Genomic DNA, 115,343 nt, shown 5'->3' on the forward strand with positions numbered 1-115,343 from the left:
AATAGCCCAAGGTTATTCGGGTGCTACCCCGTATGTACGTTTTGGCAATAGTGTGGTATTAGGGCTGGCAATCTTATTGCTGATCGCCGGGTGGCTATCAGTCTTTTTTTATAGGAAACGTAAAACCCTGTAAAATACTTGCCGTCATTAACCAAACCGTTCTGAGCTAATGCTTACGTACCTATCATGATATTTCAGGATATGATTCTGACGCTCCAGCATTATTGGAGCAAACAAGGTTGTGCGCTGTTACAGCCTTATGACATGGAAGTTGGCGCAGGCACAAGCCATACCGCTACATTTCTGCGTGCACTGGGACCGGAGCCGTGGCGTGCAGCGTATGTACAGCCATCACGCCGTCCGAAGGATGGTCGTTATGGTAACAATCCGAATCGTTTACAGCATTATTACCAATATCAAGTCGTGCTAAAACCTGCTCCGCAAAATATTCTGGACTTATATTTGGGCTCGCTGCAGACATTGGGTTTGGATTTGAAACTGAATGATGTCAGATTAGTGGAAGATGATTGGGAGAATCCAACGCTTGGGGCTTGGGGGCTTGGCTGGGAAGTGTGGTTGAATGGTATGGAAGTCACACAGTTTACATATTTTCAGCAAATTGGGGGTATCAATTGCAGACCGATTACCGGTGAGATTACTTATGGGCTGGAGCGGCTGGCTATGTATCTACAAGGGGTAGAGAATGTTTTTGATTTAACCTGGACTGAAGGACTTAGCTATGGGGATGTTTATCATCAAAATGAAGTTGAACAATCGACTTATAATTTTGAATGCAGCGATACTGAATTTCTCTTCGTCGCTTTCGGTAAACATGAAGAACAAGCTAATGATCTAATGGAAAAACAATTGCCACTCCCTGCCTATGAGCAAGTCCTGAAAGCGGCGCATAGCTTCAATTTACTGGATGCCCGAGGAGCCATCTCGGTCACCGAACGTGCAGCCTATATCGCACGTATTCGTAATCTGGCGCGTCGAGTCGCACAGGCTTATTATGATAGTCGTGAACGATTGCAGCCTTCCTTTCCGCTGGCGCCGCGTGAGTGGGTAGCGCAACTCCCCAAGAAAGCAGGGTGAGCATGATACCAAGAAATCTACTTGTAGAGCTGCTGGTTGAAGAACTGCCACCCAAATCACTGCCTAAGCTGGGTACTTATTTTGCGGAAGCATTGCTAAATAGCCTGAAAAGCCAGAATTTGGCGATGTCAGATACGGTAATGACCGCATACGCAACGCCACGTAGGCTGGCTGTTCATATTACTCATGTTTTGGGGCAGGCTCCTGATCAGGCTGTGACGACTAAGTTAATGCCCATTTCGGTTGGTCTGGATAAGGAAGGGCGAGCGACGCCGGCTTTGGTCAAGAAATTGAGTAGTCTAGGCGTGGAGGCATTTGTTGTTTCGCAACTGACGCGGGCAATGGAGGGTAAATCCGAAACACTTTTTCTGGAGCGTGTTATGTCTGGTATCGTTCTTGTTGATGGGTTGCAACAAGCGATGGATGAGACGATTGCGCAATTACCCATCCCCAAAGTGATGACTTATCAGCTCGCAGATGGTTGGGAGAACGTCAATTTTGTACGTCCCGCTCATGGATTGGTTGCGCTGCATGGTGCAGAGGTCGTTCCTGTGAGCGTGCTGGGTTTGATTGCCAGCAATATGACACAAGGTCATCGCTTCGAAGCCAGCAGTCATCCTATCGTCATCAGAGAAGCGGATAGTTATAGCCAGCAACTGGAAACAGAAGGTGCAGTTATTGCGAGTTTTGCTGAGCGCCGTAGCCGGATCTCGAACCAGCTTTCCGCTGCTGCCGCCAAAGAAAATTTGCAGCTTATTCTGGATGAAGCATTACTGGATGAGGTAACAGCACTGGTGGAACATCCCAACGTGCTGATAGGGAAATTCCCATCAGAATTTCTTGAAGTACCTCAGGAATGCCTGATCCTGACGATGAAAGCCAATCAGAAATATTTCCCATTGCTGGATAGCGATGGAAAACTGGCAAATACCTTTCTGATTGTTGCGAATATTTGTCCAGCAGATACTCATTTTGTCATCGAGGGCAATGAGCGGGTCGTCCGCTCGCGTTTGGCTGATGCCAAATTCTTCTTTGACCAAGACCGGAAGAACACATTGGCTTCGCGCATTCCTGGGCTGAACAAGGTGGTTTATCATCATCAATTGGGCACACAAGGTTTGCGCATTGAATATGTACGTACCCTTGCACGCGATATCGGACAAATATTGGGTGGAAATATTCTGGCAGAACAAGCAGAGCAGGCAGCGCGATTAGCTAAAACGGATTTATTGACAGACATGGTTGGAGAATTTCCCGAGCTGCAGGGTATCATGGGGCGTTATTATGCTCAGCACGAGGGCTCGAGCGATGCGATTGCCTATGCGATAGAAGATCACTACAAACCACGCTTTGCGGGCGACTTACTGCCACGTAATCTGGTTGGCGTCTGCGTGGCTTTAGCAGATAAGCTGGAAACTTTGATCAATCTATTTGCTATCGGCCAACTACCCACCGGAGATAAGGATCCCTTTGCGCTACGCCGCCATGCCTTGGGCGTGATTCGTATCCTTATCGAAAAGGATTTGCCGCTTGAAATGAATAGGCTGGTTGAGCGAGCCATAGAAATTCTCCAGGATGAACGTATTGCAGAACAATGGGTACAGCAGGCAGTAGCCGAGATGCCACTTGCTTACGCTGAGGAGAAGACCCACCAGAAAAATATCCGTCATGCGATATCTGCAGAGGTAAGTGGGCAATTATCAGATTTTATCTATGATCGATTGGCCGTAAGTTTGCGTGAGCAGGGTTATAGTGCACAAGAAGTGGATGCTGTATTGGCACTCTATCCTCAACATTTAAATGATATTCCAAAACGACTGGCCGCTATTCGTACTTTTATTGCTTTGCCAGAGGCAGCCAGTCTTGCTGCTGCCAATAAGCGCGTGAGTAATATCCTCAAAAAGATTAGCGCTACCATCAACCCACAGGTAGAGGTTGAACTTTTACAGGCGCCTGCCGAACAAGCATTGTATCAAGCGTTAATCGATCTGAAAGATAAAGTGGATGAGGCCTTTCAGGAGAAGGATTACACGGTTGCCTTGCAAATCCTGGCAGCATTAAAAGCACCGGTTGATACTTTTTTTGATCATGTGATGGTTAATACCGATGATGACAGTCTGCGCAACAATCGTTTGGCTTTGCTTAAAAAACTTCAGCAGGTAATGAATCGAGTGGCCGATATTTCCAGACTGGCAAGCTGAAATGAAATTGATCATCCTTGATAGTAGTGGCGTGATCAATGAGGTCAGTCAAACCTTTATCAAATCACTAGATGAATGGAAACCCATACCGGGTAGCTTGGAAGCGATCTCACGACTGACCCATGCAGGTTATCGCGTGATCATTGCGACCAATCAGTCTGGGATTGGGCGCGGATTGCTTGATATGGCCACTTTCAATGCTATTAACGATAAGATGTTCAAAGCTGTTCATCACGCCGGGGGACGCATTGATGCGCTTTTCTTCTGCCCACATACTGAGCAGGATAAATGTCAATGTCGTAAACCCCAGATAGGTATGTTTCAGGAAATCATGCAACGTTATAGCGCGGATCTCAAAGGCGTTCCTGTTGTCGGTGATTCAATGCGGGATTTGCAGGCAGCGGTCGAGGTAGAGGCCATTCCGATTTTAGTACTGACTGGAAAAGGTGAAATGACTCATGCGAATGGGAATCTCCCGGAAGGTACGCAAATTTTTGCTGATCTAGCATCCGTCGTGGATACATTAGTGAAGAGAATATGATATCAGCTGTAGTGCGATCAGTGTTTTATACTATATTACAACTCCTCATCACCCCTCCCTATGCATTATTTACGCTCGCCTGTTACCCCCTTCCTCCACATTATCGTTATAAAGTGACCTACGGCTGGACATGCATCATGCTGTTTCTGCTCAGGGTAATCTGTGGTTTGCATTATCGTGTGCTGGGTGCTAAGAATATTCCCGACCGGCCAAGTATTGTGTTATCAAAGCATCAATCAGCATGGGAAACTCTGGCATTGCAACAAATTTTCCCACCCCAGGTATGGGTGCTTAAAAAAGAGTTATTACGTATTCCATTTTTTGGCTGGGGACTGGCAATGACTAACCCTATCGCAATTGATCGTAGTTCAGGTAAAGCGGCTTTACAGCAAATCGTTGAGCAGGGTAAAGAGAGATTAAAACAGGATTTCTGGATCGTCATTTTTCCGGAAGGGACGCGCATTCCTCCAGGTAAGACGGGTAAATACAAGATAGGTGGCGCATGGCTCGCCACCCACACGGGTACATTGGTTGTGCCAGTTGCACACAATGCTGGAGAATTTTGGGGGAGAAATTCATTTATCAAATATCCTGGAACGATTACAGTAAGTATTGGCAAACCCATCGATCCCACCGGTATGGAGCCTGATGAGCTTAATGCACGTGTACAAGCGTGGATAGAAACTGAGGTGTCGCGTATCAGCGATTTTGGAAAAGAAGGGCGTGATGATGAACAATTTATTTCGATCTCGAACGAGTCATTCAAAGACGCTGATAAATGAGGCGCGTACTATTACCCTGGCCGACAAGACAATCGGTTACACGCTTATTCGTCGTAACCGGAAAACGATTGGCCTGAAAATTAATCGAGAGGGTTTAACGGTTAGGGTCCCTTTGCAAGCGACTCTCAGCAGAATAGAGCAAGTACTGCACAGTAAAGCTGCATGGGTCATTAGAAGTCTGGAGATATGGAAAGAGAAAAAAATTATCCAGCCTCAGTGGTGTCTGGATAGCACTTTTTGGCTATTAGGTGATCCCTATCGATTGGTCTTGACTGAATCAGAAAAACTGCAACTGATTTCGCAAAATAATAAAACAGATCAAATTCAGGAAATAACCCGGCAAATTGCTTCGCTAACTCCGTGTCGAATCGAGAAATTCGTAATGACTTGGTATCGTAAACAAGCGCGGGCGTATATGAGTGAGCGGGTGGCGCTCTATGCAGCTAAATTAGGTGTGCCATTGCCAAAAGTGAGATTATCCAGTGCGCGCACTCGCTGGGGAAGCTGTAGTTCAAATGGGACAGTATCCCTTAACTGGCGGTTAATACAGTTGCCGCTTTCCCTGATGGATTACGTGGTAGCGCATGAATTATCTCACCTGATCGAAATGAATCATTCTGCAGCATTTTGGAAAGTAGTCGAGAGCATATATCCAGATTACCGGCAAGCGCGGGCGGAGTTAAAAAAAATCGACTGACGAGAAGATGTGCTCCAGAATTTTATTTAATTCCATTTCTAAATCAAAACTGATTTTGTCGGCTTTACCTTGCCGTATTATTGATACTGTCTGCGGCTCGCCTTCGTGTCATTTTTGATTTAGAAATGGAATAAGGTGGCCGTTCCGTAGGGAAAAACGACTATTTAGGCTGCTCTCAGCAGGAATAGTCGTTTTTAGGTTGCTGCAATTGTTACGGGGCAAAGCGTTGTAGTATATGGTTCGTCATCCCTTTGGCGAGTTCCTCTTCTCCAAAGAACACAGTGCCAATCTTCTCTTTTTGCAGGAACTGTGACTCATCTTCACTGTGAGTGCGCAGCACGATTTCGATATGCGGGTTAAGTGTACGTGTAATTTCAGCAATTTGCCGCACGTTGAGGGTGTCAGGCGTTGCGACAACCAACATTGCTGCCCCTGCAATATGTGCCTGGATGAGCACAGCTGGATCAGCCGCATTACCCGATACAGCAGCCACACCTTTCTTACGCAGATCCTCTACTAGCTCTCGGTTTTGTTCAGCAACCACATAGGGAATTTTGCGTTTATCCAGCTCCTTGGCGATGCGCCGTCCCACACGGCCATAGCCTACCAGCACCACTTGTCCTTCAAGATATTTGCGTTCGGTTGTTACCGGTAGCTCAGCGAAGGGATCCTCGCGGTGTTCCAGACGACGAGCCAATTCCGAACGCTGGAGAACCCAATTACTGATCGGTATAACTGCAGCAAATACAAATGGATTCAACGCTATGGAGATGAGCGCCCCAGCGAGAACCAAATCCATTCCTTCTGAAGAAAGCAAACCTAGTGATATTCCTAGTCCAGCAAGAATAAAAGAAAATTCCCCGATCTGTGCCAGGCTGGCAGCTACCAGCAATGCTGTATTAAGTGGATAGCGGAAGGCAAGTACAAGTCCCATTGCTGCGATTGATTTCCCGACGATGATAATCGCAACAACGCCGAGGACATACATCGGTTTCTCCATCAATATCTGTGGATCGAAGAGCATACCTACAGAGACAAAGAACAGTACAGAAAAGGCATCGCGCAGTGGTAGCGATTCTTCAGCTGCGCGATGACTGAATTCCGATTCACGCATGACCATTCCTGCAAAGAAAGCTCCTAGTGCAAATGACACATTGAACAATGCTGCTGCACTGTAGGCGACACCGATCGCTGCTGCGATAACTGACAAAGTGAAGAGCTCTCGCGAACCGATACTTGCGACTTGCCATAATAACCACGGTAACATACGGCGCCCGCCGATCAGCATCAGGGCAAGAAAAGCCGAGACCTCAAGAAGTGTCTGTCCAACCGTGCGCCATAACGGAACAGCGTCTTCGGTGGAGGTGACCGTTCCACCTAATATACCCGCAAATGAGGGTAATAGTACCAAAATGAGTACAGTAGCGAGATCTTCAACTACCAGCCAACCCACGGCGATTCGCCCGTTCATGGTTTCGAGTATGCCTCGTGCTTCAAGGGCTTTGAGCAATACGACGGTACTAGCACAAGATAGAGAGAGCCCAAAAACCAAGCCGGTACCAAAGTCCCAACCCCACCACGAGGCTATAAGCATGCCTAGCGCAGTCGCCAGCCCCATCTGTACTACGGCACCGGGTAGGGCGATACGCTTAACTGCAAGCAGATCGTCAAGAGAAAAATGCAAGCCCACACCGAACATCAGCAGCATAACCCCAATTTCTGACAACTGTGAGGCGATGTTGACATCAGCGACGTAACCTGGTGTTGATGGCCCAATGGCTATCCCTGCCAGTAGATAGCCAACCAAAGCGGGAATCTTGAGTCGCTCAGCAATGAAGCCGAATATCAGGGCAAGACCAAATCCAGCAGCAATAGTGGTTATCAATGAGATGTTATGTTCCATTCAGTTTACCTTTGGTTATAGCGGCAGTAATAGGTGAGTTTTATCAATCATTCTACAGTCAACTCGATGCGTGCAACCAATCGTCTTATTCTACAGCCTGACAGGCTTATTAAGAGTCTTCTAAAATAAAAAGGCTGTTGACTAGAAATTAATTAGTATCTCATGAGGATGATAGTATTTGCTGATCACGGCTGGGTAATGCCAGTTTCTATTGTTGGATATTCTGCATATAATGTTTCAAGCTATGCAGAGGGCAAGCAATTCATCCAAGGCTTTTCAGTATAGTTATTAAATAAATGATTCTACAGACAAACTTCTTAACTATTAAGTACTACAAGCAAGGAGAGAAAATGAAGTACCGATTTAAATTCATTACCCTGGTCTGCACATTTTTACCTTTTTATGCCCATAGCGGAGGTGATCCTGATTTTGTCAAATTTCCTGAGGGTTATCAGCAAGCCTTTACCCAATACGATACTGCCAATCGAGCCAATCAGACGCAGGTGGCAAAATTCTATGCTAATGATATTGCTATTGCGAGTTACAAAAAAGGCGAAGAAGCAACACCCGGGTCAGTGGTTGTCATGGAAATATATGAGCCTAAAAAAGATGCGGCTGGCAAGATCATTTCAGGTAAAGAGGGTATTTTTGAAATTGAAAAACTGGCAGCCGTTGCAGTGATGGAAAAAAGAAGTGATTGGGACAAAGCTTTCTCTCAGGAGAATCGCACAGGCGACTGGGGATTTGCTGTGTATAACCCGAATGGTACGCCCAAAAGCAACGACTTGAATTGTGTTCAGTGCCATACTCCTTTGAAAAATCAGGACTATCTATTTAGCTTCCAGAAGCTGGTTGATTTTGCAAAGAAAAACTGATAGTTAATGTAAGATAAATACTATTGGTAAGCTATGAACAGGCTACAAGTTTCTAGAAACTTGTAGCCTGTTTTATTATCTGACTTTGGAAAATAGTAATAGGAGTAACTACGTGCTGAAGTATGGATCATTTATTCCACTTCTAAATTAAACCTGATTTTGCCAGCTTCACCTTGGCGTATTATATAAACTGTTTACAGCTTGCCTTCGTGTCATGTTTGATTTAGGTATGGAATGAGCAATTTTATTTTTAGTGAATACTGAATTAGCGGCGCGTTGCTATTCGCTATCGGATAGGAAACAAATGCTTAAGGAAATTAGAATGAAAGTCTCGATAAGATATTTTGTTATCAAATTATTACTATTGTCCTCTCTGGCGTTTTTTCCCATGGTTAACTCCTCATTAGCTTATGCTCATACTGGTATTGACACTCAGAATGGCTGGGTACACGGTTTTATTCATCCTGTAGGTGGACTGGATCATGTGCTTGCTATGATCGCTGTGGGTCTATGGGCAACTCAAATCGGGGGGCATGTCGTATGGCTAGTACCTTTTACTTTTGTTGCTGTCATGACATTGGGTGGATTAGCAGGGATAATTGCGGTTCCTTTTGGATATACTGAAGTCGGTATTATTATTTCACTGCTGGTTTTCGGTATGTTGATTGCCGCTTCAATCCGATTGCCACTGACTATAAGCGCTATCATAGCCGGTATTTTCGCGTTTTGTCATGGTTATGCCCATGGAGCAGAAATGTCCCAAAATGTCTCAGGACTTACTTATGCGATGGGATTTGTATCTGCTACTGCATTACTTCATGCTTTGGGTATAGGTATAGGCATATTCATTAAACACAAAGGAAGCGTACAATGGTTAAAACTGGTCGGAATAGGGGTAATTTTGTACGGAAGTAGCATGGTTTTGATCGGGTAAGAGATAATTGAAAACGTAGTTTCCCTAACCAACCTGATGAGTGCTCCAATCACTGTGTTGGATGGTATGCGCTCCTCACCTATCCGCTTGGTAGGTAGCTACGCGGAAAATTCATTTTCACAATCTTTGAAATGCTGGGTAGAATCGTGTATGCATGAAATGTCATTGGCTGAAAATGTCTTGCAGATCATCGAAGAAGCAGTGCATCATCAGTCTTTTACACGCGTCAAAACGGTGTGGCTGGAAATTGGCCAGTTGACTTGTGTAGAGCCGGAAGCATTGCGTTTCTGTTTTGACGTTGTGATGCGTGGCAGTGTCGCTCAGCATGCGAGGCTGGAAATTATTGATATAGCAGGATTAGGTTGGTGCAAAATATGTATGCAAGAAGTGCCTATGGCTACACTTTATGCTGTTTGCTCACAATGTGGCAATTTTGGGCTTGAAGTATTATGTGGCGATACCTTGCGTGTCAAAGAACTTGAAGTTGAATAGAGGGAGGGACTATCATGTGTACAACATGCGGCTGCGGACATGGTTTGATACAGATAGGTGGAAAACGATTGCAGCATTCCCGTAAACCAGTGGGAGTAATCCGTTACCGAATGCCTACCAGTATGTCAAGGCAAACTTCTCTGCAGCCATCGGCTCATTATCCTGTTCATAAGCCTGACCTGATTGATTTTGGTTCAGGATCTGCGGAAGCGCATGCACCAGGCATGAGTCAAGCACGCATGGTAACAATTGAACGTGATATTCTAGCCAAGAATAACCTTTATGCTGAGGCCAATCGCTGTTACTTGACTGAGCGCGGAATTTTTGCACTCAATCTTGTCTCCAGCCCTGGTTCTGGCAAAACGACCTTATTGGTTCAGACGATTGCTGCCTTGCGAGAAGAGCAGCGTATGTACGTGATCGAGGGTGATCAGCAGACAGAAAATGATGCCGCGCGTATTCGTGCCTGCGGTGTCCCTGCCTTGCAAATTAACACAGGTAAGGGGTGTCATCTGGATGCTTACATGGTGAATCAAGCAATGCAGCAGCTTGCTGTGCGAGAGGATAGTGTATTATTTATTGAAAATGTCGGCAATCTGGTTTGTCCGGCCAGTTTTGATCTGGGCGAGGCACATAAGGTAGTCATCCTTTCTGTGACAGAAGGTGAAGACAAGCCGCTCAAATATCCAGATATGTTTCGTGCCGCAGATCTGCTATTACTCAACAAATGCGATTTACTGCCTTATCTGACCTTTGATACCGAACTCGCAATTAACTATGCCCATCGCATTAACCCTTCACTGAGAGTGATTCAGCTTTCAGCTTTAAGAGGGGAAGGAATGTCGGAATGGATAGACTGGATTAATGTTGGCTATCATCAGGTGGTAGCGAGCAAGAAGAAAATAGAAAATTCTCAACATCATGTTGATTAGCTCTACTTGGACTGATTTGCCTTTCCATTTTATTGAACTTCCTTTTACCATACCCTCGGTGCTGGCCTGTGGTGCTTGGTTAAAAAATACAGTTTGCGTTACACGAAGCCATACTGCTTTAGTCTCGCCGGTAATTGGAGATCTTGATACTGTAAACGCACGCAGTAGGCTGGATGAAACCGTGCTCCACATGTGCCAGATGCTTAATGTGCAGCCTAAAGTGGTAGCACATGACCTGCATCCTGATTTTTACAGTACGCAATTTGCACATACTTATGCAGCACAGCATGATTTACCGATTCTCGCGGTGCAACATCACCATGCTCACATTGCTGCCATTTGTGCGGAGCATGGGATCAGTGACGCTGTGTTAGGTCTAGCCTTGGATGGGGTAGGGTTGGGTATAGACAAGATGCCTTGGGGTGGAGAATTGTTACGTGTGGAAGGGGGATATTTTGAACGTCTGGGTCATTTGGCTACACTTGCTATGCCAGGTGGTGATCGGGCAGCGCGTGAACCCTGGCGTATGGCCGCATCAGCGTTATTCACTCTAGGGTATGCTCATGAGATAGCGTTGCGTTTCCCCGCTCAGCCAGCAGCTAATACTGTGGTTGCCATGCTACAACGTAATTTGAATTGCCCGGCTACTTCGAGCATGGGGCGGCTATTCGATACGGTTGCTGGCTTATTGGGAGTAAATGAAACTCAATCTCATGAGGCTCAGGCTGCCATTCATTTACAGACATTGGCCGCCTCTTATGGTAAGGCAGCTTCTCTTGAGGAGGGTTACCAAATTACCGCCAATAATGTTCTCGATTTTTCTCCGTTGCTTGCCTGGCTTATGCAATGTGCTGATGTAGCCAAGGGTGCTGCTGTATTTCATGCTACTATCGCTGATGGACTTGCCAAGTGGGTAGCGCTCGCTGCCAGTAAATACCATTGTGCTCGGATTGCACTAGGAGGAGGGTGTTTTCATAATGAATTATTACTGCAACTATTGAGTCAGCATCTTGCTGAAAATAACCTAAAAGTATTATATGCAAAACAGTTGCCACCTAATGACAGTGCTATTTCTTTAGGTCAAGCCTGGATAGCTGCACAACGGTATGAATCAATCGGCGCTTGAAGATTATCGTTTACTTGTATACCTCCTCTAATCAGAATTCTCAGTATCTGTTATAGTTAAGCATTTTGTCATTTGCAAATGTTTTACTGGACGATTAGGAGAAATGGATATATTTTTCGTGAGCATAAGTTATGCGTAGCATTGCTATTTTACTTTTTACCTTTTTGACAACGGCACTGGCACAAGCTACGACTTGGACATTGCCACCATCGGATATTGATATTATTGGTCAAGTAAAGGTTATAGAGGCGAGCCAAGAGGATACTCTGCTTGATATTGCGCGCCAGTATGGTATTGGGCAGGATGCAATATTGTTGGCTAATCCTTTCGTTGATCGTTGGCTCCCTTCTGAAGGCACCAAGGTGGTCATACCGGGTCGATACATTCTTCCACAGGCTGAGCGTACCGGCTTGGTGATTAATCTACCTGAAATGCGCCTTTATTATTTTCCCAAACCTGAGAAAGGAAAGAAACCAGTCGTCATTACTCATCCTATCAGCATAGGCAGAATGGATTGGAGTACGCCAATGGGTAAAACTACTGTCGTCAGGAAACAAAAAGATCCTACGTGGATACCGCCTCAATCACTCAAGAAAGAGGCTATAGAAGCAGGCAATCCACCACTGCCGGATTTCGTACCGCCTGGACCGACCAATCCATTAGGGCGGCATGCGCTCTATCTCGGTACTGCAGGTTATCTCATCCATGGCACTGACAAGCCCTTTGGAATAGGTATGCGCGTCACTCATGGGTGCTTGCGCATGTATCCTGAAGATATCGAAAAATTGTTTGATCAGGTGCCTGCCGGAACGCCGGTGCAATTAGTCAATCAACCTATAAAACTTGGCTGGCTGGCTGGTTCGTTGTTTATAGAATTACATCCACCATTAGAAGAAAACGAGAAGGAGTATGCCGAGGATTATATGCAGAAAGTACGTGAAGCGATTGCCATTTTTCTTGAGAAAAGCGCCAATGGTAAGAAAGCAAACCAAGCTAGAGAAGATATAATCATTGATGAAATGGCACTTGAGCTAGCAATGTTTGAAAAAAATGGTATTCCGGTCCTGATTTCAAAATAAAGTGTAATAGGCAATAAAAAAGCCCCAAATGGGGCTTTTTTATTTTGACTATATAAAAAATTATTTATACATTGATTTTTTAAACATACGATCAATTTTTTCTTCAGTTTGCATTGACCGTGAATTGGCTTCATTGGCAGTATTGAGTGCTCTGTTTGCAATATCTTTTGCTTCGTTTGCAGATGCTCTAGCTGCAGCAGCTTCTGATTTAGCAGAACTTGCATCTTGCTGAACAGCATTGAGCTGTGATTTTACTTCTTCGAGTTGCCCTGTAGTTGCACAACCAGATAATGCAACTAGAGCGCTTAGGGTTGTTACAGTGAATACATACTTAATTTTCTTATTCATCTTCATCTCCATACTGTTATTTGATTAAGACAAGACTCTAAATTCTCAACACAAGTTGTCCATTCAAGTGCAGATTCAAAAACCTATGACAACACCGCGATGCTACCTGATTTCTTAAACAATATAAAGCGTGAATGTATCATATTTACCACACTTTAATAATATTGAATTAGAATTATGAGTTAGCCAAATAAAGATTTAATTAATAAATTGAATCTATACCAGCGTCTTTGACGTGCAAGTACCACTAATAAGCAATTTATATCGATTAATCAATAATTTAAAAAAATAAAATAAATCTTAACAGTAGTGGGATAGAAGTAATGAATCCCAATCAAACTCTATTACAAATTGATATTAAAGAATTACAAATGGATCGGCAATAATGCGTTTGTATACATTTTATATACCTTAGCAATGGAACATTAAAAAAATAGCATTATGATGTAATTGTCTTGTTATAGCATATCCTCTATAAATTGATTATAATTTAGGGATGACCTATCCGATATCATTCCGCCGTAAAGTATTATCCGTTCGAGAGAAGGAGAACCTCTCAATCGCGCAAGTGGCCAAGCGTTTTGATGTGGGGGTTGCTAGCGTGATGCGCTGGATTAAATCTCCTGATCCCAAGACAACCTGCAACAAGCCTGCCACCAAGATCAACATGGAAATGTTGGCGCAGGACGTCAAGAATTATCCGGACGCGTATCAGTATGAGCGAGCCAAACGGCTGGGAGTCAGCAAGCAAGGCATTAATCACGCTTTAAAGCGTCTGGGCGTGACTTATAAAAAAAAGCCTGCGTCACCCCAAAGCCAGCGAAGAAGAGCGACGCATCTTTCAGCAAAAAATTGAAGGCTATGAGCGCGAAGGCCGCGTCATCGTTTACCTTGATGAAAGCGGCTTTGCGCACGACATGCCACGCACGCATGGCTATGCGTCAGTAGGTGAGCGTTGTTATGGCGTAAAAGATTGGCATGCACGAGGTCGAACTAATGTCATTGGCGCCCTCATCGGCAAGACACTGCTGACCATAAGCCTATTCATAGCCAATATCACCGCCGACATTTTCTATGCATGGGTGACGCAGGACCTGTTGCCTAAACTTCTACCCGCTTGCGTGATTGTCATGGACAACGCAACCTTTCATAAACGGCTGGATATCCATACCGCTATTGCCAATGCCGGGCATACGCTTGAATATCTACCGCCTTATTCTCCGGACTTAAATGACATTGAACCTAAATGGGCTCAGGCCAAAGCCATCAGAAAAAGAGAAGGGTGTTCCATCGAGCAGCTCTTTACCGCTTATGAAATTTAAATCATTTTATATGGGATATGCTATATTGTTCCGGCCAGCTCTGGGTTTTAACAAATAGATTGTATTTATGACAAAATTATTGTCATGTAAATAATGTTTAAGCAGTTATTTTGTATACAAATCAAACATTATGATACGAAGGAAGGTTGCAAACAGTATAAATAATTTATTTCTCAATCAAATCTGACGCGAAGGCGAGCCACAGACAGTATAAATAATACGGCAAGGTGAAGCCGACAAAGCCAGTTTTGATTGAGAAATGGAATTACCTCCAAACGATACTATAAATTAGGCCCATCACGGCACATGCGCCAATCACATAAATGACATTGCGCTTGAAATAGAACAGCGCGACGCTGGCAATTAGCGTAATCAGCGCAGCTGGCCCTTCGAATGATGATAATAAACCTTGCGGCCATAGAACATGATAGGCGAAGAACAGTGCTAGATTGAAAATGACGCCGACCACGGCGGCAGTAATGGCGGTCAATGGGGCAGAGAATTTAAGGTTGCCGTGTGTAGTTTCTACTAACGGCCCACCGGCCAGTATGAATAAAAATGAGGGTAAGAAGGTAAACCAAGTTACTGCCACGGCCGCTGTAGCGCCCGCTAGGAAAGGAAGGTCGGTACCAAACAATGTATTGGTATAGCTACCAATAAAGCCGACAAACGCAACTACCATAATAAGTGGGCCAGGGGTGGTTTCACCGAGCGCCAGGCCATCGATCATTTGAGCAGGATTCAACCATCCGTAGTATTCGACTGCGCCTTGATAGACATAAGGCAGGACTGCATAAGCGCCACCGAATGTGAGGAAGGCTGCTTTGGTAAAAAACCAGCCCATCTGAGTCAGCGTGCCAAACCAGCCAAATTGACTGACGAGTAACGCCATCGGCACAATCCATAGCAAGGCGCACACAGTGATTACAGTCAGCAGACGTGACCAGCGAAAATGGGTGTGCTCGGGCAGGAGAGTGGTATCATCGATGATAGCAGGGCCGTATGATCGATCAAGCTTACTATGGTTTGTGCCTGCCATAAACTGAGCGGGTATGATATATCCTACGATATAGCCGATCAGCGCCGCAGCCACCAAAATTGTCGGGAATGGTGTCTGAAAAATTGCCATGGCAACAAAGGAAGCAACCGCGATAACCCATAATCCTGGATTCTTGAGTGTACGCAATCCGATCCGGTAGGCGGCTTGTAGAACGATAGCAGTTACTGCGGGTTTGATACCATAAAACAGCCCGGCCACGAGAGAGGTATGGCCAAAAGCGATGTAGAGCCAGGATAAGACAATCAGGATGATGAGTGAAGGTAGTATAAACAATACGCCCGCTACGATGCCTCCCCAAGTTCGATGCATGAGCCAACCGATATAGGTCGCGAGCTGCTGGGCTTCCGGGCCGGGTAATACCATGCAATAATTGAGTGCATGTAGAAAACGCCTTTCACTGATCCAGTGTCGTCGCTCGACCAATTCTGCATGCATGATGGCAATTTGTCCTGCTGGACCGCCGAAACTGATCCAGCCTAGTTTAAACCAGAACAGCCATGCTTCACGCAAGCTGACCTGGTCAGGCAGCGTATCTTTGTCAGAAGTAACATCCATATGGCCTGATTTTCTATCAATGATGCTTATGATGAGCGGGATGGTTTTCAGCTTTGGCGGGTAGCTCAGTCGTTCGAATCTGATAGGCGGCATGACAAGTGATACAGTGCTGCATGGTATTACTTAATTGGATCAGAGTATGCTTGGGATTTTTCAAAGTTTCTGCATCGGCAGCAATCTGATCAAAACTTTGATGTACCGACATGCCAAGCTGCATGAAATTCTCCGGTAGCACGGAATGTAAATGATCCTCTCCCTTATGCGTCATCTCCATGCCCAGCATACGCGCATGGCGAGCAACTGCCATCATATCCTCTTCCGAAAGTGCTTGGAGTATTTGCTGCGTGCCCCACAGCAAGGCACGCATCTCGGTCAGAATGTGATTGCGCTGCATTTCGTTGAGTGAGAGTATTTTGCGTTCATCGATATCCATAGCCATGACTGTAGTCACGCTCAGGCACAATACAAGCGTATAAATCTTTTTCATTGAGAGCTCCTTTAAGCTAATAATCAATACGAACAATAAAGTTATTGACTGGTTTTGAATGGCAGCAGAGAAAGCGTGCGTTCAGACGGCCCAGGTAAAAACGCCGTTGCTTGGCCAGCTACCCAGTCAGCATGGCCACTGCCGTAGTAGGGAGAGAGCGGATGACCGCTTTGCCCTCCGGGCATGGAAAAATAACCGTGCTCTTCCTCGCCCGGTGCAACCACGAAACGCTGGGAAGCACCAAAGCTGGGTGACTGGATGCGCGGCATATAACTATCGCCCGGCAGGGGGTCACGCGGCATATCTAGCCACTGAGCGATAAACCCCGGCAGCACACGGCTCAATGGGTGCCGGATAACCGCAGTATTCTGTTCGCCCCATGTGCGCGCAGCGATCCCACCTGGTTGAGCCTGCATCTCGACTGTGATACGTTGCGCACAAGATTCAAGCAGTTGATCCCAACTGGCATATTCCGGCGGTAATAGATGCAGAGGGCGTTGCACAATCAACATCCAAATGGCGTGCTCGATCTGAGCTAATCGTGGGAATAAAAAATTCGGATAATGACTTTGTACTTCAGCAGTGAAATTATCCAGGATGCTGCCGATGGTTTCTTGGCGAAACGTGCGCACTATTCGGTAGGCGACGGAGTTGACAGAGGCATGACCATCCCAGTCACGCAGTGCTTTTTGCATTTCTGTACGCCAGATAGAGGAAGGTGCCTGATCTAATATTTGTTTAAGCAGTTGCCGCCAGCGAGAAAGAAACAAGGCGCGGTCATCTAATTGAATCAAGAAAAAATCAGTGGGTGTGAAATGCTCAATTTTCTGCAAATTATCACGGATCTGCCGGGCGCGTGCACCAAGTTCATAGCCACCATCGCCAAGATGTGCCAACATGTCACTATCGATCATTCGTGCATTACCACTCCACAGACGCTGCTCCTGTGGATTGCTGATCACTGGGTATTTTGCCGCTTCGAGCCAGCCCTGCCAACCGATATTTCCTTCACTCCAGTTTGCCGGTTCGATTGAATTGTAATGACCTCGACGTAATGGAATGCGTCCAGCAATTGTCCAGGCGATATTACCATCGCGATCACCAACAATGAAATTTTGTGCGGGAATACCTGCCTGCTGGGCAACTACAATAGCCTTGTCCACTGTTTCCACCTGTTCAAGCTCGATCAAATCCATGTTGATCGAACCTGTCTGATGAGCAGCCCAAACCAGCGCCAGCGGGGTGTCATCATGATCGCTTGCCAGTATCGGTCCCCATTCTGTTTCGCGAACCTCAATTGTTTCGTCCGGTGCACCACGCACACGCAGCGTTTCATGGTGGATCGTGACTGATTTCCAACCCTTGGCACTACGATAACGCGATGGATCTGCCGGATCAATCATTATCCGCACCCAGTCAGCCATGTCGCCGTAGCTGTTGGTAAAACTCCAGGCAATATGGCGATTGGAGCCGACAACAATCGCAGGTGTACCGGGTAAACTCACCCCAATGGTATCAATGAAGCTCTCGGGCCGTTGGGAATGCGGATAAATGATGCGTGTACGAAACCATAAATTTGGCGTCCGTAGCGAGAGATGCATATCATTGGCTATCAGCGCAGCACCACCCGCCAGTGAGCCGCCTACTGCGAAACTGTTGCTCCCCGGCGCTTCATCATGATGATCATTTCTATGATGTGGTAAATTGCGCTTCAGGCTGGGATCACTTTTGCGCAAATTGAGTACTTCGCTGGAAGGAGGCTGTGGCCACTCAAAAGGAATCCCGGTCAGCGGTGCATCCCATTCTCCCCCACCTGCGGTTAAAAATTGGTAAACAGTTTCAGGTAAACCAGCGCGCAATGTGGAAAGTTGGAGTTCACGCTGAAAGATTGATTCTTGCAAAGTAAAATACATCGATATCACCACCAATAAGGTATCTTCGCTATGCCAGAGGTGCGGTTGGGTGCGTGTCATTAGATAAGGAAAAGGGCGTACTGCCAGTTTAGCCAAACCTTCATTTACGCCATCACGATAAGCATCAATCAATCGGCGTTGGCTTTCAGGTAGCTCGAACAACATTGACGTAGCACGGGCACGCATACGATGTCCCCGAGCTTTACGATCGGCTGGCAGTGCTGCCGCGCCAAATAATTCAGCCAGCTCTCCAGCAGCACTACGGCGCATGAGATCCATTTCAAAAAAACGCTCTTGTGCATGAACATAACCGAGGGCTCGCGCGAGATCAAGACGATCCTGCGCGTGTAAAGTTACACTTCCCAACGCATCCCGCTCGATGACTACTGATGCGGAAAGGCCAGAAATATGTGCCTCTCCATCATATTTTGGCAAGCTGCCTTGTAATAGTAACCAAAATATGCCTATCAGCCCTAGCACCAGAAGCAGCAGCGCGAGCAGGAGCCAGCGAATCAGATTAATTTGGTGAGCCATTTACTAACTATTTACCAGCATTAGGAAGATTGAAGCTGTGCGCGTATTGGGTTAGCCAGTGCCATCGCAATGACCATCAATAAAATAATGAACCATATCCATTTGATGACTATCATAAAAGTATCCTATTTGATACTGATGGTAAAACTGATAATTTATCAAGAATGTCAATATATTAAATAAATTAGACCAGATCGCATTTAATGATGTTGGCCGTATAGTGCTTGTGTATTATATATTCTCTAATTTTTAGACCGGCGTATTCTTCGCCAGATTACGCCTACTAACAAACCTGCTGCTAGGAACCAGATCCCATATCGTTTCATCCATTCAGCCGGATTTTTTTGTACAAAAGTTTGTATCTCAGCGAGATCAACAATTTGTTGGCTTTCCTGGCCGCGGTCGATCGCTATAATATAAAGTCGGAGTGCAAGTGTTTGGCGATTCGGTGATAAGGGAGTGATTTTCCAAGACCAAAGCGTTCCACCCTGAGTGGAAATAAGCTGCGCTTGCGGCCCTGGATTATCAATGTGAAACCCATTTCCGGCAATTTCAGCTTGCATGTTGGAAAGTACCTTGCCGCTAATACCCTGCATGGCGACACCATGAGGGAACTTAGCTACAATGTCATTGATGCGCTTGGCTAACGCATCACTATCCAATTGAAGCGTAATATCAAAAGGTGTGGATTGCACTACTGCTGCAGGTAATGTGACAGCCGTACTTTCAACAGGTAATTTCATCATGATGATGGGAGGAAATTGTTTTTCTCCAACCATAGCGTGCGCAAGAAAATTTAAGGTATAGGGTATGAAAAGTAGCGCTGCCAATATGATAGGGAGGAGCATATTAAAACTAATAGCAAATTTACGCATTATTTTTCCCGACGAGTTCATAACTTCCAATATTATTTTAGGGATTTTATCATCTATTTTTGCAGTCAAATCTTGATTGATCGCTATGGTTTAGAATCCAGAGTAGACTCTGATTCACATTATATTTGCAGGAGAACCTAGTCTATGGTTGAACAAAATATTCCTTATCTCATCGCCCATCGTGGTTATCCTGCGCGCTATCCTGAGAATAGCCTGGCTGGGTTAAAGGCTGCGATGCTAGCTGGAGCATGTTTTGTCGAGATCGATATCCAGTTAAGCGCTCGCCGAACCCCTTACTTATGTCATGATGACCACCTCAGGCGCTTGACAGGTAGTGATCACTGGCTAACCCAGCTTGACGATGAAGTGATTAATACACTTTCAGTACCTTACCCAGGTTTTAATCTTACGAGCCCGCCAGAAACGGAGCCACTGTCTGATTTAAACACTTTTTGCCAGCTCTTACAGGAGAGGCCGAATGTGTCTGCATTTATCGAAATAAAATCGGAAAGCCTTGCTAAATTTGGTTTGACGGCAACAATAGATATCATTCTTGAGGTGATTTATCCTTACACCAAGCAATGTGTCTTGATTTCATTTGATTCACAAGCCGTAGCGTTTGCAAGGAAGCAGGGCGCTGAGCGGATTGGTTGGGTCATCCCTAAATGGGACCATGGCCATGCGACTATCGCTAAACAACTGACACCAGAATTCCTGTTTTGTAACGCTAAACGCCTACCACATAGGATTGAGAAAAGATGGCAAGGTCCTTGGCAATGGGTTGTCTATACGGTCAATCATAGCCGCTCGGTACTTAAGTATGCTGATGAGGGAATTCCTCTCATTGAAACCGATACCATTGGCACATTGTTACAACATCCGATACTAAAAAGAAATGCCTGTCACCAATCACTATGACATCGTTATCGTTGGGGGCGGGATTCAAGGCGCCGCAGTGGCACAAGCTGCAGCAGCACGTGGCTACACTGTTATGCTGTTGGAAAAAACCGCATTGGCTGCCGCTACTTCCAGCCGTTCTAGTAAATTGATTCACGGTGGTCTACGCTATCTGGAAAATGGCCATTTTGCACTCGTCTATGAAAGTTTGCGAGAGAGAGCTGACTGGCTGAGATTAGCGCCTTCCCTGGTCAGATTGAGCCCATTTTATATCCCGGTTTACCGGGAAACATCTCGCAATACGCTGGTAATACGCGCAGGTCTCAGTCTATATACTTTGCTGGCTGGGGGAAGTGGCTCAGCGCGTTTCCGTTCCGTTCCCCAATCGGAATGGGAACAACTAGATGGCCTGACAACGGAGGGATTAAAGCAAGTTTTTCAATACTGGGATGCACAGACTGATGATCGGCTTTTAACACAAGCACTGATGCATTCTGCGCAATCATTGGGCGCAGAATTGCTATGTCCTGCTGAATTTATTCATGCCACCCTTTCTTCATCAATGTGTGAAATTGATTACCTGCAAGGAGGCAGAATAAATCACTGCAGTGCAACTGTGCTAGTGAATGCTGCCGGTCCCTGGGTTAACAAGGTGCGCCATCGGATTGATCCTCAACCGCCGGCATATCCAATTGATTTGGTGCAAGGAACCCATCTGGTACTGGAGGGTGGTCTGAACAAGGGATGCTATTATCTAGAGTCTCCTGCTGATCAAAGGGCCATCTTCGTACTACCATGGTATCAACATATCCTGCTAGGGACGACCGAAACTCTATTTAATAGCGATCCGGAAGAATCGTATCCATTAGCTACGGAAGAGACTTATTTATTGGATTGTTTTCATCATTATTTTCCAGAAAGAAATAGGGTTGTCAGAGAAAAATTTTCTGGCCTGCGCGTTCTGCCGGCGAGCCATGGAGATCCTTTTCATCGCTCGCGAGAAATTCATTTGCAGTGTGATTCTCCTCAGAAGCCACGTGTTGTCAGCATCTATGGAGGTAAGCTGACAGTGTGTCGGGCAACTGCACAAAAAGTGTTGCATACTATTATGCCAACTTTGCCCGATCGCATGCCTAAAGCGGATGTTTCCAAATTGATGCTTGAGCCGCTATGAGAGAGCCTCCAGTAATTCCATTTCTAAATCAAAACTCACTTTGTCGGCTTCACTGTGCCGTATTATTGATACTGTCTGCGGCTTGCCTTCGTGTTATTTTGATTTGGAAATGGAATTAAGCTTTGTCAGGGAGGTTGTCGTTGAAGATTGTGCAGAAAGCGCATCAAGCTGTTTTTTAAGTGCCCGGTTTCGTCTTGCCTGTTTTAGCAAAACTTCTCTTCATAAAGAAAGGCAAGAATTAAAAAAGATTTAGCTCTCTACCCTTCGAGCTACCAGCTTGGCCAGAGATATTTGATTTGTTCTGCGTTGAGTAGTATGCGCCCACGCTCACAAATATTAGGAAATAAGGGAGATGGATAGCACTATGGTTGAATGACATGACAGTTAATAGCGAGACGAACAAGTTGAGAGCTATTTTTTAATTTCAATTTCTTCATGATGCTTGCCTGATGGACGCCAACAGTTTTGGGACTGATAGAAATCATTTCTGCAATTTGCGCTACTGAATTTCCTTCCGCTATCAGTTTAAATAACTGGAATTCACGCTTGGAAAGTACATCCAATGGATTTTCAGTAGGTTTGCCGCCCCATTTGTCATTAAGCAAATTAGAAGCCAATTCCTGATCAATATAGACGCGCCCTTGGCTTACCTTACGAACTGCTGCTAACAATTGTTCGAGGCTGCTTTGCTTGGTGATGTAGCCGGTTGCTCCCATATTTAGCGCGCGTTGGACCATAATTTCATTGCTATACATGCTGAATACCAGAATATTTGCAGCTGGATTTTTTGTTTTGATACGGTGGATGGTCTCTAATCCATCTATTCCCTGAGTGTCTAGATTTAGATCAATAATGGTCACATCGGGTTTATGCTCTTGATGAAGAGTACAGCCGGTCTCTCCATTATCAGCATCGGCTACTACATGAATATCTGCCGTGCTTTCGAGTAGACGGCGATATCCATTGCGTACTACTGGATGGTCATCAATTAATAAAACTGTAATTGGTTTCTCTATCACAATTCGAACCCCTCTACTGTTTTCAGTGGAAGCTAGCGTGAAGTTTATACTCTATCCACTGTAGAGCTTGGTGAGGTAAGTTCACTCTATTTCATAATATTTCCTAGTCGCATATTTTTATTTTAATCTTTACGTTTCTAAAAATCTTAATCTATTTACAAAAATATACTAAGTAATTCCATTTCCAAATCAAAACTGACTTTGTCGGCTTCACCTTGCCGTATTATTGATACTGTCTGCGGCTCGCCTTCGCATCATTTTTGATTTGGAAATGGAATTACTAGCTCACTGCGCAAGGAATTGCCGATTTAGAGGTGATGCATCATCAAACGTCAGACAAGCGTTATTTATTACAAAGCAGAATTGCGCACATCATTAACTAATAATTTTCAAATTATTGATAATACCTGAGTGCCGAAATTTCAGGTGCGGTGGGTATAGCCTAATGAAATCGCTCATCAGGGCAGAATCTGCAATGGAAAAATTCCTAGGGCGACTTTGCTTGGTGGAAAATAATTTGGAATAGTAAAAACCTGAGCCAAATTTAACTGACAGATACCCAGTCAATTCGGTTAATGTACGATCTGATCTGAGCTAGTAGGACACATAAAGTTAGCTATATTTCCTCTAATTCCATTTCTAAAAATCAAAAATGACTTTGTCGGCTTCACCTTGTCGTATTATTTATACTGTCTACGACGCGCCTTCGCGTCATTTTTGATTCGGAAATGGAATAAATAACATTGCGACTAATTTGCAACCGATAGCAAGAAACGAGCTGGAGAGAGCATACCACGGGGTGATCCACAGGTAATCATTTACTAGGATCACTTTGATCGACTCATTTGAATCGCTAAAGTGCATCCGTTTTTCTCCTTCTGTTTGAGGAATCAAGTGGAAATTTTGCGTGGATCTGTGTTCCATGGTTTGGAATACTTCGAACAAAAAACTTGCCACCTGCTGCGATTGCTCGTTCACGCATTCCCAACAGTCCCAATCCATGAGGTATTTGATCAGCATTATAGCCCTTGCCATTGTCTTCCACGCTTAGTGACAAAGTATCATCTGTGGCGGTTGCACCGGTTTTGCGATGCAAGCATACTCGTACCTGGCTAGCTTGGGCATGATTGCGGACATTGGTGAGCGCTTCCTGGACAATGCGAAATATGGTGATATTAATGAGCTCGCTGAGTTTGTCAAATTTGCCTTCGAACACCAGTTCAAGCGTAATGTGAGGATTGTGGGAAGTCCATTGTTTTTTTAGTTCAAGTAAGGCATCTTCCAGCCCTAGCGTGTCCAGTAGAATAGGGCGCAACTGACTCAGCATATCGTGCATTGCGTCATGCATTTTTTTTATGCATTCTTTAATGGCTTGAGCGCTGATGTGGATAGTTGAATCTTTTTCTGAGAAATAGGCAATCGTTTCTGTTTCCGCGTGTATGGCTGTAAGCCACTGCCCCAGTTCATCATGCAATTCACGCGCAAGAAGTCGCCGTTCCTCTTCCTGTATCTTGAATAGATTCTGCATCAGTCGACGGTGTCCGTGCAACAACTCTTGATTGTAGTCAACTGTTTCTTTGATAGGGTTAATATTGGTCATTACCGTGCGACAAATACCGGCATCTTTTATGACCAAACTTTCCAATCGTATGTAGATGACTTTATTGAGCGGTCCTTTGATCCTCAGTTCGGTGACGGTATTAGTGGAGGAATTGAAAGTTTGCTGTAAATGGTTAAGGAACCTGTCGTTATCATCTTGAACAATGTACGCTGAGAAAGACTCATTCAGAAGGGATGCCCGCTCCTTACCGAGCAGGGTCGATCCGGTTAGATTGATTGCCAGGATGTTGCCAGCTTGATCCAATATAAGATAGCCTACTGGGACATTATCATAAAAAGCGGCATAACGGTCATGCGTTTCTTTTAGCTGTTGTGCATCATTAAGCTTGCTGTTTTGCTTTTCTAATTCCAACCGATGTATTTGCGGTTCGGTGGAAAATTCTATATTGCTGTGGATTGTGCTGTCATTTGTTTCTATGGAATTCTGATTTTTATTCATATTATTCCCCTTTCGATAATAGCAATAGGGATTAAATGGGTGGCTTCGTTCTATAGTCCAGTAGCGATCTAATTTCTTTCTTACTTTATTAGACAAGGTAATTTCAATGTAATTTCAATCTCATCCGGTATGACTACTATTTTGGTTATCGATATCCTATTCAGTTGGAAATTTTGTTTGTAATTATTTGTTCTAATAGCTGGTACTAACTTATTTAAGTTTCTTGCATGATAATAGCACTTCAAATCCGAATTGAAATTGAAGAAGCTTGAATATAGGATTGTGATAGACGAGTGTGATAGCTCTTCATGATGATTTAGAATTGATGGAATATATTAAGTAAATATTTTATTTATATGCAATATTTGACTTATCTTATGACAAAAATTTTGATTTTGATTAAAATGCGAGGCAAGGCGTTAATCAAATCAGGCGTTTGAGCCTATTCAACTGAGGAATACAAGTTGATTGATAATCGACTGTTTAGTTATCATCGCGATTAAAAGAGATTAGGAAGCGATTGATTTGACCATTCATTTGATTTGTACGATAAACTCATAGATTTATTGACTTCAGTGGGCGCATTAATTTTTTATACGGTCATCTATTTTCTTGGATATTTTGCTACTCATGGACTTAATCTGATAGCAGGTCGACGATTATTTAATCGGCGAATTGCTGGACTGGTGGGTGTATTTTTTGTGGCGGTATTCCATAGCTATAAAATTATCAGCAGTCCCTTGCCAGCGGGGGAGGAGACAGAGGTGGCAATTTATGCGCTTGGCTATTATGTAATTTTTCCTGTCGCGGTTATTACAGGTGTTTTTTTATATCTAACGTGGCAAGAGAAAAAAGATAATGAGTCATTATAAAAAGAACTGATAGATTTATATCATTGAATAATTCAAATTTATACAAGCTTTTTTAATACTTTGGTTTCTGATCGTGTGTGTTAAACTTTGTACATTAAAGCTCGAGATCCTTCTTGACTAGATATAGAATGAAATAAGTATCTAAAAAAATTGATTGCTAAATGATGATCTATTCATTGAGATTGGTATTTGGTTTATATAACATGTTAGTTGATATTGATACTCCAATTTAATTTACTGCGATTAAATGCTTTACATGACTTCGCTTCTTGTCTTATAAGCTTGAACTTCTTGTTATTCTTGATCAAATAGCATGTCCAATTTACTCGAAGGTATCATCCGCCCGGAAATTCTTGCGCTTTCTGCTTATCATGTGCCTTCTGCAGAAGGCATGATAAAGTTGGACGCAATGGAGAATCCGTATACTTTGCCCTTGATTTTGCGTGAAGAAATTTCTCAATTGGCAGAAGATGCCCATATTAATCGTTATCCTGATCCTGGTGCGGCATCACTTAAGGCGATATTAAGAGATACGCTCTCCATTCCTTCTGAAATGGCGATTATGCTGGGAAATGGATCGGACGAGATCATTCAGGTGATTGCGCTTGCTACGGCTAGACCAGGAGCGGTACTGATGGGTGTTGATCCGGGATTTGCCATGTTTCGTATCATTGCTACTTTTTGTGGCATGAATTATGTGGGAGTGCCATTAGCCGCTGATTTTTCTATTGATCTGGAGGCCATGCTTGCTGCGATTTCCCAACACCAGCCTGCAGTTATTTTTCTGGCTTATCCGAATAATCCCAGTGGTAATTTATTTGATCCTCAGGCAATCTGCCGTATTATTGAGGCTACTCCCGGCATTGTCATAGTCGATGAAGCCTATCAGGCATTTGCCGATGCAACTTTTATGGATATGCTCACTCAATACCCCAATTTATTGCTGATGCGTACCCTCTCAAAATTAGGATTGGCTGGGTTAAGATTGGGGCTGCTGGTTGGGCGGCCTGAATGGCTGGCCCAATTGGAAAAGCTGCGTTTGCCTTATAATGTAGGAGTCATGACACAATTGGTAGTGGAGAGAATACTTCAGCATTATGATATATTATTGGAGCAGGCTGCAGCCATTAAAGCTGAACGGACTATCTTAAGAGCTCGTCTGGCAACGATGGAGGGTGTTGAAGTTTTTCCATCGGATGCAAATTTTGTTTTATTTCGTCTCAATGAGGCTAGTCGGATATTTCAAGAGCTTCAACAACACAGGATATTAATCAAGAATCTTGATGGTACACATCCATTATTAAAAAACTGCCTGCGTGTCACAGTAGGTGCTTCTGATGAAAATACACTATTCTGCAAAACACTCCGTCGCATACTCGAGAAACCATTGCAATTAGCCTGATCGTAAATAACCACGAACCAGAATTTTTCTATGCGTCAAGCCCAAGTTACACGTAATACGCTGGAAACTCAAATTACTGTCGAAATTAATCTGGATGGCAGCGGTCAAGCGACACTGGATACCGGCGTCCCTTTTCTTGATCATATGCTTGATCAGATCGCACGTCATGGCATGATTGATTTAAAAATAAAAGCGAAAGGTGATTTACATATCGATGCTCATCATACTGTGGAAGACATTGGTATCACCTTGGGACAGGCGTTAGCCCAAGCGTTCGGGAACAAAAAAGGCATACGTCGCTACGGACATGCTTATGTCCCGCTCGATGAGGCATTGTCAAGAGTGGTCATTGATCTATCTGGTCGTCCTGGTATGGCATTTCAGGTTGAATTTGTGCGTGCGTGTATTGGTGAATTTGATGTCGATCTCGTACATGAGTTTTTTCAGGGTTTAGTCAATCATGCCATGATCACCTTGCATATAGATAATCTCTCAGGTAATAATGCTCACCATCAGGCAGAAACTATTTTTAAGGCATTTGGGCGCGCTTTGCGCATGGCGTTAGAAGTAGATCCGCGTGCTATCGATTTGATTCCTTCCACAAAAGGTTCTTTGTAAACTTCTTCATTTTTTCACATCAAGTATGACTGATATCGCTGTTGTTGATTACGGAATGGGTAATTTACGTTCGGTATCTAAAGCGCTCGAGCATGTTGCGCCTACCGCTTCCATTGTCGTAACCAGTGACCCATCCGTTGTGCAAAAAGCGTCACGCGTTGTTGTTCCTGGTCAAGGGGCGATGCCTAATTGCATGCGTGAACTAACGGGTCATGGATTAAAAGATGCAGTGCTTGAAGCGGCCAAGAATAAACCTTTTCTTGGAATCTGCCTGGGTCTGCAAATGTTGTTTGATGAAAGTGAAGAAGGAAATGTAAAAGGCTTAGGGGTCTTGCCTGGCAAAGTGCGTCATTTCTCGCATGATGCGATGATAAATTCTGAGAGAAATAAGCTCAAAGTTCCTCACATGGGCTGGAATCAGGTGCATCAAACCATGCAACACTCATTATGGAATGGTATTGCCAATGATGCGCGCTTTTATTTTGTTCATAGCTATTATGTAGAAACGGTTAACTCAGAAATAACAGCTGCTTATACGCTTTATCCAACTCCATTTACATGTGCAATCGCTAAGGACAATATTTTTGCTGTTCAATTTCATCCGGAAAAAAGCCAAATAGCAGGTTTGACGTTATTACATAATTTTACCAAGTGGGAGCCGCATTCGAGTCGTTAGTACAATCTAATCTAATTCACATTACTTATGGTTTTTTTCAGTCCGATACTTTTATTCTTAATTATTTATCCAGACAACATATGCTGATTATTCCTGCAATAGATATTAAAGATGGACAATGCGTACGTCTTAAACAAGGAGTCATGGATGACGCAACCGTATTTTCTGAAAACCCTGAAGATATGGCTCGGCACTGGTTGGAACAAGGCGCACGTCGATTACATTTAGTCGATTTAAATGGTGCCTTTGCTGGCAAGCCAAAGAATGAATCAGTTATTCGTGCTATTGTCAAGGCAATTGATGGAAGTATTCCGATCCAGCTCGGTGGGGGAATTCGCGATCTGGAAACCATCGAGCGTTATCTGGATAATGGCATTAGTTATATCATTATTGGAACAGCTGCGGTAAAAATACCCGGGTTTTTGCATGATGCGTGTTATGCCTTCCCTGGTCAGATTATGGTAGGTCTTGACGCTAAAGAGGGTAAGGTGGCAGTGGACGGCTGGTCCAAAGTTACTGGCCACGATGTTGTGGACCTGGCGAAAAAGTTTGAAGATTATGGGGTTGAGGCGATTATTTATACTGACATCGGTCGTGATGGCATGCTTGCTGGTATCAATATTGAGGCAACGATAGCATTGGCACGGGAATTGACTGTTCCGGTAGTCGCCAGTGGTGGCATTACCAATCTGGATGATATTAAAACACTCTGTGAAATTGAGTCAGAAGGTATAATGGGCGCGATTACTGGCCGTGCTATCTATGAGGGTACGCTGGATTTTAAAAAAGCACAACTACTGGCTGATGAACTAAGTGCAATGGTCTGACAAAAATAACATGATGTCGTGAATGGAATTCAAGCCTGTTCACATATTTCCTTCCTCTTTTTTTATTCGATATTGTAAAGGTTTCGGGATTCATGGGTCTTGCCAAACGAATTATTCCGTGTCTTGATGTCAATAATGGACGTGTTGTCAAGGGCGTTAATTTTATTTCACTCCGGGACGCAGGTGATCCTGTGGAAATAGCGCGCCGCTATGATGAGCAGGGCGCTGATGAGCTTGTTTTTCTGGATATCACTGCCAGTTCTGATAATCGCGATTTGATTCTGCATATTGTTGAAGAGGTGGCAGCTCAGGTCTTCATTCCACTCACTGTCGGTGGAGGAGTACGTAAGGTCGATGATGTCCGTCGACTGTTAAATGCAGGCGCTGACAAAGTGAGTGTCAATACTTCTGCAGTGCTCAATCCGCAATTGGTAGCAGATGCAGCAAGTCATTACGGCTCTCAGTGCATCGTGGTTGCAATAGATGCCAAACAAGTCATGGACGATAAACACAATAGCCCCCGTTGGGAGGTATTCACTCATGGCGGACGTAACGCAACAGGGCTTGATGCGATTGAATGGGCTAAAAAAATGCAGACGCTAGGTGCAGGTGAAATTTTACTAACCAGTATGGACAGAGATGGCACACGCCATGGATTTGATCTAGCCCTGACTCACGCCATTTCAGATGCAATCGATTTGCCGGTAATTGCTAGTGGTGGGGTAGGTTGCCTGGATCACCTCGTTGAGGGGATTCTGCAAGGACATGCTGATGCGGTACTAGCAGCCAGCATTTTTCATTATGGTCAGCATACGATCCAGGAAGCCAAGCAATATTTGGCTAAGCATGGAATTGAAGTACGCCTGTAATACACAAATAATAGCATTTCTAAAATATCTTATTAAGATGAACTTTTATGTCGGATGCTTGGCTAAATAAAATAAACTGGTCTGCAGACGGGTTAGTACCTGTCATTGCACAGGATGAAAAGAGCGGTAAAGTATTAATGGTAGCCTGGATGAATCGAGATGCTGTCAAAATGACTGTCGAAACAGGTGAGGCTGTTTATTGGTCGCGTTCCCGCAAAAAAATTTGGCACAAAGGAGAAGAGTCTGGCCATGTGCAGAAGGTAAAGGGTATTTACCTGGATTGTGACGAGGATGTGATATTACTTACCATCGAGCAAATGGGGGGGATTTCCTGTCACACGGGCAGACAGAGTTGTTTTTTTAATAAATTGGAAGGAGATCAATGGGTAGTGGTAACGCCCATTATTAAGGATCCGACGGAGATCTATAAGCAATGACTGATTCATCTATACTTCATCGTTTGGCAGAAACTATCGAGGCGCGTAAAAATACTGGTTCCTCCAATTCTTACGTAGTAAAACTGCTTACGAATGGCCAGGATAAGATACTCAAAAAAATTGCCGAAGAAGCTGCGGAAACGATCATGGCTTCAAAAGACGGGAATACGGCGCATGTTGTCTATGAAATCGCAGATTTGTGGTTTCATTGTCTGGTATTGCTTGCCCATCACGGATTAAAACCAGAGGATGTGCTGCACGAATTAGAACGACGAGAAGGTATTTCGGGTATTGAAGAAAAACTATCGCGTAAAACAGGTCAATAAATGGAAGAATGTATTTTTTGCAAGATTGCGGAGGGAGAAATTCCTGCCAATAGAGTCTTTGAAGATCAGGATTTTGTTGCGTTCCATGATATACATCCGGCTGCACCCGTTCATTTTCTGCTGATACCCAAGCAACATATCAGCTCACTATATGATGTAAACGAAGCAGATCAGCAGCTATTGGGGAAGATGCTATGGCTGATTCCCCAGTTAGCAAAAGAGCAAGGGTGTGCAAATGGATTTCGTACGATCATCAATACAGGACGGGTAGGCGGTCAGGAAGTGCTCCATCTTCATATTCATATCATTGCAGGGAAAGACCGTTTGCCCACAATGATTCATCACGGGTAAGCAACATTTGTTAAGAGGGTAAACAATGGGAACATTTAGTATTTGGCATTGGCTGGTAGTGTTAGCGATTGTCGTGCTGGTTTTCGGTACGAAAAAGCTCCGTAATTTGGGCAGTGATCTAGGAAATGCAGTCAGAGGATTTAAAGAAGGCATGAAAAATGCTGAAGAGGATAATACACCTTCTTCTTCTCAGTCTCAGCAGATCACCCATCACTCTGCCGAAGCAGGTGTCAAAGAGAAAAATGAAATTAAATTATGATATCATTGCCTCGCATAGGGCTGGTGATATCGGTGAGTATTATCAGTAAAGAATACAAATTAGCAGTTTTTTTTCGCAATAGCTCCTTCGGCAAAGTAATCGGTTAGGAGGAAATGAGGCATGCTGGATGTCAGCTTTACAGAAATGCTCGTCATTTTAATTGTAGCACTAATTGTAATCGGACCAGAACGACTTCCTCGGGTAGCGCGTACAATAGGGCATTTACTAGGACGTGCGCGACGGTATGTGGATAACGTCAAGAATGATATTCGCTACGAGATAGAACTCGAAGAATTAAGGCGTTTAAAAAATTCAGTCCAGGAGACGACCCATTCTATCGAACAAACTGTGAGGAAGGAATTTGATCAAATAGAGAGCGCTGTCGATATCAATGCAGCAGAAAAGATAAAAAAGCCAGCGCTGATTGAGATCGAGCAAACTGGCGCTTCCACAGAAAAGACAATGACTTTTCAGAATCAAGCCTTGCCTTCACAACAGACTTCAGAATCAAATAAAAGCAATACAGTATTCTGAAAAATATTATACTATTCAATGACTATTTCAGCTTGACAAGCTTCTGGATCATGTAACTGTCAAGTTTAGCAATGACTATTCACCTAGTCTGATTCATCATAAGCATATGAATGACGAGAGCACCTTTATTTCACATCTAGTGGAATTACGTAGCAGGTTAATTCGTGTATTTTTTGTGTTAGTACTTGGTTTTTTACCCTGCGCTTATTTTGCGCGCGATCTTTATACTATCCTGGCGCAACCTTTGCTGGAGAAGCTTCCATTAGGCGGACAAATGATTGCCACAGCAGTCACTACACCTTTTTTTATACCCATGCAAGTGGCTCTGATGACAGCGTTTTTGATGACCTTACCCCATACGCTTTATCAGATTTGGGCTTTTGTCGCGCCCGGACTGTATTCCCATGAGAAACGCCTGTTTTTGCCCCTTGTGATTGCGAGCAGCTTATTGTTTTTCGTAGGTATGGCATTTGCTTATTTGGTTGCATTACCCCTGGTATTTGAGTTTATTGTTTATTTTGCACCTGAAGGGGTAGCGGTTATGACCGATATCGGCGAATATCTCGGTTTTGTCCTTACCATGTTCCTAACCTTTGGCATTACTTTTGAAGTCCCTGTGTTCGTTATAGTACTCGTTCGGACAGAGGTCATCTCGTTGTCAAAAATGAAAAAGGTACGCCCTTATGTTTTAGTAGGCGCATTTGTGGTAGGTGCGATTTTTACGCCGCCTGATGTGATTTCGCAGTTTATGCTGGCAGTACCGCTCTATTTACTTTATGAATTAGGTATATTCCTTGCTGGCTTAACAAATAAATCTACGAATTCGATTTCAGATCAACAGATTGTAAATAGTGTAAATAATCCGGCTATGAGCAAAAAAGACGAGTAGGCTCAATGCAATCAATCAGATCACGCCTAATATACCCTTTTACTTTTTTCCACTACTTAACCAGCATCGCCAGGTAGATACAAGTGTGCAGTAATTGCTTTGAGTTGTCCTAAATTCTTTCTTTTGGAAATGTTGGAACAATCAGATCAGGATGATGTTTAACTCCATTCCTAAATCAAAACTGACTGTGTCGGCTTTGCCTTGCCGTATTATTGATACTGTCTGCGGCTCGCCTTCGCGTCACTTTTGATTGGGAAATGGAATAAATCCCTCGAAACGTGACTATTCATGATTAAATTATTTTCCGTCATCTTTTTTTTATTTTGGTCCGTTACAGGTGCTGAGCAGAGTCAGGCAGATGAGCTCGCTAATCAATCTCGGGTAATCCAGGCTAAGATTGAGACATTGAATGATGGGGAAGAAACGCCGCAAAAAAAGCAACTTAAAGAGATTTATCTCGATACTCAACAAGTATTGCTTGACCACCAGGAATATCTCAAAAGAACCCAACTTTGTTCGCAGCAGCTAAAGGAATATCCACAGCAGCTTGAGATACTTAGAAAGCAGAAAGACAAAGCGATTTCGCTCATATTTGATGCCACAGCGTTGGCAGGATTGTCTTTAAGCGAAATGGAACAGCAGCACGTTATTACTCAAGCAAAATTATCAGAACTACAAAATCAGCAGCAGAAACTGACCTCTGAAATTGGTACGCTTCGTCAGCGTGCCATTAAAATCCGTGAAGAAATAGATGTAACAAGCAAGACCCGTGCATCGTTGGCAGAAAAAACGCCTCTGGCGACAGACATGCCTGATGAAAAAATTGCCGATGCATTTAAAATGCTCCAGGAATATCGGAGTCGAGCGCTGACAGACAAGATTCGCATGCTGGAGCTGGAAGCTTTAACCTTACCCAATGCGATTGAAATTGCTACCTTACAGGAAAAGCTGACACTTAATCCAGAGATCCAAATGCTGGTGCAGAAAGTAGAATGGCTAACCAAGCAGATCAACCTGCAAAGAAAAACCGAGACTAAAAAAGTTGTTGAGAAGTCTGAGCAATTGCTAGGTGAAAGCAAATGGAATCCAGCGCTGCTTAAGATAGTTAAAGATAATGAAGAGCTTGTCGCTAAACTCAGTGACTATGCTGCGCATGCGACTAAATTGATGATGCAAAAGAACCGTAATGAGAATCGGCTTAATTTTATTACGAAAAACTATGCAGCACTCCAGCAGAGACTCGAATTCCAGGATGAGGATGAAGAATTAGGAGCAGAGATCAGAAAACAATTAAAACAAATATTATCAAAACCTAATATCAAACAAACACAAAAATTATTGAGTAATGCAAAACTGGAATTGTTCCAGCTTGAACAAGAAAAGCTGGAAATGATGAATGATAAAGCTTATTTCAAAAGAATGACGGAAGGTTATGTTATTGATGAGCAAACGCCTTTTTATCAGGAGATAAGAGAAGCATTTCAAGAGCTTAAGGATTCTCGTTTACATATTATCGATCAATTTCTAGAAATATTGCATTCCTATGTTAAAGATTTAGAGCTTTATGCTTCAATTAAGAGTCAATTAATTGAAAAAATCAATCAATATGAGCTTTTACTCAAAGAAAACTTGCTGATCACCCGCAGTGCAAAACCAATCGATTTAAATATCAATAATGATCTCAGCGCTGCAGCTGCCTGGTTTGTTTCTGACAAGACGCAAACAGCTTTCGCAAAAGCTAGCGACAAAATATGGCTGCCAGTTATAGGTATTCTAGCCTTTTCTTTACTGATCGGCGTGGTTTTAAAGCGGTTTTATTGGTCTCGCTATCAGCAGTGGGAAGAGATTGGAAAAGAGGCTTGGGGAAAAGTCAATCAAGACAAGGCGCGCTATCCCATCGGAATGTTGTTATTCGTAGTTGTTCAATCTTTAGTGATTTCTTTACCATTGCTACTGATTCATCTCGTTCTACAGTACAGTATGAACACTGAAATGAGTCATGCGTTTTCTCTTGCTTTTTATGTTGCTGCTATTACTGTTTTTTTCTGGCATTTCCTTCTTGAGCTTTGCCGACCAACAGGATTACTCATTACGCAATTCCGATGGCATGCGGATATGGTTAATAAAATGTACCGGGATATCAAGTATTATGCGCCCGCCATATTGATATTAAGTGTCATCATTGCTTTTACAGATGCACTTGCGGATGACGTCGTGCGTAATAGTATCGGAAGAATTGCTTTTATGCTGCTCTGCATAGTGTTGGCTATATTTGCTTTAGGCTGGATGGCAATTACGCCTTCCGGAAAAATGCTCTATCAAGGAAAAAGTTTTACTTTAATTCAGAATCCGCGTCTGTGGATGTTACTTCTTTTCGTACAGCAAATGTACATGATTGTCATGGCGGCAAGAGGCTATTACTTCGCAGCATTGTATCAAAGTATTCTGATTTTCCAATCGGTCATCTTAATTATACTGTGTAGTCTGGTTTTTTTCCTGAGCTACCGCAGCTTATTAATTGCCCAGCGTAGAATTGCTTTTAAAAGAGCCATTGCCAAACGGGAAGAAATGCTTACCCAGCGCGCAACGACTGGAAAAAGTGAAACTGAATTCGTGGATGATAACTACATTGATATCAAATCAATTAGCACACAATCAGCTACTTTATTAAAAATCAGTGTATGGGGATTGCTGATTGGCGGCCTAAGTGTCATCTGGTACGAAATGCTACCGGCATTGGGATTTCTTGAAGATATTGTTGTTTGGCGAACCTCAATTATGAGGGACGGTGAAGCGGTCGTGCGCTTGATCACGTTGGAAACATTGCTGGTAGCATTGATCATTCTGAGCCTGGTTATGGTAGCTGCGCATAATTTACCCGGTACGCTGGAACTCTTGGTTCTTCGACATTTATCCTTGAATACGGGTACCGGATACGCAATTACCACGCTACTCAGATATGCTATTATCATTATCGGGGTGATGGTCACATTTCAAATGCTCGGTATGGAATGGTCCAATATCCAATGGCTGGTTGCAGCATTGGGTGTCGGCCTGGGTTTCGGTTTGCAGGAAATCGTGGCTAATTTTGTATCCGGACTTATTCTTCTATTTGAGCGTCCTATCAGAATAGGCGATCTTGTCACATTGAATGATGTGACCGGTACAGTCAGTAAAATTAATATTCGTGCGACAACTTTGATCGATGCTGATCGAAAGGAAGTCGTGGTACCGAATAAAACATTTATCACCCAGCAATTGTTAAACTGGACTCTCAGTGACCAGGTCACGCGTATCAAAATACCCGTGGGCATTGCTTATGGATCAGATTGTGACAAGGCTAGAACATTGTTACTGGAAATTGCCAAAAATCATCCTTTGGTTCTACGCGAACCGGAGCCAGTCGCCTTATTTCAGGGATTTGGTGCAAGCTCGTTGGATTTTGAATTGAGGGTCTATTCGGGTCAGCTTTCGGATCGACAGGATCTGACTCATGATTTGAACATGGAGATTAATCGTCGTTTTGCTGAAGAAAAAATCAACATTGCGTTTCCGCAATTGGATATTCACCTATACCGGAGGAATAATAATAAGGAGATATCTGGATAAGCGTGCAAGAAGAGTGCAATAGAATATTGCAAAAAAGATGATTAGCATTGAAATCCTGAGTATATCAGTATATTGTACAGGCCAGCATAATGGTTGGGAAAAGAGGAGCTTATGAAATCAGATAGAAGTCGCTACAAGTTTATAAAGTATTTCCTGATTATATGTATCCCCCTTGTTCTAACACTTACCATCGTATTGTCGCTTCTGTTCGATGCGCACGAAGATGCAAATAAAGCAATCATTGAGGCGAACGAGCGGTTGTCTGTACAGCTGGGTGAGAAGACCATCGATTATGTCTTCGGTGTAATACGAGGGGATGCTCTCTATCTTGCAGAGCTTTCTTCGTTGCGACAATGGCTGGATTCGGGTGACTCCACAGCATATTCACGTCTGACTGAAGATTTGCTGGCTTTTTTGCAATTTCGCCAACTCTATGGAAAGGTTCGTTTTATAGATAAGCATGGTCAGGAAATAGTGCGCATCCATAACTATGAAGGTAAGCCAATAATCACACCGCAAGAACAGCTACAAAACCAATTTGAACTCGACTTTGTGCAGAAAACGCTTGCCCTGAGTGAAAGAAGCGTTTACATATCGCCGTTTGAGCCTACTATCGAGCATGGCGTTATTGTGCAACCCATCAAACCAACGGTACGATTCACTGTACCCGTATTTGATAGTAACAACGAACTACGCGGTCTCATCGTCCTTAACTATAAAGGGGAGAGATTAATGAGACGCCTGCGCACCATTTCTGATCTTTCCGTTGGTAACCTGGGATTAGTTAACGAGCAGGGAAGATGGCTACTGCAACCCCATCCGGCAGGGGAAAGCGGCTTTATGTTCCAAAGCCAGGGAACAGAAACCTTTGAGCAAAAATTTGGTGAAGAGATATGGTCGTTTGTTACACGTGAATCTCCCATCGGTCAATGGATGCATGAAAACGGACTTTTTACTTACGTTAAGGTTAATTTGGCAAAAATACAAAACCCCATGGGAGGTTTAAATACCCAAGATAGCGAAACATGGGTATTAATTTCTTATGTATCCCCCAAAATCATCGCTGCAAACATTGCTGAATATGGTCGTAATCTAGCTTTGGCAGGCGCCTTGCTCATGATATTACTGGTGCTGTTAAGTGGAATAGTCGCCAATTATGCACTACAACGTCGGCGGGCGGAGAATCGGCTGCAAAGAAGCGAACTCCAGTTTCGTAGATTACTTGAATCCGCACCTGAGGCTATCCTTCTGGTGGATCAGGCTGGACATATTGCTTTAATGAATTCGCAGACCGAGAAGTGGTTTGGCTATAGTCGTAATGAGTTAGTGGGCCACTCAGCGCTACAACTTATACCAGAACGGTTTCATCAAGCGCATCCGATTTTCCAGCAGCAATTTGTCGCTGAAACAGGAGCTCAGCCAATCAGCGTCGGGATGGAACTTTATGGCAAGCGCAAGGATGGCAGTGAATTTCCGATTGAAATCAGTTTAAGCCCCCTTGAGACAGAGCACGGTACATTGATTACCAGTATCATTCGGGATATTTCCACTCGTAAGGAAGCAGAAATAGCTAAGCAACGGGCGCAGGAACGTTATCGTGAGCTATTGAATAATCTGCCTGTGGGCGTTTTCCGTAGCCTGCCTGATGCAAAAGGAAGCTTCCGCGAAATAAACCCTACCATGGTTAATTTGTTCGAAGCTGAATCCACCGAGCAGCTACTCGCTCACTCATTTGGTGAATTTTATTGTGATCTTGCTGAACGTAAGGCACTAATGGGTAAAGTTTTACTCCAAGGCTATGTCAATGGGGAAGAGGTGCGCTTGAGAACCTTAAAAGGACGGGAATTTCATGCTGGCTTGACGGCAGTGAAGAAAAAGGATGAAACAATAGGTATTTATTTTGATGGCATTGTAGAAGATATCAGTGTACGCAAAGAGAGTGAGTGCCAGATTAAGCAGCTGAATGAGAATCTTCGGGTCCGCTCCAACGAATTGGAAGCGATCAATCACGAACTGGAAGCATTCAGTTATTCTGTTTCCCATGATTTACGAGCACCCTTACGTGCATTGGATGGTTTCAGTCGCACATTGCTCGATGAGTATGCTGATCAGCTCGATCAACGGGGACGTGACCGGCTTAAGCGAATACGGCTGGCTGCGCAGCGTATGGCTGAGCTCATTGATAGTTTGCTCAAATTATCACGCGTTACCCGTACCGAGCTTAAGTGGGAGGTTATCGATCTGTCGAAGCTTGCAAATGAAATATTAGACACGCTGCAACAGATGGAACCTGATCGAAAAGTACGGTATACGGTACAATCCGGTTTGATTGTCCGTGGTGATGCGATATTACTGCGCATCATGTTGGATAATCTGCTGAGTAATGCTTGGAAATTTACCGCTCGTAACCAACAGGCTTTCATTGAAGTTGGATGCAACGTAACAAAAGAGAGAATTATTTATTTTATCCGAGATAATGGTGCCGGCTTTGATATGGCCTATGCTGATAAGTTGTTTGGTGTTTTCCAACGATTGCATGATCCGCACGAATTTCCGGGTACCGGTATCGGACTTGCCACGGTGCACCGTGTAATTCATAAACATGGTGGACAAATTTGGGCAGAAAGCACTATTGATCAAGGATCGACTTTTTATTTCACATTAGATGAGAAGGAAATAATATGAACGCCGAGGTAATAATGTTGGTTGAGGACAATCAAGACGATGCCACACTCACGATAGATGCACTTCAAGCTAACCATATCCGTAATAAGATATTTCTAGCGAAGAATGGTGTTGAGGCGCTTGATTACCTGTTCGGACAGGGAGCGTATGAAGGACAGAAGTTGACTCAACTGCCGGTACTTATGCTGCTCGATCTTAAACTGCCGAAGGTCGATGGATTAGAAGTATTACGTCGCGTTCGTGCTGATGAGCGGGCACGTCTGATACCGATTGTGATCTTGACTTCATCCAATGAAGATGAAGATCGACTCAAAGCTTATTCCCTCGGGACCAATAGCTATGTACGCAAACCAGTGGATTACGATGATTTTCTCAGGGTGGCCGGACAGCTTGGACAATATTGGTTGGAAGTGAATGAATCACCCTATAGACGTTAGCTGTATAGAGTCCAGAGGAACTAGATATGTCAATGGCCCAGAAACAGCATCTGCCATTATTGCGCTTCTTGTTTATAGAGGATGCAGAAGATGATGCTTTGTTGCTGATCGATTATTTTGAGTCACAAGGGTTCAGGTTTGATTGGCAGCGGGTAGACACTGAAAAAGGAGTGATCGCAGCATTACAGAAGCCGTGGGATATCATCTTTTCGGATTATTCCATGCCTGGGTTTAGTGGCGTTAGGGCGCTGGAAATCGTTCGTCAGCGGGATCCTGATATTCCTTTTATTTTTATTTCGGGTGCTATCGGTGAAGATGTGGCGGTAGAAGCCATGAAACTTGGCGCTCAAGATTATGTCATGAAGGGAAATCTCGGCCGTTTACTACCCGCTGTCAATCGCGAGCTTCAAGAAACGAAGAAACGCCGGGAGCATCGCCAGTTCAATCAGTTATTGCGTAAATTGTCGCAGGCAGTCAATCAAGCGGCTGACAGTATTTTTATCACCGATCCCGCAGGTCGTATCGAATATGTTAACCCAGCCTTTGAGAAACTATCCGGTTATAGCGCCGAAGAAGTTAAGGGAAAAACACCTGCTTTTCTTTACTCGGGCCTCCATGATAACAATTTTTATTTGCAACTATGGCAAGCCATCTCGAATGGTCATACATATCAAGCTACCTTTGTTAACCGGCATAAAAATGGGGAATTATTTTACGAGGAACAAATCATTACCCCTTTGAAAGATGAACAAGGAAATATTACCCACTTTGTTTCTACCGGAAGAGATATTACTTCTCGCATTAAAGCAGAAGAAGAGCGAACGCGGTTAACAGCAATATTAAATGCCACCCCGGATCTGGTCGCTATTTTTGAACCGGAGGGTCGTTTACGCTATTTAAATGAATCAGGGCGTCGATTGCTAGAACTGGGTGTGGAAAAAGATGTCAGCCGGTATACCATCCAGGAATTATTTGCTACTGATAAGAACCAGCAATCATTTGCTGAGGTTCTTGCGATAGCTCAGCAGCAAGGTATCTGGAGTGGCGAAACGCTACTACAGATTCCCAGAAATAAAGAGCTACCGGTTTCACAAGTAGTGCTTGCCCATAAGGAGAGCAATGATTCTATTGAGTATTTATCAACGATTGCGCGGGATATCACGGAACGGAAGCGCTTTGAGGCCGAACTGCAGCATCAGGCTACTCATGATCGTCTAACCAGCTTACCAAACCGTTTTTTATTGCTTGAACATTTTTCCTCAGCATTAAAAAATGCCCAACGGCACAATTATAATATTGCCGTGCTATTTATGGATCTTGATAACTTCAAACGAATCAATGATAGCCTGGGTCATACAGCAGGGGATATCTTGCTTGAACAGATCGCTCAGCGGCTGCAAAGTTGTATGCGGGCAAATGATACCGTTGCACGTCATGGGGGAGATGAATTCACTATTGTACTCAACGAATTAAAGGAGCCGGAAAATATATTGGATGTGCTAAACAAGCTATATAATGCTTTCAAACATCCAGTGATTATTCATAACCACGATGTCTATGTCACGTTCAGTATTGGGATTGCCCTTTATCCACATGATGGTGACCGGATAGAAGATTTGTTGCGACATGCTGATATTGCCATGTATCGCGCAAAGTCGATGGGGCCTAATCAATACTGTTTCTATGCATCGGATATGAATATCCGTGGGCACGAGTTGCTAGCTTTGGAGGGAGATCTGCGACGTGCTTTGGTTCAGAACGAATTTGTGCTGCATTATCAGCCGCAGATTGATCTTCGTAATAACCGCGTGATTGGAACTGAAGGACTGATTCGATGGCAGCATCCTGTGCGTGGACTAGTGTCTCCTGCTGATTTTATCCCTCTTTTGGAAAGGTCGGGGATGATCATTTCGGTTGGTGAATGGGTATTGCACCAAGCGTGCAAAGCACATCGCGATTGGCGAGCAGCGGGATTCAACGATATCCGTGTTTCTGTCAATGTTTCTGCTACCCAATTTAATGATATCGATTTGCTCGATAAGATACGATATGCATTACGAGAAGAAGATATGCCCAAGCACGCTCTTGAACTGGAAATTACCGAAAATATCTTAATGCGTGATCCAGCTGGCGCGACCGAAGTACTGGAGTCAATAAATGGATTAGGGGTACGGATCGCTGTGGATGATTTTGGCACGGGTTATTCTTCACTGGCTTATTTGAAACGTTTCCCACTTGATGCACTGAAAATTGATCAGACTTTTATGACTGACTTAACTGACTATTCGGGCGACGCAGCGATCGTTGAGGCAAGTATTTCTCTTGCGCATAAGCTTGATATGGAAGTAACAGCAGAAGGTGTAGAAACGAATACACAACTTGAATTCCTGCGTACACACGATTGTGATGTGGTGCAAGGGTATTATTTTTGTCGACCTTTGCCCATGCCTGAACTTACCAATGTATTACATGAAAAAACAAAGTGAGTATGTAATTATTTCGTAATTCATTTAATTTCTTTGAGACTAGACGATCATTGCTTATAGTTCTAATATATAAGTCGTTATTCCATTTCCAAATCAAAAATGACTCGAAGGCGAGCCGCCAAAGTATAAATAATACGGCAAGGTGAAGCCGACAAAGTGAGTTGGGATTTAGAATTGGAATGAGTCTTCAATTCAGCAATATAAAAAGCAGTCATTGATTACAACTGTCACTGAGGGAGTTTTTTCCGATGGAACAGATAATCCCATCAATGTATGCAGCAAAAGATCCACTTGGGATAATTGAGGAAATTCATGGACCAGTGGTTGACGTGTTTTGTAAACGTTTACCCCCACTGCATCAGGCTCTATTTACTATAACTGATCATGAATTTTATCCTTTTGAGGTTTATCGCCATCTGGACGAACAACGCGTGCGTGCAATTGCTTTGCATCCGACAAGCGGTCTCAAGCGGGGTTTATCTGTTTTCGATAGCGGTGCTCCTTTGCGCGTTCCGGTAACACCGGATTGCCTGAATCGGATGCTGAATATGTTTGGTATGCCGCTTGATGGTGGGCCACCGCTCGAAACAAAAGAGATGCGAAGCATTATTGCTCCTCCCGCATTATTATCTGAAACAGTGCCAGCTGGAGGAATTCTCGAGTCGGGTATTAAAGTTATTGATTTGCTTTGCCCTTTTATTAAAGGTGGGAAAACTGGCTTGTTTGGTGGTGCGGGCGTGGGAAAGACGGTCCTGATTATGGAGTTTATGCATGCCATCGTCAATCTGCATCAGGGGGTATCAGTATTTGCGGGAGTGGGGGAGCGAATCCGCGAAGGTCATGAATTATGGCACCAGATGCAGGAATCCGGGGTCATGCCGCGCGCGCTGATGATGTTTGGTCAGATGGATGAATCGCCCGGTGTGCGTTTCCGTGTGGGCTTATCTGCTTTAACCTATGCGGAATATCTGCGGGATACCTTAGGCAAAGAAGTTTTATTAATGATGGATAACATCTTTCGATTTGTCCAGGCAGGAAGTGAAATTTCCGGATTGCTGGGGCGAATGCCTGCTACGGTTGGTTATCAACCTACCTTAATGAGCGAAGTGGCAGAATTGCAAGAGCGTATTATCTCAACGCGTGGTGGAAATATTACAGCAGTGGAAGCAGTCTATGTGCCTGCAGATGATATGACTGATCCCGCTGTCAGCACCATTCTAACGCATCTGGATACGACTGTTATCCTGTCTCGAAGTCAGGCAGCCAAGGGAATTTACCCGACAGTCGATCCTTTGCAGTCAGTAAGCAAAATGATGAATCGCGCCTTTCTCGGTGATCGGCACTATAGTGTGGCTGAAGGTGTCCGTGAACATCTTGCGCGCTATCAGGAATTGGAAGACATTATTGCCATGCTAGGTTTGGAGGCGCTCTCCCAGAAAGACCAGCGTATTGTGATGCGTGCCCGTAAGCTGCAACGATATTTAACGCAGCCATTCCATGTAATGGCTTCACATACTGGCGTGCCAGGCGTATCGGTAAAACTGGATGTAACATTGACTGATTGCGAGACCTTTTTGCGAGGTGACTATGATGCCATCCCGGAAGAGCAATGCTATATGCGAGGATCAATGCAACAATAAAGAATATGAAGACTTTCAATTTGCATGTCCAGAGTGCGACGCAATATGTATACGCTGACAATGTGATCAGTTTTGTAGGAGAGGATAGTACTGGCAGTTTTGGTATTCTTGCGAATCATGAACGCATGATGACCGCAATGGACTACGGGCTGGCGCGCTACCAATTACAAGATGGCGGCTGGATTTATCTTGGGCTTCCTGGTGGCATACTTTATTTTGCCAATAATCATCTCTATCTGAGTACGCGCCATTTCCTGCAAGATAAGGATTATCAGCGCATTAGTAAAGGCTTGCTGGAGCAGCTGCTCAAGGAAGAGGAAGCATTACGAGAGCTAAAAGATAGCCTCGCTCATCTGGAGCAAGAGATGTTCCGGCGCTTATGGCAAATTGGACACCTTACTACTCAAACGGTCTGATGGGTATGAAGAAATCGTAGCGAGCGCCCAAAGTGTGAGGCGGAAGGAACGCAGAGACGAGAAAACGAACAAAGTGAGTTTCGATAAAACGAGCCTTGCGAGTTTCGACAAAGCCACATAGCAAATAGATAGGCGAGGAGCCAGTACTGCCCAACACAGCGATTTCGGTGCGCAGTAGATTAATTTATAACCTCTGAGAATAAATCATGAACAACGAACAGCTACGCAAATCAGTGGAGCGTCAAGTGAAACGGATGCAACGTGCAAAGCAGGACCGTCCTACTCTGCTTGCTCAATCCATATTTTTGGGAACACTTTCCTTGTTGTTTATACTGCCCATCATCGTGGGTGCCTATCTTGGTAACTGGCTAGATGATATGGCGCAAGGCTATTCTGTTCATTGGACCATAGGGCTCCTTATTTTGGGCATGATAGTGGGTATGGTGAACGTTTATTTATATGTGCGGAAGCACGACTAATGGAAGAAGCGGCTGTCGTATTTTATGCTGGACCCTTTGCGATTACATCCATTGTAATCACTACCTGGGGCATCATGTTATTTCTAGGCATGTTTTGCTGGCTTGCTACACGACAGCTGTCGCTCGATCCTGGGCCATTGCAGGCCATGTTGGAGGGAATCATTTTGTTAATTGAGGAAAGCATTGAAGCGGTATCCCCGGGTTATGCGCAGCAAATGATGCCATTTATTGGAACTTTGTGGATTTATATCGTCATTGCCAACCTTGTTGGCATTATTCCGGAGCTCCATTCTCCAACCGGTAATTTGTCCGTAACCGCGGGTCTTGCGTTATTGGTTTTTTTGTCGGTACATTGGTTTGGGATACGCAATGAGGGAGCAGGTTATCTTAAGCACTATCTTAGCCCTTCACCCATCTTGTTACCCTTTCACCTGATCAGTGAAGTTACCCGCACGATTGCTTTAGCGGTACGTTTATTTGGCAACATTATGAGCCTCGAACTGGTGGCATTGCTGGTCCTGCTCGTAGCTGGCTTATTGGTGCCGGTACCCGTGTTAATGTTGCATATCATCGAGGCATTGGTTCAGGCCTATATTTTTGGCATGTTAGCGTTGATTTATGTTGCCGGCGCCATGCAATCTCAACAAAATGTACAAGGAGCTAGCTAATGAGTGATATATCCTGGTTTACGATATTTTCTACCATCAGCGCAGTACTGGGTGTCGCTATTGGCATGATGTTCCCAGCGATGGCGATGGGACGGGCAATCAGCCAGGCGCTGGATTCGCTTGCGCGCCAGCCAGAGGCAGAAAAATCTATTATGCGCACCTTATTTATAGGCTTGGCGATGATTGAATCACTTGCTATCTATGTGCTGGTAATTGTGCTTATCATCCTGTTTCGTAACCCGCTGCTGGAATATCTGATTAACCGATAAGTACAGGTGTATGCGTGACTTTTGATTGGACAACCTTCATCCTCGAAATCATCAATTTTCTGGCACTTGTCTGGATCTTAAAGCATTTTTTGTATCAACCTATATTGGACATTATTGCTAGACGTCGCGCTGGTATCGAAAAGACGCTGACTGATGCGCAACAGATCAAAGCTGAGGCAGATAAGCTTAAGCAACAACATGAAAAATTTCTGGCTGAATGGGAACAGGAAAAAGAAAGGGCTCAGGCACGCCTGATGGCTGAGCTGGCGGCAATGCGTGAAAATAAACTGGCTGAACTGAATGACAAAATCAATGAAGAAGCAGAACGGCGTAAGGTGCTGGATGAGCGCGCCAAACGTGAATTTGAACGCAGAATGGAAGAACAAGGCATTGCGCAAGGCATCGCATTTACTACTAAATTATTCTTTCGCCTTGCCTCACCTGAATTGGAAGCAGCTCTTTATGCATTGCTACTGGAAGATTTACATGGTCTGAGCAAAGAAAATAAGCGCGTTATTACAGAAGCCACGGTAGTACCAGAGTTGCAGATAAAAATTCAAAGTGCATTTCCACTGGATGAGAACAAACAAAATGAACTAGCCCGTTATCTGTCAGATGTCGCTGGCAGAATGCTGCCAATCGAATTTCAGGTAAATTCTGATCTGATCGCAGGATTTCAGATAGCAATAGGTTCGTGGATCTTGCATGCTAATTTACGCGATGAATTAAAATTTTTTAGTGGATCTTTGCAGCATGCTACCGCGGGAAGCTAGCAGTGCCAATTCTTTGAGTAATTCTCTTTTTGACAGACAGGCCGACTGGCTAGCACGCTACCAGTATGGTCTTCGTTTGTCAGAGCAAGGCAATGTGGTATCTATCGGTGATGGCATTGCCTGGATCAGTGGATTGCCTTCTGCGCGGATGGAGGATGTGGTTCATCTGGAAGATGGCAGCCGTGCCTTAGTGTTTCATCTTGCCCGCGATCGGGTGGGCGCCATCCTGCTACGACAGACCAGCCAATTGACCGCGGGCACCGCTGTTTTTCTGACAGGGAAACGTTTGAGTATAGGGGTGGGGCGTGCCCTGCTGGGTCGAGTGATCGATCCATTGGGTATTCCGCTTGATGATGCCGGCCCGATTCAATTCGATACCTATCGCTTGCTGGATGTGCGCTCTCCCCCCATTATTGCACGTGATTTTGTGGCGCAGCCGCTGTATACCGGCAACAAAATTATCGATACCATGATTCCGGTCGGCAAAGGGCAACGACAATTGATCATCGGGGATAATGGTACTGGTAAAAGTTCACTCGCTATAGATGCGGTTATTAATCAGCGTGACAAGAATGTTTATTGTGTTTATGTTTTAATTGGCCAGAAACGTTCCACCGTCGTGAATACTATCGAGATTCTGCGGCGCAACCAAGCATTGAGTAATACTGTGTTGGTGGTTGCAGAGGCAAATGCCATGCCTGGCTTAAAATATCTGGCACCCTTTGCCGGTTGCGCTGTGGCAGAGGCCTGGATGGCAGAAGGTTATGATACGCTCGTGGTCTATGACGACTTAAGCACGCATGCAAGAAGTTATCGCGAACTTTCCTTGCTACTGCGCAGACCGCCTGGCCGCGAGGCTTATCCGGGCGATATTTTCTTTTTACATTCTCGCCTGCTGGAGCGTTCTACCCGTTTGTCATCCAAACAGGGGGGCGGCAGTATGACCGCATTGCCGATTATAGAGACAGAACAGGGTGAAATTGCGTCATATATTCCCACCAATCTTATTTCCATTACGGATGGACAGATTTATCTTGATCAACAGTTATTTGCGCGTGGTTTCCTGCCGGCTATCGATGTCACGCGCTCAGTGTCGCGTATTGGGGGAAATGCGCAGCATCCCAATATCAAAAAGGAAGCCGGGCGAATGAAGCTGGATTATTTGCAGTTTCTTGAGCTCGAAGTATTTACCCGTTTTGGTTCACGGCTCGAACCCACTATGGAGGCACGCATACGGCGTGGTCAGATATTACGAGAGATACTCAAGCAAGAGCTGCTTACTCCGTTAACCATTGAATACCAGATGGCCTGGCTGGTTGCCTATAACGAAGGAATGTTTGATCATCTTGAATTGGATCAGATAAAACCGTGCTTGCAATATCTGCAAGAACAAATAGCCCGTACCAGGTTGAGTATTGAGGAAGGACACGAGCAGTGGAGAATCCTGGTTCGTACCTGGTTGAATGAAATGGGTATGGCATGAGTAAACGACGTGAGGTAAAAGAGCGGCTAGCGACGCTGGATGAAATCAACAGCATCATGAAAACGATGAAAAACCTCGCTCTGCTTGAAATCCGTAAACTGGAAATGTTCCTCGACACGCAACGCCGTGTTACTGCCAGCATTGAAATGACGGCACGGGATTTTCTGTATTTTTATCCTCAGATCCCAGCTCAACCGGGCCATCAGCAACTATTAATTATCATCGGTTCAGAGCGCGGTTTTTGCGGTGATTATAATGAATCGTTAGTTGCATTCTTAAACAGCCAGCAACTGCAAAGAGAAACTTTGCTGGTAGTCGTGGGGCGCAAGCTTGAGAGCAAATTACTCGAGAACTTTCATATTGCTGCTTTTATTGAAAGTCACAGTGTGGCAGAAGAGGTGCCGATTACATTGCAGCGGCTAATTGAGGTGCTGAACAGGATGCAGCAAGCCGCGCCAACAAAAATAGGGCAGATCAGCGTACTTTATTATGATGATGAAAGCGAGAAAATCAGGCTACGTCAATTGTTACCTCTGTCATTACCTGAACCAGAATTGACTTATTCTCACCCTCCTCTGTTGCATCTGGAGCCGACACAATTTCTGACCAAATTGACTGATCAGTATCTTTATGTGCTATTACATGAAGTATTTTATTCATCGTTTATGAGGGAAAATCATAAACGACTGGCCCACATGGATAGTGCTATCCAACATCTGGAGAAGGATACTGCAAAATTGCGGATGAGGGCTAACAGATTGCGTCAGGAGGAGATTATCAATGAAATTGAAATTATTTTGCTGAGTACAGAGGTATTATCGGCTAATGACAAGTCATTCCATTCCTAAATCAAACCTGACTTTGTCGGCTTCTCCTTGCTGTATTATTTATATACTGTCTGCGGCTCGCCTTCGCGCCATGTTTGATTTAGAAAGGGAATTACAATCGAAATCCATCTTGTAAGAGTCTTGCCGCTATGTCTCTTTTCTTGAAAAATTTCGTACTTCAAGGCAATTGAAGTGATCCCAATAGCCACTGCGGGAAAATGCCAAGCCCGATAACCAAGGCAATAGAAATGATGATGACAATCAATGTGCCCTGTGTTGGCGGCATGGTGTTTAAGCTTGTTTCCTGCTCACTATAAAACTCCATCATTACTCGTAAGTAATAAAAAAAAGCGAGCGCTGTGTTGAGCACTGCCGCAATCGCCAACATCATATTGCCAGCCTCGACAGCTGCACCAAAGGCAAGTAGCTTGGCCATAAAGCCAGCTGTCGGCGGAAGGCCGGCTAGGGCTAGCAGGTAAATTCCCATGGCAAGTCCCAGCATCGGATAACGACGTCCCAGCCCGCGATAATCTGCCAAATTTTCACGATCCTGCTCACGGCGCGTTAACGCAACGATGACAGCAAAGGCGCCTAAGTTCATGATGGCTAGGGTAACAGCATAATAGATAGCGGCATCGCGGCCTTGTGCAGTACCCGCTGCCAGTGCTACCAGGATATAACCGAGATGGGCGATAGATGAATAGGCGAGTAATCTTTTCAGATTCTGTTGATTTAGCGCTAACAGGTTACCTACTATCATACTGATTAACGCAAGTCCCCACAATAATGGAAGCAGCGCTTCCCATAGAGAAGGCAATTGTAGGCACAATAGCCGGATCAGAAACACTATAGTCGCCGCTTTACTGAAACTCGCGAACAGAGCTGTTATCGGTGAAGGGGCGGCCTGGTAGATGTCAGGCGCCCACATATGAAACGGCACCAAAGCTACTTTAAATCCTATCCCAACCAAGATCAAAGTAATGGCCACTGGCAGTAAGGATTCATCGCTAGCTACTGTGTTCAACTCAGTCAGATCCAAAGTGCCGCTGCTGGCATAGACCAGGGCAACGCCATACAGAAAAAATGCAGTAGCAAAACCAGCAAGTACAGCATATTTTATGCCGCCCTCGATCGCACCGTACCTTGTTGGTTGCCACGCGATAAGGGCGTAAAGCGTTACAGCCAGGATTTCCAGGCCGAGAAAGGCACTGATAAGATTGTTTGAGCTTACGAGCAGGGCCATTCCTAATGTGGCAAAGAGAATCAGGCTCAAGTATTCCTCTTGGAGCTCATTGCGGATGGGGACATGGCCGAAAGATAGCATGACGATGGCTGCGGCACCCAACATAAAAAATAGAGTAAACACGCGACTTAAATCGTCGATTACTAACATGCTACCTACTGCACCAGGTACTTGCCACAGTAAGGTAGCGGCAGCACCCAGCAGCAGAAAAACCAGCGTGGCAGACGATAATAATCGGATCGAAACACGCTTTGGCCAGATACCCAGCATCAATATGACTAGGCCGCCAGTTGTTGGCAATAGGTAAGGGATGAGATTGATCAGCTCAGCGAAGGGCATCAATCGATCCAGTAGGCGCGGAGCTTTTCGATTCAATAATAGCGGTCACGGGGATTTGCAAGCTGTCAAGGAAAGGCGCAGGGTAAAGACCCAGCCACAATACTACTAATGCCAAAAGTCCCAGTGGCACAGCTTCGCGGCGGTTGAGGTCGGTCCATGCTCGTTTAATGGTGATCTCTCCCAGCACAGCGCGCTGGTACATCCACAGCAGGTAAACGACCCCAGCAATAATACCCAGGGCTCCCGCTACGGCAAGCCCGGCTGAGACCTGGAACACGCCGGCAAGAACCAGGAATTCACCGATGAAATTGGCCAGCCCAGGCATACCCATCGCAGAGAGTGTAAAGAGTAACAACAGGGAAGCCAGACGGGGGATTGGCGATAATAGTCCCCCCAGCTGCGCTAGTAAGCGGGTGCCGCAACGTTCTTCCAACATACCGACCATGGCAAACATCGCGCCTGTTGACACCCCGTGCGCCAGCATCAAGATTACAGCACCGTTCAAACCTTCCTGATTCCAGGCATAGATGCCAAACACCACAAAACCCAGGTGGCTAATAGAAGAATAGGCAATGAGTCGTTTCATATCCTCCTGGACCAAGGCCAACAAGGCACCATAGAGGATACCGATCACCCCCAGAGTCATACCAATGGGCGCAAAGTCTGTGGAGGCTTCAGGAAACAGCGGCAGGCAGAAGCGCAACAAGCCATAAGCGCCGGTCTTCAATAATAGACCTGCGAGGAAGATGCTGCCCGCTGTGGGCGCTTCGGTGTGAGCGTCAGGTAGCCAGCTGTGTATTGGAAACAGCGGAATCTTAACAGCGAAAGCCACAAAAAAGCCAAGCATTAGCCACATCTCGCTGTTGTCTGGCAGATTGACCTGTAACAATTCGAAGTAATCGAACGTGTAAATACCGGTTTGCTCGCCATGAGTAAAGTACAACCCCAGAATGGCTATCAACATCAGCAGTGAACCGGTAACTGTGAAAAGGAAAAATTTGTAGGCGGCATAGAGCCTACGTTCGTGACCCCACACTCCCACCAGAAAATACATCGGCACTAACATCAGTTCCCAGAATACATAGAACAGCACCAGGTCGAGCGCCAGGAAGACCCCCATAATTCCTGCCTGGGTAGCGAGGAGGAGGGCGGCAAAAGCGGGCCAATTGCGTTGTATTGCATTCCATGAGACCAGCACGACCACAGGGCCTAGTAGCGCGGTCAGCAGTACCAGCAGCAGGCTGATACCATCCATACCCAATAAAAATTGAATCCCCATGGCGGGGACCCAGGGAGCACGCACGATGTAAAAATAACCCTGTTCGTTGGGGATTGCGTTCCACCACAAACCAAGTGCGATCAACAGCTCTGTGCTGGTAATCGCTAGCGCGGCCCAACGTGCAAAGGCTGTTTTATTGCGCCCTATTACGCCGATCCACAGTCCGCCCAACACGGGCAGAAATATCAGCACGCTCAACCAGTCCATAACACTCTCCTCACCATAACCAATATCCCAGGAAGAACACGGCCCCTGTACTTATCACCAGGGCATAGCGGCTCAGAAAACCGTTTTGAGTAATGCTCAGAAGCGTATAGCCGAAGCGCAGCGCCGCCACTAAGCGAGTGATGCCGGCTTCTAACGCGTTGTACTCCACGCCTTTGCGGCAGAAGGTGGCAAAGGCCAAGAAGCCACGCGTTATTCTGGTTAGTGCCCCCTCAATCAGAAGAGTTTCCACAGCACCTGATACTCCCTTGGCAAGAGCGCGGTAGGGGCGTACCACGATATAGATGATGCCCTCCTTACTTTCAGCAGCGTGCAGTATCCTGGCCAGGGCATGGTAGGGACGTACCAGCGTGGCATGGTAGAAAGCGTCAAAACCCCAGCCGTTGCGCAAAAAAATTGCCAAGGGAAGTGATTGATACGCTTGCTCGCGCTGGATCAACCACAAGGCCAAGCTAAAACCCGCTAGTGGCAATAACGCAGTGATGAGTTGGAGATTGTAAGTAATGGTTAGCGGAGGGAAGGTCGCTACACCAAGCTCATTTTCCAGCCATAGACTCCAAAGGTGCGGTCCGGGCCAGCCTTCCGGTAACTCAATGAAGCCGCTAACGATGCTGAGCAACGCCAAAATGAGTAACGGCAACGACATGAAATAGGGAAGGGATATCGTCGAGGTTCTCTGCCCTGAACCTTGGAAGACGAGTAAATAGACGCGAAAGATGTAGATTGCAGTCAGCAGGCCGCCGAAGGCAGCGAAGGCCCATAATAGCGGGCCAGCCGGTGTCGACCAGGTGGTGACAAGAATGGCGTCTTTACTATAAAATCCGGCGGTGACGAAAGGCACGCCAGCCAATGAAGCTGCACCAATCAGGAATGTCCAGCGCGCTATGGATGGATGGTTACCTATCCTGCCTAAACTATTTATATCGTGTTCATCCCCGCTGGCTTGGATTACCGCACCTGCAGACAGAAATAGTAAAGCCTTAAAAAAGGCATGAGTGGTCAGATGAAACAGTGCTAATGCATAGGCTCCACAGCCTAGTGCCAGAAACATGTAACCTATTTGGCTGATGGTGGAGTAGGCTAACACTTTTTTGAAATCTGTTTGTGCTAACGCAGCGCTAGCGCCATAGACAATAGTTAGCGCACCGATGGCTGCCACGAGCCATTGTGTCTGAGGTGCCAACTCAAACAAGGGATGAGTGCGCGCGATCAAATAAACGCCTGCCGTGACCATGGTGGCGGCGTGCATCAATGCAGAAACCGGACTGGGGCCAGCCATGGCATCAGGCAGCCAAACTTGTAGTGGTAATTGTGCTGACTTACCTAGAGCGCCGCCCAGGATTAACAGCGTCGCCAGAGTGGCCAATGTTGATCCCTTTTCCCACTGGGCGGTAGCATTTGTAAGCAGCGCGGAGAGAGATAATTCATGAAACTGGCTGAATAGGAGAAAGATGCCGAGTGCCAGTGCCGTATCGCCAATGCGAGTGACAATAAAGGCCTTGCGTCCAGCATCGCTTGGCAGTGACTCTCGATACCAGAAACCAATCAGGGCATAGGAGCATAGCCCAACCAGCTCCCAACCCAGATAAAGAAGCAACAGATTATCAGCTAGCACCAGCAACAGCATACCGGCTAAAAACAGGTTGAGAAAAAAATAATAACGACGCTGATCGGTTTCTTCAGCCATAAAGGGTACCGAGTAAAAATGGACCAATAAGCCCACACCGCTAACTACGCTCACCATGACCAAAGCAAGGCGATCAAGCGTGAAACCAAACATCGGCTGCCATTCGCCCACTACAACCCAGGTATAAAGAGTTTGCTGCAATGGTTGGCTGGCGGCTCCGGTTAGCCAGGCTAACAGCACTACCAGAAAAGCAATGGCTGCAGCGCAACAAGCAACTATGGCGAGGTGTTCCCGTCGCAGCAGGTTCCCCAGGAAGAGGATGATGAGCGATCCAAGCAAAGGCGCGCAGGGAATCAGCCATAGCCACTGCCACTGACTCACGATGAACTCCTTTCAGTTTCATCTTTCAGGTGGGTGAGCGTTTCCACCCGCACTGCCTTGTAGTGATCATAGGCTAGCCATACTAGAATCAGTGCCACCACAACTTCTGCAGCTGTTACCGTCATCAGCATGATAACCAGTACCTGACCATCGGCATTGCCCCAGTATTGGCCCGCTGCTATCGCCGTTAGGGCAACGCCATTGAGCATCACCTCTAATCCTATCAATATGAACAGCAGCTCCCGCCGTAATAACACCACGGCAAGACCCAGTACGAATAATAGAGCGGCGATAGCCAGGCTGTGACTGAGCGGGATCATCGTTTTCCCTTTCGACTGAGATAGAGGGCCGCTACCAATGCCGCCAGCAATAAAATCGCAGCAGCTTCAACCACCACCAAGTATGGGCCAAATAGCGCATTCCCCACCGCCGTGGGTCCGATCACCATGATGTTGTCTGCCATATCTAATGACGATCTGCTAAGTAACAGCAAGAGTACCAACCACAGAAGCAGGGCCAATAATGCCATCCCGCCCCAGTTGGCAGGGAGTAACAGTGGCAGATTCCGTTCGGTACGTAAATTCATCACCATCATCATGAACAAAAACAATACCAGGATCGCACCAGCGTATAACATAACCTGGAATGCTGCCAGCAGGGGGGCGCCGAGCAAGAAGAACAACAATGCTAAAGCCAGTAGTGACACGATCAGGTACAGGGCGGCATGGACCGGATGACGCACGACCAGGATCGCGCCTGCGGCAATCACTGCAATAACGGAAGAAAGATAAAAAATGAACTCATACATGAGCTGACCCTGTTGGACTGGTTGTGCTGTTCATCATGGTTGTTTTCCTTATCTTTGTGTGCTGCCCATCGATGCTTCCTTATTCCATTTCTAAATCAAAACTGATTTTGTCAGCTTCACCTTGCTATATTATGGATACTCTCTGCGGCTCGCCTTCGCGTCATTTTTGATTTGAAAATGGAATTACATTAGCCAGTTATGCTCCATTTACTAGGGCAGGTTGGTATCATGATCTACCGGTGGTGTATCGCCGATACCTTCGCCGATGGCCTTGCCGGAGATCGCAACGCCGGCATGGCGGTAAAAATTGTAACCAGGGTGCTTGCCCTGACCTTCAATCAGCAGTTGCTCTTTTTCGTACACCAGCTCATCATGGCTTCGCTCGCACATCTCGAAATCTGGCGTAAGCTGTATCGCCAGTGTTGGGCAGGCTTCCTCACAAAAGCCACAAAAGATGCAGCGGCTGAAATCGATGCGGAATGTTTCCGGATAACGCCGGCCGTCGTCTCGCTGCGTAGCTTGCAAGTGGATGCAGTCCACTGGGCATACCGCCGAGCATAAATAACAGGCCACACAACGTTCTTCGCCATCAGGATCGCGGGTAAGCACGATGCGTCCACGCCAGCGTCCGGGCAAAGGGCGCTTAATCTCCGGGTATGACACAGTCTCACGCTTTGCCCAGGCATGACGCAAGGTCGTCCACAGCGAATGCCATAGCCTGACAAGTAGAGTTGGAGTCTGTTTATTCATTTGTTTATCTATCTACCTTAGTTAACCTTTCATCCAGAACAACCCTAGCACAGCCGTAATCAGCAGATTAAACAACGCGGCAGGCAGCATCAACTTCCAGCCGAGATCCATCAATTGATCATAGCGCAGCCGGGGTAGGCTGGTGCGCAACCAAAAGAATAGCAATATCAGTGCCAGTGTCTTAAGGGCAAACCACACTACCCCAGGTAGCCAGGGTCCATGCCAGCCACCCAGAAACAGTACCGTCACGAGTGCTGCGATGAGCAGTACCCCCAAGTATTCACCTAGATAGAAGAAAGCGAATTTGATCCCGCCATATTCGGTGTTGTAACCCGCAGCGAGCTCGTTTTCCGCCTCAGGAAGATCAAAGGGCAGGCGGTTGGTTTCAGCGATGCCGCTTACCAGAAAAATGATGAAACCCAGCGGCTGGAGCACGATAAAAGGCAGCTCCTGGGCAGCAACAATCTCTCTCAGACTGAAAGAACCGCTTAACATCACTACCCCCACCAACGCGAGTCCCATCGGTAATTCGTAACTGATCATCTGCGCGGCCGAGCGTAGACCACCGAGCAGCGAATATTTGCTGTTAGAAGCCCAGCCGCCCAGCATAATGCCGTAAACCCGCAACGAAGAGAGAGCCAGTACGTAAAGCAATGCGATGTTGAGATCGGCTAGCCATCCATCCTCACTGACTGGCACCACGGCAAAGCTAAGCAACGCGGTCATTGGGACGATGATCGGCGCAACGGTATAGACCATGCGATCAGCAAAGGGAGGTACGAAGGCTTCCTTGCTTACCAGCTTCAGGATATCGGCTACAGGCTGCAACAAACCGAAAGGACCAGCGCGATTGGGACCAAGGCGATCCTGCAGCAGCGCAAGAATGCGCCGCTCACCATAACTCATGATGGCTCCGATAAGCAACAACCCCAGCAGCACCAATCCTATACTTGCCAGGGTAAGTAGCCACTGAGTCAAGCTCATGATATATGCTCCAGCTCAAGTAGATCACCGTGGCCAACCCCTAATTGAGTCAGCGTCACTCTGGAAAGGGCAATCGTACCGGCGGCCACATCGTTATTAAGCTGCACTGGCAGTACTACGGTACCGGCCGGGCCGCGCAATCTGACCTGCTTCTTATCCTCGATTCCTTCCTTAAAGGCTGCTGTCGGATGAATAAGTGCGGCGGCGGCTGGAGCAAGCTCCATCAAAGCCGGGGCATAGCTAGCAAGCGGATCATCTCCATACCAGCTCGCCAGTGCAACTTGCCAATGGCCAGGATGGGCTGAGGAAGCTGGACCGATGGTGGTACCGGTCTGCATGGTTAGAGGGGGGGCGGATAGAGCCGATCCCAGTGTGCCAGGAAGGGGCGCCTGGTAGCCAGGGAAGAGATTACTCAGCACTGCTGCCGCATCTGGTAAAGCGAGCTCGAGGCAATGAGCCAGGTCAGCGAGGACCTCTACTGTGTTGGGCAGGGGTTCTGTCCGCTGAAAGACAGGAGCAAAGCCTTGGGCACGGCCTTCATAATTGACAAAAGTGCCACCCCGCTCGGCCCATGCTGCTACTGGCAGCAAGATATCCGCTGCCTCGGCAGTGGCGGTAGCGACGCAATCCAATACGATAAGCGTGCTGAGGTGTCGGCGTGCCGCACGCCAGCGAGTACCGAGGCGTGCATCACCAAGGGGATCATTGCCTATCACGATCAAAGTCTGGATCTGACCCGATTCGATTGCCTCTAACATTGCAGTCGTGCTAGTTGTCGGGGTAAGTAATATCGTTCCATAAGTGTTGGCTCCAGGCAAAGCATAGGCGAGTTTGGCACGAGATCCCAAGGCAGTAGCCAGTTGTACCATAGCGGCAATCTCTGGTACAGCCATAGTCTCGCTCACACCTATTAATACCGGTCGTTGGGCCGCTGTCAGGTAGACTGCAATATCAGCTAGCTCCTTCTCATGCTTATTGGAGGGAGCAGGAGCAGTAGGGGCAGTAGGGGCAGCAGTCGCCTGCTCATGCAAACGCAAAAGATGTGCGCTTATCTCTTGAGGCGGAACTGTCAAGGTCGTGGCTGCGAAACGAGCCAGCAGAGAGGGTCCGCTGTGCAGAATGGCCAGTTTGGCACCAGCCCGATAAGCCTGCCGCAAGGCTAAGTCCATCATGGGCGCATGCGCGGTCAGGTCGCCGACCACCAGCGCTGCGTCAGCTTGTTCTATTTCGGCCAGGGATGGCGCCCCACCGCTGCTTTGGAGAGCTGCGACGGCAGCAACAGTTGCTGTCTCGATCTGGGGGTCGCTAAAGGTAGCGAACCTCCCACTTAGCTTATTCAGTAAGGTCTGTAACATAGCATTGCTTTCCAGATCTTCTCGTGTTGAGCCAAGGCCGCTCGTTTTATCCCTGGCAGCTTTGATCTGTTCTGCAGCGGCAGCAAGCGCTTCACGATAGCTCACTTTTTCGTCTCTTACGCGGGGGGTCAGCGGCCGGTCAATATGTTCGCTGTATTGATGACCGTAACGGCCGCGATCACAAATGAACCAGCGGTTGAGCTCGGGGTGAAAGCGATTGCGCATCCGGCGTAGTGTGCCGTCCCGTGCTCCAGGCAGGGTGTTGCAGCCGACACTGCAGTGGGGGCAAATGGAAGGGGCCGTTTCCAGATCCCAGACCCGCGCAAAATGCTGCCGGAACACGGCATCGGTGAAGACGCCGGTAGGGCAGATCTCAACCAGGTTACCGGCAAACGGGCTTGTCAGCGGACCATCCTGGAAACGACCGAAATAGACCTCGTTGCGTAGACGCATTGAGCCAAGGTCATCGCCTAGCGCATAATCCTGGTAAAAGCGAGTGCAGCGATAACAGGTAATGCATCGGTTCATTTCATGGTGAACCAATGGGCCTAGATACTGGTTGGTGAAGGTGCGCTTGCGGCCGCGATAGCGGCGATAAGGAGGGCCGCAGGCAACCGTCATTTCCTGCAAGTGACACTCTCCTCCTTCGTCGCAGACCGGACAATCGTGCGGGTGATTGATCATCAAAAATTCGATTACCCTCTGCCGTACCTGTCGTGCCGCAGCTGCAGAAACTGAAACGTTGAGCCCATCTCTAGCAAATTCGAGACAAGACATGACTACCCGGGGACTTTGGGTCGGATCCACCGACGCAACCTCGACAGCGCACAGCCGGCAGGCACCAAGACTGCCGAGGGCAGCATGGTAACAGAAATAGGGGATCTCTATATTCGCTGCTAACGCGGCCTTGAGAATGTTGTCGTTTTCCTGGAAAGGGATATCATGACCGTCGATACGCATCGTTCCCATGATTAGGCTCCGCTCTTGTTGACTGCGTCAAACGGGCAGCAGCCTGTGTCGATATGACTTTCGTAATGGTCGTGAAAGCATTGCAGGCTGCTGATAAGAGGTATCATCGCACCAGGGGCGAAGGCACAAAAGGATTGAAGGGCGATGATACCGCTTAGTTCTTCTAGCAAGACTAAGTCTTCTGCCCGCCCCTCTCCGCTAGCAATAGTTGCTAGGATTTGCGCTAAGTAAGGGATGCCATCACGGCAGGGAGTACAGAAACCACAGGATTCACGGGCGAAGAAGCGCATCAGGTTCAGCGTTACCTGAACTGGGCAGGTGGTATCATCTAGAACGATGATACTGGCGGTCCCGAGCCGCGATCCTGCCTTGGCGACGGGGTCGAAATCCATTGGCACATCAAGGTGTTCAGGCAACAAGAAGGCTGTCGAAGCTCCGCCAGGTATGAAGCCGAGCAGGGTACGTCCCTCGGCTAGGCCGCCGGCATGTTCAAAGATCAATTCTCGTGCTGGCGTACCACAGGGTAGTTCGAATAGGCCGGGCTGGTGCACCATGCCGCTGACACAGAATAGCTTGGGTCCACAACCGCTGTTGATTCCCAGCGCACGAAACCAGTCCGCACCATTAAGCAGAATATGCGGTACATTGACCAGGGTCTCAACGTTATTGGTGGTGGTAGGATGCTGCCATAAACCTTTGACGCTGGGTCGTGGCATCTTGTGACGCGGATTGGGACGCAGACCTTCGATGGCATTCAGCATAGCTGTTTCTTCGCCGCAGATGTAGCGTCCACCACTGATGTGCACCTCCATCTGCAGATCGAAACCACTGCCGCAGATATTAGATCCCACCAGTCCAGCCATCTCAGCCTCTTTGATGGCTCGGTGTAAACCATGCCCCCCCTTGCCGTACTCTCCCCGGACAAAAATTACCGCCTTTTCAGCTTGCAGCGCATAGGCGGAGACGATGACCGCCTCGATGATCTGATGGGGACCGCCATAGAGCAGGTAGCGATCTTTAAAGGTACCCGGCTCTGATTCGTCTATATTACAAACGAGATAACGGGGCCGCGGTGCATCTGCATCCCGTAGGCGCCACTTCAGGCCACAGGAAAAACCCGCACCGCCGCGCCCACGCAGATTGGCGGCTTCTACTATTTCAATGATTTCCTCAGGCTTACGAGCAAAGGCGGCATCCAAACTTCGGTAGCCACCTACAGATCGGTAGGCTTCCAAGTCTAGGGGAGCGTTGGCTTCAATGTGTCGGGTCAGTACCGCTTCCATACGCTTAATCCACCTCTTGCAGTCGGCGCAGCAAAACTTGCAGAGCGGCTTCATTCAATGGTCCTACTGCTTCACCATCTAAAAGTGCCGCGGGTGCCTGATCGCATAAGCCCAGGCAAATGCTGGGCAAGATACTGAAGGCCCCATCTGGAGAAATCTTGCCTAATGATACGCCACTGTATTGTTCGGCTGCTTGCAGTAATCGATCCGCTCCCTGTAGACTGCAACATAGACTGTCGCACACCCGTAGAACATGCCGGCCTGCTGGATGACGATAGATCAAGCTATAGAAAGTAGCGAGCTCCTCAACTTCGGTAGTTGACAGACCGGTAACCTGTGCGACTTCTTCAACCCCCCTGTCATCAAGGTGACCACGTTCAGCCTGTAAGGATTGCATCAGAGGGACTACCGCTGCACGGCGTTCTGGGTGAGTGAGAGGAAGTTGGGCCAGATGCTTTTGCAGCGTTTGTCGGTCGAGCTTGTCATTCATTTTTTTCTCCTTACCTATCGACGTCTGCCAGGACGTAGTCGATGGAACCCAGGATGGGAATCAGATCTCCCACAAGGTGGCCGTGAGCTAATAACTTCAGAGCCTGGATATGCGGAAAAGATGGCGTGCGTATCCGTAAACGGTAGGGGTGTTCCGAACCGTCGCTGACGACAAAGTAGCCGTTCATCCCCTTGGGTGCCTCGGTCACAAAGAGGCTTTCCCCGGCTGGGAAGCTCATGCCTCGGCCCACCGCGATGAAATGGTGAATTAGCGTTTCGATGTCTTGCAATGTCGCCTCCTTGCGTGGGAAGGCATAACGCGCTTCTGCAGACAGAACCGGGCCAGGTGGCATGTTTTGCATAGCTTGTTCGACGATGCGTAGACTTTGACGAATTTCTTCCAGACGCACTTCAGTTCTGGCTAGGGCATCTCCTTCGGTAGCGGTGGGGATCTCAAACTCGTAGTGTTGGTAACCGCTGTAAGGACGTTTTTTGCGTAGATCCCATGCCGGACCACAGGCTCGTAAATTGGGTCCGCTTACCCCCCAATCGATAGCTTCTGCTGCGGACAATACTCCGATACCACGGGTGCGGGCGCGAAATACCGGGTTATCCGCCAATAAGGCCTGGTAATCATCAATAGCTGCAGGCATGCGTTTTAAGAAACCTTGCAGTGCTTCGTACCAGCCCTCGGGCAGGTCGAGGGCCACGCCACCGATGCGGAAGAAATTCGGATGCATGCGCCCGCCGGTGATGAGTTCCATCACATCGAACAGATATTCACGCTCTCGAAAGGCGTAAAAAGGCGGCGCCAATGCTCCTGTATCATGCGCATAGCTGGCTATCCAGACCAGATGACTGGCAACGCGGAAAAGTTCGCAAAGCATTACCCGAATGACCTCTGCACGTGGTGGTACGGTAATTCCAGCGAGTTGTTCCACTGCAAGCACATAAGGCAACTCGTTTTGAATGCCAGCGAGATAATCGATGCGGTCGGTGTAAGGGATATAGCTGTGATAAGTTTGGCGTTCGGCCATTTTTTCCGCGCCGCGATGATGAAAACCAATATCTGGATTCACATCGCGTATCTCCTCGCCCAGCAGCCGCACGACTAAACGCAAAAGACCGTGCGTACCGGGATGGGTAGGGCCGATATTGAGGAGCATTTCTTCATCGCTCATACCGGGTTCGCGGTAATCCTCGGCACGGTAACTTTCCATGATAGCGCGATAGCGTGCTTCGGGCAGTTGGTAGGGTGGCATCTCGGTGGCACGATTGGGATGCGTCTTGCGCAAAGGATGCCCTTCCCAGTATTCGGGCATCAGGATACGCTTCAGATTAGGATGACCGTCTATGTGGATACCGAACATGTCATAAAGCTCGCGTTCATACCAATTGGCGGCTGGCCATGCGGTGCAGACGCTGGGTAATACCGGAGCTTCCTCAGGTAGGCTTACTTTGAGACGCAGATCAGTATTACCGGAGAGCGAGAGCAAATGATAGAACACAGTCAACCCGCCGCCTCGTTTAGCCTCGTCGATGGCAGACAGGTCAAAGAGCATTTCAAAGTGGGGCTCTGCCTTATGTTTGAGAAAGATAATTGCTTCGATGAGCCGATCAGCAGGAACTGACAGGGTATCGATTTTGTCGCGAGGTAATTCAACAGGAACAGCGTTAAAGAGCGTCTGCAGTTGTGTAAGCAACGTTCTGTCCTTATCTGCCATTTATTATTCCTCCACCCTGCGAGCAAGTGGCCGATGCTTGGTACCAATTGACTCTTGCAATATTACCAGCCCCTGCAACAATGCTTCGGGACGTGGTGGGCAGCCGGGAACATAGACATCCACCGGCAGGATCTGGTCTATACCTTGCACAACGCTATAGATATCGTACATCCCCCCTGAATTGGCACAGGAGCCCATGGAAATCACCCACTTAGGTTCGAGCATCTGGTGGTAGAGACGCAGAATCATCGGCGCCATCTTGATGAATACCGTTCCCGAGATGATCAACAGATCCGCCTGACGCGGTGAACCACGCATAATTTCGGCACCAAAGCGAGCGATATCATGGCGTGGCGTAAACGCCGTCATCATCTCGACGAAGCAGCAAGAGAGGCCAAAATTAAATGGCCAGAGCGAATACTTGCGCCCCCAAGACACTGCTTCTTCCAGTCTGCTGAAAACAGCTGTTAGAGGTCCTTGGTTGATCTGTCTGGACTCCATGACAACCCCCCTTTGCACCATTCATAAACCAAACCAAGCATCAGAATCAATATAAAAACAATGGCGCCAATAACACCTGGCAAACTTAATTCCCAATAGGCGACTGCCCAGACAAACAGAAACATCGCTTCAATATCAAATATCAAAAAGGAGACAGCGATCACATAGAAGCGCACTGGAACCTGAGGGCGTGCATCGCCGGTAGGAGGGATACCGCATTCAAAGGGTTGTTCCTTATCCCACTGTGGCCGATAACCACCAAGCCAGCGTGAGAGACTCAGCAAACAAAATAATGCGACCAATACGAGTAGGGCAAATAGACCAATAACGGCAGCAGATTCCGAGTCTTGCATTTGGTCCCTCCTTCAACTTAAGGCCAGTTATTATGATTGAGTCGTTCTGTCCTTTATCCTTTCAAAATTGAAACTCATTAGCAAAGCGCTATTTAGGGAAATAGCTGGCGCGGAAAAAAATCCAACTCAGTTTGATCTTGTTACAAGCTAATGCTAAGGGATAACACATAGCCAGGCAATAATGCAATAGCATACATAATCCTGGAAGCCGCCTTTAGGGTAATTTATCTTTGATGCAGGAGACTCTCAATCTCACCACCTGCCTGAGGATTAGTCACAGAAAAAGCCGGCAGATGAAAAGGAATGCAGCAAGATTGTGTTTATGTATCATAAATTGCGCCAGGAGATCATCGATGAAAATGAAATTATTCTGCTCAATGCAGAAGTATTACCTGATAATGATAAATGACACATGAAATCTGTTTTAAGGGGTACTAACACTATGTCCATGCTCTCAATCAATCCCATTACCGGGCAAACGATACAATTTTTTCCTATTTGGCAGGCCGATACTATTGACACTGTCTTGCGTGAGGTGGAATCAGCACAAGTAGGCTGGGCCTTGCTGAGTGTTGAGCAGCGAGCTGTTTATATGCGTCAGCTGGCAGGAGTTTTTCGTCAGCGCCGTGATGATTACGCCCATCTGATTACCGATGAGATGGGCAAATTACTGAAGGAAGCCAGAGCCGAGATCGATAAATGTGCTTGGGGATGTGACTATTTCGCTGAGCATGCCAGTACTTATCTGGCAGATGAAATTATTGTGTCTGATGCCAGCCGCAGTCTTGTCGTTTATCAGCCCTTGGGGACCTTATTGTGCATTATGCCGTGGAATTTCCCTTTCTGGCAATTGATACGGGCGGCTGCTCCTGCAATGATGGCGGGTAATACCGTAGTACTGAAACATGCTTCCAATGTGCCGCGTTGTGCGCTTGCATTGGAAGAAGCCTTTCGTGAAGCAGGATTTCCTGCGAATACTTTCCGCACATTGATGATCACGGCAAACCAGGCTGAAACGGTCATTGCCGATAAACGCATTGCTGCGGTAACCTTGACCGGCAGCAATGCTGCCGGACGCAAAGTTGCTACCATTGCGGGTCAACATTTGAAAAAATGTGTCCTGGAACTGGGTGGATCAGATCCTTTCATCGTACTCGATGATGCCGATCTTGAATTTACGGCAGCACAAGCGGTGACTGCCCGTTTCCAAAACATGGGGCAAAGTTGTATTGCTGCCAAGCGCTTTATTCTCGTGGATGCCATTGCCGATACATTCGTACAACGCTTTAAAATGTTAACAAGTGAATTACGCAGCGGTGATCCCAAGCTGGAAACGACTACTCTTGCGCCAATGGCGCGTGCCGATTTGCGGGACATTCTGCATGCGCAAGTTGAGCGTAGTCTTGCCATGGGCGCTACCCTCGTGACTGGCGGCAAATTGGTTGGTACCGAAGGTGCTTATTACGCACCAACTATTCTGGATCAGGTACGTCCTGGTATACCCGCCTTTGATGAAGAATTGTTTGGCCCGGTAGCGGTCATGGTACGGGTTAAAAACGCTGAGGAAGCGATACGCCTGGCTAATCAATCGCCATTTGGTCTGGGTGGAAGTGTCTGGACACGTGATGTGACACGAGGTGAGGCTATCGCTCGCCAAATCCAGGCTGGCAGCGTTTTCGTCAATGGTGTCGTTAAAAGTGACCCGCGTTTACCATTCGGCGGTATAAAAGAGTCGGGGTTTGGGCGGGAATTATCCTATCATGGCATTCGTGAGTTCGTGAATATTAAAACGGTGTGGGTTGGATAGTGACATATAATAGACAAGTACAATCTCGGCTGCTGTAATCTGTAGCAAAAAAGTAATTCCATTTCTAAATCAAAAATGACTTTGTCGGCTTCACCTTGCCGTATTATTTATACTGTCTGCGGCTCGCATTCGCGTCATTTTTGATTTGGAAATGGAATTACACGCTTGGCCGCGCTTTCAGCCAGGCAGAGAACTCGCTGCCCAGCTCTGGATGAGCAGATGCAATATCGACACTGGCCTGTAGCAATCCCAGCCTGCTGCCACAGTCATAACGTTTGCCATGGTAGCAATAAGCCAGTACTTGCTCTGAACCAAGCAGGGCTGCAATGCCATCAGTAAGTTGAATCTCACCCCCAGTGCCGCAAGGTTGTGCGCGAATGTGCTCGAATATTGCTGCGGTCAGGATGTAGCGCCCAGCGACTGCCAGGTTGCTGGGGGCAATACTAGGGTGAGGTTTTTCTATCAAGCCGGTGATCTTGATAAGATCTGGCGTCAGTGTCTCTCCTTCAATGATACCGTAACGGTTGGTCTGATCCTGCGGTACTTCCTGCACCGCTAGGATGCTGCACCGATGTTGACTGAAAAGGTCGGTCATTTGCTGCATGATAGGTGGGTCGCCTACCATCAAGTCGTCGGCCAACAACACCGCAAAGGGTGCGCCGTGAACCAGGTGTTCGGCACACAACACGGCATGGCCCAGACCGAGTGCCCTGGGCTGGCGGATGTATACACACTCCATGTCATCAGGCTTAATGGCATTAACAATCGCGAGTAAATCGTCTTTGCCATGGGCAGCCAGTTCAGCTTCCAGCTCATAAGCCGTGTCGAAATGGTCTTCAATTGCGCGTTTATGGCGGCCTGTCACAAAGATCATTTCACGTATGCCCGCAGCATAGGCCTCCTCAACTGCGTATTGAATAAGCGGTTTATCGACGACTACCAGCATTTCTTTCGGTGAAGCCTTGGTGGCTGGCAAAAAACGTGTTCCTAAACCAGCGACTGGGAAAATCGCCTTGGTGACAGCTTGCTGATTATAGTTATGCATGATGCAAACCCCAGAAAATGTTATTGGATATTAGCCTCATCCCACCTGCATACCGGGTGGAGAGAAAATGTAGCTTATCGTAATTCCTTACGCTAACAAAGCAGAGTGCTAAAAAACGCATCAATACTTTCGGTTTATTACCTAGAGCGAGAACTATGCTCATGTTTATCTGCTGGATCATTGATGTGGCTGGGATTGGGTTACGATGGTTATTTCGACCGTATGATCCTTGCGATCGTCGATCAGCGGAATAACTTTGTCGGAGCGTTCAATGCCATCTACCGTGATGCGCATTACACTGCTCTGCACAGCATCACCAGCATCCACTTGCGACACGGTGATATGGTAGACGGTCTCTCGATACCGATAATGCAATTTGAACGCTTGCCAGGACGCAGGCAAGCAGGGAGCAAAATGCAGTTTGTCCACATCGAGCTTCAGGCCGAGCAGAGATTCCACAATGAGACGGTACATCCAACCGGCGGAACCCGTGTACCAGCTCCATCCCCCGCGACCAGCGTGCGGCGAGACTGCATATACATCGGCGGTAACGACATAGGGCTCAACTTTGTAGATCGCCACACCTGCCGCCGATTTTCCATGATTTACCGGATTAATCATGGTCAGCAATTCCCATGCTCGCTGGCTGTCACCCAAGGCTGCGAATGCCATTACGGTCCAGATAGCGGCGTGGGTGTATTGCCCACCATTTTCGCGCACGCCTGGAACATAACCTTTGATATAGCCCGGATCCAGACTCGACTTGTCGAATGGTGGATTCAAGAGCTGGATCAACGCATAATCGTGCCGCACCAGTCGGGTATATACGGCGTCCATGCTCACGCGTGAATGTTCACTCTCGCCCGCGCCGGAGAGCACTGACCAGCTTTGTGAGATCGAATCGATCTGGCATTCGGTGTTGGTGGCCGACCCTAGCACGGCACCATCATCGAAGTAGGCGCGGCGATACCATGCGCCATCCCAGGCATTTTGTTCGATATGCTGGCGCAATTGCTCGGCTTCCTGCCGGCACTGCTCAGCAAATGGTACGTCACCTTGCTGTTGCGCCAGTACTGCGAAGCGTGTCAGCACTTTATATAGGAAGAAGCCGAGCCAGACACTTTCGCCCTTGCCGTGTATGCCCACCAGGTTCATGCCATCGTTCCAGTCTCCGGAGCCCATCAGCGGCAGACCATGCTCGCCAAATGTCAGGCCGTGCCGGATGGCGCGTACACAGTGCTGGTACAGGCTGGCTGACTCGGTAGAGTGACCTGGCAAGTCATAATACGAGTCTTCTTCAGGACTAACCGGGCGGCCTCCAAGGAAAGGAACGGATTCATCCAATACTCCGGTATCACCGGTACTCAGCACATAACGGCACACTGCCAGTGGCAGCCAGAGGTAATCGTCGGAGCAATGGGTGCGTACGCCATGGCTCGATGGCGGATGCCACCAGTGCTGTACATCGCCTTCAACAAACTGATGCGCCGCGCACAGCAGCAAATGTTCACGCACGAGTTGCGGTTCGGCATGGATCAGCGCCATCACGTCCTGCAACTGATCGCGGAAACCAAAGGCGCCGCCCGATTGATAATAGCCGCTGCGTGCCCATAGACGACAGGCAAGCGTTTGGTAGACAAGCCAGCCATTAGCCAGGACGTTGAGCGACGGATCTCGAGTTTCCACCTGAACCGCGCCGAGGGTATGGTTCCAGTATTGCCACACGGCTTCGAGTGCAGCACGTGCGGCGGCCGATCCACGAAAACGCTGCGCCAGATTGCGCGCATCCTCCGCCCCACGTCTGCCGGCCTGGCCCAGGCGGAAGATGATCTCGCGTTCTTGACCGTCGGCCAAGTCGAAGCCTACCTGAATCGCAGCGCAAGGATCCAATGCTGCCCCTACCTTGCCTGAAAGCCGTGTACGCGTCATTGCTGCCGGATTTTTGAGCGAGCCATTACGTCCAATGAACTCAGCGCGATCGCAACTGATCGAACGATCGACTTCATCCACATCGAAGAAAGCAACCCTGCCTGCGAATTCCGTATTGTAAGGGTTTTGAGCGAACAGCGCACCGCTGCTGGGATCTACTTCGGTGATCACGTGCATGTTCGATTTCGGCCGCAAATCGCCCAGCACCCACTCCACGTAGCCGGTCGCGGAGAGCCGCCGTGACCTCCCTGATGCGTTACGCACTTTTAATACCGAAAATTTGACTGCAGCATCCACAGCCACATATATCCATAACTCTGAGACAATGCCTCCTTCAGTATGTTCGAACACGCTATAGCCGAATCCGTGCCGGCTAACATACGCATTCGCGCCGCGGCAGGGCAGGGGTGTAGGTGACCAAAAATGACCGCTCTCCTCGTCGCGCAGATAAAAAGCTTCTCCGCTCGTATCGGATACCGGGTCGTTGTGCCAAGGAGTGAGGCGGAACTCATGTGCGTTTTCGCTCCAGGTATAAGCCTGGCCGCTCTCGGAAATGATTGTGCCAAAATGCGGATTCGCTAATACATTTACCCATGGTGCGGGCGTTACTTGTGCGGCTGTGGTAGTAATGACATACTCATGTCCGTCCGGTGTGAATCCGCCCAATCCATTATGCAGAATGAGATCGCGCTGCGGCAACACGCTGTTGTCAGGAGAATCAGCGCGGTAACTTTGGCTCGGCCGGAAGCGCGGCATCTGTATACCTCTCAGGCTACGGCGGGTGACCTGTTCCTCCAGCGTTCCTCGGCTATCTGTTATAATCGCGCGCGCGACCGATTGGAATAGAACACGGTCTTCGTTCGATATCTGTTCCGCGCGGCGCACGAAAATGCCACCTGGTCGATCGATGACATGCGCTTCAGTGCCTGCCGCAATCAAACCGATAATTTGATCCTGGAGCAATTGCCGGTAACCGGCACGGTCCTCGTTCCAGATCACCAGATCCACTACCAGTCCTTTTAGACGCCAGTAGGCGTGAGCCTGTACCAATTGACGTACCAATTCGATATTGGCTGCGTCACCAATCTGCAGCAGAACGATGGGGAAATCACCAGAAATGGCATAGCTCCATAAACTGGATTGCCCGCGACGATTCTGCATCAGAATGCTGGCTTCTGCGCGAAGCAAGCCGTGGGCATAAATAACAGAATTGGCCAGACGTCCATAGAGTTGAGCATCGGTCTCGCTCGCATTGAGTTGGCGTAACACCACTTGGGCATGTGTCCAGGAGACATCAAAGACACGATCCGCAAGCCGTCTATCCTGATATCTTTTGATCAGGCCTAATGCGGCATCACGGCTCTCCCCTATACCGCTCACTATATCGATAGTGATGGTTTGTTCTGGATCGAGTGTAACGGCATGGCGGATGGCGACAATCGGATCCAGCACTGAGCCCTGACTGCCGGAAAGCGCCTCTGATGATGCACCGCTCAGTGCTTGCGGGTCAGCGGTGGTGTGGCCGCGGCCAATGAATTGCATCCGATCCGTCTCATAAGAGATGGCATCGACATCTACTCCGTGCCCTGTCATCATGTGAAACATCCAGCATGTTTGCTCGGTAGCTGAGCGCGGACGACGTGTGCAAAGGATCGCGTGGCGTTTCTCGTCGATCTCAGTCTGTACGAACAGATTGCTGAAAGCCGGGTGCAGCATATCTGCGGCAGGTACGGCAAGAACTACTTCTGCATAACTGGTCATCGTGATAGTGCGGCGGGTATAGGTGCGGTTGGTGATGCGCACGCGGCGCAGCTCGATATCGTCTTCTGGTGATATCGCGATCTCGGTATAGGTTTCGAAATTGCCATCACTTATATAATCACGACGACGAAATTCAGCGCGCCCCTCGGAGAAAATCACTTCGTAATGTTGCGGCTGTTTCAATGTCGGCTGATAGGCGGTTGACCAGATTTCCCCGCTGCGCTCGTCGCGCAGATAACAGAATGACCCCCAGTGGTCGCGAGTCGTGTCCTCGCGCCAGCGTGTAACCGCAAGATCTTTCCAGCGGCTATAGCCGCCGCCGGCGTTGGTAACCATCACATGATAGCGGCCGTTGGATAACAATTGCACTTCCGGCATTGGCGTATTGGCATTGTTGAAAACGCGAATCGGCGCTTCCTCAATACGGGGGGGCAGTTGAATATCAGAAAATTGGGCCGTGCTCGGAAAGAACTCAGTGGCTTTGGGAATCCGCTCCTGGAGCAGCAGTAAGCTCGCCTGGAACAGCTGAACCGATGCGAAGCGCTTCTGCATCGGGCGATCCAGCAGAAGGTAGGCCAGGGAGAGCAGACTCATTCCCTGGTGATGCGCCATATAAGATCGTACCACTGTGCTCGATTGCCGACGTCGTTGACGTGAGGGGGTGTAATCAATGGCCTCATAAAAGCCGAACTTTCCTTCCAGTCCTATCGCAGCGAGTTGTTGCAGATTTAGACACGCCGCTTCGGGTGCCACCATCAATGCCAGCACCGTGGCATAGGGGGCAACGACCAGGTCATCAGCGAGTCCGCGTTTGAGCCCAAGGCCAGGCACGCCAAATGCCCGGTACTGGTAGTTGAGATGGACGTCGACTAGATTATAGCCAGATTCCGACATTCCCCACGGTATGCCACGCTGCCGTCCATACTCGATCTGCCGTCTCACCGCTACCTTATAGGTCTGGTCAAGTAGCGTGTTATCAAAGGTGGGCATCACCAGCAGCGGCATCAGATACTCGAACATTGAGCCACTCCATGATAAAAGAACGGGTTCGCCGCCGGCAGTCGTGAGCAGACGTCCCAGGGCAAACCAGCTCTCCTGCGGCAGCTGTCCCTGCGCGATCGCAATGAATTTCACCAATCTCGCTTCCGAAGCCAACAAGTCATAGTAACTCGCATCCCGCCTCAGTTCATCCACGTTGTACCCAATCGCTAGCAGACGCGATGATTTGTCATACAGAAAGTCATATGCCATGCATGCGAGTTCGCTTGACTGCATGGCAAGCCGTTCGACAGTCGCAATTCGTTCAGTGGCGCGGCGGCTGGCTTGTGTGATGCAGTGTTTAAATGCGTGTAACCATTCGCTTTCTGCGGATGGCGTAGTGCCCGCAAGAGGCACGTCGAGTTGCTGTTCAATTTCCGGGAATAATTTATCTTCGATGTTAGCCAATTCCTGCAGCGTTGGGATTGCGGCAAGGGCGAAGTTGTCGTCAAGCCCGCTCGGTGCAGCTGGCAGCGCTAGCCAGGGGGCGAGAAAGGTCAACTCGTCGAGAGCCGCGCGGCATTGCCGGGCCAGCGCATGCGCCCACCAAACCGCATCACTCTCAGAAGTTGTCTCAGAGATGACTGCGCTGGCGTGATCCAAGGTGGGGTGGTGTGTGGAATATTCATCTGTCTCCAAGTATCCTTCGGTTGCTACATTCCGTCTTTCTCTGGTTGATACCAGCGAGCTACCTGTTTGAGGCGGCTTCTGAGAGACAGCTTTAATGTTATCGGCAAATTCCTCCGCGCGTTTCGCCAATTGGCCGAGGCGCTGCCATGCCAAGGCGAGCGTAATAGGAGGGGAGCTATAGGCAGACTCAATATCCGACTGCAGTGCAGCAAGTAGGTCTGACTGGGTGTTGCCTGCCGCATCTACCAGAATTCCGAGCGTGTCGTGGAGCCCGTGGAACCAACGCGCGCCGAGGATTTTGTCATCGGTAAGCATGCGTAGACCCGACTGCAAGGTCAGCAGATGGCCTGCAAGGTTTCCACTGTCCACCGTCGAAACGTAAGCTGGATGCAGCGGTTTCAATGATTGTGTATCGTACCAGTTATAGAAGTGGCCACGATGTCGCTCCAGCGTTTGCATGGTGTCGAGGGTATGTGCCGTGCGCTCGATGAGTTGCCCAGCCGGAATGTAACCGAAGTCATATGCGGATAAGTTCGCGAGTAGCGCCATTCCCATATTGGTCGGAGAAGTACGATGTGCAACGGAGGCACCGCGATACTCTTGATAGTTGTCCGGCGGCAGCCAATGATCTCCCGGGCCAACAAAAGTCTCAAAGAACGCCCAGGTTTTACGCGAAATCTTGCGCAAGAAGACAGTCTGCCCAGCCGTTAGTCGTGCCTCGCGGCGTGCGAGTGGTTGGCCGGTCCACCAGACAATCACGGGTGAACTTAGCCATAGCAGCAGGATGGGCACTGCTACCGTGAGTGCAGCAGGCTTGAATAACAGCAGATAAAGTATCACAGCAATGGCAATTAACGGGACGATCCACATCATGCGCAAAACGGCGGCGAAATCCGTGCGACTATGACGTGCGGCTTCGCCCGACGGGTTCCATTCGAGCAGTCGTCTGTGGGTAAACAGCATACGACCCGCTGTACGTATGATTGCATCCAGGCTGAACCAGGCTTCGTACGGAAGGCATGTCAGGGTAAAGGCCGCTTGCGCCAGGCGTTGACTTGCCATGTCGAGTGCAGCGGTAAGATGTTGCCGTAATGGCACATCACGCGGCTTGTGAAAGAGATCCACCACCGATGTGACCAAAGGTGGAATGAAGAGTATACCGATTACTGCCAAGGTCCAGAGCAAGGGTGATGCAAGCACCACCCAGCCTAGCAACAGCAACAGCGTCAACGCTGTAGGCACAAGACTGCGCCGCAGGTTGTCGAATAGTTTCCATCGCGACAGACACGAGAGCGGGTTCTTCAGTCGTTGTTTATCGGGACCGGGAACGTGTGGCAACAGCCAGCCCAGCAATTGCCAATCGCCACGTATCCAGCGATGACGGCGGCTCACGTCCATGCTGTAGTGCGCAGGATAATCCTCATACACATGTACATCGCTCAATAAGCCGGCACGTGCATAACATCCCTCCAGCAAATCGTGACTGAGAATCTTGTTTTCGGGAAAGCGCCCGTTCAATGCCCGCTCGAACATATCTACATCATAGATGCCCTTACCGATAAACGAGCCTTCGCCAAACACGTCCTGGTAGACATCGGAGATAGCACGGGTATAGGGGTCGATGCCGGCTTCACCACCATGTAATTGCGCATAACGCGAGCGGTTGGTGCCTTCCACGCTTACGCTGACGCGCGGCTGGAGAATACTGTAGCCCTCGTGCACGCGCTGTCGCTGTTCGTCGTAGCATGGGCGATTCAGCGGATGAGACATTGCCGCCACAAGCTGCTGTGCGACGTCACGCGGTAGCTGCGTATCTGTATCCAAAGTGATGACGTACTTAATGTTCGCGAGGCAAGTTGTATCACCGACGATGCGTGAGAAACGGTTACCGGCATGCCTAAGCGTTATATCGCGCAGCAATGCATTCAAGTTCGCAAGTTTGCCACGCTTACGTTCATAGCCCATCCAGATGCGCTCTTGCGGATTCCAGCGGCGCGACCGATGAAAAAGAAAAAAAATATTCTTTTCCATAGCACCATATTTTGCATTCAGCGCCTCGATTCGTGCCTGGGCTAGCTGCAGCAGCGGTTCGTCTTCGGCGAGCGTTTCTTCGTGTGCATCGCGAAAATCGGTTAACAAGCCGAAATACAGATTGTCGTCCCGATTCGCCAGAAAGCGCACTTCCAATGCCTCGACCAGATCGTCGACACTTTGTGGGCTCGTGAGCATCGTCGGCACGATGACCAGTGTCCGTGATTGTGTGGGTATGCCGTTGGAGAAATCCAAACGTGGCAGCAGATGCGGGTGTACGAACAAGGTTGCCAGCCAATTTACCAGAGTGAGTGCCAGCTGGCTGGTGGACAGCAGTGCGAGTATACCGATCAGCAGCGAGAATTCATTCGGCATATTCTGAGTATGAGCGACGGACATCAGGCTGGCGCTGAACAGCAGCGTTAGCAGCGTGATTAGACCGAGATACACGAGCAATGCGTGCTGTGATCCTATTTTCGCGAGGGTATCAGCAACAGAAAAATGCGCTTGTATCCTTGTCTCAAGTTTGGGTAAGCCTCGGTCAATCAGGTAGAAGCCAACATGTGCGGCGCGTTCGTCGTCATCTGGATGTGTTGCCTGAAACTCATGCGCGAGTTGGACTGCACTTTGTGCTACCTCGGTTTCAGTGAGGGAGCTCCGCCTTGCAATCTTTTCGATTGCATGACGATAATGGTCGCGGGTAGCAAAATCCATCTTGCCATAGCTGCCGCTCGGATCTTTGCGTAATGTTTGCTCGACGATACTCATGGATTCGACGAACTCACGCCAATCCGTCCCACTTAGAAAACGCAAGCTGCCGATGCTGTTGCTAATGGAAACTTGGTCGGCAGCCTGATGCTGGTGTCCCGATTGGATCAATTGCTCGGTGGTCAGTCCCGATTCGGCAAGCGCTTGCTCGATCCAGGTCAGCGGCAATGACAGGGCGAGGCTATGCCCTTGCAGCCGACGCGTAAATTCCGATACAAATGAAGTCGACATCGGCGGCTGCGAGCGCGCCATGTCCGCGATGACTAGCACCAGGCTCTTCGGATCCGTCTCCGCGGCTGCCGTCATTTGCTCTGCCCAGGCGCTAGCAAGGTCGCGCTCGATTCTGTCGGCGGCGATACGAATCGCAACGCGTCGCAGGTTCTCAATTAATGCCAATTGCAACATGATGGGGATAGCCCATAACTCGCTTAATTTGAGCGTACTAACCGTCTGATAAGCCGAGATAAAACGGTTGAGATTTTCTGAGTCCACCCGTCCATCTCCGTGCGAAATGATCTCCAGCGCGATATCATATACACGCGGCAATCCGGCCGAAGGACCATTCAATAAACGAGGTAATTCCCGGCTATACCCCTTAGGCATGTGGCGTCTGGCGGTACGGATCTGTTCTTCAACTAAATAGAAGTTATCGAGCAGCCATTCGCTGGCCGGCGTGATTTGCTGGTTGGCTCTTACCGCCGTTGTGAGTCGTCGGCAGACTTCGATCAAGATCGTTTCATTTGCCGCCAACCGCGACATCAGGTGATCCCGCGCGCGTTCCTGTGTCACTTTGTGCATGGCAGCGAGATGCCTGCCACGCTGTTCCATCTGATCTGCATTAAGTAATTCAGAGCGTAGCGGCGGCTCATTGAAGGCATCATTTAGAGGGAGGTCGCCGCGCAAGTTCGTACTCAGCCGGCGCAAATATCGGAAGAATCGATTGTTATTGGTCTCCATTTAGAAATTTACTCCATTCTGGAAGGAAGCTTTATGTCCATCTTCCGGCAATACCAACAATTTGATGAATCAGAGCTAGCATAGAGTCTCCTGTAAAAGTGCATCAATGGCTATGTTTAATCAATGCAGCGATTTACTGTGACTTGACTCGCATGGCATTCTTAACAGATATCACTCCCTTAACACTGCGAGCAACTTTGACAGTCTTGTTGATATCGGGCTGCGAGCTGACGAAGCCACTCAGTTGAACAATACCTTTGAAGGTTTCGACGTCCATTTCGGCAGATTTCAGGGTGGTTTCATTGAAAATTGCCGCTTTGACTTTCGTGATAGTGACAGGAACATCGAAATATTCTCCGATTCCTTCTTGCTTTGACGCTGGTGCGTAGCCTAGCAAAGAAATCATTAGGATAGTTAAGAAGAAAGCGGAGAAAAAGTTATTAAGTTGTGTCATGGTAAGGTGCTCCCAGATGATTGACGGAACTAAAACACCCCTTGATACTTTTAGACTAAAGAATACTTGATTTACTATTTTCGGTATGATTCTCAATCTGAAATTCACGACCTTATTGAGTTTTCTGGCAAGTATTCGCAAAAATCAAATTAGAGTATTGCAGAGATAGTGCAATTAGTATGTGCGCTAGCACACAAACAAAGTGTTCTGGCCGTATGGGCTATACATATACAGATATAGATAAATAGCCGTACGCAGCACATCAGGAAGATATTGGTTGAGTGCTCGGCATCTTGGAAGTATGGTGGATTTTGTATGCTCCCTGATGAGCTTTCCTTCAAATCCGAATCAATCTATTGGACGGCAGGTAGAATATATGCATGGCCTTCTTTCAGGCATGGTTTGCGTTAAATATGGAGAATTGTTGTCGGCTGATTCTTGAATCCATCCAATAAATGTACCTTCTTCTAACTCGCTGTGAAATGATTCATGTACTTTAAGGTTAATTATTCTCTTTTCGTCATCATAGTTTTTATTCTTACGACTCCTAGCGTATTTGCCGAGACGCAGTGTAAGTTTGATACAAACCACGGAATTGGTGCGCTGGGCCGCATCGAACCTCGCTCCCGCGTGATCAAGGTTTCCCATAATGCCGGTCCGGAAGGTGCCCGAGTAGAGCAGCTTTTTTTCCAAGAAGCCAATCAGGTCAAGTTAGGTAACAAGCTCGCAGTACTGTCGGATCATAGTAAGAAAAAGGCTGAAGTGGAAGCCGCCAGAGCACGTGTCAAGTCGCTGGAAGCCCAACGGATCGTCGAGCAGGTCGCGCTGACTTTCAATAAAAAGGAACATTTGCGCTATCAGTCACTTGAGCTAGAATCTGCTGCCAGTGCCTCTCTTGCCGATGCCAAACGTTTGGCACTGGAACAATCTGAAGCGAATCTTAAACGCTTGACGGCCGAAATCGCCAATGCGCAAGCCGAGCAGAAAGTGTCGGAAGCAGAATTGGATAATACGCTTATCTATGCCCCCATTTCCGGCACTATTTTAAAGATTCATACTTGGCCTGCTGAACGAATCGGAGATAATGGTTTGCTGGAGATAGCGGATTTAACTCAGCTCGATGTCGTTGCAGAAATCTATGAATCCGATCTGCTGCGTGTCCAGGCAGGACAGAAGGGCTGTATCAATGCATCTGGTTTTAAGCGGAATTATCACGCTGAAGTTAGAGAGCTGGGTTTCCTCGTCAGAAAAAACGACCTAAATGACACGGATCCGTTAGCAGATAGGGATAATCGAATCATTGAAGTACGCCTGACGCTCGAACCTGAAGCCGTGAATGAGTTACAGCATCAGATTCTTCGGCAGGTATGGGTGCGGATTGCACCATGAATCTCGTCGCCTGGATTTATTTCCCAGCACGCCTGGCCTGGCGGCAGTTGATCTTTGATCGTACCAAATTAATTGCGGCTACCTGTGGCGTATTATTCGCTTGTGTGTTGGTGTTCATGCAGCAGGGATTCAGGGATGCGCTTTATGCCAGTGCTGCTTCTGCACCGGTAAAGTTGCATGGTGATTTGTTTCTGATGCATAAGCAAAGTGAAGCGATGTGGCGCCCAGTCCGCTTCAAGCGCAGCGAACTGATGCGTGCGTTGGGGAATCCGGCAGTTGCCGAGGTTTATCCACTCTATCTAGGGTTAGCGCCTTTCAAGAACATCGAAACCCGCGGCAAAAGAACATTGATGGTTTACGGCTTTGATCCCGATTCACTGATCTTTGATATCGAAGATATTAAAAACAAGCGGACTGCATTGCGGCTCAAGGATACGGTACTGTTTGACGAATATTCCCGCCCCGAGTTTGGACCGATGCGTCAATTGCTGGAAGCAGGCCGGAATGTGACCGAAGTGAATGATTATAAAATCACTGTAGTTGGATTTTTCCGGCTGGGCGTATCCTTTGCTGCTGACGGCAATATCGCCACAAGTGATCTGAATTTTATGCGTATTTTTCCAGACAGAACGCTTACCGATATCGATTTGGGCATCATCAAGCTGTATCCTGATTCATCGATAACTCAGGTACAAGCCGAGCTGAGCAGCCAGCTGAATGAGTTCGTCAATATTTTTACCTACGACGAGTTGTTGCAAAATGAAAAAAACTACTGGGCAAATATGGCACCTATTGGCTTTATTTTTGGTTTTGGCACGGTGATGGGGCTCGTGGTGGGCCTGGTCATTGTCTATCAGATTTTGTTCACCGACATCACCAATCACCGTCATGAGTTCGCAACGCTGAAAGCCATGGGCTATGAACATGGTTATTTTATCCGCGTCGTGTTTGCGTCTGCCTTCTTTCTGGCTATTTTGGGTTTTATTCCAGGCTATTTTTTTTCTCTCGGCTTATATCACTTGGCTGAATCGAAAATATTCATGCCGATGCCGATGACTTTTGGCAAAGCCATGACCGTGTTCCTGTTTATTCTTTCCATGTGCATGACCGCAGGGTTCCTGGCAATACATAAGTTAAAAGCAGCCAACCCAGCCGATATGTTCTAATGTCCCGCATCATTGATGTGCATGACCTGAATTTCAGTTTTGGCAGCGGCGCGCTCTCGCAGCCTGTGCTGAAAAACGTCACAGTCTCAATTCAAAAAGGGGAGATCGTGCTGATGACGGGCCCTTCCGGCTCGGGTAAAACGACGTTCTTAACCATTATCGGTGGCCTGCGCCAGGCTTATCACGGCAGTGTAAGGGTGCTCGATCAGCAATTAATTAACAGTAGCGAACAGGTTAAAGTGAGTGTCCGTCAGCAGATCGGCTATATTTTTCAGCAGCATAATCTGCTTAAATCGCTCACTGCGCTGCAAAATGTCAGTATGGCTTTAGAGATGCAAAACAGGATGACTGAGCAGCAGAGGCTTGATCGTGCCGCAGAAATGCTAAAAGCCGTAGGGCTGGGTGAACGGCTCAATTACAAACCAGATCAACTATCGGCGGGACAGTGCCAGCGTGTTTCCATTGCCAGGGCTCTGGTAGGGCAACCTCAAATCGTTTTGGCCGATGAACCGACCGCCTCTCTGGACAAGCAGAGTGGTCATGAGGCTGTCACAATTCTTGAGCGATTAGCTAAGGAATCGCAAACTACCATTTTGCTGGTGACGCATGATTATCGTATTCTGGATATGGCCGATCGGATAGTGGAGCTGGAAGATGGGGTGATTAAAGAAAAGTAGCAAGGCCTGATTCTATTAGGAAGTCATACTTGAATTACCTAGAGAGGAGATAAAGAGTGTGTGGGCACTCTAATTGAGAATTGATTTAAGCAGTAAATAAATGCATCAGCTAGTGTCATGATAAGATTCAATTCAATTTTATCAGGCTAGCATATAAAAAAGCTAAGTAATAGAATCTCTGCTTTTTTTCTGAATCCCTATATATTTCATCTTTTTTTTCATCATCATGCACATATACCGACAATGGGCACTTATCGCAGGACCTCTGCTCGCAGCAGGGCTTGCAGCAAGCATGAGTTTCTACGGCTGGGATGCCAAAGCCTGCTGGACCGGTGCAGTGGTAATGCTTTGCGTCATCTGGTGGATTTTTGAACCTGTACCGATCCCTGTTACTTCGCTTATTCCGTTAGCCGTTTTTCCACTGGTTGGCGTTTTGCCGAAAGAAGAAGTCGCCAAAGCCTACGGCAACGATATGATTTTACTGATGCTCGGTGGATTCATGATTTCTGCTGCAATGGCGCATTCGGGAACACATCAACGCCTTGCTTTGGAATTGATACGGTTAGTTGGAGGAAATAGCAGCCGACGCATTGTGTTGGGTTTCATGTGTACCTGTGCCTTGCTGAGCATGTGGATCTCTAACACCGCAACGACATTGATGATGCTGCCGCTTGCGCTGGCTGTGATTGATCAAAGCAGTGATAAAAAGCTTGCTTTACCTCTTCTGTTATCTATCGCTTATGGCAGTAGCATTGGTGGCTTGGGCTCGCCGATTGGCACCCCTCCCAATCTGGTTTTCATGCAGGAGTACCAGAATTTCACCGGAACAGCGGTGAGCTTTACGCAATGGATGAGTTGGGGAGTACCCGTTGTTCTGCTAATGGCGCCGCTGGCAGGCTTATGGTTGACGCGCAATCTGACCTATGTCGGCGAGCTATCCATGCCTCAGCCTGGCCCATGGCGGCCAGAAGAGCGGCGTATTCTGATTATTTTTGGTTTGACGGTGTTGGCCTGGGTCACGCGTACCGAGCCTTTTGGGGGCTGGAGTACCTGGTTGGATGTGAAGGGAGCATCAGATGCGACTGTTGCACTGCTTGCTGTTATTACCATGTTTCTGATTCCCAATGGTCGTGACGGAAAATTGCTGGATTGGCAAACGGCGGTGAAAGTGCCTTGGGGTATTCTTATTCTGTTCGCAGGGGGTATCGCCATAGCCCAGGCATTTGTGGAATCGGGCTTATCCAAATTAATCGCTGAACAATTAACAGTGCTATCGCATCTGCATCCGTTGGTCATCATCGCTACCATTGCACTGATAGTGACCTTTCTCACTGAAACAACCAGTAACACCGCAACTGCTGTCTTGTTAATGCCGATTCTTGGCCCGGCAGGGTTAGCTGCAGGCGTTGAGCCGGCACTGCTGATGGTGCCTGCCGCAATGAGTGCGAGTTATGGTTTTATGCTGCCAGTAGGAACCCCACCCAACGCGATTGCCTTTGGAACCGGCATGATTCCGATTGACCGGATGGTACGTGAAGGACTGGTGCTTAATTTTATTGGCGTATTTGTGATTACCTTAGTGTGTTATGTATTGGTTTCGTAGTGAGTTTCTCAGCGTGTTCATTTTTTTTAGAATGGCTTTTACCTTGTTGATAACACATTGTGATAATTGCCTTGTTTAATTCCATTTCTAAATCAAAACTGACTTTGCCGGCTTCACCTTGACAGTATTATTTATACTGTCTGCGGTTCGCCTTCGCATCATTTTTGATTCGGAAATGGAATAAGGCTGAGCGTGGAGATGCTGTCTACCTTTCTTCTGCTTAGTCCGAAGGTGAGAATTGGTGTTGAAAATATTTCCCAGCGAGGGAAAGTGGTAGGTTCACAACTCGACTTGTGTGCCCAGCTCAATAACACGGTTAGCTGGAATTTTGAACAGCGTCATGGCGCTGGAGGCGTTGCGCGCCATGGTAATAAAAATTTTCTCGCGCCACCGTGCCATACCAGGAAAAGGGGTGGAAATGAGTGTTTCTCGACTGAGAAAGAAGGAAGTCTCAAGCATATTGAATTTGGGTTCTAGCAGTTCACATTGTGCCAGCGTTGTGGGTACATCAGGTTGATCCAGGTAGCCGAAGTGGAAGAGCGCGCGATAGAAGCCGTTTCCCAGCAATTTAATCTCAATGCGTTCATTGTCCGGCACAAAGGGTACATCAGCAGTGACCACTGTCAGCAGCACTATTTGCTCATGCAGCACCTTATTGTGCGCAAGGTTATGAAGCAGGGCATGAGGCACACCTGTGCAGTTGGCAGTCAGGAACACGGCTGTACCGGGTACTCTGGTCGGTGGTTCTTTTTCAATGTTGCTAAGGAAAAAGTCGATATCGATTGCATCAGACTGAAGGCGTTGCATCAGAATGCTGCGTCCTTTCTTCCAGGTGGTCAGGAAAGTAAGGATAACTGTGGCGATGAGCAGGGGAAACCAGCCGCCGTGAATGACCTTCGTAAGATTGGCACTGACAAAGGCGAGGTCGATCACTAGAAAAAGTATAAGAATAATGATGGCTGCTGTCCAATGCCAGCGCCACAGGCCATAAATCACAAAAAAGACCAATAGCGTGTCAATGGCCATAGTGCCGGTTACAGCGATGCCATAAGCTGCTGCTAGATTACTTGAGGAACCAAACCCAATTATGAGTACCACTACACCCAGCATGAGAAACCAGTTCACAAACGGAATGTAGATCTGTCCTATCTCGCGCTCTGAAGTATGTAGCATCTGCATGCGAGGAATATAGCCTAGTTGGATAGCCTGTCGAGTGACCGAGAAGGCACCTGTAATGACTGCCTGTGAAGCGATGACTGTGGCAGCTGTGGCAAGAGCAATCATGGGATAAAGTGCCCAAGAGGGTGCCATCAGATAGAACGGGCTGCGCGCCGCCACCGGATCGCTCATCAGCAATGCCCCTTGCCCAAAATAATTTAACAGCAGTGCCGGCCAGACAAACCCAAACCAGGCAAACTGGATCGGTCTGCGGCCAAAATGCCCCATGTCGGCATAGAGCGCTTCAGCGCCAGTCACTGCCAGCACCACCGTGCCTAACACCAAAAATCCAAACCATCCATGCTGTAACAGCAGATCAAGGCCATAGGCGGGGTTTATCGCCTTGAGCACAACCGGATACTGAATGATGTTGACTATACCCAACAACGCCAGAACCAGAAACCAAGCTGCCATGACTGGACCAAACAATTTCCCTACCCCAGCGGTGCCGCGTGGTTGAAACAGAAACAGCAGTACCAAAATAATGACCGCAAAAGGAATGACCCAGGATTCCAGTGCTGGAGTCGTAACCGCGATTCCCTCCACAGCACTGAGTACCGAAATGGCCGGAGTAATCATTCCGTCACCATAAAAGAGTGCCGCTCCAAATAACCCAAGTGAAGCTAACAGCCAGCGTAATCGTGAATGAGCTTTCCCTACCCGCTGTGTCAATGCAATCAGTGCCATGATGCCGCCTTCACCTTTATTATCTGCGCGCATCATGAAAAGTACATACTTGACAGATACCACAATAGTAAGTGCCCAGAAAACTAGTGAGAGAAAACCCAGTATGTTCTGTGGTTCTGGTGAAAGCGCATAGGTACCGCTGAAAGCCTCTTTCATGGCATAAAGCGGACTGGTGCCAATGTCACCGTAAACGACACCTATCGCTCCCACCATAAGTGCAAGCATTCCACTGTTGCTAGAAGTTTGAGGAGGGTGAGATATCGTCATGATAGAATCAATTTTTCAGGCCGCCGATTTTATGTGATTTCTAACCCTGATCCTTGAAACGAAACTAATTCTGTCTTGTCTTAAGGAAGATTATTAGGTAAATGTGATAAAAAGTTTTTATTGGAAGGGATGTCTTGTAAATGCTTGAGCAGAAAATGGAATAATAAAATTTTTGGTTGATAGAAGTTATTTGTATCATACCAAAAATAGCACTTTTAGAAAGTAACATTTATGGAAAATACTCCGTTCCCAAGTCAGCAATCGATTAACAGCCGTTATGTTAATCATCTTGTTTTTCTCTTCGGTATTGTCTATTTCGCCCAAGGTATTGCTCAATCGGGAGGCCTTATCAGCCTGCCTTTGAATTATTATCTTAAGGAAGTCATGCAATTGAACGAATTAGGTGCTACTAATTATCTGACCATTTTAACGATTCCTTGGATTATTAAACCTGTTTATGGCTTAGTTAGCGATTTTATTTCTCTGTTTGGGTATCGTCGTAAGTCTTGGCTGTTAGTTTTAAACGTACTTACTTGTATTGGCTATCTTTGGCTAGCGGAAATAGCAGATGGCGACCAATTAATCCTGGCACTTCTTCTAACCGCCATAGGAACGGCCGCCTCAGATGTCATTATTGATGCTTTAATGGTAGAAAACGGTCGGAAATTCAATATGATTGTTCAATTTCAGGCTGTACAGTGGTTTTGGTTTTATGTTGCTCAAATAGTTACTTCAATATTGGGCGGATGGTTAGCGGAAATGGCTGATCCTGATACAGGTTTGCGTACAGCCGCGATCATTACCATGGTCGCTCCCGCGATAATAGCCATTCTTAGCTGGCTAATAGTAAAAGAAGAAAAAACTGTAATGGATCTTGCTTCATTAAAAGCCACAGTAGCGGGTTTACGTGAAACTTTTCGAAGCCGATTACTCTGGGCCACTATATTATTTTTAGTTTTATGGAATTTTAGCCCAGGCTTTGGTATCCCCATCTACTACCTTATGACTGACACGCTCAATTTTTCACAATCGTTTATCGGCCATGTAGGGGCTATAAGCTCAGCGGGTTCAATTCTCGGGGCCTGGCTCTATGGAAAATACATCAGTAATCGCAGCATTGATTTTCAGCTTGTTTTCAGCATTCTTACGAGCGCGCTTAGCACCTTTTCCTATCTTGGTGCGATCACGCCGACTCCTTATAGTGGCCTGTTGTTTATTGCTTTGTCCTTCTTCTTTGGTATTACGAGTATGACCGCTCTGCTAGCTATTCTTACACTTGCAGCGAGAGCTTGTCCTGAAAAAGCGGAAGGCTTCACTTTTGCAGTCCTGATGTCGATAGTAAATGGCTGTGCTCAGTTGTCCACTATGATGGGTTCCTGGATGTTGGTTAACTGGTTTGAAGGATATTTGCCCCCCCTCATTATTCTTTCTGGTGCGGCTACTTTATTTTGTTTATTTCTTTTGCCTAATTTCAAGGCTAAGGAAATGATTGTGGTAAGCCAACGAACGTAGCGAACGCAGAGGTTGTGTCACTCGAACCACTTTAGCCTCATGCTTATACAGCTTGCTAAACATTAAGCTGGCTGCAAACATAGAAGCTGCATGAGTATGTTTTACCATCCTTTTCTTTTTTGTACTTGCCTGATTTAAGGTGCATTATATTTTATGCTATTACCCCGCCAGCCATATACAATACGTTTATTCAAAATATTTCGGCAATCAACCTGCTTATTAATCCTTAGGATAGTCATTACACGATGTGTTTTTCCGCAGGAGCCAGTTTTATCGCTAGCGGTGCGCTTTCGATTATCAGCGTAAGCGCAATCAGAAAAGTTAAGAATAGAAAAGATATCTTCATCGCATTCATTCCATTGATATTTGCGTTTCAGCAGTTTACGGAAGGATTGCTATGGGTTGCTCTGGGAAATGGGGAGATGCCCGAGGCACAATTTTGGTGTCCAATTTATACGGGATTTTTATTGGGGTGATATGGCCTTTTTATGCCTATTTTGCCCTTTATCAAGGAGAGTTAGAGAGTACTACCAGAAAAGTAATGATTTCCATGATAATAGTAGGCTTGGGACTAGCAGCTTATACTATTATTGGCCTGATCAGCGAGCCCATTATGGCTCATATCGTCAATAATAGTATTCGTTACGAGCATGAAGTCGCAGGCCAGCAGTTTGTGCGGGCCATGTATCTGTTTGCCACATGTGTGCCCTTTATCTTGGCAAGCGATCGGTTTTTGAATATCACTGGCACCCTGATCACGCTGAGTTTCTTAATTGCTTTTTATGTCTATAGAGAAACATTTGCTTCGGTATGGTGCTTCCTTGCAGCCATAGCGAGTGCGTTGATTTACGTTTACGTGATCAATCAAAATAAAAAAGAAAGATATGAGCTTAGAACCGGGCAGAATTAACGGGCCTGGTTTCTGTTTGGTCAAATAGCGCAGTAAGGCGTTGCGCTATTCTTCCAGCATCAGCATGGCCAAACCAAAGGGAATGGCATATCACCAGCAGATATCCTGGTGAGACGGTACCGAACAGGCGATTGCTCCATGACGTATAAACGTTCAATAAAATCAAACTAATCTCTACTGCTATGTCTGGCAACGATAAGCGGTTATCAGATCGTGCAAAACGAAAGATGAATTCTGTCCAGCTTTAAAAATAGCTTGAAAATAACTTTGGAAATCCTAAAGTAAATTTACCCTTGTGATGCATCTTTCCTTCAGGTATTTTTGTGCAATGTCAATTCAATGCTTATATGAAGCTTCCACTAGATATTGATTCAATAGATATTCAAGGAGGAAGGTTGGTCTAGTGAAAAAATATATTGAAGTTGTTTTTGGAATACTTTGCTTAGTCTCAACGCTGTCCCTTGCTGCCACACCCGATTTCGGCTCCGATGGTCTCAAAGATCTGGATATTGATCAAAGACTACGGTTAGCTAGTGGCGAGATTGTCTTTACGATTACTAATTTGGCTGGGCAAGAACACTCGAGATTGATCCAGGCTGCCGTTATCTTTAACCAAACTACTGAAAAAACGTGGGAATTACTTTCTCGCATTGAAGATCAAGTTAAATACCTTGAAGAGCTCGAAGAGGCCAAAGTCATCGCTAAGCGCCCTCAACAGGAAACGGTTCAGTTTAAAACCAGATTCGCCTTCTTGACCTTTATTAACCATGTAAATCTTACCTTTGATAAGGAAGGGCTTAATTTCTTTTGGAAGCTGGATCCAAAATTTGATAATGACCTTACAGATTTGCGCGGCCTTTGGCGCTTCTATTCGTTTGGTCAAGACAAAACCCTGGGTCGTTACGGCTGCGTGGTATCGCTGAAAAATGTTCCGACCTTTATTGAAGATCTATTCAAGAAAAAACTGATAGCACGTACGCTGATCAGCGTGAAAAAGTATGTCGATTTAGGCGGTATGGAGGATGGTACGGACCTCTTTTAGCACAGCAATAAATATATTGTTTCATGCGCCATATTTCATGGCCACTGACAACAAATGACGAGCAATAGCACATGAAGAGGGAAAGAGATATTTTTATTCTATGCTGAACTAAACCTAATTCTATTTCCAAATCAAAACTGACTTTGTCGGCTTCACCTTGCCGTATTATTTATACTGTCTACGGTTCGCCTTCGCGTCATTTTTGATTTGGAAATGGAATAACAAATGCTATCAGATAATCGGATAACTCAGCATGCTATCTCGCATAAATTGATCGGATCTTGTGATCGTACTCCTTGATCAAAACAAACGTGTTTAAAAAAATGATGTGAATAAAAAATATCCGCTATAATTGTTGACAGCAGCTATCGATTGCTAGGGTAGTTGAGATACAAATCTATTACTTTGATAAATTGCCAAACTATCTAAACAATATTGTTTTCTTGCAATTTATGTTATAAAGCAAATGCGTGCTACGAATCTGAGAGAGATACTCGGTGACTGATTCTTTTTCCGGAAGTTATGGAGTTAAATGGCACGATCGTTGCAAGAGTGTTTTGACATGATTAATCTTTAACCACATAAGGAGTAATTGTCATGAAAACAATATCAACTATTTTTGCAATTGCAATGTTGGCATTTTTCTTGAGCATCCCAGCCTATGCAAAAGATACAAAAGAGAGATCTGAAGCAACACAGCATCTTGAAGAAGCCATTAAGCATGGAAAGATGGGTCATCCCAAAGAGTTGTCCGAGCATGCGAAGGAAAGCTTAGAACATGCTAAAAAAGCCAAGGAATTGGGTGCTGATGCTCATATGGATAAGGCTATTGAGCATTTAGAAGAAGCCATTAAGCACGCTGACATGGGTCATGCCGAGGAAGGAACCAAACATGCCAAAGAAGCCTTGAGCCATATGCATGAATCTGGAGGCAGAAAAATGGATTAAAATGGTTGAGTAGGTACCTCCTCAGCATAACTGGGGGATGATGGATGGGTACCCTTTTTCAACTATTCAACCTAGATTTTTGAATTAAATGGAATAAAGTTGTGTGGTTTTGCGAGTACAGGGCAAGGCACAATGACGCAGAATAGTCTTTCCATTCCAAGGAATTGCAACGCTGTCGTGTGCTTGCAGAATCACCAATTCGTACGGGCACGAAAATACCCAGAAGGTGAGAATGAAATCTACAGGACAGTTCAACATTATCATTCTCATTAGTGGCTGAGGATATTCTCAATGATTCAGCTCGAATGCCTGCAAGCGATGATAATCTTAGTCTCAGTCGTGTAAGCCGCTTTATTAAATCGCTTTATACGAAATGAGCTGTGCTGCAACAGTGTTACTTTCTCTAGTTGACCAAATTGATGTAACGAGTAATTGGTGATGAAATTCAGAATGTCTATTTTTCTGGCTAGCCAGGAACCCTAAGCATTTTTCCACATTTCTGTCAGAATGAGATTAGCTGTAATCCCAAGAACCACAATTGATCGCTTGATTGGGAGTTAAACTCATGAGCTATGGAAGCATTTTGAAATTTTCTCATTTATCAGAATGGGAACAACTATGAGTGTATCGTATATCGCTCCAGGCACAAATGAGGTATCGCTCTTCGTTGCAGGGAGCGGCCCCAGCGGACTCATTGCATCTTACCTTGCCCTGGATCACCACACGCTCCGTCCCCCGCGGTTCACCTTTGCGTCATGTTTCATTTGGAAATAGAATAACTTACAATTTGGAATAATTCTATGCCGTCTAAACTCTTATTTCTGCCTGGTGCATCAGGTGATACCCAGTTCTGGCTGCCAGTGGCCAATTTACTTACGTATCCTGCAGAAAAAGTTTATTTAAAATGGCCGGGGTTGGGGCCCACACCGTCCGATCCCAAGGTGAACAGCATGCATGATTTGGTAGATTTAGTTGTTACCGAAGTGGATCAACCTGTTGCCCTCATCGCACAGTCGATAGGCTGCATCATGGCTATCCAGGCTACATTCAAGAAACCTGAACTCATCACGCACTTGGTATTGGCAGTTACCTCAGGAGGGATTGATTTGGAGAGCTTCGGGGCGCAGGATTGGCGTCCACTCATACTTGCTGCTCATCCATCTTTCCCTCGTTGGGTCTCTGAATACGATGAAGATTTGACGCCTCAGCTACATAAGATTAAGGCTCCCACCTTGCTTTTATGGGGTGATGCTGATCCGATCAGTCCTGTCAGCGTGGGTCAGCGCCTCGCTGCGTTGCTGCCAAATGCCAAATTGCACATTGTGTCAGGCGGTGACCACAATTTGATTATCACCCATGCTAAAGAGATTGCGCCGCTGATTGATGCGCATCTTGCCAAATCGACCTCAGTTATCGGTTAATTTTAAATAATGCTTCAGATTGTTCATGCGCCAGCTTTCATTGCGTTGACTATTCTTGTCATTATCTGTGGTATCGCAGTTATAGCTATCGGTATCAAGGCTGGAGGTGAGCTCTGCCGTCCTGCCCACCGATCTATCGGTAGCGCCCCGGCCGACTTGCCTGTCGAAACGATCACATTGCAAAGCGCTTCAAACGAAACGATCGAGCTGGTTTCAGGATGGCTCATACGCGGAACACCTGGAATGGGTGTGGTTTTACTGCTGCATGGATTGCGCAATGATCGGCGCCAGATGCTGGATCGCACCAAATTTCTCTTGCGGGCAGGTTACTCGATCATGTTGATCGATCTTCCTGCCCATGGTGAAAGTAGTGGTGAGTGTATTACTTTTGGTTATCGGGAGGCTGAAGGAGTCGAGGCTGCCATGCGCAATCTGGCAGAGTCATTTCCACACGAAAAGATTGCTGTGATTGGTGTTTCCTTGGGTGCGGCATCGCTCGTGCTCTCGAAAGCATCTCCTGCTCCTAGTGCTGTGGTGCTAGAATCAATGTACCCGACCATTGAAGAAGCAATTGCTCGCAGACTACAGAAACGGCTTGGTCCACTTGGAAGTTTGCTTACACCGCTATTCCTTTGGCAATTACCCATCCGGCTGGGCGTTACAGCTGACCGGCTTCGCCCTATCACTCATCTTACTGCCTTACATAGTCCGGTACTCATCATGTCAGGGGCAGAAGATCTACACCCCACAGTTGCAGAAACGCAATGCTTGTTTGAATCCGCTAATCCACCCAAAGAGCTGTGGATCGTTGAAGGTGCTGCCCACATTAATCTCCACGCGCATAATCACAAAGAATACGAAGCCAGGGTGTCTGCTTTTTTGCAAAAATATCTGCGGGAGGGAGGCTAATTTTTAACGTGTATATTTGGCACAAAGAAAACCTGCTTTAGAGTAGCTTCTTCTGTTGCTTTGTTGGTCAAAAAAATCCAGGTTCAATAGTGTAATTCCATTTCTAAATCAAAACTGACGCGAAGGCGAGCTGTAGATAATATGGATGATACAGCAAGGTAAAGCTGACAAAGTCAGTTTTGATTTAGAAATAGAATGACTCGTATGAAGTCGCCATTTTGATAAACTGGCGATAATTTTTGAAAAGGGAAGGTTGGTCGTGGTAGCGCAGGTATATCACATTGCAGAGTCGAATCCATCGGAAGATTTATTAGCAAAGACAGAAGGTCAGTATTCGACCATACTGGCTGATCCGCCTTGGCAGTTTCAGAATCGCACCGGCAAAATGGCACCAGAGCACAGACGGCTGCTCAGATATCCCACCATGGAATTGAAAGAAATAATGGAACTTCCTGTTTTCCAGCTTGCAGCTGCCAAATCGCATCTTTATCTCTGGGTGCCGAACGCCCTGCTGCAGGAAGGCCTTAAGGTAATGGAAGCATGGGGTTTTACCTACAAATCGAATCTAGTTTGGTATAAGGTTCGCAAAGATGGTGGCCCAGATGGACGAGGGGTGGGCTTCTATTTTCGCAATGTTACAGAGCTCGTTTTATTTGGTGTACGCGGTAATTTCCGGACACTTTCTCCAGGACGCACACAGGTTAATCTTTTTTCAAGCCGGAAACGGGAACATTCACGCAAACCTGATGAAATTTACGATTTGATCGAGTCTTGTTCGCCTGGCCCTTATCTTGAGTTGTTCGCACGCTTCCGCCGTCATGGCTGGCTTCAGTGGGGTAACGAAGATGTAGAAGATAACACGTACTATGGGGTGGCTCGTCGCAAAGGTCATGTTGATACGCAACAGCGATTGACAAAAATACCGCATGGTTACAAAGGTAAGGACGAGTAGACTCCCTCGTGAATTGTTATTCCATTTCTAAATCAAAATTGACTTTGTCGGCTTCTCCTTGCCGTATTATTTATTCTATCTGCGGCTCGCTTTCGTGCCATTTTTAATTTGAAAATGGAATGACTGTTCGCGGTATGCTTCTCGAACCGCTAAGCTGTAAATATGAGCCTTCGACAGGTTCAGGCTGAATGGTGTTGGAGTTATGATAATGGACAACCATATCAGGCAGTCTAATAGTCTTTAAATTGCCTGTCTGCTTATGAGATACTCTCTAACTTTTTAAGCTAAAACTATAAATAACTATAAATCATCCGAGAGTATTTGGATTAGCGATTATCAGTTGCAATCTATGCCAAGGGTGTTCTCAAAGTAACCATAATGTTCTTGCCATAAAATCATGATCGAAATCACTGCTACTCTTGCCCGGTGGTCGCAACTGACTGCTAACTTAATCTTGTTTGGAAGCTGTATTTTTCTTGCCATTGTTGGACAACAAAAGGCTGTATTTGAAACCTCGTGGGTGAGCCGTCTGGAAAAAGGGTTTCCTTGGTTGGCAGGGGTAGTTTTATTGGGATTGATCGCTATCTTGGCAATGACAACGGGTGAAGCCACGGGAAGGGTCGTGAATACCTGGAGCCCAGTTGCATGGTTTGAGATTGTCCAACAGACACGGGTAGGGCATTTATGGGCGGCAAGGGCGCTACTTGCAGTTGTGCTATTTAGTGTCATTTTGTATGTTCAGCGCCTATCTCGCGTGCGATGGCACTATATTTTGTGGGCAGTAGCCGCCTCATTTCCCCTGATTGCGGGCTCATTGATGAGTCATTCCGGCGCAGAGGAAATATCATTTTCATCGATTGCACCCTATGCGCTGCATATTCTTCTGGCAGGAATATGGTTTGGTGCGTTGCCAGCTTTTCTATTGATTATATATGACAGTCGTCGGGCTTCAGATAAAACTTCATCTCAGTTAAATGCAGCGTCTCTGAAGCAATTCTCTGTAATTGCTCTGCCTGTGATGCTGCTGATAATGGCAACTGGTTTAATGCTAGCAGATCGTATGGTGAAAACCTATTACCACGCGCTGGTTGCCAGTTCCTATGGTTGGCTGTTGAATTTCAAGCTGGCCATATTAGCACTCATTTTGTTTATCGCCCATCGAGCGCGCTACCGCTGGCTCCCTTTGTTTTCGCAGTTTGAGAATACAGAGCAGGTGAAAACAGGCGCCGAGCATCTCAGAAAATGGGTCGGCTTTGAATTTATCCTTGCGCTATTGCTGGTACTGCTTGCCATCATGCTGGCCAATACTTTGCCTGCCAAGCATGTCCTCATCGAGAATTGGCCTTATCCATTCCGCTTTTCGATCAATGCCACCTGGGAAGAACCGAATGTGCAAGAATTAGTTTGGACTGGAGCAGCGCTGTTGCTCATTGCGCTACTTACCATCTGGCTAGGGAGGAAAAAGAACTGGACCTGGAAGAAAAGAATCCTAGTGCCGGGTGCGCTAATGGTCATTGCTTTGGCAATCGCGCTACCGCCGCTTGCCATCGAAGCCTATCCTGAAACCTATCAAAAAACACCGGTGCCATTTGATGCCATTTCGATCTCGAATGGTTCTCTGCTTTATGCCGAACATTGTGCGAGTTGTCATGGCCCGCAAGGCAAGGGCAACGGGGAGCTTGCTGATACGTTATCAACAGAACCGACTGACCTGCTGACAAAACCCCATACCGCAAGACATACCGTCGGCAATTTTTTTCATTGGTTATCCCATGGCATTCCCGGAACTGACATGCCCGGTTTTGCTGCCGTCCTGTCTGAAGAAAATCGTTGGGATATCGTTAATTATCTGCATGCCCTGTCTCGTGGTTTCGATGCTCGTCTTCTTGGAACAATGATCATGCCAGAATCCCCGGACTTTGGAGCACCTGTTTTCTCCTATTTTGCCCATGATGGCTCTGGTGGCAGTTTAAAGGATTTTCGCCTACAAAAAAATATCCTGTTGGTGCTATTTTCCTGGCCACAATCCCAGCAACGTTTAAGTCAATTAAAAGAAGCATATGAGAACTTCAGTCTCACCCATAATACTGAGATTATGGCGGTGCCCATGAGAGCACCTAATGAACAAGAGCTAAGGGACATCAAGAGCAGCATTACTTTTCCTGTAGTGACCGAAGGCTGGCAGGAAATCAGCAAGAGTTATCTGTTGTATCGCCGGAACAGAACGGTTCCTGATTTGCTGGGCAAAGGGATGACACCCGGGCATATGGAATTTCTGATCGATCGTTTTGGCTATTTGCGTGCCCGATGGGTAGCGCAATTCGATGGCTTTGGCTGGTTGAACGTGGGTGTCTTGACTCAGCAGTTAAGGCAACTTAACCAAGAGGGGCAGATTATGCCGCCTCCAGGTGATCATGTGCATTGATGTTTCTATTATCATGCAATGCTAATTATCGCCACGTTCGCTTGCATAAGAATTTGGAAGATTGAAGACTTTGAACGCTTGCTTGGGTCCACCCAATTATAAATCTGCACAAATTTTCCCGTATCTTTATGTTCTGGCGGATATCTTTCACACCTGCAATGAAAAAAATACCTCTAACTTGTTATGTATTGCATAACTTCAGTCAAAATATTTGATCGGTTGTCAATAAGAGTAATTTCTAAGTATTTGCACGTATTTTTTTTACCTACATATTTTAATAATCTATTAACCGTTAGAGCCTGATAAAAGCATTTATTTATTATCTCTATCTCTTGTCTTGAATTCAATCAAGAATTTCCACAGAAAAACGTTCAATCACCAGAAGGAATCAAATCATGAAAACAGCTATGACTGTATCTTATCTGTTAGTCCTTTTGCTTCTTGCTGGAAGCGCTTATAGTGACGACACGCTCGACTTTAGTGCCAAGCTTACTGGAGATCAGGAGGTCCCGCCTGTCGTAAACCAAATACGAGCAAAAGCACACTTTGAGGTTAATAAAGATCGTACCAAGATGGATTACGAACTTAAGGCTAGAAACGATAAAGACCCGGTCGGTTTACTTGGACAGGCAGGAGCGCATATACATTGTGGGCGTGTAGGTCAGAATGGACCGGTAGTAGCCTTTCTCGCGGGTGTTATTAATGGTGGGGTCGATGGCAAGGTTGAAATTAAAGCGACACTCACCGACGCTAATATTGTTGAAAATACGTGCGCGGAATCCATTCAACAAGACATAAACACCTTAAAGGAACTGGTCGATGCAATGCTCGCCGGGAATATTTATGTGAATCTCCACAGCAATAATCATCCAGGCGGTGAAGTGCGTGGACATATACAATCGGATGATTAACAAATCATTTAACAGGAGGAGACAATGTGAGCTTGACCAGCTATCTGTCGTTACTTCCACCCAGTAGCTATCAACCCAGATTTTTTGTTAGGAAGGTTTCTATTGAAAAATCTGGGTTAATCGATAATTATATATGTTATAACACCTTTTCAAAATTTTTCCCTACGATTTAATTCCATTTCTCAATTAAATATGATTTGAAGGTAAACCGCAGGCAGTATAAAGAATACAGCCTGGAGATGGTGACAAAATCTGGTTTGAATTAGGAATGAAACTACGTGTTTGCACGTATTTTTTTAAACAAAGTATTGCAATATTCTATAATGGTATGAAGTTAAATAGAGTGAAATAAAATTTATTTTTTTATACTCATGACTTGTTCGTCGTAGTCAAGGGTGTAGCCTAATTGGGCAAGTTACGAGGGGCCTCTTGCATGCGGGTCTGATTCACTCGCTCCGTGCCTCTCATTTACAACAATAGAGGACAAAAACATGGCTAAACAGACACGTACTCCCGTCAAACAGAAAAGCGATCCCAACATTCCGGGACAAGGAATTGACAGACTTGAGCAGCGCGAGGCTTTGATTCGCGAGGCTGCCTACTACCAGTACGCGAAGCGGGGTTACGCTCCGGGACATGATCTTGAAGACTGGCTTGCAGCTGAAGCTGAATTTGAGCACAGAATGCCAGAATCTGAGGAATTGCCACCAAATATAGAGTTGCAGGAGAGCGGTACCCATGGGCCAGCGAAGGATGATAAATTGAAGCGGATAGTCAAACAACATCCGCATAAGGCCATTCCCCAAGTCGAGAGTATCGAGCCGGAAAAGGCCCCTTTTAAGGAATAACACTGAAAGTAGCAGTAGGGTGCTTGTGTCTTGTGCTATGAGTTAGCATAGCGGATTGAAATAACTTTGGTGTATATTTTCCACCCAGAGCTTGCTCATCAGATACTGATGAGCAAAAGGTTTTTTTGTCATTATTTTTGATCAATTCCTGTCAAACGGCATGGTGCATGATGGTACACTAGAAGGGATTTATCAATCCACCCTTCTAGTCTCAGCTTAACCATCTGCGGTCAATTCACGAATTGAGTGGCATAGTATTTCGCGGTGAGCTTCTCTCCAATAGTGTTCTCAATCAAGTCTCTCCACAAAAGAGTGCAGCCGAACTTAAAGATGTTATTGATGAGTTAGCTTCCGGCCTCAATGCGGCCAACATAGGCTTATCACTGAAGGCTGCCTGATTTCAGGGTTATACGGCAAATATAGACATGCAATCAAGATGCGAGTATTTTGCACACCAGGTCATTATAGTAGGCTGGAAACAGAGCGAGGTGAATTTTTGAGGCCCAGTCAGGTTTATCGTATCTCGCGGGCTTGCGTAGCATTTGATATTTTTCTACCAACTGCCACCAGAGCGTATTGAGATCCTGATCAAGGTCTTCGTATAGAGCCTTCTTGATGAGAACAGGCCTCGAAATGTTATAACCGCCAGAATGGCGCGTAAATGATCCATGAAAAGCTTTCTGATAAATATTATGCCTCTATCTGAGGCTGACCCATAATTTACCCATTTTCTTGTGAACTCTGAGTAATTCAATGATTCCTGCTTTTTCGGATATATTCTTATCGGGGTGAACAGGGTGTGACTGGTAATCTTGGCTAGGAAAATATCAAAAGTTTGTTTGTCTTAGAGACATTGTTCTCAGATTATGCCATCATTATTTTATGGCAAAACTGATACAAACACTAGGGATTGCTTCTTGTCTAGGCGGACCGATGCGTACCTGCGGTTATGCAGCAGAACTGCTGCGGGACGAGTTTGCTAGGCAGTCGTCAACGCAAACCGGCTTGCAACTGCAATGGCATATGCTGTATCCCGAAAAGACAGGCACAAAAGAGGCCAGATTAGCCCATCTCTACCAAAAAACGAGTCAATTTACCCGTTACTGGACTGAAAACCATCACCTTTTTCTGGTGATCGGCGGTGATCATTCTTGTGCTTTAGGTACCTGGTCAGGTGTACTGCAGGCATTGCCGCACAGCAGCGAACTTGGCTTAATCTGGCTTGATGCGCACATGGATGCGAACACTTTTGCCACCACACCTTCCGGCAATATACACGGTATGCCTGTTGCTGCGCTGCTAGGCAAAGCGGATGAGCGACTGGGCACAATTTATCCAGCCTGCTGCTTTATTCAACCAGAAAATCTGCTGATGATCGGTATTCGCAGTTATGAAGCGGGGGAATACGCTCTTTTAAAACAGGCAAACGTCAAGATTGTGTTTGCTGATCAAATCAGTGATTTTTCACAGACACTACTTGCAGCCGTCGAGCAATTAAGTAGAACCTGCAAAATTATAGGTATCAGCCTCGATTTGGATTTGATCGATCCTGAAGATGCACCTGGCGTAGAAACGCCGGTATTGGGTGGAATTAAAACTGCTGCGCTGCTGGAAGCGCTTACCTTGGTGAAGCATCATTCGAAGTTTTGTGGTCTGGAAATCAGTGAATTCAATCCAGAAAGTGATCGCCACGCTAAAACGCTGCTTCTGATGAAATCAATTGTAGAAACGTTTTATGCAGATTAACAATCAGTTTCTCTCTTGCCAGGAAGAAGTCTTATTCCATTTCTAAATCAAAGATAACGCGAAGGCGAGCCGCAGACAGTATAAATAATACGGCAAGGTGAAGCCGACAAAGTCAGTTTTGATTTAGAAATGGAATTAATACACTGAACAAGTCTTTAGGGTCATCTGGCTCAGGCAACAACGCGATCTCGCTGCCTAATTGATGCTCTAAAGCCAATTCATATACTAAACGCAGTGCTGCGAAATCCTCCAACGCAAAGCCAACCGAATCGAACATGGTAATTTCAGTAGCATTTTCCCTGCCTCGTTTGCGCTTGGTGACGAGCTCCCATAATTCGGCATAAATATCGCTTGCATCACATTGCTGTACTTCACCTTCCTTTAGTGTTTGCGGGATAAATTCAACCACGATTTTCGCTGCCTCTAGCAGGGCCCGGCTTAATTCGGTTTTACCTGGACAATCGCCACCCATGGCGTGAATATGGGTGCCTGCTGCGATATCTTGTAATTCGAACAATATCATCCGCCTATTTGTTGCCGTTGCAGTAATAACAATATCGGTATTGTGAATGGTCTCCCGTATGTTGGCACAGGGTATCAGCTCAAAAGCGTAGGGTGCCAGATTACGCGAAAATTTAGCCATCGCCGCTGGATCAATATCAAAGTAGCGTATTTGTTGTAATGGGAAAAGACTGTTAAAGGCTATCACCTGAAATTCCGCCTGTGCGCCGGTACCAATAATTGCCAGAGAACGGGCCTCTTCTCTAGCCAAATACTTTGCTGCCAAGGCTCCGGTTGCTGCCGTGCGCAAAGCGGTCAATAAGGTCATTTCACTAAGTAGCAATGGGTAGCCCGTAGCGGCATCGCTTAACTGGCCGATGCTGATTACGCTCAATTTGCCTTGTGTCGTATTGCCGGGATAACGATTGACATATTTGAATGCATAGAATTGGTCATTTGCACAAGGCATCAATTCAATGGCGCCTTGCGCAAAATAGGTCGCATGCCGCACGGATTTATGAAAGGTGCCCCAACAGGTGAAATCGCTTTCCAGAAATATAATCAGCTTGGTAAGGAAGGTTTTCAAGCCAATAATTTTGATGAGTTTTTGGATATCAATAACACTCATAACCTTCATTGTGTAGCTCCGCATAAATCAGCTTCGCTTTGTGCATCTATGTGGGATGCTAGCAATATTATTATGGCAAAGGGGTTGAGCATGCGTTATTGAGAAGTATCTAATCAACAATTTTGTTAGCTCAGGATAACAAACAAATAAAGATTGGTGAATAATATTCTTACAAAGTAGAACGCTTCCCCAGCAGATTGCTGCTTAACGATTGCAAAGAACGGAAGAAACAGGCATTTTTTCTGAAAACGAGCAACAAGCAGTAATAAATTTTTACATGTGAAAAAATTTATTGATAATTCTTATTGGACGACAGGTATTTAGTAAAGCCTCATACTTGGCATTAATGTGAATTTTCCATTGAAATAGGGGAACTGAAACTAAAGGTGACAGGATTGCATCAAATCAAAAGAAGAATTAATCAATGCAGTAATAAACATCAGTGCTCCATTATTCTAGGTGCTAAGCCATGAAAAATCCATACTGGCGGAACCTCTTACGAATATTAATTCTGCTTGTGATGGTGTTTGTCACCCGTGCCAACGCGAGTGAGGTCAGCGTGCCGTTAAAATTGGATTATCAGTTTCTCCGCCGCATTTTGCAGGAGCAAATCTATACTGATCAAAATAATACAGCGCAAGTGCTTGAGGAACAGAAGGATTGCAGTAAACTTGTTCTTTCTAATCCACAAATCGGTCCAGACGCGGGCCGAATCAGGATCATTTCAGCAGTCGAGGCTAGATTTGGCAGCAGAATCGCCAATCAATGCTGGCACGTTCCTGCATGGCAGGGGTTCATCGAAGTCTTCCTTGTCCCTAGTATCGTTCCGGAGAAGCCGGTGATTGAATTCAGGGTAGTTGATTCGAATTTACTCAACCGGGAAGGAGATAAACCTCTGATAACGGGAATGGTGTGGGATTGGGTCACACAGCACGTCCATTCCAGATTGGCGACATTCAAGGTAGATCTAGTTGTCCCGTTGCAGGAAATCCAGGCACTTATTCCCTTGATGCTTGCTACCAGAGGTTCTGATACTGCACAACGCACACTGGAATCGGTCAGGTTTTCTGACCTTGAAGTTGCTGAAACTGGAATCAGATTGAGCTTGCAGCTCAATCTCCCAGAGGTGGTCAAGCAGCCCATGCTCCTCACCCCAGAACCGGCTCTAACAGTAGAGGAAGCGCTACGCTGGGAGGCTGCTTGGCAAAGATGGGACGCATTCTTGACCTTTGTGATTAAGCAAATGGCGAAAGACACTGAGCAAGTTGATCTGCGTCGGGCGTTGCTTGAAATTCTGCTCGACGGACGCTACGATCTTACTGAATCTTTAGTCGATTGGAAGGAAGGAACACCGGATCCAGTGCGTGGCTTATTCCTGAAAAGCTGGGAAAGGCTGTCGCCTATTCTGCAACAGATGGAAATCACTTTGCCAGGTACGGCGGCGATCCGCTATTTGAGTTTTATCACAGCGGCAGATGCTTTGAAAGCAATGGATCAGGTAGGCGAAAAGATTGGCTATGAGATCTCCGCCGATGGCTTGCGCCGATTGGCGCGCATGCTCGCACCGGAGTTGGAAGAGGATCCTCTGGTTTACCGCTTCGAGGTAGATCCGGAGCTACGTCGTCTGTTCGGTTTCGGATTACCCCTACCCGTGACGGAGCAGACTCCCGACATCGATAATGGTAGCTGGTTTTTCTTCGCTCCAGCGTGGGCGGCTGCTACACCAGACCGCGCCTTGATCAAAAAACTTAACCGCTGGGTGCCAGACGCTGCTGAAGTTGAAGCTTACTTACCGCTGGTGGCGGATCTGCTTGATTACACCGCGGAGGCGACGATCATGAATAAAGACCTACAGGGTGAATATCATGATTTTTTTCGCCGTCTGTCTCTCGCCACCGCATGGCAAGAGAGTTGTTGGCGTCAGTTCGTCAAAAAAAGTGGTCGACTTGAACCACTCATGTCACGCGCAGGCGCCCTCGGTATCATGCAAGTGAATCCGAAGGTATGGCGTGGTTTTTATGAAATTCCGGCGCTACGTAACGATATTAGTTACAATGCTTTAGCGGGAAACGAAATCCTGCATCATTATCATACAGATTATGTTCTTATCAAGGTTAAATACAAAGAGACCAACAGTATCGACCATTTGGCTCGCCTGACTTATGTCGCTTATAATGGTGGGCCAGCTCATTTCGAACGATACCGAAAAAGGTCTGCGTCAAAGGGTATTAACCAGGTCGCTTCAGCCTTCTGGAAAAAGTATCAAGATTTAACAGCAAGTGGTCCATTAGCGGTGGCTCGTTGCTATGAGCAGTCCTGAATTAATAATTATCATTTAGAAACAAATTTTATTTTTTGAGTGTTTCTGCTTCGGCAGGATTGCATGATTTTGCAAATATATAGCTGTGTTGAACCCCTTTAGAATGGAACGACTATTTATCCCGTCCAACTGAGAAATCTAGGTTATTCCATTTCTAAATCAAAACTGACTTTGTCGGCTTCACCTTGCCGTATTATTTATACTGTCGGCGGCTCGCCTTCGCTTCATTTTTGATTTAGAAATGGAATTAAACCTAAAATCGCAATTGCTCGCTTAATTTGTAAGCTAAGCCAAATAAATATAACGGCTTTTGAGGTTTTGCCATTTATCAGAATGGTGAGGCCGCTACGGGTGGGTGCATCATATGCCGCTCCAGGCGCGAATGTGGCGTTACTCTTCGTTGCGGGGGCTAGCTCTGCGGGTATATGGCGCTTGCCTCGCACCTGGATCGACCTCTGATCATGTGGAATGATGTGTCAGCTATCCACCAATATTATATTACTTTTCTTTTACTGAGTTTAATAAGAGAAAATCAGCTAAATTTATCTTGTTGATTTAAAGAATTATGTGAATTTCCCATTGATTCACTGACGGCTTGCATCTTATTCTCATTAAACAAAATTTTGTTATGGTTATTGTGGCCCTCATCAGTCAAACGCATGAATAATCCCAGAGCAGCCAGCAGTATCGCAGCACTAATAATGATGATTACCGGATAAATAAGATTGCCTGCAAGTCCAAGTTGACTGTATTTGATAACTAACAATAATCCTTCGAGAACAAGCGCGATACACACGATACTGACAAAACGTGGAACTGTACGCCTGAGCACGATTATGATGTGTTGTTCACTTTCTTTACACGCGTATTCCTTGTTAATTACCAAGCCAAGCTCAAAGATTGCTAATGCAACAATAGCCATATTGATGGATTTAATAACGGCCTCTACAAATCCAATGTTGCCTATGAATCCTTGGAAAAGGGCCTCTCCGGCTAAGAAAGTGAGTATTAATGCCATTAAGAAAAAGATAGCAGAGAAAGTAGTGGCCATAAACTGCCTGAAAACAGTGATATTGAGTGGTGTTGACTGTCTAAAGGCAGTGAGATTCGGTGACATAAACATTTGTTCCTCCTTGAGCTCACATTAACACATTAAATAGGTCGCTTTTTTGTGAGCAGCATGTGCATTGATTTGATCAAACAACGCTTGAACTGTTGATTTATAACACTAAGCCTAATTGGTATTGACTAAAGCTCTAGAAGTTGGCGCCGTAAACTTCACTTGATCGAATCAATAGGGTAAAAAAAATAATCAATCAAACAAAATAGATTAGATCGATTCCTGAATAAAGGCTGTGAGATTCAGTGGCATAAATATGTGTTCCTCCTTGAACTCACATTAACATATTCATATGCAATTTTTATGACAGTATGCACATTATTTGATTAGATAATGCTCGAACTATTAGATTCATAATACTAAGCCTAGTGTATTGAGTAAAGCTAGAAAGATTAATACCGTAAACTTTATTTGATTGAATCCGCCAGCCTATATAAATTGAATGCTTATACTTATTGTCCCATCGGACAGGTGATATTTTTGAGCAGTAGAGAAAGGGTGCGATGGCCCGTCAGCTAGAATTTACGATGATCGTTCTATCTGGTTGTGTGCATTGGATAAATAGCACGGTTTGCTAGACTAGTATTCTTTAGGCTAAATGCGGTCAAGTTTTCGATAGAATCGATATTCTCTAAAATAATATTGAAAGTATCATTATGCGAAAATATCTAACTAATCAATCACCGACAGATATCTTGCCGCGTTGTTATACTTTATACTTGCATAGACAAAGTATTTATCATTATGTTGTAAATTACTAATTGATTAAATAAATTTTGATCAAATCTGCCCGAATAATAACTAATCAAATAATCTAAATAATGCCATTCAGCTTGGATAGTTTTTATGAAGCTAACCGCCGCATATTGATCTGGCTCATCCTGATCGGTTTGCTTTGGTTATTGCGCGATTTTTTTGGACTAATTTTTATCACATTTGTCCTTGCATTTATTGCTACACCTCTGATTCGTCTCGGCCAGAATAAATTAAAACTGTCTTACCGCCTCTCTCTGTCGTTGGTATATATCTTTTTTCTGGTAGGGCTGGGAAGCTTTTTTCACTATGTCACACCTAGTGTGATCGGTGAGGCCAGTCGTTTTATGAATAACCTTAGTGAACTGCAGTTGAAGCTGCTGGAACTAAAACAAGATATAGGTAGTAAATACCCTGGTGTAGAGCGCTCTTTGCATGGTTATATCCGAAGCATACTCGATGAAGATACTCAAAAGGTTATTGATAGAGAACTTAATTTGTTCAAGAGAACGATCAACCTTTCCGAGGTCGAGCAGCCGGAAGACGCTGAAAATAAAGAAGATAGCAGCATGACGGAAAAGACGCAGGAAAAGCTGAAAAAATACTACGATAAGGAAGCCGAACTGCTCATTGATTCGTTAATGACTAAACAGATGGATAAAGCTCGAGAGCAAGTGCCTAAACTTATCAATCATTTTTATCAAGCTACTGGTACTATGCTGCTTGCCCTGTTATTCAGTTTCCTGATTCTGTTTGATAGCGTTCGCCTGGGAGATTTGATGAAAAGCTTACATGATTCACGCTTGCGGGATTTTTATCAGGAAACTGCACAACCGGTAGTTCGTTTTGCCTATGTAATTGGCCGAGCTATCCAGGCACAGGCAATGATCGCGTGTGTAAATACTTTCTTAACTCTGATAGGCCTGATCATTTTAGGTATTCCTTCCGTTGCACTTTTATCGTTGATTGTGTTCGTGTGCAGCTTTATTCCAGTATTGGGCGTGTTTATCTCTACTACACCGATGGTGCTGATTGCATTGAATACTGGTGGATTGACTCTGGCCTTAGCAATAGTGGTAATGATTACCGTGGTCCATATTATTGAGGCTTACGGGCTTAATCCTTTAATCTATGGTAAACACTTCAAGCTCAATCCGGTACTGGTATTAATCATTTTGCTGATTGCTTACCACAGCTTCGGCCTGTGGGGGATGATACTGGGTGTTCCGGTTACTTATTATTTTATTCACGATGTATTTGGTGTGCCGTTGTGGGATGAACGGCGGTTGGAACCAGCAAATACAGTTTTAGAAGCAAGCATAAATGATTGAGTTTATTATAAAGGGCACCTCTAAAAATTCATATTTGTGAGCATCCGCTTCGCGGATTACCTGCTTACCCCGTCTTGTCACAATACTTCGTTGTTCACAAAAAATGTTTTCTTACATATCAGTTATATGCTGCGTCAACATTTTTTGTTCTCGCCTTGTCTTGTCTAGAACTCTGAATTTTTAGAGGCGCCCTAAAGTTATTAACAAATAATCTTCTTTGCTCGACTTAGGAAAGGTTTCTTCTTATTGGAGCTCAAATGACATTTCCAATTATGTAGCATTGGCCAACCAGTGATAAATTCGTATAACTCAAGCCATTCATTGGGCTAATTTTCAGCTGGTAGTAGCTCAAAAGCCGATGTTGCAATTGTGATTGCGATTTGGCTGAAGAGTTAGTGTCTCATTCCATTGCTAAATCAGAACTGACTTTGTCGACTTCACCTTGTCGTGTTATTGATACTGTCCGTGGCTCGCCTTCGCGTTATTTTTGATTTGGAAATGGAATCACAATCCAAGAGAGGATTCTTATGCTGAAGCGCCAGTTACTTGAAAAATACCAGATTATTATTTACTTGGCAGCTATTGGCTGTGGTCTAGTCGTGGGCTGGTTGTCTTCGGATAATATCTCATTTCTGGAAGTGCTACTTTGGCCGCTTCTAGGAGGGCTGCTATACGCCACCTTCACTCAGGTGCCACTGGCCCCCATTTACGCGAAGCATGGGCTGATTTACGCTTTGTTGTGGTCGCAATGATAGGCAATTTCATACTGTTACCCTTGGTCGTATCGGGTTTGTTGATGCTGGTACCCGATGAACCGGCAATTCGTCTGGGGGTATTATTAGTATTGCTTATGCCCCGGACCGATTGGTGTATCTCGTTTACTCATCTCGGTGGGGGTGACACGAAGCTGGCCATAGCCTTTTCGCCAATCAGTCTGTTGCTGCAGATTACTTTGTTGCCAGTTTATTTGTGGGTATTCCTGGATGAGAATTTTGTCGTTACCTTGGCGCAAAGTCAAATGCTTACCGCATTTGTTGGCTTGATTCTGTTGCCTTTATGTAGCGCTTATCTGACAGAAAAATCGATAGAAAAAAATAAGGATCGACGCTATCTATTAGATCAGTTAGCTTGGTTGCCAGTGCCACTGCTTGCATTAGTCGTTTTTTTATCGCGGCAACCCAGGTTAGTCTCATCATAGGCTCCCTCTATTTTCTGGGTCAACTGCTGCTGGTATTCGTCGCTTTTCTCATCATGGCAGGATTGGTTGCTCATCTGCTTGCACGTCAATTCGCACTTCCGTCTGTGCAGGGCAGGGTTTTAGCGTTCAGTTTCGGTACACGTAACTCATTTGTTATGCTGCCACTTGCGCTTGCGCTTGCGCTGCCGTCATCATTCGAATTGACTGTTGTGATTATTGTTTTTCAATCATTGATTGAGCTGCTTGGTATGATAGCTTATATTTGGTGGGTACCAAAAAACTCTTCCCTGTACTTTCTTCGGTGGGATAAGTGTTGCAAGATACCCTGCAGAGTTGGTAAAAACGAGTGAGCAAAGCGGTATCTAACGAGATCACATGGTATTTTAAAGTTGTGGAAGTGCCGGATGCCGATTTTTAACCACTTACAATCCACATAATACCTTAATATGGGCAGTAGCGCTTCTACCGAGCGCATGCAACGCGTAACCGCCTTCCAGCACAGAAACAATGCGTTTGTGGGCATATTTGCCAGCAATCATTTTAATCTGTTCAGTGATCCAGGCATAGTCCGATTCGATCAGATTCAGATGGGCCATATCATCTTCTCGATGTGCATCGAAGCCTGCAGAAATGAAGATTATTTCTGGCTGGAAGCTTTCCAGCGCTGGTAGCCAGTACTGAGTAACGGCCGAACGAAAAGCCAGACTATCTGTGCCCGCAGCAAGCGGCACGTTGATGATGTGATCGCTGCTGCTATCCGTGCCACAGAACGGATAAAATGGGTGCTGAAAAGTAGAACAAAGCATGACGCGAGAATCATGTTTGAAAATATCTTCGGTGCCATTGCCGTGATGGACATCGAAATCTGCGATCGCGACCCGCTTTAGCTCATATTGCGCCAAGGCGTGCGCAACGCCGACAGCGACATTATTAAAAAAGCAGAAACCCATTGCCCGATCATAGGTAGCATGATGGCCGGGCGGGCGGATATTACAAAACGCATTTTCCACCTTGCCGGTCATAACGAGGTCAGTGCCCAGCACTACGGCACCGGCTGCACGGTATGCCGCTTCCAGCGTAAAAGGATTCATAAAGGTGTCTGCATCGAGACTGATTAATCCATCTTGCGGTGCAACTGTTTCAATGGATCTGAGATAACTTTCTGAATGTATCCGCGCGAGTTGTTGAGGCGTTACACGCGGTGCCTGGTGTTGTTGCAACAGCGGGAAAATACCCGATGCAATCAATTGGTCTTCAATCGCTCTCAGTCTCGCGGGCGACTCTGGGTGATCAGTTCCCATGCTATGTTTAAGGCAGGCGGAGTGGGTAATGTAGGCTGTCTGCATCAATTGCTTCCTATGCTTGCAGTAAGTTCTTAGTCCTTTTGCTTAAGCGACTCAAAGCCATCTCGGTAATCCGCAAGCGGGCGAATCGGTTCGATGATGTTTTCACCACCAGCGGATGTTTCAATGTGCAGCGCTACATGACTTTTACGGTAACCATATAGAAAGTAGACAATCAAGCCGATTCCCGTCCAGATCGGGAATACCAGTTTGGCATCCGCTGGCAGGAAGAAAAAGAGCGTTATGCAACCGATTATGGCGAGAGGTCCTACCAACCAAAGGGCTGGTGTCCTGAAAGGCCTGTTACGATTTTTATCCTTGATGCGCAAAATCATTACTGCGAGTGCAACGACCAAAAAAGCAAACAATGTGCCGGAATTGGAGATATCAGCAAGTTTGCCAACCGGCAGGAAGGCAGCAGCAAACGTTACCCCGATACCGGTGACCATGGTGACGATGTGCGGTGTTTTGAACCGTGCATGGATCCGGCTCAGCACTTCCGGCAGCAGGCCATCACGAGACATAACAAAAAAGATGCGCGTCTGACCAAATAGCATCATAAGGATAACCGAAGGTAATGCCAGGAAAGCAGCCAGGCCAAGCAGGTTACCGATTTTTTCCCAGCCGATTTCACGCAGTACATGAGCGAGCGCTTCACGTGAACACACAATTGGCTGCTGCCCGAGCGCGGCGAGTGACTGGCATTGCTCGGCCAGTGCTAATGAACCAGGCATGAGGCCGCGACCGCTAGCATCTGTCAATGGCTGTGCCCCAATTGCACCGATCACGCCTGCTGATACCAGAAGATAGAATAAGGTGCAGATCGCCAGTGAGCCGATAAGGGCGAGGGGGATATTCCGTTGTGGATCTTTGGTTTCCTCTGCAGCAGTCGAGACTGCATCAAAACCAACATAGGCGAAAAAAATGGAAGCAGCTGCTGCGACTACCCCAGAGGCACCTAACGGCACGAACGGCTGAAAATTTTTCAACTCAGCAACAGGCAGGGCCAGCGCAATAAAAGCTGTAAGGGCAACGATTTTAACCGCTACCAGTGCGGCATTGAATGTGGCACTCTCGCGCGTACCGATGACAAGCAGGCCCACAATCAGCAAACAGATAACCACCGCTGGCAAATTGATTATTCCGCCAGCAAAGGGACCATTCGCCAGAGCAAAGGGAATTTCAATCCCGACAGAATTATTTAATAGTCCAACGAAATAGCCGGACCAGCCTACAGCGACTGCGCTAGCAGCGACGGAATATTCAAGGATTAATGCCCAACCTACCATCCATGCTACAAATTCACCCAATACCGCATAGGAATAAGTATAAGCAGAGCCAGATACAGGCACCATTGAAGAAAGCTCAGAATAGCAAAGTGCCGCTACGGCACACACAAAACCAGCGATGATAAAGGCAATCATCATGCCGGGACCCGCTTTCTGTGCGGCTTCAGCAGTCAAAACGAAGATACCGGTCCCGATGATGGCGCCTACGCCCAAGAGTGTTAGTTGCCATGCTCCCAGCGAGCGGTGAAGGCTTTTTTTTTCGGCTGTAGCCAAAATGGTATCTAGCGATTTTACGCGCCAGAAGATCATGGATTCCCCCTTTTTATTTAATCGTATATTTTTAATTATCCTAGATTCTATGCAGAATAGTGTACAAGAAATGGTGCTACTATAAGAATAAAATAGGCGCTTAAAAGCGAGATCAGTCTGGTATAACCGATATTCGGAAAGAATCTTTTATACTGCCGCCAGGAATGTTAACGTTTGTGGGAGATCATTCAATGAACAAACATTATCTCAGCCCGCTTTTTTCTCCTCAATCGGTAGCCGTGATTGGTGCGAGTAACCGTATAGATTCCGTTGGAGGGGTCGTGTTTAAAAACATGCTGGAAAGCGGCTATCAGGGCAAGCTCTATGCAGTCAACCCGAATCACCCTGAAATCCAAGGTCAGCATGCCTATGCTGGTATCGAGCAGATTGAGGAAACAGTTGATCTGGCTGTCATCATCACACGCGCAGCAACCGTGCCAAATATTATTGAGATGTGTGGCAAGCGCGGTGTGCGGTTTGCCTTAGTGTTGTCGGCAGGTTTTAGTGAAACCGGGCCACAAGGCGCTGCGCTTGAACGCGCTATAGTAGAAAACGCACGGCGTTATGGTATGAGGCTAATCGGCCCCAACTGTCTTGGCATTCTCTGTCCGGAGACAGGGGTGAATGCCACCTTTAGCAAGGGAGGCGCAAAAGCTGGTGGGTTGGCATTAATTTCTCAATCTGGAGCTTTTTGCACTGCAATTATGGACTGGGCGCGACCAAATGATGTTGGTTTCTCTAGTATTATATCCTTGGGTGCTGCAGCAGGGATAGATTTTGGTGAGATACTCGATTACCTCGCATCTGACTCACATACTCAAAGTATTCTACTTTATATCGAGGGTATTCAACACGCTCGCAGCTTTATAAGCGCGCTGCGTGCGGCGGCTAGAGTCAAGCCTATCTTCATCGTTAAAGCAGGTCGCCATGAAGCCGGCTCTAAAGCAGTATTTTCCCATACGGGTGCACTGGTTGGCGCGGATGATGTATTCGATGCAGCCCTGCAACGTGCAGGTGTCGTGCGCGTAGATACTATCGTGCAGTTATTTTCTGCAGCCCAAGCACTCTCGACTCATATCTGCCCTCGCGGCAATCGGTTGGCGATTGTGACTAATGGGGGTGGGCCCGGTGTCATGGCGGCTGACCGGGCTGTTGAACTGGGGGTGACTATTGCTACACTTTCTGAAAATACATTAACTCAATTAAATGCAGTGTTACCAGCTACCTGGTCGCATAATAATCCGCTCGATATCATCGGTGACGCAACTGCAGAACGTTATCGTCATGCTGTCACATATTGTATGCAGGATGATGGCGTGGATGGTGTGTTAGTGATACTGACACCGCAAGCGATGACTCAGCCACTGGAGGTGGCGCGAGCGGTTATTGAAATTGCTGGCAAGTTTGACAAGCCGCTTATCGCTTGTTGGATGGGGGAGGTGCAAGTGGCTGAAAGCAGACAGCTCTTTAATCAGGCAAAAATATCCAGTTTCCGTACACCGGAACCCGCCGTTGAAGTGTTTTCATTCATTTCTGCTTATTATCAGAATCAAAAGCTGCTCATGCAGGCGCCCTGTCCGATATCTCAACGCAGTATGCCGGATAAAGAAGGTGCCCGCTTATTGATTGAAGGTGCATTGGCAGATCGTCGTAAAGTCTTGAATGAAATGGAATCCAAAGCGATTTTGGCAGCATTTCATATCCCGATTGCCAAGTCCATGGTAGCACGTACCCCTCACGAAGCTTTATTAATTGCTGAAGAACTAGGCCTGCCAGTCGCTATGAAAATCAATTCACCTGATATTTCGCATAAATCAGATTCAGGTGGAATTCGTCTCAACCTCGGTAATGCACAGGCAGTCCGGTCAGCCTATCACGACATTATCCAGTCGGTGCAAAAGAAAAGCCCCAATGCTACTAGGATTGACGGTATCGTCGTTGAACCGATGGTGATCAAACCCAATGGCCGGGAATTGATGATCGGGGTAATCACTGATCCGGTATTTGGCCCTGTCATTACCTTCGGAGCAGGGGGGGTGCTCGTTGAAGTGATGGGCGACCGCGCAGTTGCTCTTCCGCCACTTAACAATTTTTTGGCTAAAAATATGATTCAACGCACACGTATTTCTAAACTTCTTTCGTCCTTCCGTAATATGCCACCCATCAATATGGAGGAGCTGGAAAGCATACTTTTGCACATTTCGGAAATGGTAAGTGAACTTCCGTGGATCAGGGAAATGGATATTAATCCTTTAATTGTCGATGAACGCGGTGCCTGCGCGGTGGATGCACGTATGGTCGTGGATTACCTGCCACCTTCTGTTGACCGCTATGCGCACATGGCAATCCATCCTTATCCCACTCACCTGATTACGGACTGGCAGTTGCCAGATGGTACCGACCTGTTGATACGCCCGATTTGCACGGAAGATGCAAACATCGAACAGGAATTTGTACGAGACTTATCGGATGAATCCAAATATTTTCGTTTTATGGATGCGTTGCAGGAGCTCTCACAGAACACACTCCTGCGCTTTACGCAAATTGATTATGACAGAGAAATGGCATTGATTGCCGTGCTCAAACAGGATAATCAGGAAAAGGAGCTAGGTGTATGTCGCTATGTGACCAGCGCCGATGGCTATTCTTGTGAATTCGCTCTTGTGGTAGCAGACGAATGGCAGAGAAGAGGTATTGGCAATAAACTCATGAATTGCCTGTTCGAAGCGGCTCGTGCCAAGGGGATCAAAACCATGGAAGGAGAAGTATTAGCAACCAATCAATCTATGCTGGAGTTAGTACGCAAACTGGGATTCAAAGTCAGTACTAGCGAGGAAGACACTGCCATTAAGCGCATCGTCAAGCAGCTTTGATAGGGTGATTCGATAATAGACTTTATTTGCTTAGATATCTGAAATAAGTTTTTAAGATGGTGATAGGTTATTTAACAAGGTTGATTTGTTAAACAATCCAATAATTTTGGGGATAATAGTAAGACATCACATTACAGGGATTATACGCAATCGATATAAGATTTTTATTTGATGCCTCATTCTAATTTTCAATGGGAATAGCACAATCGGATAGATAAGCCTACGCCATCCGCTATACGATTTTACCAATAGCAGCTATTCATCACCAGTTCAGCTTAGGATGGGTATTCTAGGAATTCAAATATCATTAAAAAGCTAATAGATTAGAACAAACAGTTATTTTGCCCATCAAGAATTTGCAAATAACATATACCATATGCATTCAAACTTGCTTTGATGAGATATTTGGTTATATTCTCTAAAGTTTTGATGATAAGTAACGCTATTTAATATATTAATCAATTTACTTTAAACAGGACGTTTACTCTATGAAATTGAAATACTTTCTCTTGGCGATTGCCCTGGCAGCGGTGGAAGCTAGCGCAGATAACTCCACACTTGATGCAGCCATCGGTGGGGCGCTAGGCGGAGCGGCTGGGGCAGCACTGGGTAATGAGATTGGAGGTCGCAACGGTGCGATTATCGGTGGCGCAGTGGGTGCAGGGGTAGGATCAGCGATTACTACAGATGATGATCACCGTTATGCGTCACGTAGAAATCAATATTATGCCGCTCCCCCAGGGAGTCAGTATTATAATGTGCCACCTAGTGGTGTTCGCCATCAATATAATCATTATGACTATGATCGTGGTTATCACTGCCCTCCTGGTCAAGCAAAAAAAGGCCGTTGCTGATTGACAGAAGAATCTTAAGGGCGCCTCTAAAAATTCTGAGTTCTAAACAAGACAAGCGAGAATAAAAAGTGTTGACGCAGCATATAACTGATATGTAAGGAAACATTTTTTGTGAACAACGAAGAAAGATGCCCTTAAATCATTACATCTAACTTTTTAACTAATGCCAAGAATCATTGATTAATGCATGAGTCAAGGTATGATGGCTCATGTATTAATCGGCTTTCTTTAGTTTCATTGTCCAGTAAAACTGCTTCCTAGGACGACAGTTAAATCTTTTTCTTGCCAAATCAATGTGATGCGGATGGTGACGCTTAAATATATTTATTGCTTTCTGAGAGATTTTATTCCTTTTCCAAATCAAAAAATGACGCGAAGGTGAGCCGCAGACAGTATAAATAATACGGCAAGGTGAAGCCGACAAAGTCAGTTTTGATTTAGAAATGGAATTAGATGCTGAGGAATAAAATTGTATACAAATGCATTATTGCCTGTCTGAGTGTTATTCCCTAGCATCATAATGTAATAAAAGGCGAAAATGGTTTGATTGTTGCTTCTAGCTTCTATTTGGGTGTTTGAAGCCACCATTTTAGGTGTGCCACTGGTGTGCTAACTTTAGCTATAAATCTCATTTGATAGTTAAAGCTTCATTTATCGGATCAATAACAAGTAGCTGATCAAACAGCAAACCGGCAGACAAATTTTGATAGACAACAACTCGATGATAATGATCTGGGAAACGCAAAGATGCAGTGAGCATCTAAAGAAATCGCGTATTCTCAACTGAATATATAGGGATAATGAATGAGTAAGTCTGCCACTAGTTATCCAATACGCGCTATATTTTTGTGGTTTCTACTTGGGCAAATGCCGCTCTTGTCTGCTATGGAGATTGCGGAATCCATACCCACGGCAGACGCCATCTTTACCATGCTCAAGCTTGAGCCGGATAAAGTAGCTGATCTTGAGCGCGGTAAAATCGTCCCTTTTGAGACAGGAGAATCAACCACCCAAAAAGAATTTATGATGGGTCTGAGTATGTATTTTCCATTTCCTCCAGCGAAGCTGGCAGCTTTTTTCAAACGTAAAGATGTGGCGACGGTCGATCAAGAGGCCTCGGCACTGGGCGAGATATTTCCACAATCCGGTATAGACGCTTTCAAGGGATTCATTTTTACACATGAGCAGAGCAATGAAGCCCGCAATTTGCTCGCAGTTACTGCGGGTGATCAATTCAATTTGTCTGCCGAGGAAATTGATAGCTTTGCTTCTCTTAGAGAGAAATTGACCGATGCTGACGAAATGGCCCTGATTGCAAGCGTATCGCAGCATTACCAGCAGATTTTATGGCAGCGCTGGCAAGATTACAGTAAGCAGGGCCTGACTGGAGTCGCAGCTTATGCACGCAAACGAGCAAATATCAATCTAGCTGACGAATTACGCATAGCAGCGGCTAACAGTAAATTGCTGACATACTTTTCTCCAGCTTTACAAAAGATCTGGTTAAATTATCCGACTCAATTGCCAGCCGATACTGAAGAACGCTATTTTTGGCTCAATCGGCAAGTGCAAAATCGACCTACGGCAATTCTCAATCATCGTATTGTGTTAACTACTGATGCTGCCTCGGTAATTATCACCAGACAATTCTTTGTCGGTCATTCCTATAACTCCAGTCATATGATCTTGGGTTGCTTGCCGTACGGTAATGGCTCTATTTTGTTTTATACACATAGAACTTCCACTGATCAAGTTCAAGGCAACAATTTGAAGCGTAGCATCGGTCGTCAACGGCTCAAGCAGCAAATGATGAGGAATTTACAGTTTCTACGCACTGCACTCGAATCTTCCTAAGTACTTAGAAGGTTTGATTCCCGATTTCGAATTAATCGAGCATTTCGGTGCTAGTTCTAACTGGAATCAAGTTGCAAACTATAGTGGGAGCGGATTCTCATGAATAATTTCATTTCTAAATCAAAACTGACTTTGTCGGCTTTACCTTGCCGTATTATTTATATTGTCTGCGGCTCGCCTTCGCGTGATTTTTGATTTGGAAATGGAATAAGGTATCCATAGTGGTTTCATTTATATAGATCACTCAAGCATCTAAGAGGAGGTTCTAGTATTATGAAAAAAAACTTAATTGCTTCGTTATTGGGTGTGGTATGGCTGATAGCTCTACCTAGTGAAGCGAGCGAAGATGCAATCGAGAATTTGCGACAGACTAGTAAAGCATTTGCTTCTGTAGCGCGCGCCGTCTCACCTTCTGTCGTGTTCATTCAGGTGGAGAGTGAAGCATCAAGAGAGGTTACGCCATTTTTTCCACAATTTGATGATGAGTGGCCGTTTAGTGATGATTTTTTTAAACGCTTTTTTGGTGGTCGGCTTCCAGGAATTCCCAGCAGTCCATATTCTGACAAACCACAAGAAGAACGCCGCATTATGGAGCAGGGATCGGGCTTCGTTTTTGAAGCCCGATCCCTGCTATCTAACAAAACTTATATTCTGACGAACAACCATGTGGTAGAAAACGCCGACAAAATCCGAGTAGAATTTCAAGATGGTCGCCAATTCGTGGCTAAGGTCAGCGGACGTGATCCACAATCTGATATTGCGGTGATCGAGATTAATGCGCGCGGCTATCCTGCGCTTACTCTGGCTGATTCTTCTAAACTGGAGGTCGGTGAGTGGGTAGTGGCGATTGGTAATCCCTTCGGTCTTAGCCACACGCTGACAGTAGGAGTAGTCAGCGCTAAAGGGAGAACCAGTCTTGGCATCAATGATTACGAAGATTTCATTCAGACTGATGCAGCCATCAATCCAGGTAACTCAGGTGGTCCTTTAGTCAATTTAGATGGTGAGGTAGTAGGCATCAATACGGCCATCTTTAGTCGAAGTGGAGGATACATGGGCGTAGGCTTTGCTATCCCGAGTAATCTCGCCAAGGCAATTACTACTCAACTCATTGAACATGGCGAAGTTACGCGTGGTTATTTGGGTATCGTCATTCAGCAACTAACGTTTGACTTGGCGGAATCGTTTGGAATTGAGGCATCGCAAGGAATTCTTGTTGCGCAGGTCAGTAAGCATGCCCCCGCAGAGAAAGCGGGTCTACAGCAGGGCGACATCATTGAACGCTTCCAGGGCGAGTCAGTTAAAGATGTAGGAAGTTTTCGGAACCAGGTGGCGTTGCTTGCCCCTGGCACTACCGTAGAGTTAACTATTCTACGGAATGGCAAGAAAAAAACCGTGGAAGTTGAGATCGGTAAACTCACCAAGGAGGAACAGCCTGCCGAGCAAACGTCGCAGCGTGCAGAAGATATTGGTTTGACAGTGCAGACGCTAACACCGCAACTGGCAGAGCAATTTGATGCCACAGCCGGTGAAGGTGTAATTGTCACAGAAGTGCGGCCCGGCTCTGCAGCGGCCATGGCGGGAATCAAGCCAGGTGCGATTATCCTGCAGGTAAATCGCAAAGAAGTGAAGAATGCTGCTGAGTTCCAGCGAGCGATCAAGGAAAGTCGTAGTGACAAACGTCTGCTGTTGCTTATCCGCGAAGGCGATACGCAGCGTTTTGTAGCGTTGAGTTGGTAATCAATTAAAGCATGCAGGTAGGACGTCAACTTAGCGCTTGAGGAAGGAAATGCAGGTGATAAGGAAGTTTGTTCAGAATCCGCGCATGATTGGGACACTCGTTACAATCTGGCTCTGTTTGCCGCAAGTTACGATTGGGACAGGTGTACCAGAGAAGGCCCAGGTACAAGCAAAACCTGTCAATGAGTTGGGCGCGCTTGATCCATCCAATCGTTCGATCACCTCGCATACCTTTCAGGCAGGGGATGTAAAATTTAACTATAAAGCGACCGCTGCATCGATCACAGTTTACGATAAACCATCAAAACCGATGGGTCAGATTTTCTATATTGCCTACGCGATGGAGCCACAGGGCGGGCGTCCCCGACCGCTTACCTTTGTATTTAATGGTGGCCCTGGTGCCGCTTCCGCGTACCTACATCTTGGCGCGCTCGGACCACAGCGCGTCATGTTCAACGCAGATGGTACAGTACCTCCGATGCCGGCTGAGGTCGTGGACAACCCGAAAAGCTGGCTGGCTTTTACTGACCTGGTTTTTGTTGATCCGGTAGGAACGGGTTATAGCCGAGAATTGCGATATGATAAAAGCAGCAAGACAGATGGTAAAGATAGGCGGGAATCGCAATATTCAGGCAATACCTCTCCGCGAGTGAAGGCTTGGGGGATTGAGGAAGATACCGTTTCGCTGTCTCGTTTTATTCGCGCCTATCTGACTGAGGAAAATCGTTGGTTGTCGCCCGTTTATTTAGTTGGTGAAAGTTATGGGGGATTCCGAGTTGCACGCCTTTCTAAACGGCTGCAATCGGAGTTTGGTATTGCGCCAACTGGTTTGATCCTAATTTCGCCTGCACTGGATTTTAGTTTTATCTGGGGTAATGAGCGCAGCCTGTGGCCATGGGTGTCGTTATTGCCGAGTTACGCGGCGGTTGCGGCAGTTCATGAGCGTAGTAACGAGATAACCTACCGGGCAGACAATCCCCGTTCTTCGCTAACGGAAGTGGAGCGTGTCGCGTTGACCGACTATCTCGGCGGACTGGCCGCGGGCTCGCTCGAACAGGAGTGGCTCGAGCAAATCAGCAAATTGATCGGCTTGAATAAGGATATTCTATTACGTGAGATGGGACGTGTTCCTTCGGC

94 protein-coding genes (2 of these 94 cut by a window edge) are annotated in these 115,343 nt (G+C 46.4%); 65 read left to right on the plus strand and 29 right to left on the minus strand.

Annotation, left to right across the window (positions count from 1 at the left end):
* From lnt to BM122_RS02060, 6 genes are all read left to right on the plus strand, one after another.
* Positions 1-133 carry the 3' end of an apolipoprotein N-acyltransferase gene (gene lnt, locus BM122_RS02035; protein ID WP_074903368.1) on the plus strand. Its footprint begins 1,361 nt before the window's first position, so 133 of the gene's 1,494 nt are visible here — the last part of the coding sequence; the start codon falls outside the window, past its left edge; it ends in the stop codon at positions 131-133.
* 68 nt (positions 134-201) lie between these two features.
* Positions 202-1,095, plus strand: a complete 894-nt coding sequence (gene glyQ, locus BM122_RS02040; RefSeq protein WP_256211838.1) for a glycine--tRNA ligase subunit alpha — start codon at positions 202-204, stop codon at positions 1,093-1,095.
* Between the two features lie 2 nt (positions 1,096-1,097).
* The gene (gene glyS, locus BM122_RS02045) at positions 1,098-3,296 is read left to right on the plus strand and encodes a glycine--tRNA ligase subunit beta (RefSeq protein ID WP_177198022.1); all 2,199 of its coding nucleotides are present in this window, start codon (positions 1,098-1,100) and stop codon (positions 3,294-3,296) included.
* A gap of 1 nt (position 3,297) precedes the next feature.
* A complete protein-coding gene (gene gmhB / locus BM122_RS02050; protein ID WP_074903203.1) occupies positions 3,298-3,837 on the plus strand; it encodes a D-glycero-beta-D-manno-heptose 1,7-bisphosphate 7-phosphatase in 540 nt (179 codons plus the stop codon).
* Positions 3,834-4,619: a lysophospholipid acyltransferase family protein gene (locus tag BM122_RS02055; RefSeq protein ID WP_074903205.1), complete on the plus strand. Its 786-nt coding sequence runs from the start codon at positions 3,834-3,836 to the stop codon at positions 4,617-4,619. Before gmhB ends, BM122_RS02055 begins: the two co-directional genes overlap by 4 nt.
* A complete protein-coding gene (locus BM122_RS02060) occupies positions 4,564-5,316 on the plus strand; it encodes a M48 family metallopeptidase (protein WP_256211839.1) in 753 nt (250 codons plus the stop codon). The genes BM122_RS02055 and BM122_RS02060 overlap by 56 nt, the downstream gene beginning before the upstream one ends.
* Before the next feature lie 211 nt (positions 5,317-5,527).
* Here the strand turns inward: BM122_RS02060 and ybaL are convergent, their stop codons facing one another.
* Positions 5,528-7,219, minus strand: a complete 1,692-nt coding sequence (ybaL, locus tag BM122_RS02065; protein ID WP_074903209.1) for a cation:proton antiporter domain-containing protein — start codon at positions 7,217-7,219, stop codon at positions 5,528-5,530.
* A gap of 350 nt (positions 7,220-7,569) precedes the next feature.
* On the opposite strand from ybaL, the gene BM122_RS02070 reads away from it, so the two are divergent.
* The 6 genes from BM122_RS02070 to BM122_RS02095 all read left to right on the plus strand — a co-directional run bounded on the left by BM122_RS02070 (position 7,570) and on the right by BM122_RS02095 (position 12,657).
* Complete coding sequence (locus tag BM122_RS02070; protein ID WP_074903211.1) at positions 7,570-8,094, plus strand: cytochrome P460 family protein; 525 nt, start codon at positions 7,570-7,572, stop codon at positions 8,092-8,094.
* 322 nt (positions 8,095-8,416) lie between these two features.
* A complete protein-coding gene (locus BM122_RS02075) occupies positions 8,417-9,028 on the plus strand; it encodes a HupE/UreJ family protein (RefSeq protein ID WP_074903213.1) in 612 nt (203 codons plus the stop codon).
* A 36-nt stretch (positions 9,029-9,064) separates the two neighbouring features.
* Positions 9,065-9,520, plus strand: a complete 456-nt coding sequence (gene hypA / locus BM122_RS02080) for a hydrogenase maturation nickel metallochaperone HypA (RefSeq protein ID WP_256211840.1) — start codon at positions 9,065-9,067, stop codon at positions 9,518-9,520.
* 14 nt (positions 9,521-9,534) lie between these two features.
* Positions 9,535-10,452 carry a hydrogenase nickel incorporation protein HypB gene (gene hypB / locus BM122_RS02085; RefSeq protein WP_074903214.1) on the plus strand — a complete coding sequence of 306 codons (918 nt, stop codon included), beginning with the start codon at positions 9,535-9,537 and terminating at the stop codon, positions 10,450-10,452.
* A complete protein-coding gene (locus BM122_RS02090) occupies positions 10,442-11,578 on the plus strand; it encodes a Kae1-like domain-containing protein (protein ID WP_074903216.1) in 1,137 nt (378 codons plus the stop codon). Before hypB ends, BM122_RS02090 begins: the two co-directional genes overlap by 11 nt.
* A 131-nt stretch (positions 11,579-11,709) precedes the next feature.
* Positions 11,710-12,657: a L,D-transpeptidase family protein gene (locus tag BM122_RS02095; RefSeq protein ID WP_074903218.1), complete on the plus strand. Its 948-nt coding sequence runs from the start codon at positions 11,710-11,712 to the stop codon at positions 12,655-12,657.
* A 60-nt stretch (positions 12,658-12,717) separates the two neighbouring features.
* Here BM122_RS02095 and BM122_RS02100 read toward each other — a convergent pair whose 3' ends face one another.
* Positions 12,718-13,005, minus strand: coding sequence for an Lpp/OprI family alanine-zipper lipoprotein (locus BM122_RS02100; RefSeq protein WP_074903219.1), 288 nt, complete (start codon positions 13,003-13,005; stop codon positions 12,718-12,720).
* Positions 13,006-13,501: 496 nt separating this feature from the next.
* On the opposite strand from BM122_RS02100, the gene BM122_RS02105 reads away from it, so the two are divergent.
* On the plus strand, positions 13,502-13,861 hold the full coding sequence (locus tag BM122_RS02105; protein ID WP_074903221.1) for an IS630 transposase-related protein: 360 nt from the start codon (positions 13,502-13,504) through the stop codon (positions 13,859-13,861).
* Complete coding sequence (locus tag BM122_RS02110) at positions 13,857-14,327, plus strand: transposase (protein ID WP_256211846.1); 471 nt, start codon at positions 13,857-13,859, stop codon at positions 14,325-14,327. The genes BM122_RS02105 and BM122_RS02110 overlap by 5 nt, the downstream gene beginning before the upstream one ends.
* 265 nt (positions 14,328-14,592) lie before the next feature.
* Here the strand turns inward: BM122_RS02110 and chrA are convergent, their stop codons facing one another.
* From chrA to BM122_RS02130, 4 genes are all read right to left on the minus strand, one after another.
* Positions 14,593-15,942 (minus strand): chromate efflux transporter, encoded by a 1,350-nt coding sequence (gene chrA / locus BM122_RS02115; RefSeq protein WP_074903224.1) that lies wholly within the window; start codon positions 15,940-15,942, stop codon positions 14,593-14,595.
* A 16-nt stretch (positions 15,943-15,958) separates the two neighbouring features.
* Complete coding sequence (locus tag BM122_RS02120) at positions 15,959-16,429, minus strand: hypothetical protein (protein WP_074903225.1); 471 nt, start codon at positions 16,427-16,429, stop codon at positions 15,959-15,961.
* Between the two features lie 41 nt (positions 16,430-16,470).
* Positions 16,471-18,876, minus strand: coding sequence for a penicillin acylase family protein (locus BM122_RS02125; protein WP_074903227.1), 2,406 nt, complete (start codon positions 18,874-18,876; stop codon positions 16,471-16,473).
* 242 nt (positions 18,877-19,118) lie between these two features.
* The gene (locus tag BM122_RS02130; protein ID WP_074903229.1) at positions 19,119-19,751 is read right to left on the minus strand and encodes a hypothetical protein; all 633 of its coding nucleotides are present in this window, start codon (positions 19,749-19,751) and stop codon (positions 19,119-19,121) included.
* Between the two features lie 144 nt (positions 19,752-19,895).
* Between BM122_RS02130 and BM122_RS02135 the strand changes: the two genes are divergently transcribed.
* Entirely contained in the window at positions 19,896-20,669 is a 774-nt protein-coding gene (locus tag BM122_RS02135) for a glycerophosphodiester phosphodiesterase family protein (RefSeq protein ID WP_074903231.1), read from the plus strand.
* Positions 20,647-21,822, plus strand: coding sequence for a glycerol-3-phosphate dehydrogenase/oxidase (locus BM122_RS02140; protein ID WP_074903232.1), 1,176 nt, complete (start codon positions 20,647-20,649; stop codon positions 21,820-21,822). The genes BM122_RS02135 and BM122_RS02140 overlap by 23 nt, the downstream gene beginning before the upstream one ends.
* Positions 21,823-22,184: 362 nt before the next feature.
* Here the strand turns inward: BM122_RS02140 and BM122_RS02145 are convergent, their stop codons facing one another.
* On the minus strand, positions 22,185-22,841 hold the full coding sequence (locus BM122_RS02145) for a response regulator (RefSeq protein ID WP_256211841.1): 657 nt from the start codon (positions 22,839-22,841) through the stop codon (positions 22,185-22,187).
* Between the two features lie 853 nt (positions 22,842-23,694).
* A complete protein-coding gene (locus BM122_RS02150) occupies positions 23,695-24,900 on the minus strand; it encodes an ATP-binding protein (protein WP_074903235.1) in 1,206 nt (401 codons plus the stop codon).
* Between the two features lie 542 nt (positions 24,901-25,442).
* Here BM122_RS02150 and BM122_RS02155 point away from each other — a divergent pair.
* The 24 genes from BM122_RS02155 to BM122_RS02270 all read left to right on the plus strand — a co-directional run bounded on the left by BM122_RS02155 (position 25,443) and on the right by BM122_RS02270 (position 48,753).
* Entirely contained in the window at positions 25,443-25,772 is a 330-nt protein-coding gene (locus tag BM122_RS02155) for a hypothetical protein (protein ID WP_256211842.1), read from the plus strand.
* Between the two features lie 313 nt (positions 25,773-26,085).
* The gene (gene hisC / locus BM122_RS02160) at positions 26,086-27,174 is read left to right on the plus strand and encodes a histidinol-phosphate transaminase (RefSeq protein WP_074903237.1); all 1,089 of its coding nucleotides are present in this window, start codon (positions 26,086-26,088) and stop codon (positions 27,172-27,174) included.
* A 30-nt stretch (positions 27,175-27,204) separates the two neighbouring features.
* The gene (gene hisB / locus BM122_RS02165; RefSeq protein WP_074903239.1) at positions 27,205-27,792 is read left to right on the plus strand and encodes an imidazoleglycerol-phosphate dehydratase HisB; all 588 of its coding nucleotides are present in this window, start codon (positions 27,205-27,207) and stop codon (positions 27,790-27,792) included.
* Positions 27,793-27,817: 25 nt separating this feature from the next.
* Entirely contained in the window at positions 27,818-28,468 is a 651-nt protein-coding gene (gene hisH, locus BM122_RS02170) for an imidazole glycerol phosphate synthase subunit HisH (RefSeq protein ID WP_074903241.1), read from the plus strand.
* An 80-nt stretch (positions 28,469-28,548) separates the two neighbouring features.
* Complete coding sequence (gene hisA, locus BM122_RS02175; RefSeq protein WP_074903243.1) at positions 28,549-29,295, plus strand: 1-(5-phosphoribosyl)-5-[(5-phosphoribosylamino)methylideneamino]imidazole-4-carboxamide isomerase; 747 nt, start codon at positions 28,549-28,551, stop codon at positions 29,293-29,295.
* A gap of 92 nt (positions 29,296-29,387) precedes the next feature.
* On the plus strand, positions 29,388-30,164 hold the full coding sequence (hisF, locus tag BM122_RS02180) for an imidazole glycerol phosphate synthase subunit HisF (RefSeq protein ID WP_074903245.1): 777 nt from the start codon (positions 29,388-29,390) through the stop codon (positions 30,162-30,164).
* 47 nt (positions 30,165-30,211) lie between these two features.
* Entirely contained in the window at positions 30,212-30,601 is a 390-nt protein-coding gene (gene hisI, locus BM122_RS02185; protein WP_074903247.1) for a phosphoribosyl-AMP cyclohydrolase, read from the plus strand.
* Complete coding sequence (locus tag BM122_RS02190; RefSeq protein WP_074903248.1) at positions 30,598-30,927, plus strand: phosphoribosyl-ATP diphosphatase; 330 nt, start codon at positions 30,598-30,600, stop codon at positions 30,925-30,927. The genes hisI and BM122_RS02190 overlap by 4 nt, the downstream gene beginning before the upstream one ends.
* Positions 30,928-31,278: a histidine triad nucleotide-binding protein gene (locus BM122_RS02195; RefSeq protein WP_074903250.1), complete on the plus strand. Its 351-nt coding sequence runs from the start codon at positions 30,928-30,930 to the stop codon at positions 31,276-31,278.
* 25 nt (positions 31,279-31,303) lie between these two features.
* The gene (gene tatA / locus BM122_RS02200; RefSeq protein WP_074903251.1) at positions 31,304-31,537 is read left to right on the plus strand and encodes a Sec-independent protein translocase subunit TatA; all 234 of its coding nucleotides are present in this window, start codon (positions 31,304-31,306) and stop codon (positions 31,535-31,537) included.
* A 120-nt stretch (positions 31,538-31,657) separates the two neighbouring features.
* Positions 31,658-32,071 (plus strand): Sec-independent protein translocase protein TatB, encoded by a 414-nt coding sequence (gene tatB / locus BM122_RS02205; protein ID WP_074903253.1) that lies wholly within the window; start codon positions 31,658-31,660, stop codon positions 32,069-32,071.
* Positions 32,072-32,177: 106 nt separating this feature from the next.
* Positions 32,178-32,960 carry a twin-arginine translocase subunit TatC gene (tatC, locus tag BM122_RS02210; protein WP_074903254.1) on the plus strand — a complete coding sequence of 261 codons (783 nt, stop codon included), beginning with the start codon at positions 32,178-32,180 and terminating at the stop codon, positions 32,958-32,960.
* Positions 32,961-33,248: 288 nt separating this feature from the next.
* The gene (locus BM122_RS02215; protein WP_074903256.1) at positions 33,249-36,569 is read left to right on the plus strand and encodes a mechanosensitive ion channel domain-containing protein; all 3,321 of its coding nucleotides are present in this window, start codon (positions 33,249-33,251) and stop codon (positions 36,567-36,569) included.
* Positions 36,570-36,680: 111 nt separating this feature from the next.
* Positions 36,681-39,254 (plus strand): sensor histidine kinase, encoded by a 2,574-nt coding sequence (locus BM122_RS02220; RefSeq protein ID WP_074903258.1) that lies wholly within the window; start codon positions 36,681-36,683, stop codon positions 39,252-39,254.
* Positions 39,251-39,691 (plus strand): response regulator, encoded by a 441-nt coding sequence (locus tag BM122_RS02225; protein WP_074903260.1) that lies wholly within the window; start codon positions 39,251-39,253, stop codon positions 39,689-39,691. The genes BM122_RS02220 and BM122_RS02225 overlap by 4 nt, the downstream gene beginning before the upstream one ends.
* A 26-nt stretch (positions 39,692-39,717) precedes the next feature.
* Positions 39,718-42,177, plus strand: a complete 2,460-nt coding sequence (locus BM122_RS02230; protein WP_074903263.1) for an EAL domain-containing protein — start codon at positions 39,718-39,720, stop codon at positions 42,175-42,177.
* A 248-nt stretch (positions 42,178-42,425) separates the two neighbouring features.
* Positions 42,426-43,817, plus strand: coding sequence for a F0F1 ATP synthase subunit beta (gene atpD / locus BM122_RS02235; RefSeq protein WP_074903265.1), 1,392 nt, complete (start codon positions 42,426-42,428; stop codon positions 43,815-43,817).
* Positions 43,818-43,822: 5 nt separating this feature from the next.
* Positions 43,823-44,233 carry a F0F1 ATP synthase subunit delta/epsilon gene (locus tag BM122_RS02240; RefSeq protein WP_074903267.1) on the plus strand — a complete coding sequence of 137 codons (411 nt, stop codon included), beginning with the start codon at positions 43,823-43,825 and terminating at the stop codon, positions 44,231-44,233.
* A gap of 206 nt (positions 44,234-44,439) precedes the next feature.
* Positions 44,440-44,712 carry an AtpZ/AtpI family protein gene (locus BM122_RS02245; protein ID WP_074903269.1) on the plus strand — a complete coding sequence of 91 codons (273 nt, stop codon included), beginning with the start codon at positions 44,440-44,442 and terminating at the stop codon, positions 44,710-44,712.
* Positions 44,712-45,380 (plus strand): F0F1 ATP synthase subunit A, encoded by a 669-nt coding sequence (locus BM122_RS02250; RefSeq protein WP_074903271.1) that lies wholly within the window; start codon positions 44,712-44,714, stop codon positions 45,378-45,380. The genes BM122_RS02245 and BM122_RS02250 overlap by 1 nt, the downstream gene beginning before the upstream one ends.
* Positions 45,380-45,649: an ATP synthase F0 subunit C gene (gene atpE / locus BM122_RS02255; protein ID WP_046851162.1), complete on the plus strand. Its 270-nt coding sequence runs from the start codon at positions 45,380-45,382 to the stop codon at positions 45,647-45,649. Before BM122_RS02250 ends, atpE begins: the two co-directional genes overlap by 1 nt.
* 14 nt (positions 45,650-45,663) lie before the next feature.
* Entirely contained in the window at positions 45,664-46,422 is a 759-nt protein-coding gene (locus tag BM122_RS02260; RefSeq protein ID WP_074903273.1) for a F0F1 ATP synthase subunit delta, read from the plus strand.
* A gap of 13 nt (positions 46,423-46,435) precedes the next feature.
* Positions 46,436-47,905, plus strand: coding sequence for a F0F1 ATP synthase subunit alpha (locus BM122_RS02265; protein WP_256211843.1), 1,470 nt, complete (start codon positions 46,436-46,438; stop codon positions 47,903-47,905).
* Positions 47,902-48,753 carry a F0F1 ATP synthase subunit gamma gene (locus tag BM122_RS02270; RefSeq protein WP_074903277.1) on the plus strand — a complete coding sequence of 284 codons (852 nt, stop codon included), beginning with the start codon at positions 47,902-47,904 and terminating at the stop codon, positions 48,751-48,753. Before BM122_RS02265 ends, BM122_RS02270 begins: the two co-directional genes overlap by 4 nt.
* 157 nt (positions 48,754-48,910) lie before the next feature.
* Here BM122_RS02270 and BM122_RS02275 read toward each other — a convergent pair whose 3' ends face one another.
* The 13 genes from BM122_RS02275 to BM122_RS02330 form a co-directional block, all read right to left on the minus strand.
* A complete protein-coding gene (locus BM122_RS02275; protein ID WP_074903279.1) occupies positions 48,911-50,314 on the minus strand; it encodes an NADH-quinone oxidoreductase subunit N in 1,404 nt (467 codons plus the stop codon).
* Positions 50,301-51,800, minus strand: coding sequence for a complex I subunit 4 family protein (locus BM122_RS02280; RefSeq protein WP_074903281.1), 1,500 nt, complete (start codon positions 51,798-51,800; stop codon positions 50,301-50,303). Before BM122_RS02280 ends, BM122_RS02275 begins: the two co-directional genes overlap by 14 nt.
* Before the next feature lie 10 nt (positions 51,801-51,810).
* Positions 51,811-53,826, minus strand: coding sequence for an NADH-quinone oxidoreductase subunit L (gene nuoL / locus BM122_RS02285; protein WP_074903283.1), 2,016 nt, complete (start codon positions 53,824-53,826; stop codon positions 51,811-51,813).
* Positions 53,823-54,146 (minus strand): NADH-quinone oxidoreductase subunit NuoK, encoded by a 324-nt coding sequence (gene nuoK / locus BM122_RS02290; RefSeq protein ID WP_046851156.1) that lies wholly within the window; start codon positions 54,144-54,146, stop codon positions 53,823-53,825. The genes nuoL and nuoK overlap by 4 nt, the downstream gene beginning before the upstream one ends.
* Positions 54,143-54,634, minus strand: a complete 492-nt coding sequence (locus BM122_RS02295; protein ID WP_074903284.1) for an NADH-quinone oxidoreductase subunit J family protein — start codon at positions 54,632-54,634, stop codon at positions 54,143-54,145. Before BM122_RS02295 ends, nuoK begins: the two co-directional genes overlap by 4 nt.
* A 210-nt stretch (positions 54,635-54,844) precedes the next feature.
* A complete protein-coding gene (gene nuoI / locus BM122_RS02300; protein ID WP_074903286.1) occupies positions 54,845-55,384 on the minus strand; it encodes an NADH-quinone oxidoreductase subunit NuoI in 540 nt (179 codons plus the stop codon).
* Between the two features lie 21 nt (positions 55,385-55,405).
* The gene (gene nuoH, locus BM122_RS02305; RefSeq protein WP_074903288.1) at positions 55,406-56,368 is read right to left on the minus strand and encodes an NADH-quinone oxidoreductase subunit NuoH; all 963 of its coding nucleotides are present in this window, start codon (positions 56,366-56,368) and stop codon (positions 55,406-55,408) included.
* Positions 56,365-58,692 carry an NADH-quinone oxidoreductase subunit NuoG gene (gene nuoG, locus BM122_RS02310; RefSeq protein ID WP_074903290.1) on the minus strand — a complete coding sequence of 776 codons (2,328 nt, stop codon included), beginning with the start codon at positions 58,690-58,692 and terminating at the stop codon, positions 56,365-56,367. The genes nuoH and nuoG overlap by 4 nt, the downstream gene beginning before the upstream one ends.
* Positions 58,693-58,694: 2 nt before the next feature.
* The gene (locus BM122_RS02315) at positions 58,695-59,975 is read right to left on the minus strand and encodes a complex I 51 kDa subunit family protein (protein WP_074903292.1); all 1,281 of its coding nucleotides are present in this window, start codon (positions 59,973-59,975) and stop codon (positions 58,695-58,697) included.
* Positions 59,976-59,979: 4 nt separating this feature from the next.
* Positions 59,980-60,465, minus strand: coding sequence for an NADH-quinone oxidoreductase subunit NuoE (gene nuoE / locus BM122_RS02320; RefSeq protein WP_074903294.1), 486 nt, complete (start codon positions 60,463-60,465; stop codon positions 59,980-59,982).
* A gap of 10 nt (positions 60,466-60,475) precedes the next feature.
* Entirely contained in the window at positions 60,476-62,188 is a 1,713-nt protein-coding gene (nuoD, locus tag BM122_RS02325) for an NADH dehydrogenase (quinone) subunit D (RefSeq protein WP_083398289.1), read from the minus strand.
* A gap of 3 nt (positions 62,189-62,191) precedes the next feature.
* Positions 62,192-62,689, minus strand: coding sequence for an NADH-quinone oxidoreductase subunit B (locus tag BM122_RS21430; protein ID WP_083398290.1), 498 nt, complete (start codon positions 62,687-62,689; stop codon positions 62,192-62,194).
* On the minus strand, positions 62,656-63,042 hold the full coding sequence (locus BM122_RS02330) for an NADH-quinone oxidoreductase subunit A (RefSeq protein WP_074903296.1): 387 nt from the start codon (positions 63,040-63,042) through the stop codon (positions 62,656-62,658). Before BM122_RS02330 ends, BM122_RS21430 begins: the two co-directional genes overlap by 34 nt.
* Before the next feature lie 442 nt (positions 63,043-63,484).
* Between BM122_RS02330 and BM122_RS02335 the strand changes: the two genes are divergently transcribed.
* Positions 63,485-64,849, plus strand: a complete 1,365-nt coding sequence (locus tag BM122_RS02335; protein WP_074903297.1) for an NAD-dependent succinate-semialdehyde dehydrogenase — start codon at positions 63,485-63,487, stop codon at positions 64,847-64,849.
* Between the two features lie 157 nt (positions 64,850-65,006).
* Here BM122_RS02335 and galU read toward each other — a convergent pair whose 3' ends face one another.
* The 3 genes from galU to BM122_RS02350 all read right to left on the minus strand — a co-directional run bounded on the left by galU (position 65,007) and on the right by BM122_RS02350 (position 75,462).
* Positions 65,007-65,894, minus strand: a complete 888-nt coding sequence (galU, locus tag BM122_RS02340) for a UTP--glucose-1-phosphate uridylyltransferase GalU (protein ID WP_074903299.1) — start codon at positions 65,892-65,894, stop codon at positions 65,007-65,009.
* A 177-nt stretch (positions 65,895-66,071) separates the two neighbouring features.
* Positions 66,072-75,008, minus strand: coding sequence for a glycoside hydrolase family 94 protein (locus BM122_RS02345; RefSeq protein WP_074903301.1), 8,937 nt, complete (start codon positions 75,006-75,008; stop codon positions 66,072-66,074).
* A gap of 133 nt (positions 75,009-75,141) precedes the next feature.
* Positions 75,142-75,462: a BON domain-containing protein gene (locus tag BM122_RS02350; protein WP_074903303.1), complete on the minus strand. Its 321-nt coding sequence runs from the start codon at positions 75,460-75,462 to the stop codon at positions 75,142-75,144.
* 489 nt (positions 75,463-75,951) lie between these two features.
* Between BM122_RS02350 and BM122_RS02355 the strand changes: the two genes are divergently transcribed.
* The 4 genes from BM122_RS02355 to BM122_RS02370 all read left to right on the plus strand — a co-directional run bounded on the left by BM122_RS02355 (position 75,952) and on the right by BM122_RS02370 (position 80,297).
* Positions 75,952-76,851, plus strand: coding sequence for an HlyD family efflux transporter periplasmic adaptor subunit (locus BM122_RS02355; protein WP_074903305.1), 900 nt, complete (start codon positions 75,952-75,954; stop codon positions 76,849-76,851).
* Entirely contained in the window at positions 76,848-78,017 is a 1,170-nt protein-coding gene (gene devC, locus BM122_RS02360) for an ABC transporter permease DevC (RefSeq protein WP_074903307.1), read from the plus strand. Before BM122_RS02355 ends, devC begins: the two co-directional genes overlap by 4 nt.
* Complete coding sequence (locus BM122_RS02365) at positions 78,017-78,694, plus strand: ATP-binding cassette domain-containing protein (protein ID WP_074903309.1); 678 nt, start codon at positions 78,017-78,019, stop codon at positions 78,692-78,694. Before devC ends, BM122_RS02365 begins: the two co-directional genes overlap by 1 nt.
* 226 nt (positions 78,695-78,920) lie before the next feature.
* Entirely contained in the window at positions 78,921-80,297 is a 1,377-nt protein-coding gene (locus BM122_RS02370) for an SLC13 family permease (protein ID WP_074903311.1), read from the plus strand.
* Between the two features lie 279 nt (positions 80,298-80,576).
* Here BM122_RS02370 and BM122_RS02375 read toward each other — a convergent pair whose 3' ends face one another.
* Positions 80,577-82,469, minus strand: coding sequence for a potassium transporter Kup (locus BM122_RS02375; protein WP_074903313.1), 1,893 nt, complete (start codon positions 82,467-82,469; stop codon positions 80,577-80,579).
* Between the two features lie 231 nt (positions 82,470-82,700).
* Between BM122_RS02375 and BM122_RS02380 the strand changes: the two genes are divergently transcribed.
* From BM122_RS02380 to BM122_RS02435, 12 genes are all read left to right on the plus strand, one after another.
* Entirely contained in the window at positions 82,701-83,981 is a 1,281-nt protein-coding gene (locus tag BM122_RS02380) for an MFS transporter (RefSeq protein ID WP_074903315.1), read from the plus strand.
* Positions 83,982-84,226: 245 nt separating this feature from the next.
* Positions 84,227-84,457: a DUF6629 family protein gene (locus BM122_RS25795; RefSeq protein WP_074903317.1), complete on the plus strand. Its 231-nt coding sequence runs from the start codon at positions 84,227-84,229 to the stop codon at positions 84,455-84,457.
* Positions 84,424-84,891, plus strand: coding sequence for a DUF6629 family protein (locus BM122_RS02390; protein ID WP_143083284.1), 468 nt, complete (start codon positions 84,424-84,426; stop codon positions 84,889-84,891). Before BM122_RS25795 ends, BM122_RS02390 begins: the two co-directional genes overlap by 34 nt.
* Positions 84,892-85,294: 403 nt before the next feature.
* On the plus strand, positions 85,295-85,933 hold the full coding sequence (locus BM122_RS02395; RefSeq protein WP_074903321.1) for a hypothetical protein: 639 nt from the start codon (positions 85,295-85,297) through the stop codon (positions 85,931-85,933).
* A 597-nt stretch (positions 85,934-86,530) separates the two neighbouring features.
* Complete coding sequence (smbP, locus tag BM122_RS02400) at positions 86,531-86,881, plus strand: small metal-binding protein SmbP (protein WP_074903323.1); 351 nt, start codon at positions 86,531-86,533, stop codon at positions 86,879-86,881.
* Positions 86,882-87,681: 800 nt separating this feature from the next.
* Positions 87,682-88,302 (plus strand): alpha/beta fold hydrolase, encoded by a 621-nt coding sequence (locus BM122_RS02405; RefSeq protein WP_074903325.1) that lies wholly within the window; start codon positions 87,682-87,684, stop codon positions 88,300-88,302.
* 9 nt (positions 88,303-88,311) lie between these two features.
* A complete protein-coding gene (locus BM122_RS02410) occupies positions 88,312-89,211 on the plus strand; it encodes an alpha/beta hydrolase (RefSeq protein WP_074903326.1) in 900 nt (299 codons plus the stop codon).
* Positions 89,212-89,470: 259 nt separating this feature from the next.
* Positions 89,471-90,163, plus strand: coding sequence for an MT-A70 family methyltransferase (locus BM122_RS02415; RefSeq protein WP_256211844.1), 693 nt, complete (start codon positions 89,471-89,473; stop codon positions 90,161-90,163).
* A 397-nt stretch (positions 90,164-90,560) separates the two neighbouring features.
* A complete protein-coding gene (locus tag BM122_RS02420; protein WP_074903328.1) occupies positions 90,561-92,588 on the plus strand; it encodes a CopD family protein in 2,028 nt (675 codons plus the stop codon).
* Between the two features lie 395 nt (positions 92,589-92,983).
* On the plus strand, positions 92,984-93,499 hold the full coding sequence (locus BM122_RS02425) for a CHRD domain-containing protein (RefSeq protein ID WP_074903330.1): 516 nt from the start codon (positions 92,984-92,986) through the stop codon (positions 93,497-93,499).
* A 491-nt stretch (positions 93,500-93,990) separates the two neighbouring features.
* A complete protein-coding gene (locus BM122_RS02430) occupies positions 93,991-94,347 on the plus strand; it encodes a DUF2934 domain-containing protein (RefSeq protein WP_074903332.1) in 357 nt (118 codons plus the stop codon).
* A gap of 882 nt (positions 94,348-95,229) precedes the next feature.
* Positions 95,230-96,093 (plus strand): arginase, encoded by an 864-nt coding sequence (locus BM122_RS02435; protein WP_074903334.1) that lies wholly within the window; start codon positions 95,230-95,232, stop codon positions 96,091-96,093.
* A gap of 112 nt (positions 96,094-96,205) precedes the next feature.
* Here the strand turns inward: BM122_RS02435 and BM122_RS02440 are convergent, their stop codons facing one another.
* Positions 96,206-97,231, minus strand: coding sequence for an ornithine cyclodeaminase (locus BM122_RS02440; RefSeq protein WP_074903336.1), 1,026 nt, complete (start codon positions 97,229-97,231; stop codon positions 96,206-96,208).
* A 460-nt stretch (positions 97,232-97,691) separates the two neighbouring features.
* On the opposite strand from BM122_RS02440, the gene BM122_RS02445 reads away from it, so the two are divergent.
* Positions 97,692-99,542, plus strand: coding sequence for a transglycosylase SLT domain-containing protein (locus BM122_RS02445; protein WP_074903338.1), 1,851 nt, complete (start codon positions 97,692-97,694; stop codon positions 99,540-99,542).
* A 532-nt stretch (positions 99,543-100,074) separates the two neighbouring features.
* On the opposite strand, the gene BM122_RS02455 is transcribed toward BM122_RS02445, so the two are convergent.
* Positions 100,075-100,659, minus strand: coding sequence for a hypothetical protein (locus BM122_RS02455; RefSeq protein WP_177198023.1), 585 nt, complete (start codon positions 100,657-100,659; stop codon positions 100,075-100,077).
* Between the two features lie 836 nt (positions 100,660-101,495).
* On the opposite strand from BM122_RS02455, the gene BM122_RS02460 reads away from it, so the two are divergent.
* Both BM122_RS02460 and BM122_RS24745 read left to right on the plus strand, forming a co-directional pair.
* On the plus strand, positions 101,496-102,746 hold the full coding sequence (locus BM122_RS02460) for an AI-2E family transporter (RefSeq protein ID WP_177198024.1): 1,251 nt from the start codon (positions 101,496-101,498) through the stop codon (positions 102,744-102,746).
* Between the two features lie 646 nt (positions 102,747-103,392).
* The gene (locus BM122_RS24745; protein ID WP_256211845.1) at positions 103,393-103,944 is read left to right on the plus strand and encodes a bile acid:sodium symporter; all 552 of its coding nucleotides are present in this window, start codon (positions 103,393-103,395) and stop codon (positions 103,942-103,944) included.
* 422 nt (positions 103,945-104,366) lie between these two features.
* On the opposite strand, the gene BM122_RS02470 is transcribed toward BM122_RS24745, so the two are convergent.
* Positions 104,367-105,290, minus strand: coding sequence for a histone deacetylase family protein (locus BM122_RS02470; RefSeq protein WP_074903346.1), 924 nt, complete (start codon positions 105,288-105,290; stop codon positions 104,367-104,369).
* A gap of 29 nt (positions 105,291-105,319) precedes the next feature.
* Complete coding sequence (locus BM122_RS02475; RefSeq protein ID WP_074903348.1) at positions 105,320-106,885, minus strand: amino acid permease; 1,566 nt, start codon at positions 106,883-106,885, stop codon at positions 105,320-105,322.
* Positions 106,886-107,076: 191 nt separating this feature from the next.
* Here BM122_RS02475 and BM122_RS02480 point away from each other — a divergent pair, with 191 nt between their 5' ends.
* From BM122_RS02480 to BM122_RS02500, 5 genes are all read left to right on the plus strand, one after another.
* Complete coding sequence (locus BM122_RS02480; protein WP_074903350.1) at positions 107,077-109,758, plus strand: bifunctional acetate--CoA ligase family protein/GNAT family N-acetyltransferase; 2,682 nt, start codon at positions 107,077-107,079, stop codon at positions 109,756-109,758.
* A 488-nt stretch (positions 109,759-110,246) separates the two neighbouring features.
* Positions 110,247-110,612: a glycine zipper domain-containing protein gene (locus BM122_RS02485; protein ID WP_074903352.1), complete on the plus strand. Its 366-nt coding sequence runs from the start codon at positions 110,247-110,249 to the stop codon at positions 110,610-110,612.
* An 804-nt stretch (positions 110,613-111,416) separates the two neighbouring features.
* Entirely contained in the window at positions 111,417-112,466 is a 1,050-nt protein-coding gene (locus BM122_RS02490; RefSeq protein WP_083398291.1) for a hypothetical protein, read from the plus strand.
* Between the two features lie 273 nt (positions 112,467-112,739).
* On the plus strand, positions 112,740-114,206 hold the full coding sequence (locus BM122_RS02495; protein WP_074903354.1) for a DegQ family serine endoprotease: 1,467 nt from the start codon (positions 112,740-112,742) through the stop codon (positions 114,204-114,206).
* Positions 114,207-114,261: 55 nt separating this feature from the next.
* A protein-coding gene (locus BM122_RS02500; RefSeq protein WP_177198025.1) for a S10 family peptidase crosses the window boundary here: on the plus strand, positions 114,262-115,343 show its 5' portion. 529 nt of this gene lie beyond the right edge of the window; 1,082 of the gene's 1,611 nt are visible here — the first part of the coding sequence; its start codon is at positions 114,262-114,264; its stop codon lies off the right edge, out of view.

Source organism: Nitrosomonas communis (genome assembly GCF_900114745.1).
In the GTDB taxonomy this organism is placed as follows: Bacteria; Pseudomonadota; Gammaproteobacteria; order Burkholderiales; family Nitrosomonadaceae; genus Nitrosomonas; species Nitrosomonas communis_A.

What these genes read in the sequence shown, in the direction of transcription:
- glyQ (WP_256211838.1), top strand. Translation starts at nt 202, where the DNA reads ATGATTCTGACGCTCCAGCATTATTGGAGCAAACAAGGTTGTGCGCTG.
- glyS (WP_177198022.1), top strand. Translation starts at nt 1,098, where the DNA reads ATGATACCAAGAAATCTACTTGTAGAGCTGCTGGTTGAAGAACTGCCA.
- gmhB (WP_074903203.1), top strand. Translation starts at nt 3,298, where the DNA reads ATGAAATTGATCATCCTTGATAGTAGTGGCGTGATCAATGAGGTCAGT.
- BM122_RS02055 (WP_074903205.1), top strand. Translation starts at nt 3,834, where the DNA reads ATGATATCAGCTGTAGTGCGATCAGTGTTTTATACTATATTACAACTC.
- BM122_RS02060 (WP_256211839.1), top strand. Translation starts at nt 4,564, where the DNA reads ATGATGAACAATTTATTTCGATCTCGAACGAGTCATTCAAAGACGCTG.
- ybaL (WP_074903209.1), bottom strand. Translation starts at nt 7,219, where the DNA reads ATGGAACATAACATCTCATTGATAACCACTATTGCTGCTGGATTTGGT.
- BM122_RS02070 (WP_074903211.1), top strand. Translation starts at nt 7,570, where the DNA reads ATGAAGTACCGATTTAAATTCATTACCCTGGTCTGCACATTTTTACCT.
- BM122_RS02075 (WP_074903213.1), top strand. Translation starts at nt 8,417, where the DNA reads ATGAAAGTCTCGATAAGATATTTTGTTATCAAATTATTACTATTGTCC.
- hypA (WP_256211840.1), top strand. Translation starts at nt 9,065, where the DNA reads ATGAGTGCTCCAATCACTGTGTTGGATGGTATGCGCTCCTCACCTATC.
- hypB (WP_074903214.1), top strand. Translation starts at nt 9,535, where the DNA reads ATGTGTACAACATGCGGCTGCGGACATGGTTTGATACAGATAGGTGGA.
- BM122_RS02090 (WP_074903216.1), top strand. Translation starts at nt 10,442, where the DNA reads ATGTTGATTAGCTCTACTTGGACTGATTTGCCTTTCCATTTTATTGAA.
- BM122_RS02095 (WP_074903218.1), top strand. Translation starts at nt 11,710, where the DNA reads ATGCGTAGCATTGCTATTTTACTTTTTACCTTTTTGACAACGGCACTG.
- BM122_RS02100 (WP_074903219.1), bottom strand. Translation starts at nt 13,005, where the DNA reads ATGAATAAGAAAATTAAGTATGTATTCACTGTAACAACCCTAAGCGCT.
- BM122_RS02105 (WP_074903221.1), top strand. Translation starts at nt 13,502, where the DNA reads ATGACCTATCCGATATCATTCCGCCGTAAAGTATTATCCGTTCGAGAG.
- chrA (WP_074903224.1), bottom strand. Translation starts at nt 15,942, where the DNA reads ATGGATGTTACTTCTGACAAAGATACGCTGCCTGACCAGGTCAGCTTG.
- BM122_RS02120 (WP_074903225.1), bottom strand. Translation starts at nt 16,429, where the DNA reads ATGAAAAAGATTTATACGCTTGTATTGTGCCTGAGCGTGACTACAGTC.
- BM122_RS02125 (WP_074903227.1), bottom strand. Translation starts at nt 18,876, where the DNA reads ATGGCTCACCAAATTAATCTGATTCGCTGGCTCCTGCTCGCGCTGCTG.
- BM122_RS02130 (WP_074903229.1), bottom strand. Translation starts at nt 19,751, where the DNA reads ATGCGTAAATTTGCTATTAGTTTTAATATGCTCCTCCCTATCATATTG.
- BM122_RS02135 (WP_074903231.1), top strand. Translation starts at nt 19,896, where the DNA reads ATGGTTGAACAAAATATTCCTTATCTCATCGCCCATCGTGGTTATCCT.
- BM122_RS02140 (WP_074903232.1), top strand. Translation starts at nt 20,647, where the DNA reads ATGCCTGTCACCAATCACTATGACATCGTTATCGTTGGGGGCGGGATT.
- BM122_RS02150 (WP_074903235.1), bottom strand. Translation starts at nt 24,900, where the DNA reads ATGAATAAAAATCAGAATTCCATAGAAACAAATGACAGCACAATCCAC.
- hisC (WP_074903237.1), top strand. Translation starts at nt 26,086, where the DNA reads ATGTCCAATTTACTCGAAGGTATCATCCGCCCGGAAATTCTTGCGCTT.
- hisB (WP_074903239.1), top strand. Translation starts at nt 27,205, where the DNA reads ATGCGTCAAGCCCAAGTTACACGTAATACGCTGGAAACTCAAATTACT.
- hisH (WP_074903241.1), top strand. Translation starts at nt 27,818, where the DNA reads ATGACTGATATCGCTGTTGTTGATTACGGAATGGGTAATTTACGTTCG.
- hisA (WP_074903243.1), top strand. Translation starts at nt 28,549, where the DNA reads ATGCTGATTATTCCTGCAATAGATATTAAAGATGGACAATGCGTACGT.
- hisF (WP_074903245.1), top strand. Translation starts at nt 29,388, where the DNA reads ATGGGTCTTGCCAAACGAATTATTCCGTGTCTTGATGTCAATAATGGA.
- hisI (WP_074903247.1), top strand. Translation starts at nt 30,212, where the DNA reads ATGTCGGATGCTTGGCTAAATAAAATAAACTGGTCTGCAGACGGGTTA.
- BM122_RS02190 (WP_074903248.1), top strand. Translation starts at nt 30,598, where the DNA reads ATGACTGATTCATCTATACTTCATCGTTTGGCAGAAACTATCGAGGCG.
- BM122_RS02195 (WP_074903250.1), top strand. Translation starts at nt 30,928, where the DNA reads ATGGAAGAATGTATTTTTTGCAAGATTGCGGAGGGAGAAATTCCTGCC.
- tatA (WP_074903251.1), top strand. Translation starts at nt 31,304, where the DNA reads ATGGGAACATTTAGTATTTGGCATTGGCTGGTAGTGTTAGCGATTGTC.
- tatB (WP_074903253.1), top strand. Translation starts at nt 31,658, where the DNA reads ATGCTGGATGTCAGCTTTACAGAAATGCTCGTCATTTTAATTGTAGCA.
- tatC (WP_074903254.1), top strand. Translation starts at nt 32,178, where the DNA reads ATGAATGACGAGAGCACCTTTATTTCACATCTAGTGGAATTACGTAGC.
- BM122_RS02215 (WP_074903256.1), top strand. Translation starts at nt 33,249, where the DNA reads ATGATTAAATTATTTTCCGTCATCTTTTTTTTATTTTGGTCCGTTACA.
- BM122_RS02220 (WP_074903258.1), top strand. Translation starts at nt 36,681, where the DNA reads ATGAAATCAGATAGAAGTCGCTACAAGTTTATAAAGTATTTCCTGATT.
- BM122_RS02225 (WP_074903260.1), top strand. Translation starts at nt 39,251, where the DNA reads ATGAACGCCGAGGTAATAATGTTGGTTGAGGACAATCAAGACGATGCC.
- BM122_RS02230 (WP_074903263.1), top strand. Translation starts at nt 39,718, where the DNA reads ATGTCAATGGCCCAGAAACAGCATCTGCCATTATTGCGCTTCTTGTTT.
- atpD (WP_074903265.1), top strand. Translation starts at nt 42,426, where the DNA reads ATGGAACAGATAATCCCATCAATGTATGCAGCAAAAGATCCACTTGGG.
- BM122_RS02240 (WP_074903267.1), top strand. Translation starts at nt 43,823, where the DNA reads ATGAAGACTTTCAATTTGCATGTCCAGAGTGCGACGCAATATGTATAC.
- BM122_RS02245 (WP_074903269.1), top strand. Translation starts at nt 44,440, where the DNA reads ATGAACAACGAACAGCTACGCAAATCAGTGGAGCGTCAAGTGAAACGG.
- BM122_RS02250 (WP_074903271.1), top strand. Translation starts at nt 44,712, where the DNA reads ATGGAAGAAGCGGCTGTCGTATTTTATGCTGGACCCTTTGCGATTACA.
- atpE (WP_046851162.1), top strand. Translation starts at nt 45,380, where the DNA reads ATGAGTGATATATCCTGGTTTACGATATTTTCTACCATCAGCGCAGTA.
- BM122_RS02270 (WP_074903277.1), top strand. Translation starts at nt 47,902, where the DNA reads ATGAGTAAACGACGTGAGGTAAAAGAGCGGCTAGCGACGCTGGATGAA.
- BM122_RS02275 (WP_074903279.1), bottom strand. Translation starts at nt 50,314, where the DNA reads ATGCCCTTCGCTGAGCTGATCAATCTCATCCCTTACCTATTGCCAACA.
- BM122_RS02280 (WP_074903281.1), bottom strand. Translation starts at nt 51,800, where the DNA reads ATGGACTGGTTGAGCGTGCTGATATTTCTGCCCGTGTTGGGCGGACTG.
- nuoK (WP_046851156.1), bottom strand. Translation starts at nt 54,146, where the DNA reads ATGATCCCGCTCAGTCACAGCCTGGCTATCGCCGCTCTATTATTCGTA.
- BM122_RS02295 (WP_074903284.1), bottom strand. Translation starts at nt 54,634, where the DNA reads ATGTATGAGTTCATTTTTTATCTTTCTTCCGTTATTGCAGTGATTGCC.
- nuoI (WP_074903286.1), bottom strand. Translation starts at nt 55,384, where the DNA reads ATGAATAAACAGACTCCAACTCTACTTGTCAGGCTATGGCATTCGCTG.
- nuoH (WP_074903288.1), bottom strand. Translation starts at nt 56,368, where the DNA reads ATGAGCTTGACTCAGTGGCTACTTACCCTGGCAAGTATAGGATTGGTG.
- nuoG (WP_074903290.1), bottom strand. Translation starts at nt 58,692, where the DNA reads ATGGGAACGATGCGTATCGACGGTCATGATATCCCTTTCCAGGAAAAC.
- BM122_RS02315 (WP_074903292.1), bottom strand. Translation starts at nt 59,975, where the DNA reads ATGGAAGCGGTACTGACCCGACACATTGAAGCCAACGCTCCCCTAGAC.
- nuoE (WP_074903294.1), bottom strand. Translation starts at nt 60,465, where the DNA reads ATGAATGACAAGCTCGACCGACAAACGCTGCAAAAGCATCTGGCCCAA.
- nuoD (WP_083398289.1), bottom strand. Translation starts at nt 62,188, where the DNA reads ATGGCAGATAAGGACAGAACGTTGCTTACACAACTGCAGACGCTCTTT.
- BM122_RS21430 (WP_083398290.1), bottom strand. Translation starts at nt 62,689, where the DNA reads ATGGAGTCCAGACAGATCAACCAAGGACCTCTAACAGCTGTTTTCAGC.
- BM122_RS02330 (WP_074903296.1), bottom strand. Translation starts at nt 63,042, where the DNA reads ATGCAAGACTCGGAATCTGCTGCCGTTATTGGTCTATTTGCCCTACTC.
- BM122_RS02335 (WP_074903297.1), top strand. Translation starts at nt 63,485, where the DNA reads ATGTCCATGCTCTCAATCAATCCCATTACCGGGCAAACGATACAATTT.
- galU (WP_074903299.1), bottom strand. Translation starts at nt 65,894, where the DNA reads ATGCATAACTATAATCAGCAAGCTGTCACCAAGGCGATTTTCCCAGTC.
- BM122_RS02345 (WP_074903301.1), bottom strand. Translation starts at nt 75,008, where the DNA reads ATGGAGACCAATAACAATCGATTCTTCCGATATTTGCGCCGGCTGAGT.
- BM122_RS02350 (WP_074903303.1), bottom strand. Translation starts at nt 75,462, where the DNA reads ATGACACAACTTAATAACTTTTTCTCCGCTTTCTTCTTAACTATCCTA.
- BM122_RS02355 (WP_074903305.1), top strand. Translation starts at nt 75,952, where the DNA reads ATGTACTTTAAGGTTAATTATTCTCTTTTCGTCATCATAGTTTTTATT.
- devC (WP_074903307.1), top strand. Translation starts at nt 76,848, where the DNA reads ATGAATCTCGTCGCCTGGATTTATTTCCCAGCACGCCTGGCCTGGCGG.
- BM122_RS02365 (WP_074903309.1), top strand. Translation starts at nt 78,017, where the DNA reads ATGTCCCGCATCATTGATGTGCATGACCTGAATTTCAGTTTTGGCAGC.
- BM122_RS02370 (WP_074903311.1), top strand. Translation starts at nt 78,921, where the DNA reads ATGCACATATACCGACAATGGGCACTTATCGCAGGACCTCTGCTCGCA.
- BM122_RS02375 (WP_074903313.1), bottom strand. Translation starts at nt 82,469, where the DNA reads ATGACGATATCTCACCCTCCTCAAACTTCTAGCAACAGTGGAATGCTT.
- BM122_RS02380 (WP_074903315.1), top strand. Translation starts at nt 82,701, where the DNA reads ATGGAAAATACTCCGTTCCCAAGTCAGCAATCGATTAACAGCCGTTAT.
- BM122_RS25795 (WP_074903317.1), top strand. Translation starts at nt 84,227, where the DNA reads ATGTGTTTTTCCGCAGGAGCCAGTTTTATCGCTAGCGGTGCGCTTTCG.
- smbP (WP_074903323.1), top strand. Translation starts at nt 86,531, where the DNA reads ATGAAAACAATATCAACTATTTTTGCAATTGCAATGTTGGCATTTTTC.
- BM122_RS02405 (WP_074903325.1), top strand. Translation starts at nt 87,682, where the DNA reads ATGCCGTCTAAACTCTTATTTCTGCCTGGTGCATCAGGTGATACCCAG.
- BM122_RS02410 (WP_074903326.1), top strand. Translation starts at nt 88,312, where the DNA reads ATGCTTCAGATTGTTCATGCGCCAGCTTTCATTGCGTTGACTATTCTT.
- BM122_RS02420 (WP_074903328.1), top strand. Translation starts at nt 90,561, where the DNA reads ATGATCGAAATCACTGCTACTCTTGCCCGGTGGTCGCAACTGACTGCT.
- BM122_RS02425 (WP_074903330.1), top strand. Translation starts at nt 92,984, where the DNA reads ATGAAAACAGCTATGACTGTATCTTATCTGTTAGTCCTTTTGCTTCTT.
- BM122_RS02430 (WP_074903332.1), top strand. Translation starts at nt 93,991, where the DNA reads ATGGCTAAACAGACACGTACTCCCGTCAAACAGAAAAGCGATCCCAAC.
- BM122_RS02435 (WP_074903334.1), top strand. Translation starts at nt 95,230, where the DNA reads ATGGCAAAACTGATACAAACACTAGGGATTGCTTCTTGTCTAGGCGGA.
- BM122_RS02440 (WP_074903336.1), bottom strand. Translation starts at nt 97,231, where the DNA reads ATGAAGGTTATGAGTGTTATTGATATCCAAAAACTCATCAAAATTATT.
- BM122_RS02445 (WP_074903338.1), top strand. Translation starts at nt 97,692, where the DNA reads ATGAAAAATCCATACTGGCGGAACCTCTTACGAATATTAATTCTGCTT.
- BM122_RS02455 (WP_177198023.1), bottom strand. Translation starts at nt 100,659, where the DNA reads ATGTCACCGAATCTCACTGCCTTTAGACAGTCAACACCACTCAATATC.
- BM122_RS02470 (WP_074903346.1), bottom strand. Translation starts at nt 105,290, where the DNA reads ATGCAGACAGCCTACATTACCCACTCCGCCTGCCTTAAACATAGCATG.
- BM122_RS02475 (WP_074903348.1), bottom strand. Translation starts at nt 106,885, where the DNA reads ATGATCTTCTGGCGCGTAAAATCGCTAGATACCATTTTGGCTACAGCC.
- BM122_RS02480 (WP_074903350.1), top strand. Translation starts at nt 107,077, where the DNA reads ATGAACAAACATTATCTCAGCCCGCTTTTTTCTCCTCAATCGGTAGCC.
- BM122_RS02485 (WP_074903352.1), top strand. Translation starts at nt 110,247, where the DNA reads ATGAAATTGAAATACTTTCTCTTGGCGATTGCCCTGGCAGCGGTGGAA.
- BM122_RS02490 (WP_083398291.1), top strand. Translation starts at nt 111,417, where the DNA reads ATGAGTAAGTCTGCCACTAGTTATCCAATACGCGCTATATTTTTGTGG.
- BM122_RS02495 (WP_074903354.1), top strand. Translation starts at nt 112,740, where the DNA reads ATGAAAAAAAACTTAATTGCTTCGTTATTGGGTGTGGTATGGCTGATA.